The sequence below is a fragment of the Klebsiella sp. genome (assembly GCF_027492335.1).
GTDB lineage: Bacteria > Pseudomonadota > Gammaproteobacteria > Enterobacterales > Enterobacteriaceae > Klebsiella > Klebsiella huaxiensis.
This window is the reverse complement of the sequence record NZ_JAPUEW010000011.1, coordinates 115,344-229,295: the sequence shown is the minus strand read 5'-3', so window position 1 is coordinate 229,295 and position 113,952 is coordinate 115,344. Positions and strand designations below refer to the sequence as shown.

Sequence of the window (113,952 nt, the reverse complement as noted above, 5' to 3'; positions counted from 1 at the left end):
GCGCTGGCGGAAGAGCTGGCGGCGGAGAAGGGTATTTACACCACCCACCTGCGTTCGGAGTTTGAACCGATTCTGGAAGCGCTCGATGAAGCATTTCGCATTGGTCGCCACGGTAACGTGCCGGTGGTGGTTTCACACCACAAGTGCGCCGGGGCGAAAAACTGGGGTCGCACTAAGGAGACGCTGGCTTTCTTCGATGAGATGCGCCAGCGCCAGGAGATTGCCTGCGACTGCTACCCCTATTCCGCCAGTTCGTCGACGCTGGATATGAAGCAGGTGACCGATGAGTTCGACATCGTTATCACCTGGTCGGAAGCGCAGCCAGAACAGGCCGGTAAAACCCTCAAGCAAATTGCCGATGGCTGGCAGGTGAGCCTCCATGATGCGGCGGCGCGGCTAATGCCCGCAGGTGCAATCTATTACAACATGGACGAGCAGGACGTGCGGCGGGTGCTGCGTTATCCGGTCACCATGATCGGCTCCGATGGCCTGCCGAACGACCCGATGCCGCATCCACGGCTGTGGGGGGCTTTCCCTCGGGTACTGGGCCACTACAGTCGCGATGAACAGCTGTTTCCGCTGACTACCGCCATTCACAAAATGACCGGACTCTCGGCGGCACGCTTTCAGCTTGTGGATCGTGGGCTGGTGAAAGTGGGCTACTTCGCCGATCTGGTGCTGTTTGACCCGCAAACGGTGCGCGATGTCGCCAGCTTCTCCGACCCGAAACAACCGGCGGACGGCATAGACGCGGTGATGGTCAACGGCGTGATGAGCTACGGCAGCGATAAAAAGATTACCGGGCGCGCAGGGCGTTTCCTGCGTCGCCGAATGAACTAAGGAGTGAAAGATGAGTATTAAACGTTATGGTGTGGAAGGCGGCACCGGCACCGGCGGACAGCATCTGCCGTTCGCCCGCGCGGTGGAAGCGGGGGGCTGGCTGTACGTCTCCGGTCAGACGCCGATGAAAGACGGCGAAGTAGTGGAAGGGGGGATTGTCGACCAGTCGCGCCTGGCGATTCAAAACTGTGTGGATATCATGACCGAAGCGGGCTATACCCTCGCCGACGTCGTACACGTCAAAGTGATCCTCACCGATTCGCGCTATTTCCAGTCCTTCAACAAAGTGTTCCGCGAGTTCTTTGGCGACAACCCGCCAGCCCGCATCTGCTGCGTGGCGGATCTGGTGGTGGATTGCAAAGTCGAAGTAGATGTGACCTGTTATAACGCGGCGCGCGTGTAAAACCGCGCGAGAAAAATAACATTCTTCTCCGCTCGGGGAGGAATAAGCAAAAAAGTGTGATATTGGCGCCAGACTGAATAAACAGGCTGGCACCAGCGGTGTCGCTTTGCCTTTTTTCAGGCATTGTTTCTATCAACTTATAATATTCAGCAGTACGAGTATTATTTATTACGTCTGGATGTGAGCAATGAATAATATGTCCTTTTTGATTTGGTTCTCGGTCTATGCCTGCGCCATGATTACGTTAGGCTGGTATGTGTCGCGTAAGCAAAAGACGGGTGAAGATTTTTTACTGGGCGGCCGTTCTCTGCCGATGATCCTGACTCTGGGTTCAACCGTCGGTACCATGGTCGGTACCGGCTCAAGCGTTGGTGCGGTGGGCTTTGGCTACACTAACGGCTGGGCGGGGATGCTGTATGGTCTTGGCGGCGCGGTAGGGATCCTGCTGGTGGCGTGGCTATTTGCTCCGGTACGTAAATTTCGCTTTATGACCATGAGCGAAGAGATGTCTTATTACACCGGCGGCAGCAAAATAATTAAAAACCTGGTAGCTATCCTTATTTTTATTGCCTCAATTGGCTGGCTTGGTGCACATATTTTAGGGGGCGGTCTGTATCTTGCCTGGGCCAGTGGTATCGATATTAACGTTGCCAAAATCATTATCGCCCTGGCCTTTGTGGTGTATGTCGGTATCGGCGGTTACTCGGCGGTAGTCTGGATCGATACCATTCAATCCATCGTGCTGTTTGTCGGTTTTATTCTGATGGCGATTCTGGCGGTGCATCACGTTGGCGGCTGGAGCCATATTCAACAAGCGGTTGACCCGGCGGCGCAAAGTTTATTTGCCGTGGATAAACTGGGTATTCTGCCTGCGTTCTCTTTGGCGATAGTCATTGGCGTTGGCGTGCTGGCGACACCTTCTTACCGTCAGCGAATCTATTCGGCGAAGACGGTCTCCTCGGTACGTCAGTCTTTCACCATCACGGGTCTGCTGTACCTTGGCTTCTCCTTCCTGCCAGCGATTATCGGCATGGCGGTGTGGACCATGAATGCGAACCTGGAAAACAGCGGTTTCGCCTTCCTGTTTGCCACGCAGGTATTGCCGCCAGTGCTGGCGATGGCAATTCTGATTGCCGGGATGTCGGCCAATATGTCGTCAGGCAGCTCCGACGCGATTGCCGCGGTGTCCATCATGCTGCGCGACCTCTATACCCTCGTCACCGGGCATATGCCTGAGCCGGAAAAAGCGATTCGCCTGTCGCGGATGTTCCTCGTGCTGGTTATCGCGCTGGCGTTGCTGTTCGCGCTGACCTCTAACGACATCATCAGCTATATCACCAAAATGATCTCGATGATTATGTCCGGGATGTTTATCTGCACCATGCTTGGCCGCTTCTGGAATCGCTTTAACTGGCAGGGCGCGGTTGCCGCGCTGGCAGGCGGCGCAGGGGCATCGGTAGTGGTACTGATGGACAGCGACTGGATGGCTTTCTGGGGCAACCCATGTATTCCGTCGGTGCTGACCAGCCTGGTGGCCTCAGTGGTGGTCACACTGCTTACGCCTGCCAGCAAGATGAGCCGTGAGGAAGCGCTGGAGATGATCACCCAGGAACGTGAAAGTCGCCCATCTGCGCCGCCGCTGCCGATTGGCAAACGCAATACGTCGCGGGGCTAAGGAAATGGGGATAAATAACTATATTGCCGTCGACTGGGGCTCCACCCAGTTGCGCGGCTGGCTGATTCGCAATGGTCAGTGCGTTGAGACGAAGCAGCTGCCGCTGGGCGTGACTCGCCTCAACGGACAGTTGCCTGAGGAGGTATTCCAGCAACACCTGGCTCCCTGGCGCGGTCCGGAGAAGCTTCCGGTGCTGATGGCTGGGATGATCGGCAGCGACGCGGGCTGGCAATCGGTGCCGTACTTGCCTTGTCCGGCGGCGATTGATGCCCCAGGGCAACAGTTGTTTGCCGTTGCCGAAGGCGTGTGGATTATTCCCGGCCTCAAGATTGAACAGGCCGGGGAGTACAACGTGATGCGCGGGGAAGAGACTCAGCTGCTGGGCGCGTGGCAACTGACCCCGGCGGAGTGCTACGTGATGCCGGGCACCCACTGTAAATGGGTGCAAGTAGAGCGCGGCGTGGTGCGCCACTTTGCTACCGCGATGACCGGCGAGTTGCATCATCTGCTGATGACGCAATCGCTGCTCGGCAAGGGGCTTACGGCCCAGTTGCCGGACGACGCCGCTTTTGAACTTGGGCTGGAAAAGGGGCTGGCGCAGCCCTCGTTAATTAGCGAACTGTTTGTCGCCAGGGCGGCGCGGGTTTTGGGGGCGCTGGCGGCGACATCGGTCAGCGACTACCTCTCCGGGCTGCTGATTGGCGCTGAGGTCGCAATTCTGGGTCAGCGTTACCGAGCATCAACCGTCACCCTGGTGGGGGACCCGGCGCTAAATGCCCGCTATCGTCGGGTGATGATGGCGTGCGGGATGACGGTCAACAGCTGTAGCGGCGATGAGGCATTGCTGAGCGGCATGGCGAGGATAATGAATGGACAAGCTTAAACTGGTGGCGATTTTGCGCGGCATTCGCCCCGCAGAAGCGGCAGAGCATATTGATACGCTGATCGGCGCAGGGTTTCGCTATATTGAAATCCCGCTCAATTCACCGAACTGGCAGCAGAGTATTGCGCAGATGGTGGCGCAGTTTGGCGAGCAGGCGGTGATTGGTGCGGGAACGGTACTGAAGGTTGAGCAGGTCGATTTTCTCGCCGACGCCGGGGCGAAGCTTATTGTCACGCCGAATACCCAGCCTGCGGTTATCCGCCAGGCGGTGGCTCGCGGGATGCTGGTCTGCGCCGGGTGCGCAACGGCGACGGAGGCGTTTAGCGCGCTGGATGCCGGGGCGCAGTGGCTGAAGATTTTCCCCTCTTCTGCTTTTGGCCCGGACTATATTCGCGCGCTGAAAGCGGTGCTGCCGCCGGAAGTGCCGGTGCTGGCGGTAGGCGGCGTGACGCCGGAGAATCTGACGACCTGGGTGCAGGCCGGGTGTGCCGGCGCCGGATTGGGCAACGATCTTTATCGCGCCGGACAAGCGGTGGAACGCACCCGCCAGCAGGCAGGGAGGTTTATCTCCGCAAGTAAAGGCTAATCGCCCAGCGGCTGACGGTCGACGCCGCCGCGGTGGCTGTCGAGCGCCAGCTTAATACGCCGCAGTCGGCCTTTTGCCTGGGTTTTGTTGGCCATCGCCAGTTCGGTGGCCAGCACATCAACCATCGCCAGCATCGCATAGCGTGAGGTGCTGGGCTTGAAGATATAGTCGTTTTCGCGCACCAGCAGCGGTAGCACCAGATCTGCCTGCTCCGCCAGCGGCGTTCCGGCGGGGGTAATCGCGATCACCTTCGCACCGTACTGGCTGGCAATCGCCGCGCTTTCAATGATTTCCTGGGTATAGCCGCCCAATGACAGCACGATAACCACATCCTTTGGCGTGACCGCCGAGCTCATCATGCGTACCAGCAGGCCGTCGTTCTGGCTGACTACCGGCAGGCCAAGGCGAAACAGACGATACTGAATCTCCTGGGCACAGATGGTGGAGCCGCCGCCCATGCCGAGGGCCAGAATCTGTCGCGCATCGCTCAGCCAGCTAACTGCGCGCTTCAGCGCCTCGATATCCAGCGCCCGGCGGTTGGTTTCCAGCACGCCGATGATCGATTCATAGATCCCCTGCACGCCTTCGAGGTCCGGGACATCGAGAATAAAGCGCTGCCCGACCGCCAGAGATTGCGCCAGCTTCATCTTCAGTTCGCGAACATCTTTGCAGCCCAGCGCCCGCGCAAAGCGTGTGACCGAGGCCTGGCTGGTGTTGGTCAGCCGCGCCATCTCGGCGATAGGCAGTTCCGCTGCCGCCGCGACATCATCGAGAATAAACTGCGCGATGCGCTTTTCGGTCGCCGTCAGTTCAACAAAGCGATCGGTAATGCAGGAAATGATATCGATTGACCAGGACATACGGGTATCAGCGGGTAAGTTTTGAATGATACTTTGTACCATATTCAGACGATGAAAGCAGCGCCAGAGGTCACAGCGCAAGGCGCATGGTGCAGCGCGTTTCCGCTGGCAGGCCATGTTCTGTTTCCAGCTCTCTTTTTGCCGCCAGTCCCGACGGCAGCGTCAACTCGTCCAGTATCGAAAAGCCCAGACGGGTATAAAACGGCGCATTCCACGGCACTTCGCGAAAGGTGGTGAGCGTGACCGCCGGATATGCCGCTCTTCGGGCATTCTCAATCACCTGCTCCAGCATCATGCGGCCAATGCCTCGCCCTTGCCACGCCTGATGGACGGCAATTTCGACGATAAACAGCGCATCATCCAGCGGTTCGGTGAGCAGAAAGCCTATCGGTTGTTCATCGGCTACGGCCAACAGGCTGTGTTCGGTTTCGAGAAACAGTCGATGGCGATCGGCGCTTATCACTTCGCTTTGCGCCAGCCAGGCCAGCGCTGGGATTTGGCGAAAAGCCTGGGCGGCAGAGCGCTCAATAGCGGGCAGGAGAGGGATATCGCTCTCCTGAGTCAGGCGTAATGTGGTGGCGGCGGTTATAGTGGTAGTTTTCATCACCTCAGCATAGCAGCCTCCGGGAGAAATGTATGGAGCTTACCGCCGTTTCGGCTACCCAGTTCAGTATTGAGCAACTGGCGACTATCCTTAGCGACTGTTTTGAGGATTACCTGGTTCCCGTCGTGCTTTCGGTGGAAGTTTTTGTCCAGCGCTTCAGCGCCGAAGGGCTGAGCCTATTGGACTCACGCGTCTGGCTGGATGGCGATGTACCCGCAGCGATGGCCGTCGTTGCCCGACGCGGCGATGAAGCCCGGCTAGCGGCTTTCGGCATGCGGTCCGGGTATCGCGGTAAAGGGCTTGGGCGTCGGTTAATGACGCCGCTGATTGCCTTTTTGCAGGAGCAGGGGGTGCGGCGGATGTGGCTGGAGGTGATCCGCGAAAATCACGCAGCGATGGCGCTGTATCAATCGCTGGGTTTCGAGGTACGACACGGGCTGTGCGGCTATTTAAGTTCACAGGCCGGAAGCGATGAGCCATCCATATTGCAAGATTATGATGCGCTGGCCCTGACGCGCAGGGCCGGTGCCGAGGTCAACGGCCAGCTGCCGTGGCTGATGGACCCGCTCACTTTCAGCACCCTGCCATGCCGGGCGTTCACCCTCAATCAGCAGGCCTTTGCCGTACTGGCGACGTTAACCAGCAGGCCGCAGCTCCAGTTTTTATGGGTTGAACCCGCCGCCCGCGGGCGCGGGCTGGGACGAGAAATGCTGATTGCTCTTGCCCGCCAGTTTCCGGGGCTCGGCACGTCGGTGACCATCCCGGAAACCTTTACTCCGCTGTTTAAAGCCGCAGGCTATGCGCCGTTGGCCTTAAAGCAGTATGAGATGAGCGTGGAATTTAACGCCCTGCCGTAACAGGGCGGTAAGGTTTAGCCGTTACGCGGGTCGCTAATCGGCTGGCGAACCAGGAAAATATAGGCCAGCGCGCCGAGGGCGGTGACGCAGCCGCAGATAATCAGCGCCAGCTGGAATGAGTGGGTGGTATCGACGATAAACCCGGTCACTACCGGCGCAAATGATGCGCAGATAAAGCTGGCGAAGTTCTGGATGCTGCCGACGGAAGCGGTCATTCGTGAAGCTACCGCGACGTGAATCAACCCCCAGCAGGAGGTTCCGGCAAAGTGAATACAGAACAACGCCATACCGATTAACAGCACCGCGACGATTGAGGTGGTGGCCTGCGGTACAACAAGGGTAAAGGCCGCAGAGCAGAACATACCGGCAATGATGCAAATTTTGCGGCTCTTAATTGGCGCCATACCGCCTTTGACCAGCCAGTCGGTGACGTAGCCGTTAATTAACATGCCTGCGGCACCGAACAGGAACGGGATCGCGGCCATAAAACCGGTACTTTTCAGATCGAGGTTATACGCCGTTTGCAGATAACCCGGCAGCCAGGCCAGATACAGCCACGCGGTATAGTTGATGCCGCTGAAGCCGAGCATCATTCCCCACATGGTCTTGTTTTTGAACAGGCTGCGCCATTCGGCAAAGCTTAGTGGGTCACGGCGAACGTTGACGCTTCCGGCATTCAGGTAGGCCTGCTCATCGGCGGTGAGCTTGATATCTTCCCGGTTGCGATAGAGCATATACCAGCCGATAGCGACGAAAATCCCCAGCACACCGATGGTAATAAACATCCCGCGCCAGCCCATTACGAGCATCATCGCGGCGAGGATCGGCGGGCTGATGGCGACGCCAATGGTTGAGGCGGCGTTAAAGAAGCCCATCGGACGGCCGCGCTCTTTAATGTTAAACCAGTCGTTGATCACCTTGACGCCGCAAGGGTTCATCGGCGCTTCGCCGATCCCCATGCCGATGCGCACCAGGACGAACTGGGTAAAACTGTGCACCATCCCCGAGACCGCCTGAAACAGCGACCAGAAAAACATCCCCAGCCCCAGCATGATGCGTGGACCTTTGCGGTCCAGCAGCGGTCCGCAGGGGAGCTGTGCGATACCGTAGGCCAGTGAGAAAACTGACAGCAGCGCGCCGATTTCGGTGGCGCTGAGCCCTAACTCCTCGCGGATGGTTAAGTTAGCGACGGATAATGAACTTCTGTCGAGGTAGTTAATAACCGCCGCCAGAAATAGCAGGATCATTGCCGTTGTCTGAATTTTTTTAATCCGAGCGCTACGCTGTAATGTATTATCTAACGGAACTGAAATCGTCTCCGCTTTCCCTTTTTCAAAGGTTGTCTGCGGGTCGATGGTTATATTTCTTTGTTCCACGCCTGACTCCTGGCTATTCTATTTGAACGACAAGTGACATCGAATGGTTTAAACACCACCCACATATTTCACAGTAAAGTAAGTCGACTTGTTTTCAGCATAAATAACCTTTTTTATCGCGCTGGATTACGTTTTTAGATTTGTGCTGCTGATAATCATTTTCTGTTTTTAATCGGTACTTAATAAAGCAGAGACTCATTCTGCTTAAGGGAGTTAATCATTGATTGTTTCGCGGAGTTCAGGTGGTTACGTAGCGCCAGATTGGCGTCCAGGTCACTGCGGCAGATGAGCGCGCTCAGGATAGTCATATGTTCATCAATGGCGATGATATTGCGCTGCTTAAGATCGCTCTCATCCCACTGGTAGTGGAAGTGGAAGATAACCGAAATGATTTCAAGTGATTGATTAAAAAATATATTATCCGCAGCGGAAAGCAGTAGCGTGTGAAAATCTCGATCGAGCTGCGAGAACATGCGAAAGCTGTCGCCGATGCTGTCCCGCAGCGCCCGATGGCGCTCAAGCAGGGTTTTCGCCTGTAGCCAGCGGGCATCGTTATCCGGCAGGTTGAGGAAATGCTGGAGCGCGTGGGTTTCCAGCATTTCGCGCAGCTCGAACAGCTGTTCCGCCCAGGATTGCTCAAACTTCTTCATATTCCACTGGCCGCGCTTTTCGCTTTCAATCAGGTTGTAGCGGCTGAATTTCAACAAAAACTCTCTGACCACCACCGGGCTGACGCCCGCGGCCCGCGCCAGCTGTAGCTCGGAAAACATCTCTCCGGCGCGCAGCTGGCGCTGATTGATCATGGTGAAAAATGCCTGCTCGAAGAGGCGGTTCTGTTCGGCGAGTGAGGCGCTGGAACCATCGAAGCCGTCCTGCACTTCGGGCAGGCGGAGGATCAGGTAATCCTGATTGACCTGGCTCAGCACGCCGCGCTCGCATAAGTGGCTGAGGATATGGCGCACGGTGGTGCGGCTGATGTTGTACATCTCCGCCAGCGCGCTTTGCGAAGGCAGCGGCGAGGGGATAAAGCCGCGCGCCATATCGTTAATGACCTGGTTAATCACGTTATGACGAAGGTTTTGTGAACGGCTCATACATAGACTCCCTGTTTTTTTAGATATTAAAACCGGATTTAAAACGGTTTTGTGCGCGAGGTTTCACAATTTTGGCAATGACTTTATCCTGGATTGTGTTTTTCATCGATATCTAAGCCAACAAATACGGAGGCAATAATTATGACGTCGATGAATACATTAGTGTGTCAGGAACCCAAAAAACTTAGCTGGGAAAAACGCCAAATTCCCATTCCTGGCAATGATGAAGTTCTGATTAAAATAAAAGCGGTGGGGATTTGTGGGACAGATATTCATGCATGGGGCGGTAATCAACCTTTTTTTAGCTACCCGCGAGTACTCGGCCATGAAATATGTGGCGAGATTATTGGCCTCGGTAAAAATATTCTTAATCTGAAGAGCGGCCAGCAGGTTGCAGTTATTCCTTACGTGGCCTGTCGTCAGTGTCCGGCCTGCCTGAGCGGGCGGACAAACTGCTGTGAGAAGATTTCGGTCATCGGCGTGCATCGCGACGGTGGATTTAGCGAGTATCTCAGCGTGCCGGTGAAGAATTTACTGGTGGTGGATGACGTCGACCCTGAGGCGGTGGCGCTGATTGAGCCGTTTGCCATTAGCGCCCACGCGGTGCGTCGCGCAAATATCCAGCCGGGAGAGCAGGTGCTGGTGGTTGGCGCGGGACCGATTGGCCTGGGCGCGGCGGCAATCGCCAAAGCCGACGGTGCGCAGGTAGTGGTAGCGGATACCAGCCCGGCGCGGCGCGATCATGTGGCGCAGCATCTTGGCCTGACCACACTCGACCCTTCCGATCCGCAGTTTACCGACCAGTTGTGTGAGACGTTTGGCGGTTCTTTGGCGCAAAAAGTGATCGACGCGACGGGAAATCAGCATGCGATGAACAACACGGTGAATTTAATCCGTCACGGCGGCAGCATTATTTTCGTCGGCCTGTTTAAAGGCGAACTGCAGTTCTCGGACCCGGAGTTTCATAAGAAAGAGACGACCATGATGGGCAGTCGCAATGCGACGGAAGAGGATTTTGCCAAAGTCGGGCGGCTGATGGCTGAGGGGAAAGTGACCGCCAGGATGATGCTGACCCACCGTTACGATTTCAAATCGTTGGCTGAAATCTATGAAAGCGAAGTGATTAACAATCGTCAGCTGATCAAAGGCATCATTCATTTTTAGCAGGGAAGGTCATGAAAACGTTAAACAGAAAAGAGTTTCCGGGGGTTCAGTACCCGACGCGGGTGATCCAGTTCGGCGAGGGCAATTTCCTGCGGGCGTTCATCGACTGGCAGCTGGATCTGCTGAACGAGCAAACCGATCTGGCAGCCGGGGTGACCATCGTTCGCCCGATCAACACCGAGTTCCCGCCGTCGCTCAATACTCAGGACGGGCTGTATACCACGGTGATCCGCGGGCTGGATGAGCACGGCGAGGCGGTGAGTGCAGCGCGGGTTATTCGATCCGTTAATAACGAGATCAACCCCTGGCAGGATTTTACCGGTTATTTGGCGCTGGCCCGTAACCCGGAAATTGAGTTCGTATTTTCGAATACCACCGAAGCGGGCATTAGCTACCATGCCGGAGATCGGCCCGACGATATGCCACCGGTGAGCTTCCCGGCTAAGCTGACCCAGCTCCTGCTCGAACGGTTCCGTCATTTCGACGGCGCAGCGGATAAGGGCTGGATGATTATTCCCTGCGAGCTGATTGATTATAACGGCGAGGCGCTGAAGGCGCTGGTGCTGCGCTATGCCCAAGAGTGGCAACTGCCTGTGGCTTTTAGCGACTGGATTGAAACGGCCAATACCTTCTGTTCCACGCTGGTTGACCGCATCGTGACCGGCTATCCGCGCGATGAAGCGCAAAAGCTGGAGGCGGAGCTGGGCTATCACGATGCGTTCCTTGATACTGCCGAATACTTCTGGCTGTTTGTGATTCAGGGCCCGCAGGCGCTGGCGAAGAAACTGCGCCTTGACCGCTGTCCGCTAAATATCCGTATTGTCGACGATATTCGGCCCTACAAAGAGCGCAAAGTCGCCATTCTCAACGGCGCGCATACCGCGCTGGTTCCCGTGGCGTGGCTATGTGGCGTAGATACCGTTGGCGAAGCGATGCAGGACGAAGCCATTCGCCATTATGTGCAGCAAACCATCGGCGAAGAGATTATTCCGGCGCTCGATTTGCCTGCCGATGAGCTACGGCAGTTTGCCGATGCTGTGACCGGGCGTTTTCTCAACCCGTATATTCGCCATCAGCTGCTTTCCATCGCTCTGAACGGGATGACCAAATTCCGCACCCGGATCCTGCCACAGCTGCTGACGAATATCCGCCAGCATGGCGCGATTCCGCCGCGCCTGACGTTCGCTCTGGCGGCGCTGATCGCCTTTTATCGCGGCCAGCGTAACGGGCAGACGTATCCGCTACAGGATGATGACGTCTGGTTGACCCGTTTTGCCGAAGGCTGGGCGCAGGTGGCGAACGGTCGTGCCCTGCAAGATCTGGTCGTGGAGGTTTTGCAGGATAAAGCGCACTGGGGTGAGGAGCTGACGGCAATCCCTGGACTTACCGAACAAGTTACGCGCTATCTGGAGATGATTTTGAGCGCAGGGATGCGGGAGGCCCTGGCGCGGCTGTAGTCGGTTTGTTGTGCGGCGTTCGCGGATTTGGGCGCCGTTTTTTTTGTGCTCTGTACCGCAAAAAATGAATTAAGCGCCAACGGTTGGTGGATTTCCCTCATCATAAGAGCCTGCGATGGCGATGATGGGGGATGCATGCGTAAAACGGAACTGTTGGCTTTTCTGCAAAATCAGACGGATTTTTTTGATCCGGATAACCTGAGCGAAGTCTTTACGGCCAGCTATCTGGCTCAGCGTTTTGCGATGCAAAGAAATACCGCCAGCCACTATCTGAACCAGCTGGTTACCCAGGATGTGCTGGTGAAGATCAACACTCGCCCGGTCTATTTTCTGCATAAAGCAGCCTTCTGCCAGCAGTTCTTTCCCCTTTCCCGCAGCGAGTACGCCAGCATGGCGGAACTGCTGGCTGAAAGCGACCGGCAGCCGGAGCAGGCGGATCATTTTTCACTACTGACCGGACATGATGGCAGCCTGCGTAAACCCATTGAGCAGATGAAAACCGCGCTGTTTTATCCCAACGGCGGGCTGCCGCTGCTGATCACCGGCGACAGCGGCACCGGCAAAAGCTATATGGCGGAGCTGATGCACGAGTTCGCTATCGCTCAGGGATTGCTGGAGCCTGATGCGCCATTTGTCAGCTTTAACTGCGCGCAGTATGCCAGCAACCCGGAGCTGCTGGCCGCCAACCTGTTTGGCTACATCAAAGGCGCGTTTACCGGCGCGCAGAACGATAAAGCCGGCGCGTTTGAAGCGGCAAACGGCGGTATGCTGTTTCTCGATGAAGTTCATCGCCTGGATGCGCAGGGGCAGGAGAAGCTTTTTACCTGGCTGGACCGCAAGGAGATCTATCGGGTAGGGGAAACGGCACAGGGACTGCCGATTGCGCTGCGGTTGGTGTTTGCCACCACCGAAGATATTCACAGCACCTTTCTGACCACCTTTATTCGCCGCATTCCGATCCTCGTTAGCCTGCCGGATTTGCAAAACCGCAGTCGTCACGAGAAAGAGGCGTTAATGCTGCAGTTTTTCTGGCAGGAGGCGCGCACGCTCGCCGCCCGGCTGCAGCTGACGCCGCGGCTTTTACAGGTGCTGGCCCACTATGTTTATCGCGGCAACGTGGGGGAATTGAAGAACGTGATTAAGTACGCGGTGGCGTCGGCATGGGCTAAATGTCCCGGTAGCGAGGTGCTTAACGTCACTTTGCATGACCTACCCGAAAATATCATGGCCGCAACGCCTGCGCTGAGCGAACCGATGGGCCAGGAGGAGCCGCTGCTTATCGAACCGCAGACCAGCCTGGTCTGGCTACTGCGCGCGCGCGACCCGGTACAGGGACTGATTTACGATTCACAATGCCGGGTTCTGGCGCTATATGAAGCGGTACTGAGTAAAAAAACGCTCTGGGAAGAGGCGCAAAAAAGCATGGGCGAGGAGATCGAAACCCTCTTCGACCGGCTGATTTTCGATAACTATGATGCCAACAGTTCGCATATGCTGTTGCTGATTACCCACCAGGTACGGGAAGAGTTTTATCGCCTTGAAAAACGTTTCAATATCCAGTTTAACGGCAACTGTATCTACGCCCTCAGCCACTACCTGATACATCGTTCCCGCCAGGCGCAGTCCCGGATGAGCAGTGAGAAAAGCCGTCAACTGGAGGATTTTCTGGCGCAGAAATTCCCGCTGCTGTATCGCTTTTGCGAAGAGATCCTCGCCGCGCTGGCGCTGAAGCTGGATATCGAGCCCCGGCGCATTGACCTGCTGCTATTGGTGCTGTGGCTGCAAAAAACCGGCGCAATCAGCCAGCAGCAGGTGACTCGCGCGATAATTGTGGCCCACGGCTACGCCACCGCCAGCAGTATTGCTAACGTGGCAAACCGGCTATTGAAAAGCCAGCTGTTTGAGTCATTTGATATGCCGCTCGACGTCACGCCGGAGGCTATCGCCGACCAGGTGATAAGTTACATTGAGAGCCACGCGCTGGCCTCCGGGCTGATCATTCTGGTCGATATGGGTTCTCTGAAGGCGATTCATAGCCACTTTAACCGCCGCCTGACCACCCCGATGGCGATTATTAATAACGTCTCGACCGGGATGGCGATGTATGTTGGCGAGCGCATTTTACAGGGCGATATGCTGGAGGATATCGTCCGTGAGATTGGCGATGACCTCGCGGTTGAGCATCAGCTCTATTACCCGCAAACCGACAAACCGCGGGCGATCCTCACGACCTGCGCCACCGGTTTGGGTGCGGCAGCTAATTTGTCGGCGCTGTTAAAAGCCAGCATTCCTGAATCGCTCGGCATTGATATTGTGGCCTGCGATGTGGAAACTCTCGCCGATCCCGCACGGCGGGTGTCGATGCTGAGCCGCTACGAGGTGCTGGCGATCGTCGGCACCCTGGATCCGCATCTGGCCGATCTGCCGTGGATCTCGCTGGATTCGCTGATTTCCGGCGAAGGAAGTCGCCCGCTGATGCAGATCTTCGGTGAACGGGCTACGCCCGAGCAGGTCAGCGAAATCAATAACCTGATCCTGAAGAATTTCTCGCTGCGCAGGGTGATCGAGTCGGTGACGATCCTCGATACCGGGAAGGTAATCAATCAGGTTGAGCAGTTTTTACTGCGCTATGAGCATCTGGCAGGCTGCGATGTGCCCAACGATCGTAAGGTGGCGCTGTATGTGCATATAAGCTGTCTGATTGAACGGTTAATTCGCAATGCTTCACCGACCCATTACTCGGGAAGGCAGTGTCCGGAGAATGAGCTGCTTATTCTGCGCGAGGCCTTTAGTGTCATAGAGAGTGGGTATAGTGTCAAAATCCCCCCGATTGAGCTGTATTACATTCACGATATCCTGACGCGGGAAACGGAATTTATTCAGGAAGATCAAGAGTTTTAATCCCCTTCGTCTGTTCGTTCTTACGTTAACCGGCGCGCCACTGTTTCTGGCACGCCGGTTGCAATTAAGAAAGCAGTGGAATGCGCTTTCGAGGTAAGGATGAAACGACACTATATTTTTGCCAGCCATGGCACCTTTGCTAACGGCCTGTTGAACTCCGTGGAGCTGATCCTCGGTAAGCAGTCGGATATTTATACCCTGTGCGCCTATGTGGAGGAGGAGGTCGATCTGACGCAGCAGGTGGAGACGCTGCTGGCGCGTTTTCCCGCACAGGATGAGCTGATCGTCATTACGGATATCTTCGCCGGTAGCGTCAATAATGAGTTTGTGCGCTTTTTATCGCGCCCACACTTTCATTTATTGTCCGGTTTAAATCTGCCATTAATTATTGACCTGCTTATTTCGGCAGGCGAAGAAAATACCGAAAAGCTAATTTCTGAAGCATTAATAAGCGCCAAAGAGAGCATTCAGTACTGCAATCAAACGATTGCCAGTGCGATGACCACTGATAAAGACTTCTGAAATGAGGGAACACTATGATTACGCTTTTAAGGGTAGACCATCGATTACTTCACGGACAGGTAGCCTTTTCCTGGACGCAATATGTCGGTGCCGATTGTATTTTGATCGCTAACGATAATGTCCCTGAGGATGAACTGCGTAAGACCACGATTAAGCTCGCTAAGCCGCCTTCAGTCAAGCTGGTGATTAAAAATATTAACGACTCTATTGAAGCGATAAAAAGCGGGGTTACCGATAAATATAATTTATTTATTGTTGTGGAATCGGTGAATGATGCCTGGCGTATTGCCAGTGCCGTTGACGAAATTCAAAGTATTAATCTCGGCGGAATTAAGGCCAAAGAGGGGAGTAAAAATATCTCTAAGGCTATTAATTTACTGCCGGAAGAAATAGAACAGCTGCAACAACTGGTTGGGAAAGGCGTTGAGGTTGAAATTCGCCAGGTCCCTAACGATCGCAAACAGCTTTTTGCGGAATGTGTTTAATTCCGGAGGACAGATTATGGTAGAGGCTCTCTTACTGGGTCTGGTGGCGTTTATCGCGCAATCGGAATATGCATTAGGGACGTCGCTGATTTCACGGCCTATTGTTACCGGGCTGCTGACCGGGCTGGTGCTCGGAGATGTGCAGACCGGCGTCATCATGGGCGCGACGCTGGAGCTGGCGTTTATTGGCTCCTTCTCCGTCGGCGCGTCTATTCCGCCTGATGTGGTCACCGGTGGCATTCTTGGGGTGGCGTTCGCCATTACCTCCGGCGCGGGAACGGAAACGGCGCTGCTGCTCGGCCTGCCGATTGCCACCCTGACGTTGATCCTGAAAAACGTCTATCTGGGGATGTTTATTCCGATGCTCAGCCAGAAGGCGGACGGCTACGCGGAGCGGGCAGATACGCGCGGCATTGAGCGTATGCATCTGATTGCCGGATTCGGGCTTTCATTAATGCTCGCAACGGTGGTGACCGTCTCATTCCTGGTCGGCAGCAATGCGGTGAAATCCCTGCTCGATACGATCCCGGAATTTATTAAACACGGACTGAGCGTGGCGACCGGAATTATCCCGGCGCTGGGCTTCGCGATGCTTGCCAGATTGCTGATTAACAAGAAAGTTGCGCCGTACTTTTTCCTCGGCTTTGTGCTGATGGCCTACTTGAAAATCCCGGTGACCGGCATCGCTATTCTCGGCGCTATCGTGGCGGTGGTCATGGTTAACGTCACCGCGTTGAGCTCACCTCGTACGACGACAGAACAAGGAGTCAGCGATGACGACGAAGATGATTTCTGAAGAGACCCTGCAGCCGCAGGAGCAGGAAGAAACCCGTATTACGCCGCGCGATTTACGCCGGGTGTTCTGGCGCTCCTTCCAGATGGAGTTCTCGTGGAACTATGAGCGGCAGATGAATCTCGCCTTTGTTTACGCGCTGATTCCGGTGCTGAAAAAGCTCTATCCGCGCAAAGAGGAACTGGCCGGGGCGTTGAAACGGCATCTGGTGTTCTTCAATACCACGCCGCATATCGTCACTCTGCTGCTGGGGATCACCACGGCGATGGAGGAAAAAAACAGCCAGCAGAAAAACATGGATGCCAACGCGATTGATAACGTCAAAGCGTCGCTGATGGGGCCGCTGGCCGGTCTTGGTGACTCTTTCTTCTGGGGGACGCTGCGTCTTATCGCCACCGGTATTGGCACCAGCCTGGCGCTGAAGGGCAACATTCTTGGGCCAATTTTGTTTCTGCTGGTGTTTAACGTGCCACATATTCTGGTGCGCTGGTTCTTTACCCGCTGGGGCTATGTGTTGGGCACCGGAGTACTTCAGCGGATCCAGAAGAGCGGAATGATGGAGAGACTGACCTACGGGGCGTCGATTATCGGCCTGATGGTGGTGGGGGCGATGACCGCCTCAATGATTGATATCACCATCCCCATCTCTTTCGGCGCCGGGGAGGCGAAGACCCAGGTGCAGGACATTATCAACGACGTTATGCCCTGCATGCTGCCGTTGGTGAGTTTCGGGATTGTCTACTGGCTGCTGGGGCGCAAGGTTAAGCCGCTCTCTATCATCGGCGGTATGGCGCTGGTGGGTATTGCGGGCTCGTGGATTGGATTGTTTTAACGGGAGTGAGCTATGAAACCAACGATGATGACTTACATCAGTGAAGAATCTGCCTGCCTGACGCAGATCCTTCGCGACTACCGGCAAAAGCTGGCGGCGATTGAGACCTTTGCTCGCCAGCACCCGGTGCGGCGTATTCTGCTGCTGGCGACCGGATCGTCGCTAAACGCCGCCCTTTGTGCACGCTATTTTTTTGAACAACGCTTTGGCGTGCTGGTTGAAATTAAAGAGCCGTACAACTTCACCCATTACGAAGCTATCGACCCGCATACCGATCTGGTGGTGGCGATTTCACAGAGCGGAAAAAGCGCCTCGACGCTGGAGGCGATGCGTAAAGTGCAGGCGGCGAATCTACCGGTTTTTGCTCTGACCTCCGACCCGCAAAGCCCGATAGCGCTGGCCTGCGACGGGGTGCTTGATATCAATACCGGGATAGAGAGCGTGGGGTTTGTCACCCGCGGATTTAGCGCAACAGTGCTGAATCTGCTGCTGATGGCGCTGATGATTGCCCGTAGCCAGGGGAAAGCCAGCGAGGCCGAGGAGGAGCGCTATATTGCAGAGTTGCAGCGTCTGGCGCTGGCGATCCCGGATGTGATGAACCGCACTTTGCGTTTTATCGATAAGCATGGTGAAACGCTACGCGGCGGCGAGCGCTTCGTCGCCACCGGCTATGGCGCGCTGGTTGGGGTGGCGAAGGAGTTCGAAACCAAATTTACCGAGACGGTGCGCGTGCCTTCCAGCGGTTTTGAACTCGAGGCCTATATGCATGGCCCCTATCTGGAAGCCAATGCCCGCCATGTGATGCTGTTTATTGAAGATGCGCCGGATGCGCGCACCCGTGCTCTACGCGATTATATGGCGCCGTCCATTGCCCGGGCTTTTACGTTGACGCTGAGCGCTGAGGACGATGAGCAAACGCTGGCGCTAAACTGTCCGTGTGAACATCACCTGGCGCCGCTGCTGCTGATTGTGCCGATCCAAATGCTCGCCTGGCATACCGCTGGACTAAAAGACATCGATCTTGCAATACGTATTTTTGACGATTTTGACCGCGTATTAAAAAGTAAAATCTGATTATTCAGGAGAAAACTATGTTGGGTTTTAATCAGGACGAGTACTTAACCAGTGCTCGCGAGATAATCTCTGCGCGCCAACAGGCAGAATACGTCGCTGACGATATTTATCAGAGTGGCTGTAGCGCATTATTTTTTGTTTCAGTAGGCGGTTCTTTAGCACCGATGATGGCCATTAATGAGTTTGCTAAAGAATTAACTGGGCTGCCGGTTTATCTTGAGCAGGCGGCGGAATTAATTCACCACGGGCATAAAAAATTAAATAAAGAGGCGGTGGTCGTCACGTTATCAAAATCGGGCGATACTAAAGAATCGGTAGCCATTGCCGAATGGTGCAAGGCGCAGGGAATTCGCGTGGTGGCGATTACCCGTAATGCTGATTCACCATTGGCCGCAGCCGCCAACTGGCATATTCCGATGTGCCACAAGAACGGTGTGGAATATGAATATATGCTGCTGTACTGGTTATTTTTCCGCGTGATTTATCGTCATGATGATTTCGCCAATTACGATCGTTTTGCCAGCCAGCTGGAATTGCTGCCGGAAAATCTGCTACAGGCCAAACGCCAGTTCGATCCGCAGGCGGATAAAATTGCCGCGCAATATCATAATAGCGACTACATGATGTGGATTGGCGGGGCGGAAATGTGGGGGGAAGTCTACCTGTTCTCGATGTGTATTCTCGAAGAGATGCAGTGGAAGCGGACTAAGTCGGTAAGTTCGGCTGAGTTTTTCCACGGCACCCTGGAGCTGCTGGAAAAAGAGGTTCCGCTGTTCCTGGTGAAAGGTGAAGGTAAATGCCGGGCGCTGGATGAGCGCGTCGAACGCTTTGCACAGAAGATAACCGACCACCTGGTGGTTATCGACCCGCGCGATTATCCGCTGAACGGCATTGATGACGCTTTCCGCTGGATTATGGCGCCGTGCGTGGTTTCAACCCTGCTGGTGGACAGGCTGGCGGCCCATTTTGAACATCATACCGGTCACGATCTCAACATCCGCCGTTATTATCGACAGTTTGATTACTAAATCTTGTCTATGGCGGCCAGTCTGGCTGGCCGCCGGGCAGGATTGTTTTATCCTTCGTTTTTCACCACTTTGATTTCAACCATGCCGATACCTAGTTGGCGCGGGGAGTGGCCGAGAATATTGCCCTCGTTGGTCGACTGCGGATCCGGCGGCGCAATAGTTAACGTACTGCTGCGTGATGGATTATCGAAGTGCAGGGTAGTTGTAGTGACATCATTAGCCAAAGTGAGCGTTTGTTCGCTGTTGCCCACGCGTACCGGAATCGGTTTATTAGCGTTCGGTCCGTAGGCTTTGGCGGTAATGATCAGATCGAATTTCTCCGGCAGCGGCTCTTTATATTCAATTTTCACTTCATTGCCGAGCTGCGCGTTGGACCAACGTCCCCATGATTCCGGGCGGGAAATACCGCTGAATTGTTTTACTTCCTCAGGCGCACCAGCAACGTTGAAGACAAAGCTGTCGGCCTTGTAACGGATGTTGTTATCGACAATTTTCAGGGTATCGACGTTGCCTTTATAGCGCTCCATATCGATCAGGGTATCTTTGAACGCCGTCTTGCCTTGCCACTGGGCTTTGTCGACGCGCTGGACTTGCTGCTCACCGCCCAGTTGGCCCTGCGATACGCACCAGTCGGTGGAGAGCGCTAACTCCGGCGACCATAGCTGGCCCATCTTGTAGCAGCGGTCGACCCAGACGAAGTTATCGCGCGGGGCGAAATCGGCCAGTTGGAAGCGCAGAGGGGCGGAGTATTCGCTTTCCGGCAGCGGTTCAACGCGCTTATCTGAAATCCGCAGCAGTAGCGGCAGGCGGAAATGACTGCCGGAGAAGGAAATCATATTCTTCTGCGAATCGACGGTGAAATTCTTCATCTCTTTAGGGAAGTTCCACAGGCGGATGACGTCGGGCTTCCACGCCAGTACTTTCTCTTTCATATTGAGGAACACGGTGGAAAGCGACTCCCCGGAAAGGCTGCTGCGCCCGAGGCCAATAAAGTTATCGCCGCCGAGGATATCCAGCACCGTCGCGCCGTTGTCCATGGTATTACGCTTAACCGCCAGCGTATCTTGTTGGGGTTCATCGCCGCGCAGGACGAAAAACAGGTTGCTGCGATCCTGTTTGTTCAGATAATCCCAGGCGCTGTTTTTCATCGCCAGGTGATCGGAAGAAACCACGATGACCGTATTTTTGAACCACGGCGAGGCTTTAATCTTCTCAATTAACGCCGCGATATGCTCCTGGCTACAGGAGACGGCGCTGAAAGAGAGGTTCTTTTTGCCGTCCATATCGTAGCTTTTACGCTGGCAGGTACGGGAGATAAAACCATCCGGATGATGGGTATCAACCGTCAAAGCAAACAGCGAAAAACGTTTTCCGGATTGCGAAAGCGCTTCGAATTTTTTCCAGGTCTCATCAAGAACGGTATCATCGTAGAAGCCCCAGTCGTTACGGTAGGATGGATCGGCGACCGTCGTTTTTAGCTCCTCGGCGCCGTACAGGTGATCGAAGCCGTGAGATTTCAGGAACACATCTTTTCCGGCGAAGCGCAGGTTGGCTCCCTGGACGAAGTAGTTTTCGTAACCGGAGTTTTTCAGGATATCGCCCAGACAGATATTCTGTGGGAAAAAGCTGGAGACCGAAGCGGAGGCATTACCTTCGAACGGCGCAAACAATGGGATTCCGCACTGGGAGGCAACCATTCCGGCAATAGTGTAATCGGTACCCGGAAGCTGAGTGGTATTGCTGAAGTCCAGCCCCTCGCTTTTGAGTTTGCCGAGTTCTGGCGTCAGATTGGGGAACGCGTCGTTGTCAAAATAAGTGCGTTCAAGGCTTTCGCCGTAGATGTACACCAGATTCAGTTTTGGGTTAGCAATGCTTTTCGACGGTTCTTTATAGTAAGCCACAAAATCCGGATCGCCATCGCGGGACTGGGATTTGACCAGCTCGCTAATCTGGCGGAAGGCAGGGCTGGCATCCACCGAGGCCAGTGCCAGAACCAGCGCGACGAGGCTGTAACCAAAATGATGAGGATGATGACGGCGGCGGCGAAGCACCCAGCCGAGCGCGCCGAATACCGCAACCAGCGCCACAACCAGCCCAACGCCTGGCAGAATATACTTGCTCACGCCTGCGCCCGTCAGACTGTTAGTCAACGTATAGAGTACCGCGTCATTGATACCGTCGCCGGTGAAGTAATCGCTGGCGTAGAGGGTAATATTTAAAATAACAAACAGGCCCAGCACCGTGAGCGTGGCGGCGAACCACCAGGTATTACGACCGGCTTTTAATGCGTAAATCATCACCGAAGCAAGAAACAGTGCGATGGATAACAACTCTGACACAGCTCATCCTCATTCACGCCAGTTGTCGGCTGGCCAGATAGATCTTTTTTCACGCTACACTGTAATTGCAGCGCCATATCGCCGCAATTGTATCGTCATGAATTTGTGCTGTGGTTCAGAATTGGTTTAGAAATCGCCGTTTTTGACTCGCCTCACATCCTTTATGAAAGGGGCTCAAGGGGTAGAGATGTTAAAAAATCAGCATTGCGGCCGCGCTGGCGGGACTAAAGCGCCAAACGCGGCATTTAGAGAGGGGATCAGGAGAGGAAGCTAACGCCCTGTTTTAATACCAGATCGCAGGCTTTAGTTTTCACTTTCTCCGCCAGCGGGCTGCTGCCAAGGTTATTTAAATTTAGCTGCTGGCCGTCTTTACTACTCAACAGCCCCTGAAGGCCATCAAGGTAATTGGTATCCTCTTTTTGCTTTTCCGGCGTGCTGAGGCCCAGCTTATCCAGAACCTGATTTTTGATGTTTTCGGTATTCGTTACCGAAGCCAGCTTCTGTTTTGCGCAATAAGACATAATCCCGGCGGCATTGTTCATGCTGCTGGAGGTCAGAGATTGGCTCCCGCCGTTTAGCAATCCGGTGAGCGAGGAGAGCGACATGCCGCCGCTTTGCTGGCTACCGTTCTGGCTGCTGAGCTGGTTAGCGGCGCTGGAAAGAGAATCCTGCCAGGAGGTGGCGTGAGCGCCAAAGGCCAGTAAAGCACTAGCCACTATCGCCGTGCGGAACAACGTTTTTGCAGATTTCATAGACGTACTCTTCGCCGTGACTGAATAATTCCATGATTATAACGCTGGCCGTGTTCAGAAATATCTTAATACTCTTTTCCGGTCACGCGATCGCGATAGCTGTCCCAGTTGAAATTAACCCACAGACTGTTGCCCAGCCGCATACGGTCCATAACGCGCTCGCCAAGGAGTTTATTCATCTCATCCATGGTGCTGTTAGTCAGCATACCGGTAGGGCGTTTTGACGAGGATCGACGATCGACAATCTGGTTAATAATGACTTTCTCGTAGCGTGACTCCGTTTGCATACCGATTTCGTCTATTACCAGTAAATCGACCTTGCTCAGGTCGGTGAGAAGCTGCTCTTCGCTGGTTTCCCGATTGCCGAACGTATCTTTCATCGCGGACATAATATCGGCGACGGTAATGATCAACACCGACTTACCCCGCAGCAGCAGCTCATTGCAGATGGCGGCGGCGAGGTGATTTTTACCGGTGCCAGGCTTACCTGAGAAAATAAAGCTGGCGATATTGCCGTCGAACTCTTCTACGTACTGGCGCGCTCTGGACAGCGCGATCATCTGGCCTTCACATTCCACCCGGTAGTTATCCAGAGAGCAGTTCTGGTGCAGTGGGCGGATACCGGAGCGGTTAAACGTTCGCTGCATTTTCATGGCGCGGTTTTCACGCTCCAGCGCTTCCGAACGCAGCTTACCTTGTTCTTTTTGCCATGCCAGTAGCTCTTCACCTGTCTTAAACGCGGGTTCGACATGGGCTGGCATCATCTTTTGCAGGCGCTTCATTAAATCGCCGACATTTTTCATGCTCATCCTCGGAATCCTCGTGGAATATGGTTATCAGGTTCGCTAATCGCGTTGACGTCGCGTCGCGGCTGGCCGCCGTTGCTGGCTCTGCCAATCTGCACGCTGCGCGCCAGCTTCTGCTGCCACTGGACATGATGAAAGACTTTACCTTCCGCCTGCCAGTAAGCGACAAATGCGGCCAGTTCTTCCGGCGTGACCGGCTGGCTCAGAGCAATGCCCCACAGCGCGGCCAGGCGCTGAAAGTCTGCATCCGGTTGCCAGTCGGCGTACATCGCGAATTTTCCCATCGGTACGGCAATGGGGGGCGCCGTCGGCTCGTCAAAAAACTGTGCGTCCAGGGCAATATCGCTATTGGGGCGCGAGAGTTTTGCTTCCAGCTCCAGCAACTGAGCCAGACGCTCCGGCGTCAGCGCATAGAATGCGGGGGCGTTGTTGGCAAATACAGCGACGGCGCCGCTGGTCGATTTTGCCAGTACCGCTGCGTGATCCTGCATGAAGTCATCCAGACCGCTAAAATCGGTAGTTAATATTCGTGAAGACATAAATCAATCTCAACTCTGAACAACTAATATAGAAAGGGGGTAACTGCACACATAGTAGCACAGAGGTCGCTCTGGAAGGAGCGCCGCAGGTGACCCGCGGCGCGGTCGGCTATACGCGCGGGCGCTTGCGATACAGCCAAAGCCCTGGAATAGAAAGACCGATAGATAACGCGCCAACAATAGACGATGCTTTGAGAAAGTTACTCAACAGCATAATCATCATCTCTTCTGAGTAACCAAAATGGCTGATTTTTACCGCCGAGATCATTGCGGTATAGGCGGAGATACCGGGGAACATCGGAATGACCGCCGCAACGGTGAAAATTTTCGGGTGCGCCAGATACCAACGGGACCATTGGATCCCGATACAGCCAACCAGCAGAGCAGCAAGGAAAGTTGCCCATTCGATATTAAAGCCTGCCGTCATCATCACCATGCGCGAACCATGACCGATGGCACCCAACAAAGCACACCAACGCAGCGCGCGCTGCGGTACGTTAAATACCATGGCGAAGCCAACGGCGGGAATAGCGGCCAGGGCCATATCCTGCAGCAGGGCAAAGAGATACATGATTATGCCCATCCGCGTAGCCCCCACATCGTCATTGCCATTACCACGCCAATACAGGTGGCGAGGGTGAGCAGACTGGCGATAGCCCAGCGGGCAAGGCCGGTATTGATATGCCCTTTAAACATGTCGGCAACGGAGTTAATCAGCGGGAAGCCGGGTACCAGCAATAGCACGCTGGCGGCCATTGCTACCGTCGGTGTCGTGGCGAAAATAGGCAGGCGCAGCATTAGCCCAGAAATTGTGGTCGCCACAAAGGCAGTAAGGCAGAAGTTAATCTGCGGATGCATTGAGCGATGGGTTAACAACTGGCGAATATACATTGCTACTGAACTGGCGCAAAAGGTAACGAGAGCACCATCCCAGCCGCCGTTATTGAGTTTGCAGAAGCAGGCGCAGGAGAGACCAACCATGACAACCAGCAACCAGCGCGGATAGCGCAGCGGTTTGATTTGAGCAAAGCGTTTTTCAACATCTTTATAATCCAGTAACTTATGCTCCGCCATGATGACAATATGCTGAACCTCCGTGACAACGTGCATGTTAATACCGCGATCGGTATTTTTTCGCGTTGACGTCAGGCATTCGCCATCCTTTATTGTTGTGAGCACGATCGCGTTAGAGGAAATCGCGCTTTCAACGCTATCCATACCCAACGCCCGGCCTAAACGTGTTGAAAGCTCTTCAACCAGTGCGCTCTCTGCGCCGTGTTGTAATAAGAAAAGACCACATTGAATGCACAATCGCGTTATTGCGCGCTGAGTTGCCCTGTCTGCTTGCATAAATACCTACTGTCCGTGATGCCCAATACCAGAGTGTCTGGCGATACTTTTACCTGAAGTCTTGTTTTATCTGAGCGGTCAGGATCAAACAATGTGTAAAAAATCACCCGCTTCGCTGGCTGCTGATAATTTGAACTCTGCCACACTTTCGCAAGATTGGTGAAAAGTACAATTTTTGCGCCAGATTCTCCCTTCTTTTTCCCCTCAGACTTATCAAAAATGCAAATTGGAACTTTTAATAAACAAAAAACAAACAAATAATTAACCATGCTGAGGTGGCCCTATGAGAACACAGATTGCGATTATCGGAGCGGGTCCTTCCGGACTGCTGTTAGGGCAGTTATTACATCGCGCCGGGATCCAAACCGTCATCCTCGAACGACAAACGCCAGAATACGTGCTGGGGCGGATCCGCGCGGGGATTCTGGAAAGTGGAACGGTGGATTTGCTGCGTGAAGCAGGGGCTGCCCGGCGGATGGATACGGAAGGGCTGGTACATCATGGGGTTGAGTTTTTGTTTGACGGCAAGCGCGTGCCGGTTGCTCTGACGGAGCTTACTGAAGGTAAAAGTGTGATGGTTTACGGTCAGACCGAAGTGACGCGGGATTTAATGGCGGCACGGGCGGAATGCGGAGCACCGATTATTTATGGCGTCAGCGATGTCACTATTAATGATGCGAAAAGTGACCGACCGTCGGTCTCTTTTGTCAGCGATGGTGAAAGCATTCGCCTCGAGTGTGACTTTATTGCTGGTTGCGATGGATTTCACGGCGTTTCCCGACAAAGTATCCCGTCAGGGGTTCTTAAAGAGTATGAAAGCGTCTGGCCCTTTGGCTGGCTGGGGTTACTGGCTGATACGCCACCAGTTAACCCAGAGTTGATTTATGCCCATCATGAGCGCGGATTTGTACTGTGTAGTCAGCGCTCACTAACTCGAAGCCGCTACTATTTACAGGTACCGCTAAGCGAAAAGGTTGATGACTGGGCTGATGCACGTTTCTGGGAAGAGTTGAAGCTGCGCTTGCCCGATGAGCTGGCTACCAGGTTAGTGACTGGTCACTCACTTGAAAAGAGTATTGCGCCGCTACGCAGTTATGTGGTGGAACCCATGCAATATGGGAGGCTATTTCTGGTGGGTGATGCGGCGCATATCGTACCGCCTACCGGGGCGAAAGGATTGAATCTGGCAGCATCTGATGTGAACTATTTGTGGCGAATTCTACGTGAATATTACCACCATGGTCGCACTGACCTGCTGGCAAGCTACTCCCGCTTCGCCCTGGACCGCGTGTGGAAAGGCGAGCGATTCAGCTGGTTTATGACTCGCCTGTTGCATGATTTCCCGCAACAAAGCGAGTTTGATAGAAAAATGCAGGCGGCAGATCGTCGCTATTATCTTGAATCACGCGCCGGACTCACCACTATCGCTGAAAACTACGTCGGTCTGCCGATAGAGCGCGTGGCATAAGCGAAATGAGCAGGAGGCGTCATGCAGGCAGCGAAAACCGTTCCCGTTTTTAAACTGTATGGCGAAGATCGCGGCTGGCCAACTCCCGATCTCCTGCACTGCGAATCGATACTTCAGCGTAGTCGTCTGTATGAGTGGCATATCCGTGTGCATCAGCATGCTGAGCTGGTACAGCTGCTTTACCTGCATAAAGGGCGGGCAGAAATCGAAATCGAAGGGGCAACCACTGTGATGACTGAATCCTGCATTCAGGTTGTTCCTGCGCTTTGTATTCACGGGTTTCGGTTTTCTCCGGGGACGGAAGGATACGTTTTGTCACTGGCGCTACCGCTGCTCAGACGTTTTGAAAACCAGTTTGGTCGTCAGTTGGATGTACTCGGTCAGCCACAATGCGTGTCGGTGAAAGAGTCCCGGGGCCATATCCGGGCGCTTTTTACCGCCTTGCGAGAAGAGTATTGCGAGGATCACGATGCGCGCGAGATGATGCTGCATTCTCTATTGGGGGCGCTGCTGGTGTGGCTAAATCGGCAGTATCTCCCGACGCCGGTTACGGAGGACAAAGCGGAACGCAAACGTAGCGTTATGCGTCATTTTTCTCGTCTTATTGAAAGCCACTATCGTGAGCATATGCCTTTAGCGGAGTACGCCAGGCTAGTGGGGCTATCTGTGACGCACTTGAATTATTTGTGCCGTGAATTTTATGGCTGCAGTGCCCTTGGTGTTTTACACCAAAGGTTGATGCTTGAGGCTCGTCGCAATCTGCAATACACCAGCATGACCATTGCTCAACTTTCTGATTATTTAGGATTTACTGATGCAGCCTATTTCTCTCGTTTCTTTCGTCGCTATAGCGGTGAATCGCCTAAAGCATTTAGGAAAAAAATAAAATAAATATTTCTTTATTTAATTTGTCTTAAGTTAGCGCTTCTAACGAAGGTTTTAACCTTTTCTAATTTATTACTGGAAATTATCTGTGTTAATGTTAATCATTGGCGTGGATAGCAGTAATACGTTGCTCACCATATAATACAAATTGGTTTCAGAGCGTGGTATAGGGCGCTCGCCAGGGATGATAAAGATTCATTTTGGCAAAATAATACGGGTGGCTATTCAATTATCTATCTGATTGTTTTTCTGCCGGGCGTGAATCTTCGACAGGAAGCGGAGGGTTTATGTTACCAGGACAGGGTAAGTTCGGCATCATTATCAGCAGGATACCGGTCATGCAGTCCGGATTGAAAGCAATCGTTGGGGAGCATCTCCCTGATTATGAACTGAGTTTTTGTCGTTCCCAGGACGAGTTAACCCTACTTCAATTACGTCGCGCAGTGTTGGTTATCGCCGATTTATCTGGCGAAATTGAGCAGCCAAGAAATATTTGTGAACATTACTATTCTTTAATGACTCAGTACAGGGATATACACTGGGTCTTTATGGTTGGTAGCGCCTGCTTCCCATTAGCTGTTGAGTTATTAATGCGGCCTGAAAGTACATTAATATCTGATAGCGAACCAGTGAAGCGTTTAATTGAAGTCGTTCGTGCTGGTGGCCTTGCCGCCGAGAGAATTAGTCAGACCTTATTCTCACCAGAGATGGCGAATATTGGCGAAGAGCAGCAAAAGTTGGTCATTCTTACGCTTTCTGAGCGTAAGGTCCTGAGGCTTCTTGCCAAAGGGTGGGGAATTAATCAAATTGCTGCGTTATTGAAAAAAAGTAATAAAACCATAAGCGCGCAAAAAAATAGTGCGATGCGCCGTTTGTCTTTGCGCAGTAATGCAGAGATGTATGCCTGGATTAATAGTGCACAGGGAATGAAGGAGCTGAATATTTATTCAGCCTATGGAGAACAATCGGAATGGAAAAAGATCTCACAACACGATATGTCGCTGTCGTAGAAAAATGCGCGATGACTGAAGTGGCTCTTCGCCACATATTAACTCGTGAAAGCGGCAAGAATTATAGTGTCCGCTTCTTTAAAGATACTCAGGCATTAAAGCGAGAACTTAAATCTAAAGATTTTACTGCGATTATTTTTTCACTTTCTGGTAATCGCAGGTCCCGACTGGAGAGTTTACTTTTTCTCCACGAAATTGCGCGCTATTGTCCTGAAATGCAGAGAATTGTCTTAGCTACTGATGAAGCGGAAATGCGACTGATTAGTCACCTTACACCTTCCCGTTTGCATGGTATTTTTAATAAATCAGCTTGCCGTATACAGTTGCAGGAACGGTTGCTTCAGCTCCTCGACCATAGTCATCAGGCCAATGAGAGCGTTGTAAACCAAAAACAAGGTTTATGTAACCAAATCCTGAGCCCGACGGAACATACCATTCTGCGCTATATGTCTTACGGTTATTCGTTGCCTGAGATTGCGACACAGTTGGAGCGAAACATCAAAACTATTCGCGCTCATAAATTTAACGCTATGACCAAACTTGGCGTCAGCTCAGATATGGGCCTCCTGAGCGCAGCAGATATTCTGATGCGCTTGTCAGCGAATAACGATGATACCAGAGGTATGCGGCTCGCCCTGTAGCGTTAGCCGTTTATTAAAGACAAACGTCAATCCAGGTTGCATCAGTCAACCGCGCCATTCGTTCGGGTGAAATACGAACGGCGCTATGGATTGACCCGGCTGCTGGTAGAACTTCCGGGTACTGTTTCAGCGAAATGTCACAGTAAACCGCCAGTGGAACTTCCAGGCCAAATGGGCAAACCCCGCCAACGGGATGCCCGGTTAACGTAACTACCTCATCACTACTCAGCATACGTGCTTTCGCACCGAACGCTTCCTTTAGCTTTTTGTTATCCAGACGCGCATCGCCCTTTGCGACAACAAGTACAACCCGCTCTTTTACTTTTAAAGACAGGGTTTTCGCTATTTGCCCGGGCTCAACATTATGCGCTGCAGCGGCAAGTGCCACCGTAGCCGTACTCTGGTTAAGTTCGATGATTTCGATATCGGGGGCGTGGTCAGCAAAAAATTGCCGCACGGACTGCAGACTCATTGCGATCTCCTGATGAGTGTCTGTTAAAAATCTGTAATAAGCTTCGCAAAGTGTAAATATTGTTGGCAGACAATCAAGAATCTTTCTAATTCCTGGATCTTCTTCACAATCAATGCAACCGGTTACTGTAACCGGTTGCAGTTATCCGTCATGCGATGAATACTGAAATAGTAACTTCCCTGCGTCATCTATAACAAAAGAGCCGTGTATGAGTCGTACCTATTTGAGCAGTATAGCCAGTGGGTTATCCGCCGTGCTAATCCACTCACCGAATTAGGTTTACCACAACGGCAAGATAATCATTGTTGGGCCTGTTTCTATAGCCTGTCAGGAGGGCTGCTATGTCTGCTAACCATGCTGCATTTAATCTGATATTTCGCTTTGTAGAAAATTACATCAGCCCGGTCGCCGGACGCATTTCGTCTCAGCGCCATGTTATGGCTATTCGCGACGGCTTTATCTCTGCAATGCCGTTTATGATCGTTGGCTCCTTTCTCCTGGTATTTGCTTATCCGCCGTTTTCGCCGGATACCACATGGGGGTTTGCTCGCGCGTGGCTGGATTTAGCAAAAGAGTTTGAAGGGCGCATTTTAACGCCGTTCGATATGACTATGGGCATCATGTCGATCTACATTTGTGCCGCTATTGCCTACAACCTGGGTAAACACTACGAAAAAACGAATCAGCTCGACCCTTTCATGTGCGCGATGCTGTCAATTATGGCTTTCCTGCTCGTAGCGGCGCCGAAGACGAATGGCAATTTGCCGGTTGATAGCCTGGGCGGGACGGGGATTTTTACCGCGATTCTGGTGGCTGTTTATTGCGTTGAAATGATGCGTTTCCTTAAGGCGCACAATATTGGTATTCGCCTGCCAGATCAGGTGCCGCCAATGATCAAAAACTCTTTTGATCTATTGATTCCGGTATTGGTCGTAGTCCTAACGCTCTATCCCCTGAGCCTGTTTATCCAGCATCATTTCGATATGCTGATCCCGCAGGCTATCATGGCTATCTTTAAGCCGCTGGTTTCTGCGGCGGATTCATTACCGGCGATTTTACTGGCGGTGCTGGTTGGTCATTTGCTGTGGTTCGCGGGTATCCACGGTGCGGCTATTGTTTCAGGTATGCTGCAGATGTTCTGGCTGACTAACCTTGGGATGAACCAGCAGGCCCTGGCTCAGGGCGCACCGTTGCCACATATCTTTATGGAGGCGTTCTGGACATTCTTTATTGTGATTGGTGGTTCAGGAGCAACGATGGGGCTGGTATTCTGCTACCTGCGCAGTCGATCTGCACATCTGCGCTCAATCGGTCGTCTGAGTGTTGTGCCTAGCCTGTTTAACATTAACGAGCCGGTTATTTTCGGTACACCTATTGTCATGAACCCGGTGTTCTTTATTCCATTCCTGCTGGCACCAATGGTTAACGCCGTGCTGGCCTGGGCGGCAATGAAGCTGGATTTGATTGGCCGGGTTATATCTGTCGTTCCGTGGACCGCACCGGCACCGATTGGCGGCGCGTGGGCCTTGGGGTGGGATTTCCGGGCGGCGATTTTGGTGGTTATCCTGGCATGCGTCTCGGCAGTTATTTATTTCCCGTTCTTTAAAGTGTATGAGAAGCAACTGTTAGCACAAGAGTCTGAAGAAGCGCAGCGTTTGGCACAAGAAAGCCAGCAGACCGCGTAAACGTAAACGGGCGGCTTAATTAGCCGCCCGTTGTTCTATAAATCGATGTCATTTTAGCGTGCAATCCCCGCACTGCTGAACATCCGGAAGACGATAGCGCTGGCAGCAGGTGCGGCGCACGAGCTGCCCTTCACGTAAAACAACCGTACGCCACAGTGGGTTATCCCGGCCATCGGAAAGCTGTTTTTCAAAGAAACAGTGCTGACGTAAAAGGGTGACCTGTTCATCTCCCAGCAGTGCTTTCATTTCACCCAGATACCAGTTGATTAGGTAACCGGTATTGCTCCAGATAAGCTTGCCGTTAATATCACCAGTAGCTTCAAGCGCCTGAATGACGGGCTGTAAAGCGCAGTTGACCAAGGTTTCCATTCGCGATTGTGCAGACTGCTCTGATGAAGCTTGTGCGCAATGGACATCAATCCAGAAACAGGCTGCACGACCCGTTTCATGAAACTCAACGCGGAAATGTTCCGGTGCCAGGCTGATGACGCGATCTTCGCTCAGCAGAGCCAACATTAACGGCGGGATCAGTAAGCCGATGTACCACTGTGCCCAAAGGGATAGCAGTGGCTTTTGCTCACGCGCCTGCGTGGGTTGGTTGCGATAAATATGATCAGAATACGTCGCCAGCAGGGAACTCAGCGCCATTGGCTGAGACCATTCCGCCAATGTTAATGCATGGTGAGGCGCTTCTTCATTCAGGCGGAGAAAATCCAGCAGATGGGGACGTAGGGTAGTGATTTTTTCGCGGATTGCATTTGCCAGTTCACGCTCAGCCGAAGGGAGCGGAGCCCGCCAGATGATGTCATCGCTGAAGGAAAGTGAACGGTAAGCCATCGGATGTTAGATACAAATCTAAATGATAATGATTTCTGATACTAGTTGTTCGATATCCGAATGGCAAGAGATTTGTCCGCGCGGCAGGTTTCTGCTGCGCGGTATAAAGCTAGCTAGCGAGGATAATATTACGGCCCATATTTTTCGCTTCATAGAGCGCGTTATCTGCACGTTTCAGTGCGCCATCAATGTCGGCATCAACCAGCGGCGTCATGCCGATGCTAATCGTCACATTGGTAGCGACGCTTTCGTTAAACATATGCGGAATTTTTAGATCGTAGACGCGTTGGCGGATACGATCTGCGGCCAGAAGGGCATTTTCAGCCGTACTGCTGGTTAAAAGCACCATAAATTCCTCGCCGCCAAAGCGGGCAACAATATCGCGTGAGCGCACGGCGTTGCGAATTGCCGCGGAAACCTGAATTAACGCCTGGTCGCCCATCATATGGCCATAGTGGTCGTTGTAGGCTTTGAAGTGGTCAATATCCAGCAGCAGGACGTAATGTTCAGTGCTGTCTAATGAGAGGATCGTGTCCAGGCGATTTTGTAAACCGCGGCGGTTGTACAAACCGGTGAGGGGGTCCAACATACTGAGATCGTTAAGGGTATTACGCTCCTTCAATAGCTTATCCATCAGTCCCTGAGTGAATACATCGCTACGCTTCTGAATTAAGCTCTGGAGGGTGATACCTGCAATAGGCAGGATAAAACAATAAGACATGCGCAGCCATTGTTCTCCTTCGGCCAGGATCAAGCAGGCACCGAATGTCGGTAATGAGTGCAAGGTGAACGCAATGATATTGCTGGAAAAAGCAATGGTGCCAATAAACAACACGCTTAATAAGGCGATCACCAGATAGTTAAAATGCGGTGGCCCCAGCATCATGGCTTTTAACGTAACGTGCCATGCCCAAAGCAGGCCAAATATCAGAGAAATAAATGAAATATTTATTTTGCGTTGCGAGAATTTCCAGTGCCATAACAGCAGGACTGAACTGCAGATAACAATCAGGAAGCAGGGCAGGGTAAAACTAATGACAGTAAAGAGTGGGCTGACCAGGGATAAGAGGGCTGAAACAAAATTAAGCAGTAAAAAAAGCCGTAAGGAATACTGATATTTTTGTTCGTAATGAGATCGCCAGGATTGTGCAGTCATGTTGGAATTGTCATTATTAATCGTTAAAATTCAATATGATGTGTGTCAAAAAAGAATAATAAAAAGCAATGCACAAAATAAGGTTTTTGCGAAATTATCAGATAATTTAATATATAGTTTTCGTTTGCTTAATTTATCACCTTCATGAATGTATGTCATTACCGCGAACGTAAAGAATAATGAGTCACGTTTTACCGGGCATGACAAATGATAAAAATTACCATATGATATTGGTTATCATTATCGTTGTGAGAGGTGAAAACATGTTGCAGCGAACTTTAGGGAGTGGGTGGGGAGTTTTGATCCCTGGCGTGTTGATTGCCGCCCTTGGGTTTGCCGATTTGTCGGTGGACGCCTGGCGCGGGTTAGTCACATTGGGAATGCTTACGTCAGCACTGATGATTTGGCATCGTCAGCTACGGCATTTCGTTTTGCTGCCATCATGCGTTGCGCTGATAAGCGGAATTATGCTGATGATGATGAATTTTAAGCTGATGGGATAATGCAGAAGGGTAAGAATATTGGTGCGAGGGGGGGGACTCGAACCCCCACATCCTAAGGACACTAACACCTGAAGCTAGCGCGTCTACCAATTCCGCCACCTTCGCACAGTATTCTTAATTTTGATATTGCCTCGTTGGTGCGAGGGGGGGGACTCGAACCCCCACATCCTAAGGACACTAACACCTGAAGCTAGCGCGTCTACCAATTCCGCCACCTTCGCCCAGTGCGAGCAATATCAACGTGGTTTATGGTGCGAGGGGGGGGACTTGAACCCCCACGTCCGTAAGGACACTAACACCTGAAGCTAGCGCGTCTACCAATTCCGCCACCTTCGCATACCATCGACACTATGAAAGTATCGTTACCACGGAGGCGCATTCTAGTGGTTTTCAGCTATTCGTCAATACTTAATTGTACAGGCTGGATTGATTGTTGCAAAAATGGACGGCTTAGGAAGATACGATCCCGGCGGCAAGCATCGCCTGTCGCCGGAGCAGGAGAATGTTACTTTTTCGCCTGACGGGTCATGACCGTACGGTAGACTTTAAACCGGCCAGTCTGGGCGATCACTTCGTGGAAACCGAAGATTTCATCCAGGATATCCGGATAAGGCAGGAAGGCGTTGGCGACAATACGTAGTTCGCCACCGCTATTTAAATGTCGAACCGCTCCGCGAATCAACGTTTGCGCCGCTTCCTGGCTGGTCTGCAGTCCGTCGTGGAACGGCGGATTAGAGATAATCATATCGAAGCGACCATTCACTTCAGAGAAGACGTTGCTGGCAAATACGTCACCTTCAATGCCGTTTGCGGCAAGGGTGGCGCGGCTGGCTTCTACCGCCGGGGCACTTACGTCACAGAGCGTTAAGCGAACCTTCGGTGAATGACTTGCCAGCACGGTTGCCAGCACGCCAGCACCGCAGCCGACATCAAGCACTTTGCCTTTGGTATGCGGCGTCAGAGTTGAGAGCAGCAGTTGGCTACCGATGTCCAGACCATCGCGGCTGAACACACCCGGCAGCGTTTTAATCGTCAGGTTTTCCAGCGGATATTCGCCCCAGTATTGCTCTGGATTAAATGCAGGCTGTTTTTCCAGGCGGCCATGATACAGCCCACAGCGGCGTGCGCTATCGATCTTGCTCAGCGGCGCATATTCGGCCAGCATCTGCTCTGCACTGCGTACGCCGCTGCGGTTCTCGCCAACCACGAAAATATCGATACCTGTTGGCAGCAGCGAAAGCAGATTCATTAGCTGAAACTGAGCTTCTGGCTTGTTTTTTGGCCAGTAGTAAATCAGCGTATCGCAATCAGCAGCGTCGCTGGCTTCAGCCACCAGGCTAAAACGCGCATTTTCACCCATCTGGCGGCTCAGTACCTGCCAATGATGAAACTGCTGGGTATGGACGCGGCTGCCAGCCGTATCCAGACGGGCAGGCAGGTCATCCTGCAGATCACCGGCAAACAGAACGCGGGCGGACTCGAAATCATCACTGTGGCGCAGCAAGACTTCACTTGCCGGGGTAAAAGCAGACATGAAACACTCCTTCATTGAGACTGGCGGCGATTATACACGTTATCTTTCAGGCTGCCTCTTTGTTGGCGGCGATATGCAATCCGCTGGGCACGTGATTGTTGGCGCAGATACGACGGATTTGCTATATTGCGCGCTTGATTAACAGGAGTGTTTCGCTATGACATCCCGACGAGACTGGCAATTACAGCAGCTGGGTATTACCCAGTGGTCGCTACGTCGTCCTGGGGCGTTACAGGGTGAAATCGCTATCTCGCTTCCTGGACATATCCGTCTGGTGATGGTAGCGGAAGCTCTGCCATCACTGACTGAGCCGCTAATCAGCGATATTTTACGTGCGCTGGCCCTGACGCCGGAGCAGGTTATGCAACTGACTCCTGAACGAGTGGCGATGTTGCCGCAGGATGCCCGCTGTAATAGCTGGCGGCTGGGTACTGATGCGCCGTTGCTGTTGGCGGGCGCACAGATATCCTCGCCCGCTTTCGATGAACTTCAGACCAGCACGCCTGCACGCCTGGCGCTCTGGCAACAAATCTGCACACATGAAAACGATTTCTACCCTCAACACGGCTGATTTGCCCCGCGCCTGGCAAATAGAAACACGCGCCCATGCCTTTCCCTGGAGCGAGCAGACGTTTGTCAGCAATCAGGGCGAGCGCTATCTGAACCTTCAGTTAGCGGTGGACGGCGAGATGGCTGCTTTTGCGATTACGCAAATTGTGCTCGACGAGGCGACGCTATTCAATATCGCCGTTGACCCCGCGTTTCAGCGTCGTGGCCTGGGGCGGGAACTGCTGGAACATGTGATTGATGAAGTAGAAAAACGCGGCGTCGTCACGCTGTGGCTGGAGGTGCGCGCGTCTAACGTCGCTGCCATCGCGCTCTATGAAAGCTTAGGCTTTAACGAGGCGACTATTCGCCGCAACTATTACCCCACGGTCGACGGACGTGAGGACGCAATAATTATGGCACTGCCAATCAGTATGTAAGACAAGGTGAGATGATGAAGTGGGACTGGATTTTCTTTGATGCCGACGAAACGCTGTTTACGTTTGATTCGTTTACCGGCTTACAGCGGATGTTTCTCGACTATAGCGTGACCTTCTCCGCTGAGGATTTTCAGGATTACCAGGCCGTGAATAAGCCGCTGTGGGTGGATTATCAAAACGGTGCCATCACATCCCTTCAGCTTCAGCATCAGCGCTTTGATGGTTGGGCTGAACGCCTGAGCGTGCCGCCAGGTGAGCTGAATGCTGCTTTTATGAATGCGATGGCGGAGATCTGCTCGCCGCTGCCGGGCGCGGTGTCGTTGCTCAATACGCTGCAGGGGAAGGTAAAAATGGGCATCATCACCAACGGATTTACCTCGCTGCAGCAGACGCGTCTCGAACGAACCGGGTTGCGCGATCACTTTGATTTACTGATTATTTCCGAAGAGGTTGGGGTGGCGAAGCCGGATGCGCGCATCTTTGATTATGCGCTGACGCAGGCGGGCAACCCGGAGCGCTCGCGGGTTCTGATGGTTGGCGATACGGCGGAGTCTGATATTCGCGGCGGCGTGAACGCCGGTCTGGCGACCTGCTGGTTCAATCCTCATCAGCGCGAACTGCCTGCGGATCTTCAGCCTGACTGGACGGTGACCTCTTTAAGCGAACTGGAGCAACTCCTGTGTAAACACTGATTGCCTCCCCCTCATTGATGGGTAAAATAGCCGCAATTTTTCGTATTCAACATGCGTGGCGCATAGCCGTGCTTACTCAAGAAGATTGAACTATGACGTTGTCTCCTTTTTTGCAGGAGGTGGCCAAGCGCCGCACTTTTGCCATTATTTCTCACCCGGATGCCGGTAAAACCACCATCACCGAGAAGGTGCTGTTATTCGGACAGGCGATCCAGACTGCCGGTACTGTTAAAGGCCGAGGTTCCAGCCAGCATGCCAAATCCGACTGGATGGAGATGGAAAAGCAGCGTGGTATCTCCATTACCACCTCCGTAATGCAGTTTCCGTATCACGATTGCCTGGTGAACCTGTTAGATACCCCGGGGCATGAAGACTTCTCGGAAGATACCTACCGTACGCTGACTGCGGTGGACTGCTGCCTGATGGTTATCGATGCCGCGAAAGGCGTCGAGGACCGGACCCGTAAGCTGATGGAAGTTACCCGTCTGCGCGATACGCCGATCCTGACCTTTATGAACAAACTTGACCGTGACATCCGCGATCCGATGGAAGTGCTGGATGAAGTCGAGCGCGAACTGAAAATCGGCTGTGCGCCGATCACCTGGCCAATTGGCTGCGGTAAGCTATTCAAGGGTGTTTACCATCTTTATAAAGATGAAACCTACCTGTACCAGACCGGTAAAGGCCATACCATTCAGGAAGTTCGCATCGTTAAGGGCCTGAATAATCCGGAACTGGATGCGGCCGTTGGTGACGATCTGGCGCAGCAGTTGCGCGACGAGCTAGAGCTGGTGCAGGGCGCGTCCAACGAGTTCGATAAAGAGCTGTTCCTGGCCGGTGAAATTACTCCAGTATTCTTCGGTACCGCCTTGGGTAACTTTGGCGTTGATCATATGCTGGACGGCCTTGTGGAATGGGCGCCTGCGCCGATGCCGCGCAAAACCGATACCCGCCTGGTCGAAGCGCAGGATGAGAAGTTCAGTGGCTTCGTGTTTAAAATTCAGGCCAATATGGATCCGAAACACCGTGACCGCGTGGCTTTCATGCGCGTAGTTTCCGGCAAGTACGAAAAGGGCATGAAAATGCGCCAGGTTCGTATTGGTAAAGACGTGGTTATCTCCGATGCGCTGACCTTTATGGCAGGTGACCGCTCGCATGTTGAAGAGGCGTATCCGGGCGATATTCTCGGTCTGCATAACCACGGTACGATTCAGATCGGCGACACCTTTACGCAAGGTGAGATGATGAAGTTCACCGGTATCCCGAACTTCGCCCCGGAACTGTTCCGTCGTATCCGCCTGAAAGATCCGCTGAAGCAAAAACAGCTGCTGAAGGGGCTGGTACAGCTTTCTGAAGAAGGTGCGGTGCAGGTATTCCGTCCGATTGCCAATAACGATCTGATAGTGGGTGCCGTCGGTGTGCTGCAGTTTGATGTGGTCGTTTCCCGCCTGAAGAGTGAGTACAACGTTGAGGCTATCTACGAGTCCGTTAACGTGGCGACGGCGCGCTGGGTAGAGTGTTCAGACGTGAAGAAATTCGAGGAATTCAAGCGTAAGAACGAAATTCAGTTAGCCCTTGATGGCGGTGATAACCTCACATATATCGCCCCAACAATGGTTAACCTGAATCTGACGCAGGAACGTTATCCTGACGTTCAGTTCCGTAAAACTCGCGAGCACTAATTGCCTCAGGAGCGCGGCTTTCACCGCGCTCCACGTTGTTTTTCCTTCTGTTTGACCTTTCTGGAAAGTTCTTAATTCTTACCGTTTTGCGCGTTTTTTTACGCTCTCCTGCCGCACTCTCTCGTGTTTCTACTACATTTAATAAGTAATTTTTGGAAACTTAGCTTAATAGACTACTTATTTTGCTTTACCTGTTTAGAAATAACGAGGAACTCACAATGACAAGACCAAAGAACGCCAGGACAGCACTGGCCCTCCTCTTAGGCTCAGCCATCATCAGCGCCTCGGCATATGCGGAAAACTCAACCGTTGATAGTGCAAAATCTGCTGCCAGTAGTGCGGGGCAAGCTGTTGATAGCTCGATGAACAAAGTCGGGAATTTTATGGACGATAGCACCATTACTGCCAGAGTGAAGGCGGCGCTGATCGACCATAAAGATATTCGCAGTACTGATATCTCAGTGAAGACCGATAACAAAGTCGTCACGCTGAGCGGTACGGTAGATAGCACAACGCAGCAAGAGCAGGCGGTTAGCGTGGCGAAAGGGGTTGAAGGCGTGACCTCGGTTAACGACAAACTTAGCGTGCAGAATGAAAAGTCTGCTTCGTTGAAGGGTTACGCTGGCGACACGGCGGTGACCAGCGAAATTAAAGCTAAACTATTAGCTGACGATATCGTGCCATCACGAAATGTGACGGTGGAAACCACTGATGGCGTCGTGCACTTATCCGGCACAGTGGCTTCCAGCAAACAATCAGACCGCGCAGAAGATATCGCTAAAGCCGTTTCCGGCGTCAAAAGCGTGAAGAACGATCTTAGCGTTAAATAAATCCATTATTAAAAGAATTTATTCTGCGGCCTTTCCGCAGGATGTGTAGCACCACAGGGTTGTGTATGCGCGGACTGAGTGCGCAGAAAATCGACCGTCATTAACTATGGTAAGGAGAGACGTATGTTTAGATGGGGCATTATTTTTCTGGTGATCGCGTTAATTGCCGCTGCTCTGGGCTTTGGTGGACTGGCAGGTACCGCTGCCTGGGCTGCTAAAATTGTTTTCATCGTCGGTATTATTCTGTTTCTGGTCAGCCTTTTTACCGGCCGTCGGCGTCCCTAGACGCTAACCCGTGAAATACCGTCTTACATAAAGCCAGTCAATGCGACTGGCTTTCGCAGTTTCAGGGCGTTAAAAATTGCGTTACCTTTATTTTATATAATAAGTAAGACAGGAAAGCAGGGTGGGACATCGCATTCCCGTAACGCTGGGCAATATCACGCCATTATCTGTAAAACCCTTTCAGCCGGGCAAACTTGCGCTAGTGTGCGAAGGGGGTGGACAGAGAGGGATTTTTACCGCCGGGGTTCTGGACGAATTTATGCGCGCGGGATTCAACCCTTTCGACATGATGTTTGGCACCTCTGCCGGGGCGCAAAATCTGTCGGCCTACATGTGCAACCAGCCTGGCTATGCCCGCAAAGTCATCACGCGATATACCACTGTCCGCGAGTTTTTCGACCCGATGCGCTTTGTACGCGGCGGTAACCTTATTGACCTTGACTGGCTGGTGGACAGCACCGCGAAAAAGATGCCGCTGGCGATGACCTACGCTGAAGATCGTTTTGCCCAGGGGAAACAGTTCTGGATGTGTGCCTGCCGCGGTGATGACTATACGCCGAATTATTTTGCGCCAACCCAGCAGACCTGGCTTGACCTGATTCGCGCCTCCAGTGCCATTCCGGGTTTTTATCGTAGCGGCGTGATGCTGGATGGAGTGAGTTATCTTGATGGCGGCGTCAGCGATGCGATCCCTGTCCAGGAAGCTGCCCGCCGCGGGGCGCAAACTATCGTAGTGATCCGCACGGTTCCTTCCCAGATGTACTATACCCCGCAGTGGTTTAAACGTATGGAGCGCTGGCTTGGGGAAAGCAGCCTACAGCCGTTCGTGAACCTGGTGCAGCATCATGAATCGACTTATCGTTCCACGCAGCAGTTTATTGAGAAACCGCCGGGCAAGCTGCGCATTCTGGAGATTTATCCGCAGAAGCCACTGAAAAGTATGGCATTGGGAAGCCGCCTTTCCGCTTTGCTGGAGGACTATAAGACCGGACGCCAATGCGGACGTTATTTCCTCGCTACGGTTGGTAAGCTGCTGGCCGACAGGCCGCCGCTGCTGCGTCATGCGCCGCGAATTGCCGTGCCCAAAACGGTGGTAGTCCCGCCGGCTCCGGTAGCAAATGAGGTCCTTCAGGCTCCTATTGTTGCGGCACCGCAGGCCAATGACCCCAGCTTTAATAATGAGGATCTGGCGTGACCTTGCGATTTATTGATACCCACTGCCACTTCGACTTTCCCCCTTTTACCGGCGATGAGCGCGCCAGCCTTGCCCGGGCGTCGCAGGCTGGAGTCACGCAGATTGTGGTTCCCGCCATTGAAGCAGACAATTTTGCTCGTGTCCTGGCGCTGGCGGAGCAACATAACGCGCTTTACGCCGCATTAGGTTTACATCCGATAGTGATTGAGCGGCATGATGAGAGCAGCCTGGAGCAACTTGAGGCCCATTTGGCTCAACGCCACAGCAAGCTGGTTGCCGTCGGGGAGATTGGCCTCGATCTTTATCGCGAAGATCCACAATTTGAACGTCAACTTAGCGTATTTGAGGCGCAATTGCGCCTGGCGAAACGATATGATCTGCCAGTAATCCTTCACTCCAGGCGTACTCACGACAAGCTGGCGATGCTGCTAAAAAAACATGCCTTACCGCGAACCGGCGTGGTGCACGGCTTTGCTGGCAGCTTGCAGCAGGCAGAGCGTTTTGTGCAACTGGGTTATAAAATTGGCGTGGGCGGCACGATTACCTACCCGCGCGCCAGTAAAACCCGCGACGTTATGGCGCAACTGCCGCTTTCGGCGCTGCTGTTGGAGACCGATGCGCCGGATATGCCATTAAATGGCTTTCAGGGTCAGCCCAACAGGCCTGAGCAGGCTGCTCGCGTTTTCTCCACTTTATGCGAGCTACGTCAGGAGCCCGCAGAGGAGATAGCTAATGCCATGATTTGTAATACAAAAGAGATTTTTCCTATTCCATGATGTCTTGTTGAGTGATCTGTGTCTCATTCCTGCCTTTTTGTCTCATTGTTTTGCTTAAAATGTGTGAGCTGAGATAAGCGTGATGTTTTCATGCCGTTATAATCGCGGGGTTTTTAGGCTGAACTATCAATACACAGGGACTCTGTATGCAAATTCTCATGGGACTTATCGGCATGGTGGTGCTGTTGGCCATTGCTGTGCTCCTTTCCAGTAATCGAAAAGCCATCAATATGCGTACCGTTCTTGGCGCCTGGATTCTTCAGGTAGGGATCGGTGCATTAATCCTCTACGTACCGGCCGGGCGCACGGCGCTGCTGGCTATGTCGAACGGCGTTGCTAACGTCATTGCTTACGGCAACGAGGGCATCAGCTTTATTTTTGGCGGGCTGGTTTCCGATAAGATGTTTGAGGTATTCGGTGGCGGCGGGTTTGTTTTTGCTCTGCGCGTTCTGCCGGTCATCGTTTTCTTCTCCTCGCTGATCGCCGTACTTTACTATCTCGGCATTATGCAGTTTGTCATCCGCATTCTCGGCGGGGCGCTGCGTGCGGTGCTGAAAACTTCGCGCACGGAATCGCTCTCCGCGACGGCGAATATCTTCGTCGGCCAAACCGAAGCACCGCTGGTGGTACGTCCTTATATTGCGACGATGACCCGCTCTGAACTTTTTGCGGTGATGTGTGGTGGTCTGGCCTCTGTTGCGGGGTCGGTTCTTGCAGGTTATGCCCAGATGGGCGTGCCGCTCGAATATCTGATTGCCGCTTCGTTTATGGCGGCACCGGGCGGTCTGCTGTTCGCGAAGATTATCGTGCCCGAAACCGAGCAGCCTCATGATGATCCGGCGCTGGAAAAAAATGATGCCGATCCAGAGGCCCCGGCAAACGTTCTGGACGCTGCCGCGTCCGGTGCCGCTTCCGGGATGCAGTTGGCGCTTAACGTGGGCGCGATGTTGCTGGCGTTTATCGCGCTTATCGCGCTGGTCAACGGTATTCTCTCCGGCGTAGGTGGCTGGTTTAACCATCCGGACCTGTCGCTGCAAATGATCCTTGGCTGGGTCTTCTCGCCGCTGGCGTGGGTGATTGGTGTACCGTGGAGCGAGGCAACCGTTGCTGGTTCATTTATCGGCCAGAAGCTGATCATTAACGAGTTTGTTGCTTATATGAACTTCGGCGAATATCTCAAGGCTGATGCCGAGGTGGCCGCTGCTGGCTTGCAGGTGATTTCAACGCAAACCAAGGCCATCATCTCCTTTGCTTTGTGTGGTTTTGCCAACCTGTCGTCGATAGCGATTCTGATTGGCGGGTTGGGCGGTATGGCTCCCAGCCGCCGCCAGGAAATTGCTCAATTAGGCATGCGGGCCGTTGCGGCGGGTACGCTCTCTAACCTGATGAGCGCCACAATTGCCGGCGTATTCCTCGCGTTATAACTTCGCTGTTAACTCCCAGGATGCCAGCGGTAATGTCGCCGCTGGCATCTCTCTTCTGATTGTTATAATCCCATCATTTCTTAATTGAAATAAAATCATTAATTATCAATTGATAATGGATTTGATTGTATTTTTTCGCACAAAATGCGCGCACCGATGTCGAGTTGTAGTGCGTTGTTATGTTATTATAATAACATTATCGCAGGCTCAAGAATCCTGATTATGCTTAAAGAGAGTTTCGGGCTTGTGATGCATCTGTTGAGCTTTATTATGTGATTTTTATCACGTTACAGTAATGCAAATTAGCAATTAGTTTTCATTAACTGTGAAGTATATCGAAGTGTGACTGCGAGGTGATGTTACAATAGTAACAGACTCGCAAGGTGAACAAACTTTAAATCGGCAATAGGCCGTCGGAGTATGAAATGACAGATTTATCTGCAAGCAGCCTGCGCGCGTTGAAATTGATGGACCTGACCACCCTGAATGATGACGACACTAATGAAAAGGTGATCGCCCTGTGTCATCAGGCAAAAACTCCGGTAGGTAATACCTCTGCGGTTTGTATCTACCCGCGCTTTATCCCCATTGCGCGTAAGACGCTGAACGAGCAGGGCACCCCGGACATCCGCATTGCGACAGTCACCAACTTCCCGCACGGTAACGATGACATTGATATCGCGCTGGCGGAAACCCGTGCGGCAATTGCCTACGGTGCCGATGAAGTAGATGTCGTGTTCCCATACCGTGCGCTGATTGCGGGCAATGAGCAGGTCGGTTTTGATCTGGTGAAAGCCTGTAAAGAAGCCTGCGCGGCGGCAAACGTTCTGCTGAAAGTGATTATCGAAACCGGTGAGCTGAAAGAAGAGGCGCTGATTCGTAAGGCTTCTGAAATTTCTATTAAAGCCGGTGCGGATTTCATTAAAACCTCTACTGGTAAAGTCCCGGTAAACGCGACGCCGGAAAGCGCGCGCATCATGCTGGAAGTTATTCGCGATATGGGCGTGGAAAAAACCGTTGGTTTCAAACCAGCTGGCGGGGTGCGTAGCGCAGAAGACGCGCAGCAATTCCTCGCCATTGCCGACGAATTGTTCGGTGCCGACTGGGCTGACTCTCGCCACTACCGCTTTGGCGCATCCAGCCTGCTGGCAAGCCTGCTGAAAGCGCTGGGCCACGGGGACGGCAAGAGCGCCAGCAGCTATTAAGCCTTTTATTGCCGGGTGGCGCGAGGCTTACCCGGCCTACAATTGCCTTCGGCTCACTTCTTCAGGAGGTTATCTTGTTTCTCGCACAAGAAATAATTCGTAAAAAACGTGATGGTCATGCGCTGAGCGATGAAGAAATTCGGTTTTTCATCAACGGCATCCGCGATAACACCATCTCAGAAGGCCAGATCGCCGCGCTGGCGATGACCATCTTTTTCCACGATATGTCTATGCCAGAACGGGTTTCGCTGACCATGGCGATGCGGGATTCAGGAACCGTTCTGGACTGGAAGAGCCTTAATCTCAACGGTCCGATCGTCGATAAACACTCCACCGGCGGCGTAGGTGATGTTACCTCACTGATGCTAGGGCCAATGGTCGCAGCCTGCGGCGGCTATGTGCCGATGATTTCCGGGCGTGGTCTCGGTCATACCGGCGGCACCCTCGACAAATTGGAAGCGATTCCGGGTTTTGATATTTTCCCGGACGACAGCCGTTTTCGTGAAATTATTCAAGACGTCGGTGTGGCGATTATTGGGCAGACCAGCTCGCTCGCACCGGCGGATAAACGTTTTTATGCCACCCGCGACATTACCGCGACGGTGGACTCCATCCCGCTGATTACCGCTTCGATTCTGGCCAAAAAACTGGCTGAAGGTCTGGACGCGCTGGTCATGGATGTGAAAGTCGGTAGCGGCGCGTTTATGCCGACCTACGAGCTTTCCGCTGCGCTGGCCGAAGCGATCGTTGGCGTTTCCAACGGCGCGGGCGTGCGCACCACCGCACTGCTGACCGACATGAACCAGGTACTGGCTTCCAGTGCCGGTAACGCGGTGGAAGTGCGTGAAGCGGTACAATTCCTGACCGGTGAATACCGCAATCCGCGCCTGCTTGATGTGACGATGGCGCTGTGCGTTGAGATGTTAATTTCCGGCAAGCTGGCGGATAACGACGCCGATGCGCGGGCAAAACTGCAGACGGTGCTGGATAACGGTAAAGCTGCAGAAGTCTTTGGTCGAATGGTCGCCGCGCAGAAAGGGCCGAAAGATTTTATCGAAAATTACGATAACTACCTGCCAACCGCGATGCTGAGCAAAGCGGTCTACGCTGAAAGTGCTGGGTTTGTCGCGGAAATGGACACTCGTGCGCTGGGTATGGCGGTGGTATCCATGGGCGGCGGTCGCCGTCAGGCATCGGATTTGATTGATTACAGCGTGGGTTTCACCGATGTAGTTCGCCTCGGCGACAGCGTAGACACGCAGCGGCCGCTGGCGGTTATCCATGCTAAGGATGAAAACAGCTGGCAGGAAGCAGCCAAAGCAGTTAAAGCGGCTATTAAACTCGACGATAAAGCGCCTGAAATTACGCCAACGGTCTATCGTCGTATTACTGAATAGTTATATACTGATCTGATCGCTTTTTTGCAGCGTAAAAGGTACGGAGAATAATATGAAACGTGCATTTATTATGGTGCTGGACTCCTTCGGCATCGGTGCGACTGAAGATGCGGAGCGCTTTGGCGACGTAGGTTCAGACACCATGGGCCATATTGCAGAAGCCTGCGCCAAAGGCGAGGCTGATAACGGTCGCAAAGGCCCGCTGAATTTGCCTAACCTGACTCGTCTGGGTCTGGTGAAAGCACATGAAGGTTCTACCGGCAAAATTGCCGCCGGAATGGACGGCAACGCGGAAGTGATTGGTGCTTACGCATGGGCGCATGAACTCTCTTCCGGTAAAGATACGCCGTCAGGCCACTGGGAAATTGCCGGTGTGCCGGTTCTGTTTGACTGGGGTTATTTCCCGGAGCATGAAAACAGCTTCCCGCAGGAGTTGTTGGATAAACTGGTTAAGCGCGCTAATTTGCCGGGCTATCTCGGCAATTGCCACTCTTCCGGTACTGTTATCCTCGACCAACTGGGCGAAGAGCATATGAAAACCGGCAAGCCGATTTTCTATACCTCTGCTGACTCGGTATTCCAGATTGCCTGCCATGAAGAGACTTATGGTCTCGATAAACTCTACGCGCTGTGTGAAATCGCTCGTGAAGAGCTGACCGAAGGCGGCTACAACATTGGTCGCGTTATCGCACGTCCGTTTATCGGTGATAAAGCGGGTAACTTCCAGCGTACTGGCAACCGCCATGACCTCGCCGTTGAGCCACCTGCGGCGACCGTGCTGCAGAAGCTGGTCGACGAGAAAAATGGTCAGGTCGTTTCTGTCGGTAAAATCGCCGATATCTACGCCAACTGCGGTATCACTAAAAAAGTGAAAGCGACCGGCCTGGATGCGCTGTTTGACGCCACCATCAAAGAGATGAAAGAAGCGGGTGACGAGACCATCGTCTTCACTAACTTCGTCGACTTCGACTCTTCCTGGGGCCATCGTCGTGATATCGCTGGTTACGCCGCCGGACTGGAATTGTTCGATCGCCGTCTGCCTGAGCTGATGGCGCTGGTGGGTGAAGATGACATTCTGATCCTGACCGCCGACCACGGCTGTGACCCTAGCTGGACCGGTACTGACCATACCCGTGAACACATTCCGGTTCTGGTTTATGGCCCAAAAGTGAAACCGGGCTCGCTTGGTCACCGTGAAACCTTTGCGGATATCGGCCAGACCCTTGCTAAATACTTTGGCACGTCCGACATGGAATATGGCAAGGCTATGTTCTAAGGTTATTGCCCGGTGGCGCTATGCTTACCGGGTCTACGGTTTTGTAGGCCGGGCAAGGCTCGCCGCCGCCCGGCAAAAAAATTAAAAAGGAACTGAAGATGGCAACTCCACATATTAACGCCGAGATGGGTGATTTCGCTGACGTCGTATTGATGCCGGGCGACCCGCTGCGCGCGAAGCACATTGCAGAAACTTTCCTTGAAGACGTACGTGAAGTGAACAACGTGCGCGGCATGCTGGGCTTCACCGGCACCTATAAAGGCCGCAAAATTTCCGTTATGGGCCACGGCATGGGGATCCCATCCTGCTCTATTTATGCGAAAGAGCTGATCACCGACTTTGGTGTGAAGAAAATCATTCGCGTAGGCTCCTGCGGTGCCGTGCGTATGGACGTTAAGTTGCGTGACGTGGTTATCGGTATGGGTGCTTGCACCGACTCTAAAGTTAACCGTATGCGTTTTAAAGACCATGACTTCGCGGCAATCGCAGACTTTGGTATGGTGCGTAACGCGGTTGATGCGGCAAAAGCGCTGGGCGTCGACGCGCGCGTCGGTAACATCTTCTCTGCTGATCTGTTCTATGCACCGGACGGCGGCGAGATGTTCGACGTGATGGAGAAATACGGCATTCTGGGCGTAGAAATGGAAGCGGCCGGTATCTACGGCGTCGCTGCGGAGTTCGGGGCGAAAGCGCTGACCATCTGCACCGTATCTGACCATATCCGTACCCACGAGCAGACCTCTGCTGCTGAGCGTCAGACGACCTTCAACGATATGATCAAAATCGCGCTGGAATCCGTTCTGCTGGGCGATAAAGAGTAAGTATTGTGTTGCCCGGTAGCGCTGAAATTACCGGGCCTGCGCAAAACCTGTAGGCCGGATAAGGCGTAGCCGCCATCCGGCTTTTTTTATCAGCGCACCGCCCCGGCAATCCACGCCGACAGCTCCCGTAGCTCCTTCTCCTGCTCCGGGAAATCCACTAATAATGCATCGCACTCCTGCTGCAGCCTATCTGCGCGATACAGGCAGCCCTGCAATCTTGCAGCCAGCGCTTCCAACGGGGCCGGGTTCAGGCTGTCGGTAAAGACCTGAGTTCGTGTGATATGGCCTTTCTCGACGTCGAAATGCAGCTCTACGCCACCCCAGGTAAATCGCTCGTCCAACAGGTGAGAGAAGGCGGGCGCCTGGCCAAAGTTCCACTCCCAACTGCTCTGACGGGCAAAGGTATCGGCAAAGTTCGGCAGATCCGGCATTTTGTCAGGAGAGATAATTTCAGCCTCAACGCGTTCGCCATAGTGGGCAAAGAATGCCTCCTGAATCGCCTCGCAGACCCGCTGATGCGTAATGCCCGGCAGCAGTTCGACCAGGTTCGCCACGCGTCCGCGTACGGAGGTGATCCCTTTTGCCTGTAGCTTTTTCTTATCGGGATTCAGATAGTTAGCCAGACGACTTAAATCCGCGTTCAGCAGCAGGGTACCGTGGTGAAAGCCGCGATCCATTGTTTCGCGATAGGCGGAGCCGGAGACCTTGCGGTCGCCCTCGGCGGTTTTCACCACCAGATCGTTGCGCCCTGAGGCCTCCGCCGTGACCCCCAGCGAATTCAGCGCCGTCAGGACAATATTGGTGGAGACCGTCTTATCATACTCCGGTTTACCGGCCATAAAGGTAAAGCAGGTATTGCCCAGATCGTGGAAGACCGCGCCGCCGCCGCTGCTGCGGCGCGCCAGGCGCACGTTGTCCTCTTCCATGCGTCGGGTATTGCACTCTTTCCATGGGTTTTGTGCGCGGCCGATAACCACCGTATCGGCATTACGCCACAGAAACAGTACCCGTTGCGTGGCGGGCATTTGGCGAAAAATCGACTCTTCAACCGCCAGGTTGAACCACGGGTCGTAAGAGTCGGAAAGCAGCAGGCGCAGCGTGGACATAACGATTTCCTTATTCTGATTCATCTTTATCTTCATCCTGCACCGGCTTATTGGCGGTGAGCAGGAAAGGGGATTGCTGCCAGCGGGTGCGTTTACCTTGCAGCAGAGTACGCGTCAGCACCACGCCGATGGCCAGCGACAGCAGCAGCATCAGGCGTAAGATATTGGTGGTATTATCTACTTGCTGGGCTTCGGTGGCTAACGTATGGGTATCCAGCGTCAAGCGCAGATAGCCGAGGGGGCCGTTTTTACCCTGAATGGGTTCGACGATTTGCTGATTGAAGTAACCGCCCGCTTTCTTACCGTCCAGCGCCAGCCGATCGCGTACCTCGATACTTTCGCCGGAACGCGCGACCAGGTCGCCCTGTTCGTCATAAACGCCGGCGTCCAGTATGCGACTTTTGTGAGTAAGCTGCTCCAGCAGTTGGCTAATCCGCTTTTCATCGGGTGTTTCATTACGCATCAGCGGCGCCAGGTTTAACGTTACCTGTTGAGCGAGCGTGCGAGCCAGTTCTTCTAACTGCGGGTTGCGCTGCTTTTGACTATTCTGGCTGAACCACGACGCACCCTGCATCAGGGCGACGAGGAGCGCGAGACAGATCAGAACAATAACAGCGCGGTGCAGCCGGAATTTAAGTTTTGCGCGTACCATATTCCACCTTTGAAAATTTGCAGCTTAATGTTGCCAGAAGCGCTGGTTACAAGGTAGCCTCATGCGTTATTTTCCTCGCCTGAATGAAGTTATGTGGAGCCGTGATGCCAAACAGTTTGACCTGGTGCGACCTGCCTGAAGATGTTTCCCTGTGGCCTGGATTGCCGCTTTCCCTAAGCGGTGATGAGGTCATGCCGTTGGATTATCATGCCGGACGCAGCGGCTGGCTGCTGTATGGCCGCGGTCTTAACAAGCGTCGTCTGACGGAATGGCAGCGTGAGCTGGGCGCAGCGTTAGTCATCGTTGCTTCATGGGTCGTTGAAGACTATCAGGTCATTCGTATGGCCGGTTCGCTGACGTTACGGGCAACTCGTCTGGCGCATGACGCCGGGCTGGACGTTGCGCCGCTAGGTAAAATTCCGCATTTGCGTACGCCGGGCTTGCTGGTCATGGATATGGACTCAACGGCGATTCAGATCGAATGCATTGATGAAATCGCCAAACTGGCCGGTACCGGTGAACTGGTTTCGGAAGTGACCGAGCGGGCGATGCGCGGCGAACTCGATTTTACCGCCAGCCTGCGCCAGCGGGTGGCTACGCTGAAAGATGCCGATGCCAATATTCTGCTGCAAGTGCGTGAAACGCTGCCGCTGATGCCGGGGTTGACGCAGTTGGTTCTGAAGCTGGAAACGCTTGGCTGGAAAGTGGCGATTGCCTCCGGCGGCTTTACCTTCTTTGCCGAGTATCTGCGCGACAAACTGCATCTCGACGCGGTGTTTGCCAACGAGCTGGAGATCATGGACGGGAAGCTGACCGGCAACGTTCTTGGCGATATCGTTGATGCTAAATATAAAGCTAATACGCTGCGCAAACTGGCGGAAAAGTATGAGATCCCGCATGCGCAGACCGTGGCGATTGGCGATGGCGCCAACGATCTGCCGATGATTAAAGCGGCAGGACTTGGTATTGCCTATCATGCGAAACCAAAAGTGAATGAACTGGCGGAAGTGACAATCCGCCATGCTGACCTGATGGGGGTATTTTGTATTCTCTCCGGCAGCATGAACCAAAAGTAAGAGGTTAACGTGGCGAAAGCTCCAAAACGCGCATTTGTCTGTAATGAATGCGGTGCGGATTATCCGCGCTGGCAGGGGCAGTGCAGCGCCTGTCATGCCTGGAATACCATCACCGAAATGCGCATTGCCGCTTCGCCGCAGGTGGCAAGAAATGAGCGTCTGTCAGGGTACGCCGGTAATGCTGGCGTCTCGAAAGTGCAGAAACTCTCTGAGATCAGCCTGGAAGCGCTGCCGCGTTTTTCGACCGGCTTTAAAGAGTTCGACCGCGTGCTCGGCGGCGGTGTGGTGCCGGGCAGCGCGATTCTGATTGGCGGCAGCCCTGGCGCGGGTAAATCGACGCTGCTGCTGCAAACCCTGTGCAAGCTGTCAGAAGGCATGAAAACGTTGTACGTCACCGGGGAAGAGTCGCTCCAGCAGGTGGCGATGCGCGCTCATCGTTTAGCGCTGCCGACTGCTAATCTCAATATGTTATCTGAAACCAGCATTGAGCAAATCTGCCAGATTGCTGACGAAGAAAAGCCGCAGCTGATGGTTATCGACTCCATCCAGGTGATGCATATGGCCGACGTGCAGTCGTCGCCGGGCAGCGTGGCCCAGGTACGTGAAACGGCAGCCTATTTAACGCGCTTTGCTAAAACTCGCGGTGTGGCGATTATTATGGTCGGCCACGTCACCAAAGATGGTTCTCTGGCCGGGCCAAAAGTGCTGGAGCACTGTATCGATTGCTCTGTTTTGCTTGATGGTGATGCTGACTCCCGTTTCCGAACTCTGCGTAGCCATAAAAACCGCTTCGGCGCAGTCAATGAGCTGGGCGTATTCGCCATGACCGAGCAGGGCCTGCGTGAGATTAGTAACCCATCGGCCATCTTCCTGAGTCGCGGGGATGAAGTGACCTCCGGTAGTTCGGTGATGGTGGTCTGGGAAGGTACTCGCCCGCTGTTGGTGGAAATCCAGGCGCTGGTCGATCACTCGATGATGTCTAATCCGCGCCGCGTGGCGGTGGGGCTGGAGCAAAACCGTCTGGCGATACTGCTGGCGGTGCTACATCGTCACGGCGGCCTGCAGATGGCCGACCAGGACGTATTCGTCAACGTTGTTGGCGGGGTGAAGGTCACCGAGACCAGCGCTGACCTGGCGCTGCTACTGGCGATGGTTTCCAGCCTGCGCGATCGTCCGTTGCCGCAGGATCTGGTAGTCTTCGGCGAAGTGGGGCTGGCAGGTGAGATCCGTCCAGTGCCGAGTGGCCAGGAGCGCATTTCAGAAGCGGCTAAACATGGTTTTCGTCGGGCAATTGTACCTGCGGCCAACGTGCCGAAAAAAGCGCCGGAAGGGATGCAAATCTTTGGCGTGAAGAAGCTTGCGGACGCACTTAGCGTCTTTGACGACTTATAGACATATAATAAGTTAAAAGGAGACTCTCTATGTCGTCATTTGACTATTTAAAAAGCGCCATTAAGCAGAAGGGTTGTACGCTACAGCAGGTGGCGGACGCCAGCGGGATGACAAAAGGCTATTTGAGCCAACTGCTGAACGCCAAAATTAAAAGCCCGAGCGCGCAGAAGCTGGAAGCGCTGCACCGGTTTCTGGGGCTGGAGTTTCCACGTCGGCAAAAAAGCGTGGGCGTGGTTTTTGGTAAATTTTATCCGCTGCATACCGGGCATATCTATTTGATTCAGCGCGCCTGTAGCCAGGTCGATGAGCTGCATATCATTATGGGTTACGACGATCCTCGCGATCGTGAGCTGTTTGAAAAGAGTGCGATGTCGCAGCAGCCAACCGTCCCGGATCGTCTGCGCTGGTTGCTACAAACCTTTAAATATCAAAAAAATATTCGTATCCATGCTTTCAATGAAGAGGGCATGGAGCCTTATCCGCACGGCTGGGATGTCTGGAGTCGTGGGATCCGCGCCTTTATGAGCGAGAAGGGTATCGAGCCAAACTGGATCTACACCTCGGAAGAGGCCGATGCGCCGCAGTATCTGGAGCATCTGGGTATCGAAACCGTACTTGTCGATCCGAAACGCACCTTTATGAACATCAGCGGTGGGCAGATTCGTGAAAACCCGTTCCGCTACTGGGAATATATTCCGACTGAAGTGAAGCCGTTCTTTGTGCGTACGGTGGCGATTCTCGGCGGCGAGTCGAGCGGTAAATCGACGCTAGTGAATAAGCTATCCAATATCTTTAACACCACCAGCGCCTGGGAATATGGCCGTGATTATGTTTTTTCGCATCTCGGTGGCGATGAGATGGCGCTGCAATATTCCGACTATGACAAGATTGCTCTCGGTCATGCGCAGTATATTGATTTTGCAGTGAAATACGCCAATAAGGTGGCGTTTATCGATACCGATTTCGTCAGCACCCAGGCGTTTTGTCTGAAGTATGAAGGGCGAGAACATCCTTTCGTTCAGGCGCTGATCGATGAGTATCGCTTTGACCTGGTTATCCTGCTGGAGAACAATACGCCTTGGGTGGCTGATGGTCTGCGTAGCCTTGGTAGTTCAGTGGATCGCAAGGAGTTCCAGACGCTGCTGGTGTCGTTGCTCAGAGAGAATGAGATCGACTTCGTGCATGTAAAAGAGGCGGATTACGATGCCCGCTTCCTGCGCTGCGTCGAGCTGGTCAAAGAGATGATGGGTGAGCAGGGGTAGATCCTCTGTAGCCTGATGCCTTCTCCCACTGGGAGAGGGAGCAGACATTAAAAAGGGCAACTTGCGTTGCCCTTTTACTTTTATTTCGAGATACGCTTGTACTTGATACGCTTCGGCTCCAGCGCGTCTGCGCCGAGGGTGCGTTTCTTGTACTCTTCGTATTCGGTGAAGTTACCTTCAAAGAACTCGACTTTACCTTCGTCCTGATAATCCAGAATGTGGGTTGCTACGCGGTCAAGGAACCAACGGTCGTGCGAGATAACCATCGCGCAGCCCGGGAATTCCAACAGGGCGTTTTCCAGCGCACGCAGGGTTTCGATGTCCAGGTCGTTGGTTGGTTCATCGAGCAGCAGTACGTTACCGCCAACCTGCAGCAGCTTCGCCAGATGCAGACGACCGCGCTCACCGCCGGACAGTTCGCCCACGCGTTTGCCCTGATCGACACCCTTAAAGTTAAAGCGGCCCACGTAAGCACGGCTTGGCATTTCGGTGTTGCCGATACGCATAATATCTTGCCCGCCGGAAACTTCTTCCCACACGGTTTTGCTGTTATCCATCGCGTCACGGAACTGATCAACGGAGGCCAGCTTCACGGTGTCGCCCAGGGTAATTGTGCCGCTATCAGGTGCTTCCTGACCGGACATCATGCGGAACAGGGTGGATTTACCCGCACCGTTCGGACCGATGATGCCGACGATAGCCCCTTTCGGTACTGAGAAACTCAGGTCGTCAATCAGTACGCGATCGCCGTAAGATTTACGCAGGTTACTGACTTCAACCACTTTATCGCCCAGACGAGCGCCTGGTGGAATAAACAGTTCGTTAGTTTCGTTACGTTTCTGGTATTCAGCACTGTTCAGCTCTTCAAAGCGTGCCAGACGGGCTTTCCCCTTAGACTGACGGCCTTTCGCGCCCTGACGAACCCACTCCAGCTCTTTCTCGATAGATTTACGACGGGCTGCTTCCTGAGAAGCTTCTTGCGCCAGACGTTGATCTTTCTGCTCCAGCCAGGAAGAGTAGTTACCTTCCCACGGAATACCTTCGCCGCGGTCAAGCTCAAGGATCCAACCGGCAACGTTATCGAGGAAGTAACGGTCGTGGGTAATCGCCACGACGGTACCTTCGAAGTCGTGCAGGAAGCGTTCCAGCCACGCCACGGATTCGGCATCCAGGTGGTTAGTCGGTTCGTCGAGCAGCAGCATGTCTGGTTTTTCGAGCAGCAGACGGCACAGTGCCACGCGGCGACGTTCACCACCGGACAGATTGGTGATTTTGGCATCCCAATCCGGCAGACGCAGGGCATCCGCGGCGCGCTCAAGTTGCACGTTCAGGTTATGGCCATCGTGCGCCTGAATGATCTCTTCAAACTTGCCCTGCTGAGCGGCGAGTTTGTCGAAATCGGCATCCGGTTCAGCGTACTTCGCGTACACCTCGTCCAGACCCTTCAGCGCGTTGACCACTTCGGCCACGGCTTCTTCGACCGATTCACGAACGGTCTGCTCTGGATTCAGCTTTGGTTCCTGCGGCAGGTAGCCGATTTTCAGACCAGGCTGCGGACGAGCTTCGCCTTCGATATCGGTATCGATGCCGGCCATGATGCGTAGCAGGGTAGACTTACCGGCGCCGTTCAGGCCGAGAACGCCGATTTTTGCGCCAGGGAAGAAGCTCAGGGAGATATTTTTCAGAATATGACGTTTCGGCGGAACCACTTTGCCGACACGATGCATGGTATAAACGAATTGAGCCACGTTGGACTTCGCCTCTTTTATATACTCTTCATCCTTCAGGCTGCCTCTGCGTTGGCTGCATTCGAAAACCCTGGTCACATAGCCATCTATGCTCGCAGGGATTTTCTCTCTTGCCGCCTTGATGCAGCCAGAATGATTTTGAGTAGGGTAGTGAATAGTTATCAAAGGCGAAGTGTAGCCTTTTTCGCGCTTTAATCCCAGCGAGGCGATGGGATTCACAAAAGAGTAAAAAAATGTTCAGGACATGGCGCATTTAGCGTTGTCTGATTAGCATATCTACGTAATACCTGAAATTTTTGCAGGCGGCATGATGCTGCTGTGGTGCACATGAATAGAGGAAGAGCTTGTGGAAAAAGCTAAAACTGTGACGTGGCGTCTTCTGGCTGCCGGCGTGAGTCTGCTGACGTTAAGCCAACTGGCGCATGCGGATTCACTGGATGAACAACGCAGCCGCTATGCTCAAATTAAACAGGCGTGGGACAACCGACAAATGGATGTCGTTAACCAGTTGATGCCGACGCTGACGACTTACCCGCTCTATCCTTATCTCCAGTACCGGCAGATATCCGATGATTTGATGAACCAACCCGCTCTGGTGGTGACCAATTTTATCGCTTCCAACCCGACGCTGCCCCCGGCGCGATCGCTGAAATCACGTTTCGTCAACGAGCTGGCGCGTCGTAGCGACTGGCGTGGCCTGTTGTCCTTCAGCCCGGATAAACCAGCCAGCACCGAAGCACAGTGTAATTACTACTATGCAAAATGGAGTGTGGGCCAAACGCAGGAAGCCTGGGATGGGGCGAAAGAGCTGTGGCTGAGTGGCAAAAGCCAGCCAAACGCCTGCGACCAGCTGTTTGGTGCCTGGCGCGCCTCCGGCCAGCAGGATCCGTTGGCTTACCTTGAGCGGATCCGTCTGGCGATGAAGGCGGGAAATACCAGTCTGGTTCGGGTTCTGGCCCAGCAGATGCCGTCTGATTATCAAACAATTTCGACGGCGGTTGTCGCGCTGGCTAACGATCCCAATAGCGTCATGACTTTCGCCCGCACTACCGGGGCGACGGACTTTACGCGCCAGATGGCGGCGGTCGCTTTTGCCAGTGTTGCGCGTCAGGATGCGGAAAACGCGCGCCTGATGATCCCATCGTTAGCGCAGGCGCAGCAACTGAATGAAGACCAAATCCAGGAGCTGCGGGATATTGTCGCCTGGCGTCTGATGGGCAACGACGTGACTGAAGAGCAGGCTATCTGGCGCGATGATGCCATTATGCGTTCGCAATCCACCTCGCTGGTGGAACGCCGGGTGCGGATGGCGCTTGGCGCTGCAGATCGACGTGGTTTGAACACCTGGCTGGCGCGTTTGCCGATGGAGGCGAAAGAGAAGGATGAGTGGCGCTACTGGCAGGCCGATCTACTGCTGGAGCGCGGGCGTGATGATGAAGCCAAAGACATTTTGCGTTCTCTGATGCAACAACGCGGCTTCTACCCGATGGTCGCTGCCCAGCGTCTTGGCGAAGAGTACACTTTCCGCATCGATAAAGCGCCGGCTAATCTCGATCCGGCGTTAACCTCCGGGCCGGAAATGGCGCGGGTTCGCGAGCTGATGTACTGGAATATGGATAATACCGCGCGTAGCGAGTGGGCGAACCTGGTCACCAGCAAGACCAAAGATCAGCAGGCGCAGCTGGCGCGGTATGCGTTTAATCAGAACTGGTGGGATCTAAGCGTCCAGGCCACGATCGCCGGGAAATTATGGGATCAGTTGGAAGAGCGTTTTCCGCTGGCTTATAACGACCTCTTTACCCGCTATATCAGCGGTAAAGATATTCCGCAAAGCTACGCGATGGCGATTGCGCGTCAGGAGAGCGCCTGGAACCCGAAAGCCGGTTCACCGGTGGGTGCCCGCGGCCTGATGCAGATTATGCCGGGTACAGCTACGCATACGGTGAAGATGTTTAATATTCCGGGTTACAGCGGCACGTCGCAGCTGCTGGATCCGGAAATGAATATCAACATCGGTACCAGCTACCTGCAATATGTTTATCAGCAGTTTGGCAACAATCGTATCTTCGCCTCTGCGGCCTATAATGCGGGTCCAGGACGCGTTCGTACCTGGCGCGGCAACAGCGGTGGGCGTATCGATGCAGTGGCGTTTATCGAGAGTATTCCGTTCTCGGAAACGCGCGGCTACGTGAAAAACGTCCTGTCTTATGATGCCTACTATCGCTACTTCATGGGACAAAAAGATACGCTGATGAGCGATGCGGAGTGGAAGCTGCGCTACTAATACCATCACCTTCGGGCAACATAGCATTTTGCTATGTTGCCCGAAATCCATAGAGTACGGACAGAAGTATGTTATGCTTTGTACTCGTTTGTGAGTACACACGACAGGTGGCGTAACATGACCCAACAATCCCCTTATTCAGCAGCCGTAGCCGAACAGCGTCATCAGGAGTGGCTCCGCTTCGTGGCGCTTTTGCAGCAGGCATACGCCGACGATTTGCATCTGCCGCTTTTACAACTCATGCTGACTCCCGACGAGCGCGAGGCGCTGGGGACGCGAGTGCGCATTATTGAAGAGCTGCTGCGCGGCGAGATGAGCCAGCGCGAGCTGAAAAACGAGCTTGGCGCCGGGATTGCCACCATCACCCGCGGTTCGAATAGCCTGAAGTCAGCCCCGGCGGAGCTTCGCCAGTGGCTGGAACAATCGCTGCTGAAAGTTAACGATAAATAGCGTTATGGAATGGGCTGAGCGCCAGCACGACCGCTTGATGGTAAACGCTGCTGCGCGTAAGCTTCCCGGCGGTAAAGACGCCAATGGCTCCCTCTTTGCGACCAATCTCATCGATGCCGGTATACTGCGACATCACCGGCCCCAGGGCTTCGCCAGCGCGAACTTTTTCCAGAATAACTTGTGGGAGCGGCAGGGTCGCTGAGCGCGCTTCGCCGCGCAGATTCCCATCATCAATCACCACCCAGCTAAAAGTGCTGCCTTCGTCGATCCCGGCTTCAATGGCGACCCAGAAGTCGGCATTCGGCTGCGCGCGGCGCGCATTTGTCACGCGGTTTCGTGCGCCAGCACGCGTTTCGTCGCTACCGAACGGCTGTTCTGGCACGCCGCTCTCGACGGATACGGACTCAATATGGCAGGATCCTTCACCGAAGATCTCGTTAAAAGCCTGCAGAATTGCCTGAATTTTGGCGGGATTAGTGGTAGCTGAGACAACATGGTGCATAATCAAAACAACTCAGAATTACTTAACATCATCGCAGTATACTCCAAATCATTGTTGCTGCTTGCGGCTATGCTTGTAACTCAATGGTTAAGAGCTCAGAACGGATAATAAAGCATGTTAGAGGTATACCTTGTTCGCCACGGCGAAACGCAGTGGAACGCCGAGCGACGTATTCAGGGCCAGTCGGATAGTCCACTTACCGCCCACGGTGAGCGTCAGGCCTGGCAAGTCGGCGAGCGTGCCAGAACGTTGGGGATAACGCATATTATCGCCAGCGATTTAGGCCGTACGCGGCGCACGGCGGAAATTATTGCTGAAGCCTGCGGTTGCAACATCATTCCTGATCCCCGCTTGCGTGAGCTGGATATGGGCGTGCTTGAGAAACGCCATATCGACTCGTTGAGCGAGGAAGAAGAGGGTTGGCGCCGGCAACTGGTTAACGGCACGCCTGACGGTCGTATTCCGCAAGGGGAGTCAATGCAAGAGCTGAGCGATCGTATGCACGCGGCGCTGGCGTCTTGTCTGGAACTGCCTGCGGGAAGTCGGCCGCTGCTGGTGAGTCATGGGATGGCGCTGGGCTGCCTGGTGAGTACGATTCTTGGCTTGCCGGCGTATGCTGAACGTCGCTTGCGTCTGCGCAACTGCTCCATTTCCCGCGTTGATTATCAGCAAAGCCCCTGGCTGGCATCAGGCTGGGTTGTAGAAACCGCGGGGGATGTTTCGCATCTTGATGCCCCCGCGATGGATGAACTACAGCGTTAACGACGAATCGGGATCAGGTACTCGCAGCGCAGCTGAATAGGTGGTTCCTGATTCCGACTTTCATCTTCCGGGAAGAAACGCTCAATATCCAGACCCTTACGGCGGGTGAGGTTGAGCATTGGCATACAGGTACCGTAAACCGTCAGGATAAATTCCTGTAAACCCGTACCTAAACCTTCGTAGGTAAACATCACGTACTCGCCGCCTTCCAGAATAACTGGATGGGAATTGTGCAGGTGACCGTTAGCCAGTTCTGGTGTCAGCGCGGTGGTGTAGAACACCTCTTGCTCATCGTCTTTATCCTGGCTTGGACGCGGCTCATGCAGCCCGTACAAGGTCGGAGGAATCGTCGGTGTATTGGCAAGGAATTCTCGCCAGAATTGGACGCGCATCTGGTTACGGAAATCGGAGATTTCCTCCAGCTTGCAGGTGTAGCTCTGGGTGACGCCAACCAGTTGAGTCGTGTTAAGGGTGACAAACTCGTGTTTCGGCATCGCGAACTCGCCCAGACGCAGTGGGGGACGCATACCGTAAGAGCTCCAGTCTGGAGAACGACGATAAAGAGCTGGCGTTAGTGAAAATTGCTTTTTGAACGCGCGCGTAAAGGTCTGCTGCGAATCAAAGCGATACTGCAACGCAATATCCAGAATCGGACGCGCGGTCAGGCGTAGGGCTACCGCCGACTTGGATAAGCGACGGGCGCGAATATAGGCACCGATGGCGTGGCCGGTTACGTCCTTGAACATTCTTTGTAAATGCCACTTGGAATAGCCAGCCTTCGCTGCCACATTGTCCAGTGAGAGTGGCTGATCCAGGTGACCTTCCAGCCAGCTAAGGAGATCGCGAATAATCCCTGCTTGATCCATAAAATATCCCCATCCTTAAACTCAGGTGCCTGATACTAAAGGTAGCGGATAATAGCATTTTTTGATGTTTTAGCATTCAGTGTTTTTTTTGCTTTTAAATGCGATTATTCCAGATGTTATGGTGGTGATTTTGTAAAGCTGTGATCTATAAAACTTTTCTTCTTAATGTGTGATAATCACTCAGCTAAATTTTTAAGAATGGTAACAATATGAAATACAAGAAGTTAGTTGCGAGTATGTTTTTACTGGCCGGCTGTCAGATGGCGCAGGCGGAGCAAATCGGCTCGGTGGATACTGTGTTTAAGTTTCTCGGACCGGACCATAAGATAGTCGTTGAGGCTTTTGACGACCCGGATGTCCAGAACGTGACGTGCTATATCAGCCGGGCGAAAACCGGGGGAATTAAAGGCGGGTTAGGGCTGGCGGAAGATACCTCTGATGCCGCGATATCCTGTCAGCAGGTAGGGCCCATTGAGCTGACGGATAAAATCAAAAAAGGCAAAACCCAGGGCGATGTGGTCTTCCAGAAACGTACCTCGCTGGTATTTAAAAAGCTGCAGGTCGTGCGTTTTTACGATGCCAAACGTAACGCGCTGGTCTATCTGACCTATTCGGATAAAATCGTTGACGGCTCGCCGAAGAATGCCATTAGTGCCGTGCCGATTATGCCATGGAATAAATAACAGGGAACGACGATGCAACAACCGCGGATCTGGTTGGTGGAAGATGAGTTGAGCATTGCGGATACGCTAGTCTACATGCTCCAACAGGAAGGTTTTATCGTTACGGCGTTTGAACGTGGACTGCCTGCACTTGATGCGGCTCACCATCAGATACCCGACCTGGCGATTCTGGATGTTGGGCTGCCTGATATCAGCGGCTTTGAACTATGCCGTCGACTGCTGGCCCGCCATCCGGCGCTACCGGTGCTGTTTCTGACGGCCCGCAGTGAAGAGGTGGATAAGTTACTTGGCCTGGAAATCGGTGCTGATGATTATATTGCCAAGCCTTTTTCCCCTCGTGAAGTCTGCGCCAGAGTGCGCACTGTTCTGCGGAGGTTGCAGAAATTCGCGGCTCCTTCACCGCTACTGCGCGTGGGGGAGTTTACGCTTAATGATGCCTCCGCTCTGGTGACGTGGTGCGGTCAATCGTTGAATCTGACCCGCTATGAGTTTCTGCTGTTAAAAACGCTACTGCACGCCCCTGGTCGCATATTTTCCCGCCAGCAGCTTATGGAGCAGGTATGGGGCGATGCGAACGAGAGCTTCGATCGCACCGTTGATACCCATATCAAAACCCTGCGCGCTAAGCTGCGTGAAATAAACCCCAACGTTTCCCCGATCAATACGCATCGCGGCATGGGATATAGCCTCGGAGGCTTCTGATGCGGATCGGAATGCGATTGCTACTCGGCTATTTTCTGATTGTGGCGATTGCGGCGTGGTTTGTTCTCTCCATTTTCGTCCAGGAGATTAAGCCGGGCGTGCGGCGGGCAACGGAAGGCACGTTGATCGATACCGCGACCTTGCTTGCTGAATTGGCTCGTGAAGACCTGCTTTCCGCTGATCCGCAGCATGGACGCCTGGCCCAGGCCTTTCAAACGCTTCATCGTCAGCCGATCAACGCCAACATTGCCGGTATTAACAAAGTTCGCAATGAATATCACGTCTACATGACTGATGCGCAGGGGAAGGTGGTGTTTGATTCCACGGGTAAAGCGCTGGGACAAGACTACTCTCGCTGGAACGATGTCTGGCTCACATTGCGCGGCCAGTACGGTGCGCGAAGCACGCGCAGTGACCCGAACGATGATAATAGTTCGATTATGTATATTGCCGCACCGGTCACTGATCATGGGCGAATTATTGGCGTGCTGAGCGTCGGCAAACCCAACCTGGCCATGGTACCGGTTATCAAACGTAGCGAGCGGCGTATTCTGTGGGCGAGTGGGGCACTGCTGGGAATTGCACTACTGATTGGCGCCGGGATGGTGTGGTGGATTAATTTCTCCATCGGTAAGCTGGTTCGTTATGCAGATTCGGTGACTGCCGACCGGCCGGTTCCGTTGCCGGATGTGGGCAGCAGCGAACTGCGTAAGCTGGCGCAAGCGCTGGAGAGTATGCGTCTCAAGCTGGAGGGTAAAAACGCGATTGAGAACTATGTTTATGCGCTGACTCATGAGCTGAAGAGTCCGCTGGCGGCAATTCGCGGCGCGGCGGAAATTCTCCATGAAGGTCCTCCACCTGAGATAGCTGCGCGCTTTACTGGCAATATCCTCGCGCAAAATGCGCGGATGCAGTCGCTGGTGGAGAATTTGCTCCAGCAGGCGCGTCTTGAAAACAGGCTAGAGATTGCGCGGCGTCCTGTCTCTGTCGCTGCTCTTTTTGGCCGCCTGGCTGAGGAGCGCGAAATAGCGCTAGCGGCGAAAAAGCTCACTCTCCACTGGCAGGAGACCAATCTGTCAGTTGTGGGGGATAGCGAACTCCTGGCGCAGGCGCTAGGTAATTTGCTGGATAATGCTATTGATTTCACGCCTGTTGAAGGAGAGATCCTGCTTGGCGCAGAGGAAAGCGATGGTGGCGTGCTATTAACGGTGAGCGATACGGGTAGCGGTATTCCAGATTATGCCCTGGGACGCATCTTTGAGCGCTTCTATTCTTTACCGCGTGAAAATGGCCATAAAAGCAGTGGCCTGGGTCTGGCATTTGTTCGTGAAGTCGCGCGCCTGCATCAGGGGGATATCCAACTGCTTAATCGCCCTGAAGGCGGCGTGTGCGCTTTGCTAAGACTTCACGCTCACTTCACATAGCTTCAAACTCCCCCCACATAGCCCATCTAAGGTGTGCCTATCACTAAGGAGAGGGCTATGTTGAAATCACCACTATTCTGGAAAATGAGCACCCTGCTGGGATGCATTTTACTGTTGTCGATCCCGCTGATGATCGTCAGGCAACTGATCGTTGAACGCGCGGATTATCGCAGCGATGTTGTCGATGCTCTGCAGAGCAGTACTAGCGGGCCGCAAAAGCTGACCGGGCCGCTGATTGCTATTCCCGTTACCGAGACGCTGACCCGCATTGAAGATAAAAAAGAGGTTGAGTATCAACGTAGTTGGCTGCATTACTGGTTGCCAGAAACGCTGGCGATAACCGGAAAGCAGAATGTTGAATCGCGGAAAATCGGCATTTATGAAGGTCAAATCTGGCACAACGATCTCGGAATTAAAGCGCATTTCGATATTTCCCGTCTGGCTGAACTCAAAAAAGACAATATTGCATTGGGCCAACCTTTTATGGTGGTCGGCGTTAGCGATGCGCGCGGGATTGGCGCTATTGTCGCGCCGCAGATTAATGGTGAGGCGTTGCCCGTAGAACCCGGACTCGGTCTTAGCGGTAGCGGAGAGGGAGTTCATATGCCGATGCCGTTGTTGTCATCTGAACAAAAAACGCTGGATGTTGAATTCACACTTAACCTGAACGGAACCGGGAGCTTCTCGGTGGTGCCGATCGGACGCAACAGTGAGCTACAACTGACCAGCAACTGGGCGCACCCTGGTTTTCTCGGCGATTTTCTCCCGGTTAACCGTGAGGTCACTCCCTCTGGCTATAGTGCGCACTGGCAAAGTAGCTGGTTTGCAAACAACATGGCCCGTTTTTTCGTAGACGATCGTGAGATTGAGTGGCGTCAGCTACCTGCTTTTAATGTTAACGTCACGACCCCTGCCGATCAGTACCAACTGACCGATCGGGCGACGAAATATGCCATTCTTTTGATTTCACTAACTTTCATGGCATTTTTCGTATTCGAAAGTTTAACTCAGTGTCGTTTGCACCCGATGCAGTATCTGTTGGTGGGGCTGTCGTTAGTGATGTTCTACCTGGTATTGCTGGCACTTTCTGAGCATATCGGCTTTACGCTATCCTGGATTGTCGCCAGCCTGATAGGGGCATTAATCAACGGGGTGTATCTGCATGCCGTCATGAAAGGGTGGCGTAATAGTTTGCTTTTCGTCTGCGCGTTATTACTGCTGGATGGTGTGATGTGGATGCTCTTGCGTTCGGAAGATAGTGCCTTGTTGTTGGGGACTGGAGTGCTGCTATTGGCGTTGAGTGCGCTAATGTTCCTGACACGACATGTCGACTGGTATGCTTTATCTCTCCCGAAGCCGAAGGAAGAGCAGCCCGGCGGTGATGGCAATGACGGTGGTGATAGTGGTAGCGACGACAAACTCAGAATCTGGAAATAAAAAAACGGCGCGAATAGCGCCGTTTTTACGTTATGACAGCAAGAAAAACCGGGTTATTCCTGCAGGTCTCCACAGAAGCGGTACCCCTCGCCATGGATAGTGGCGATGATTTCCGGGGTGTCCGGAGTGGACTCAAAATGCTTACGAATACGACGGATGGTCACGTCCACGGTACGGTCGTGCGGCTTAAGCTCACGGCCGGTCATTTTCTTCAGCAGTTCTGCACGTGACTGGATTTTTCCCGGATTTTCGCAGAAGTGCAGCATGGCGCGGAATTCACTGCGTGGCAGCTTGTACTGCTCACCATTTGGGCTTACCAGCGAACGGCTATTGATATCCAGCTCCCAGCCGTTGAACTTATAGCTTTCTACGCTACGGCGCTCTTCGCTCGGGGTACCCAGGTTCATGGTACGGGAGAGCAGGTTGCGCGCGCGAATCGTCAGTTCACGTGGGTTGAACGGTTTAGTGATATAGTCATCGGCACCGATTTCGAGGCCCAGAATTTTATCCACTTCGTTATCGCGACCGGTAAGGAACATCAGCGCGACGTCCGCCTGTTCACGCAGTTCGCGCGCTAGCAGGAGGCCATTTTTACCTGGTAGATTGATATCCATGATTACCAGGTTGATATCATTTTCAGACAGGATCTGATGCATTTCCGCGCCATCGGTCGCTTCGAATACATCGTAACCTTCTGCTTCGAAAATACTTTTTAACGTGTTGCGTGTTACCAACTCGTCTTCAACGATAAGAATGTGCGGGGTCTGCATGTTTGCTACCTAAATTGCCAACTAAATCGAAACAGGAAGTACCAAAGTCCCTGACCTGCCTGGTACATGTCGCAAATTAACATGCCCGGCGTAACATGACTAAAGTACGTAATTGCGTTCTTGATGCACTTTCCATCAACGTCAACAACAACATTAGCTCGGTCGTGGGTACTTTCCCTCTGGACCCGACGGTGTCAAAAACGGCTGTCATCCTAACCATTTTAACAGCAACATAACAGGCTAAGAGAGTCCTGACACCCAATAAAACTACGCTTCGTTGACATATATCAAGTTCAATTGTAGCACGTTAACAGTCTTGTGAAATCATTGCATCGATATGCGATTCATAGTCACAATTCATACACGGCTCAATTAGTTGCGCTAAGAAAATAATAAATATGATGAATCCAACGCCCTGAAACGTACTCTGACATAAATTTCATTGCCAAACATATGGATAAAGACGTTCTGTTAACATACTCCGTGTCGTGGGGCCTTGGGAATAGTTTAGTTTTTTTTATGGGTGATCAAACTCAAATTTAGTGATTTTTGTTGCAAACTTGTAAATTCTCAACGCGTAAAATGAACGCGTGGAGTGATATTTCCGCTGCGTAAAAAGGTAAAAGAGAAACCGAATGCGTTTATCAATTGTATTAGTGTCCCCCGCTCGGGCTGAGAACGTAGGTGCTGCAGCACGAGCAATGAAAACAATGGGGTTTAGCGACATGCGTATCGTCGATAGCGATGCTCATTTGCTGCCTGCGGCGCGCTGGGTTGCACACGGCTCCGGGGATATTCTCGATAATATCAGCACTTATCCTACCCTGGAGAAGGCGCTACATGATGTTGATTTTACTGTTGCCACCACCGCCCGTAGCCGGGCGCGTTTCCATTACTACGCGACGCCGCAGCAGCTGTTGCCGCTGCTGGAGGAGAAAGCGCAGTGGATGAATCATGCCGCGCTGGTGTTTGGTCGTGAAGATTCCGGGCTAACTAACGAAGAGCTGGCCCTTGCCGATGTGTTGACTGGTGTACCGATGGTGGCGGACTATCCTTCGCTGAACTTAGGACAGTCGGTGATGGTGTATTGCTATCAACTGACCTCTTTGTTGCAGCAAACCCCGGCGACATCTACCGGCGTGGATGATAATCAGCTGCAGGCATTACGTCTAAGAACGCTCGACTTGCTCACCCGACTGGGTGTTGGGGATGATATAAAACTTACCGATTGGCTACAGCAGCGTATCGGTCTTTTACAACAGCGCGATACCGCGATGCTGCATCGTTTATTGCATGATATTGAAAAAAACCTATCAGATTAAAGTTCTGTCATATTATTTTTATATGGTTGTATATTCTGATTTCATGTGTCCTTATGCGTAAACCCGGGGGGATTGTCAGGTGATTATGGCGCATTGACCGGGTGCGCAAAAAATGGCTAAAAGTAGAAATTCGTTGACTTAAGTCGACAGATACTTTAACCAATATAGGCACAGGACACAGACAGATAAAAATTACAGAGTACACAACATCCATGAATCGCATCGGCATGATTACCACGATTATCACCACCACTATTACCACAGGTAACGGTGCGGGCTGACGCGTACAGGAAACACAGAAAAAAGCCCGCACCTGAACAGTGCGGGCTTTTTTTTTTCGATAAAAGATTAAGGGGTTACAACCATGCGTGTGTTGAAGTTCGGCGGTACATCAGTGGCAAATGCAGAACGTTTTCTGCGAGTTGCCGATATTCTGGAGAGCAATGCCAGGCAGGGGCAGGTAGCCACCGTACTTTCTGCCCCTGCGAAGATTACTAACCACTTGGTTGCGATGATTGAGAAAACGATCGGTGGTCAGGATGCACTTACCAATATCGCCGATGCCGAACGCATTTTTGCCGAACTTCTGCAGGGGCTCGCTGAGGCCCAGCCTGGTTTCCCGCTTGCTCAGCTGAAAATTTTTGTTGAGCAAGAGTTTGCGCAAATCAAGCATGTGCTGCACGGTATCAGCCTGCTTGGGCAGTGCCCGGATAGCGTCAACGCTTCGCTAATCTGCCGGGGTGAAAAGCTTTCTATCGCGATTATGGCCGGTCTGCTGGAAGCGCGTGGTCATCACGTCACGGTCATTAACCCAGTCGAAAAATTGCTAGCAGTAGGTCACTACCTTGAGTCCACAGTTGATATCGCTGAATCGACTCGCCGCATTGTCGCCAGTCAGATCCCATCAGACCATATGGTGCTGATGGCCGGTTTCACCGCGGGCAATGAAAAGGGTGAACTGGTGGTTCTGGGGCGTAACGGTTCTGACTACTCCGCCGCGGTACTGGCTGCCTGCCTGCGTGCCGACTGTTGTGAAATCTGGACTGACGTCGATGGTGTTTATACCTGCGACCCTCGTCAGGTGCCAGATGCGCGCCTGCTGAAGTCGATGTCTTATCAGGAAGCGATGGAGCTTTCTTATTTTGGTGCCAAAGTTCTGCACCCGCGCACCATTGCGCCAATCGCCCAGTTCCAGATCCCCTGTTTAATCAAAAATACGGGTAACCCGCAGGCACCAGGCACACTTATCGGTGCGAGTCTTGATGAAGATGGTCTGCCGGTGAAGGGGATCTCCAATCTTAATAATATGGCGATGTTCAACGTCTCCGGTCCGGGCATGAAAGGCATGGTAGGAATGGCGGCGCGTGTTTTTGCTACCATGTCTCGCGCCGGAATTTCTGTCGTTTTGATCACCCAATCCTCTTCGGAATACAGCATCAGTTTCTGCGTACCGCAGAGCGACTGCGCGCGGGCGAAGCGGGTGATGGAAGAAGAGTTCTATCTGGAACTGAAAGAGGGCCAACTGGAACCGCTTTCTATTATGGACCGTCTGGCGATCATCTCTGTTGTCGGCGATGGGATGCGTACTCTGCGCGGTATCTCCGCCAAGTTCTTTGCCGCGCTGGCGCGCGCCAACATCAATATTGTCGCGATTGCTCAGGGCTCTTCCGAGCGTTCTATCTCTGTTGTTGTCAGCAATGATGATGCAACAACCGGCGTGCGCGTGACTCACCAGATGCTGTTCAATACCGACCAGGTTATTGAAGTGTTTGTTATCGGCGTCGGTGGTGTTGGCGGCGCGTTGATCGAACAGATCAAGCGCCAGCAAAGTTGGCTGAAGAGTAAACATATTGATCTGCGCGTTTGCGGCGTCGCCAATTCTCGCGCTTTGCTGACCAATGTACACGGTCTCAATCTTGAACACTGGCGCGATGAGCTGGCGGAGGCCAAAGATGGATTTAATTTGGGTCGACTTATTCGTTTGGTCAAAGAGTATCACCTGTTGAACCCGGTTATTGTCGACTGTACCTCCAGCCAGTCCGTCGCCGATCAGTACGCGGATTTCTTGCGCGAAGGCTTTCACGTGGTCACGCCGAACAAAAAGGCGAATACCTCATCACTGGATTACTATCACCAACTGCGTCATGCCGCGAGCAGCTCTCGGCGTAAGTTCTTATACGATACCAACGTCGGCGCGGGCCTACCGGTCATTGAAAACCTGCAAAATCTGCTGAATGCTGGCGATGAGCTGCTGCACTTCTCCGGTATTCTGTCCGGCTCGCTGTCGTTTATCTTCGGTAAGCTGGATGAAGGCATGAGTTTCTCTGATGCAACGAAACTGGCGCGTGAGATGGGCTACACCGAACCGGATCCGCGTGATGATCTCTCTGGCGTTGATGTTGCGCGCAAGCTGCTGATCCTGGCGCGTGAAACCGGGCGTGAGCTGGAGCTGTCTGACATTATCGTTGAGCCTGCGCTGTCGGCAGGTTTTGACGCCAGCGGCGATGTTGAAAGCTTTATGGCACGCCTACCTTCTCTCGATGATGAGTTTGCCTCACGGGTCGCTAAAGCGCGCGATGAAGGTAAAGTCTTGCGTTATGTTGGTAACATCGAAGAGGATGGCACCTGCCGCGTGAAAATTGCCGCGGTTGACGGCAACGATCCGCTGTTCAAAGTGAAAAACGGCGAGAACGCGCTGGCCTTTTACAGCCACTATTATCAGCCGCTGCCACTGGTGCTGCGCGGCTATGGCGCGGGTAACGATGTAACGGCGGCGGGCGTATTCGCTGACCTGCTGCGTACCCTGTCATGGAAGTTAGGAGTTTAAGATGGTCAAAGTATATGCCCCGGCTTCCAGTGCCAATATGAGCGTCGGGTTTGATGTACTGGGGGCTGCGGTGACGCCGGTTGACGGTACGCTGCTGGGAGACAATGTGACGGTGGAAGCCGCTGAGAGCTTCAGCCTGCAAAACGTTGGTCGTTTCGCCAGCAAGCTGCCGACAGTTCCGCAGGAAAATATCGTCTATCAATGCTGGGAGCGTTTCTGTCAGGAAATTGGCAAAAAGATCCCGGTGGCGATGACGCTGGAAAAAAATATGCCGATCGGTTCCGGCCTGGGTTCCAGCGCCTGTTCCGTCGTCGCCGCGCTGGTGGCAATGAATGAATTCTGCGGTAAACCACTCAATGAAACCCGGATGCTGGCGCTGATGGGCGAGATGGAAGGGCGGATTTCTGGCAGTATTCATTACGATAACGTCGCGCCTTGCTACCTTGGCGGTATCCAGTTGATGATTGAGGAAAACGGCATCATCAGTCAGCAGATTCCAGGGTTTGACGAGTGGCTATGGGTGCTGGCTTATCCGGGGATTAAAGTCTCAACGGCGGAAGCGCGGGCGATTCTCCCGGCGCAGTATCGCCGCCAGGACTGCATCGCACACGGTCGCCATCTGGCGGGCTTCATTCACGCCTGCTATACCCGTCAGCCTCTGCTGGCGGCGAAATTGATGAAAGATGTGATTGCCGAACCGTATCGTACCAAACTACTGCCGGGCTTCAGCGAAGCGCGTCAGGCAGCAATGGAAATTGGCGCGCAGGCGTGCGGCATTTCCGGTTCCGGTCCGACGTTGTTCGCGTTATGCGATAAACCGGAAACCGCGCAGCGCGTCGCCGACTGGCTGGCTACGCACTATCTGCAAAATCAGGAAGGCTTCGTTCATATTTGCCGGCTGGACACGGCGGGCGCTCGAGTAGTGGGATAACCAATGAAACTCTATAACTTAAAAGATCATAACGAACAGGTCAGCTTTGCGCAGGCCGTGACGCAGGGGCTTGGCAAGCAGCAGGGACTGTTCTTTCCGCACGATCTGCCGGAATTCAACCTGAGCGAAATCGATGACATGCTGGCGCTGGATTTTGTCTCGCGTAGCGCGAAAATTTTATCGGCAATGATTGGCGATGAGATCCCGCACGCGGTCCTGCAAGAGCGTATCGGCGCAGCCTTCGCCTTCCCGGCACCGGTCAGCAAAGTGCAAGACGACGTGGGCTGCCTGGAGTTATTCCACGGCCCGACGCTGGCGTTTAAAGACTTCGGCGGCCGCTTTATGGCGCAAATGCTGACCCATATCGCGGGCGACAAACCGGTGACCATTCTGACGGCAACGTCGGGCGATACCGGTGCGGCGGTCGCACACGCGTTTTATGGCTTGCCAAACGTCAAGGTCGTCATCCTCTATCCGCGCGGTAAAATCAGTCCACTGCAGGAAAAACTGTTCTGTACCCTCGGCGGAAACATCGAGACCGTCGCTATCGATGGTGATTTTGATGCTTGTCAGGCGCTGGTTAAGCAGGCTTTTGATGATGAAGAGTTGAAAGTCGCGCTGGGGCTGAACTCGGCTAACTCAATCAATATCAGCCGCCTGTTGGCGCAGATTTGCTACTACTTTGAAGCGGTAGCACAACTGCCGCAGGAAGCCCGTAATCAGCTGGTTATCTCTGTGCCAAGCGGCAACTTTGGCGACCTGACCGCGGGACTGCTGGCGAAGTCTCTGGGCCTGCCGATCAAACGCTTTATTGCGGCAACCAATGCCAACGATACCGTGCCGCGTTTCCTGCAGGACGGTAACTGGTCGCCGAAAGCGACGCAGGCCACGTTGTCTAACGCCATGGACGTCAGCCAGCCGAATAACTGGCCGCGCGTGGAAGAACTGTTCCGCCGTAAGACCTGGCGCCTGAACGAGCTGGGCTACGCGGCGGTGGATGATGAAACCACCAAAGACACCATGCGTGAACTGAAAGCCATTGGCTATACCTCAGAACCGCATGCGGCGATCGCTTATCGTGCGCTACGCGACCAGCTGCAGCCAGGCGAGTACGGCCTGTTCCTTGGAACGGCGCATCCGGCGAAGTTTAAAGAGAGCGTGGAAGAGATTCTGCAAGAGACGCTGCCGCTGCCGAAAGAGCTGGCCGATCGTGCTGACCTGCCGCTGCTGTCACATAACTTGCCGGCAGATTATGCCGCGCTGCGTAAGCTGATGATGGGTTAAGCCTGAATCAGGCTCCCCTGACGCACCGTTCTGCGAAAGGGGAGTTTGTTTTACTGTTCGTGGCGCTTAAAGACCATCTCGCTTTTATCAGAAGCATCAGCATCAAAGAAATAACCTTCGCTATCGAAGTTGGTTAGTTGTTCGGGTTTGGTTAAGCGATTTTCAATAATATAACGGCTCATTAAGCCGCGCGCTTTTTTAGCGTAGAAGCTGATCACCTTGAACTTACCGTTTTTCTCATCAAGGAAAACCGGCTTAATCAACTGACCCTCAAGCTGTTTAGGTTTGACCGATCTGAAGTATTCATCAGAGGCCAGGTTAATCACGACATCGTCACCCTGCGCTTTCAGCGCCTGATTCAGCTTATCGGTAATCACTTCTCCCCAGTACTGATACAGGTCTTTGCCCTTCGCGTTTTCAAGCTTAATGCCCATTTCCAGGCGATAAGGCTGCATGAGATCCAGCGGGCGTAGTACGCCATAAAGGCCGGAGAGCATACGCAGATGCTGCTGGGCAAAATCAAAGTCAGCTTCGCTAAAGGTTTCTGCCTGTAGGCCGGTGTAGACATCGCCCTTAAACGCCAGAATGGCCTGACGGGCGTTATCCGGTGTGAAATCCGGATGCCAGTCATGAAAACGAGTTGCATTGAGGTCAGCCAGCTTATCGCTGATGCTCATCAGCTTACCTATTTGCGGTGCTGATAGCTGACGGGCGATGCCGATAATCTCCTGAGAATACTCTAATAGTTCAGGCTGGGTATAGCGAGCGGTCGCCAGTGGGCTTTGATAATCAAGCGTTTTTGCAGGTGAAATCAGAATCAGCATATCCAGTCCTTGCGGGTAATTTGTTATGACTTTATCAAAAAAAAGTACTGGGAGGATCGATAGCTGCGATTGCCGCGCTATTCGCGCGGCAGATTATCCCAGGTTCCCGGCACCAACTGCTGATGAATCTCGGGATAGCGGGTGACATCAAACTCCGGTCGCTGCCCCAGTCGGCGCTGGCGTAGGTAATCACTGGCAATGATCCGTACTGTTGGCGACAGCAGCAGGATTGCCGTCAGGTTAGTAATCGCCATGAGTGCCATGATGATATCCGCCATCTGCCAGACAACCGGTAAACTGACCATCGATCCGGTGACGACCATGCTCAGCGTGAGAAGCCGTAGCACCCAGATGTTTCGTGTGCTATCCAGGCGCAGAAAGATCAGATTATTTTCGGCATAGACATAGTTTGCAACGATAGAGCTGAAGGCGAAAAGCAATACGATAAAGGCGACAAAACTGGGTCCCCAGCCGCCGACGAGGTTGCTCATGGCATGTTGAATCGCCTGAATACCGTTCACCGCCTCACCGTTGCCGTCGCTCGGCGCGAGCATGATGATAACCGCGCTGGCGGTACAGATCACTATCGTATCAATGAAGACGCCTATCATCTGGACTATCCCCTGAGCGGCAGGATGAGGAGGCCAGGAGGCGGCCGCTGCTGCGGCATTCGGTGTCGAACCCATACCGGCTTCGTTTGAGAACATACCGCGCTGAAAACCGCTGGTGAGTGCCTGGCTAATGGTATAGCCGACTGCGCCTGCGGCCGCCTCTTGCCAGCCAAAGGCGCAGCGGAAAATGGTTTCAAAAATCGTTGGCAGTGCGGTGATATGCCAGAGGCCGATGACCAGACTGGTTATCACCCAGAGCAGAGCCATTCCCGGCACGATCCACTGCATTAATCGTGCTACGCCGCGAATGCCGCGAACGATAACCAACAGGGTAAGAATCGCGAGTACACCGCCGGTGATAATCTTGGGTAAATGGAATGCATACTCCAGAGCATGGGCAACAGAGTTGGCCTGCACGGTGTTGAAAATGACGCAGTAGGCTATCAGCAGTAAAATGGAAAACAGGACTCCCATCCAGCGCATGCCTAATCCCCGAGCCATGTACCAGGCAGGGCCGCCGCGAAACTGCCCACGGGAATCTCGTTCTTTATAAAGTTGGGCGAGAGAGCATTCGGCAAAGCTGCTGGCCATACCGATCAGCGCAGAGACCCACATCCAAAAAACGGCACCCGGACCGCCTGCCGCAATGGCCAGCGCGACGCCTGCCAGATTACCGCTACCAACGCGCGCAGCCAGACTGGTACACAATGCCTGAAAGGATGTTAATCCTCCTGGCTGCGGCTGAAGACTTTTTTTCAGACTTTTGCCAAACTGGCGAACATAACGAAACTGAATATATTTTGATCGCCAGGTAAACCAGACGCCAGCGCCCAGTAACAGGTAAATCATTACCGAGCCCCAGAGTACTTCATTGATAAAAGACAGAAAATCAGGCATTAAACATCCTCTTGTCCATGCCGGTGCGCGAGTGTAAGCGCTACCAATTCAGTGACAATCCTTTAGTGTTCAGGTAATTAATTGACTGAGTTTATCACACTCTGCGCTCTTACATTGTCGGCGGTTGCGCTGACCCGGCAGCGTGTTATCATCTTGGCAGACCGGTTACATCCCCTTAACTGCTGTTTAAGAGAAACACTATCATGACGGATAAATTGACTTCTCTGCGTCAGTACACCACTGTCGTAGCTGATACCGGAGATATCGCGGCAATGAAGCTGTATCAGCCTCAGGATGCCACGACCAACCCTTCTTTGATTCTCGGCGCGGCTCAGATTCCTGAGTACCGTAAGCTAATTGATGATGCTGTTGCCTGGGCCCGTGGTCAGAGCAGCGATCGCGCACAGCAGATTATCGATGCTTCCGATAAGCTGGCGGTGAACATCGGTCTCGAAATCCTCAAGCTGATCCCTGGCCGTATTTCCACCGAAGTTGACGCTCGTCTGTCCTACGACACCGAGGCGTCGATTGCCAAAGCTAAGCGCATCATCAAACTGTATAACGATGCTGGCATCGGTAACGATCGCATTCTTATCAAACTGGCTTCTACCTGGCAGGGCATTCGTGCTGCTGAGCAGCTGGAAAAAGAAGGCATCAACTGTAACCTGACTCTGCTGTTCTCCTTCGCTCAGGCGCGTGCTTGTGCGGAAGCGGGCGTGTTCCTGATTTCTCCGTTTGTTGGCCGTATTCTCGACTGGTACAAAGCGAACACCGATAAGAAAGAATATGCACCGGCAGAAGATCCAGGCGTGGTTTCCGTAAGAGAAATCTACGAATACTACAAACAGCACGGCTATGAAACGGTGGTTATGGGCGCAAGCTTCCGTAATCTCGGCGAAATTCTGGAACTGGCTGGCTGTGACCGCCTGACTATCGCTCCGACCCTGCTGAAAGAGCTGGCGGAAAGCGAAGGTGCAATCGAACGCAAACTGGCGTTCAGCGGCGAAGTTAAAGCGCGTCCGGCTCGCATTACCGAATCCCAGTTCCTGTGGCAGCATAACCAGGATCCGATGGCGGTAGACAAACTGGCGGATGGTATCCGTAAGTTTGCGATCGACCAGGAAAAACTGGAAAAAATGATCGGCGATCTGCTGTAATCCCGCATGTGGCCGACGCCCGTCGGCCACATTAAACTGTCTGCCTTGTCCCCCTCGGTGTATTATTCTGTCTATTAATACTGTTTGAACGGAATAATCATGAACACCTTACGAATTGGCTTAGTTTCCATTTCCGATCGCGCCTCCAGCGGCGTCTATCAGGATAAAGGTATCCCGGCGCTTGAAGAGTGGCTGGCCCGTGCGCTATCCACGCCTTTCGAACTGCAGACCCGCTTAATCCCGGATGAACAGATTATTATTGAACAAACGCTGTGTGAGTTGGTTGATGAGATGGGCTGCCATCTGGTTCTGACGACTGGCGGCACGGGACCGGCCCGACGCGATGTGACCCCGGATGCGACGCTGGCCATTGCCGACAGAGTCATGCCGGGCTTTGGCGAACAAATGCGCCAGGTTAGCCTGCACTTTGTGCCGACGGCTATTCTTTCTCGTCAGGTTGGCGTTATCCGCAAGCAGGCGCTGATCCTCAATCTTCCAGGCCAGCCTAAAGCTATCGAGGAAACGCTGGAAGGCGTTAAAGATGCTGAAGGTAAGGTGCTGGTACACGGTGTTTTTGCGAGTGTACCGTATTGTGTACAGCTGCTTGAGGGGCCTTATGTCGAAACTAACGGCGATGTGGTAGCAGCTTTTCGCCCTAAAAGCGCAAGGCGTGAAACTTTATCCTGAATTTTATGCATTCCTGACATAAGTTGCATCACCTGTGGTGTGTTGTTTTATTTACGATATAGTGTTTTTAACTTTACACATTACGTAGAACATCTTCATACCTCTGGATGAATGCCCGTTATGTCACAATATAACCGACCTCTGAATCGACAGGATTATAAAACTCTGACGCTGGCCGCCCTCGGCGGCGCGCTGGAGTTTTATGATTTCATTATCTTTGTCTTCTTTGCCGCCGTTGTTGGCGAGCTGTTCTTTCCGACAGATATTCCTGAATGGCTGCGCCAGGTGCAGACCTTCGGCATTTTTGCCGCGGGCTATTTAGCACGTCCTCTTGGCGGCATCATTATGGCGCACTTTGGCGATCTCGTCGGGCGTAAGAAAATGTTTACCCTGAGTATTTTGCTGATGGCGCTGCCGACGCTGGCGATTGGTCTGCTGCCAACCCATGAGTCGATGGGCATCGTGGCACCGCTTTTGCTGCTGTTTATGCGTATTCTCCAGGGGGCTGCGATTGGCGGTGAGGTTCCAGGGGCCTGGGTTTTTGTCGCTGAGCATGTTCCGGAAAAAAGAATCGGTATCGCCTGCGGCACGCTAACTGCGGGCCTGACGGTGGGTATCTTACTGGGATCGGTAGTGGCAACGCTGATTAATACCAATATGACCCCGCAGGGTATCCACGATGGCGGCTGGCGTATTCCTTTCCTGTTAGGCGGTGCGTTTGGTCTTGTCGCCATGTACTTGCGTCGTTGGTTGCAGGAGACGCCTATTTTCCTTGAAATGCAGCAGCGCAAAGCGTTAGCGCAGGAGCTGCCGGTTAAAGCCGTAGCGCTGAAGCATCAAAAAGCGGTGGTCGTTTCTATGCTGCTGACCTGGCTCTTATCCGCCGGGGTGGTGGTGGTGATTCTGATGTCGCCGGTCTGGCTGCAAAAGCACTATGGTTTTGCCCCTGCAATCACCCTGCAAGCTAACAGTATCGCCACCATCATGTTATGTATCGGCTGTCTGCTGGCAGGTCTGGCGGCCGATAAGTTTGGCGCCAGCCGTACGTTTATTGTCGGGAGTTTATTTCTGGCGGCCTCTAGCTGGGCTTTCTATCATCTTTCCGGCGATAGCCCGCAGCGTCTGTTTCTGCTCTATGGCACGGTCGGGTTGTGTGTCGGCGTGGTGGGGGCGGTACCGTATGTGATGGTGCGTGCTTTCCCGGCGGAGGTGCGATTTACCGGTATTTCATTCTCTTATAATGTGTCCTATGCCATCTTCGGCGGCCTGACGCCGATTGCTGTGACCATGCTGATGGGCGTGTCGCCGATGGCACCTGCCTGGTACGTGCTGGCGCTGTCGTTTATGGGATTGGGGCTGGGGATTTGGCTACGCCAGGGGCTGGATAAACAGGTCGCTGCACCACAAGGTGAGCTGCAGCGCCTGCCTTAAATCAATGTGACCCACTTTGCCGCTCGCTATCGGGCGGCGAAGTTAATTAATGCTTTTCGCCGATTGGCAGAACGGTGCGGCCAAACTGCTCGTTCAACACTTCACCCATCGCCAGATAGATGGCGCTAGCACCGCAGACCAGACCCACCCAACCAGCAATCTTAACGATGCCTTCGTTATCGACCAGGTGACCAATCGCCAGCAGAGCAAACAGCACGGTCAGGCTCAGGAAAACAAACTGCAGCATGCGTGCGGCTTTCAGGGTGCCAAAGAACATAAACAGGGTAAAGACTCCCCACAGGCCGAGATACATGCCGAGGAAGTGCGCGTTAGGCGCTTCAGCAAGGCCCATTTTCGGCATCAGAAGAATCGCGACTAGCGTCAACCAAAAGGCACCGTAGGACGTAAATGCGGTTAAACCAAAGGTGTTGCCTTTTTTAAATTCCAGCAGGCCGGCAAAAATCTGCGCAATACCGCCGTAAAAAATGCCCATCGCCAGGATAGCTACATCGAACGCGAACAGGCCGCTATTCGCCAGGTTAAGCAAAATAGTGGTCATGCCGAAGCCCATAAGGCCCAGCGGTGCCGGATTAGCCAACTTAGTGTTGCCCATAATTCCTCAAAATATTGATTAGAAAGGGAAGCATTACCCTGCCACTTAGTGACAGGGCGCGGCATAATAATGAGGACTTGCTGCACTGTCTATGATCTGGCGGGGTATTTTTCACCAATTTATTATTCTGCCTGATGAAGCCTGGCCATTCGCCTTAAACAAGCGACGTGGAGCACTGCCGGGATGGTGACTCGATAAGCGCTACCGCTAACGGCTTTTACACCATTAACCGCTGCGCCGAGGGGACCGCCAAGCCCTGCACCGCGGACTAAACCATGACCGATAACGCTGACCGCAGCGTGGGTGCGGAGAATTTTCGTCAAGCGTGCTTCAAGAATATGCGAGACCCCTTGTGCCAGCTTATGTGTCTGGAGCAGATGGGGAAGTAGCTCTTTTTGCTCTTTGACTCGACACTCCACGGCAGTGAAGAAATCGGCTTTCTGTTGGTCATCCATCTTCTTCCAACTATGTTCCAGGAAGTGTTCCAACAGATGTTGCTCAATTTCAGGTGTGGACATTTGTTTATCAGCTTTGACTTTCAATCGTTTGCAAACATCCAGCAGGATTGCTCGATAGAACTTGCCGTGACGACGAAGCGTATTGGCGATGCTATCGCCACCAAAGTGCTGGAGCTCACCGGCGATCAACTGCCAGTTACGACGATAGCGTTCAGGATGTCCTTCCATCGCCTGAAAAGTTTCATTACGTAATAGTGTGCTTGAGAGACGTGGCTTGCCATTCTCGTTGTGGGTCAGAATACGCGTAAAAGTTGCCAGATGTTCTTCACTACATTGATGGAGAAAAGAGAGATCTTCATCATCCAGATAATTAATTTTCATAGGGGCTTGTATGCGTAGTCAGTGATATTAATCATCGCCGATAATTTTTAGCGAGGCCATGTCAGAGGAGTTGACCGTGTGGCCGGAAAAAGCAATTTTCTTCACGCAACGTTTATTATCGTTGTCACTATTAATGTTAATCCAGTTGGTGGTTGTACCTTGCTTTATCATTGACGGTACATTGAGGCTCTGGCTGGCGCTATTGCTGGCTTTAAAGTACACCGTTGCGCCGGAGAGCTGGACATCGCCTCGGTCAGTCGTGAGTTGGATACGCTTAATCACCCGACAAACAGGCAGTTTCAGAGTCAGGTCGTTAGTCTCATTTCTTGGCATGGCGACTACGCCTAAAATTTTATGATCGTTAGCAGATACTGAAGCCACTAATGCGGTGCTTAAAAGCAATCCCGTTGATATATGAATGAGTGATTTCATGAGAATTTTCCAATTATTTAATTTATTACACCTGGAAAATACTTTATCACCGGAGCTTTATTGCTTTCAGTCGGTAATTATTGCGGATTATGTCAATAATTTCATGAATATATCGCCTCTAATTATTTTAATTATTTATGTGTTGGCGTGTTTTACCCCCATATTCGATTTTTGACCCCGGTTCGTCCCATCTCGTAGGGCTGCGAAGGCAAATTTTTTTTGTCGTCCCCCCTTGATGAAGCGGTGGGTGACCCCATCTTGTAGTCAACCGCAGTGAATGAACCTGAAAAAAATGATGTCTGGGCAGTTGAAACCGCACGTTTCGCCCTTATTACAGGTTCACAACCACATGTTGAATGAAATTTTAGTGGAGACGTTTAGATGGGTAAAATTATTGGTATCGACCTGGGTACTACCAACTCTTGTGTAGCGATTATGGATGGCACTACTGCTCGTGTGCTGGAGAACGCCGAAGGCGATCGCACCACACCTTCTATCATTGCCTATACCCAGGATGGTGAAACTCTGGTTGGTCAGCCGGCTAAACGTCAGGCAGTGACAAACCCGCAAAATACCCTGTTTGCGATTAAACGCCTGATCGGTCGCCGCTTCCAGGACGAAGAAGTACAGCGTGATGAAGCCATCATGCCGTACAAAATCATCGGTGCTGACAACGGTGATGCATGGATTGATGTTAAGGGCCAGAAAATGGCACCGCCGCAGATCTCTGCTGAAGTGCTGAAAAAAATGAAGAAAACGGCTGAAGATTACCTGGGCGAACCGGTAACTGAAGCGGTTATCACCGTACCTGCATACTTCAACGATGCTCAGCGTCAGGCTACTAAAGATGCCGGTCGTATCGCGGGTCTGGAAGTCAAACGTATCATCAACGAACCAACCGCAGCTGCGCTGGCTTACGGTCTGGATAAAGAAGTCGGTAACCGTACTATCGCGGTTTATGACCTGGGTGGTGGTACTTTCGATATCTCCGTTATCGAAATCGACGAAGTTGACGGCGAAAAAACCTTTGAAGTTCTGGCGACCAACGGTGACACCCACCTCGGTGGTGAAGACTTCGATAGCCGTATGATCAACTACCTCGTCGATGAGTTTAAGAAAGATCAGGGCATTGACCTGCGTAATGATCCGCTGGCCATGCAGCGCCTGAAAGAAGCCGCAGAAAAAGCGAAAATTGAGCTGTCTTCTGCGCAACAGACCGACGTGAACCTGCCGTACATCACCGCAGATGCGTCTGGCCCGAAACACATGAACATCAAAGTGACCCGTGCGAAACTGGAAAGCCTGGTTGAAGACCTGGTGAACCGTTCAATCGAGCCGCTGAAAGTCGCTCTGCAGGATGCTGGCCTGTCCGTATCTGATATCCAGGACGTTATCCTGGTCGGTGGGCAGACACGTATGCCAATGGTTCAGAAGAAAGTGGCTGAATTCTTTGGTAAAGAGCCGCGTAAAGACGTTAACCCGGACGAAGCCGTTGCTATCGGTGCAGCTGTCCAGGGTGGTGTACTGACGGGTGAAGTGAAAGACGTACTGCTGCTGGACGTTACCCCGCTGTCTCTGGGTATCGAAACCATGGGCGGTGTGATGACTGCGCTCATCAACAAAAACACCACCATCCCGACCAAGCACAGCCAGGTGTTCTCTACCGCTGAAGACAACCAGTCTGCGGTAACTATCCATGTGCTGCAGGGTGAGCGTAAACGTGCTTCTGATAACAAAGATCTTGGCCAGTTCAATCTGGACGGTATCAGTCCGGCACCGCGCGGCATGCCACAGATCGAAGTCACCTTCGACATCGATGCTGACGGTATCCTGCACGTTTCCGCGAAAGACAAAAACAGCGGTAAAGAGCAGAAGATCACCATCAAGGCTTCTTCTGGTCTGAACGAAGAAGAAATTCAGAAGATGGTTCGTGAAGCAGAAGCGAACGCAGAATCTGACCGTAAGTTTGAAGAGCTGGTTCAGACCCGTAACCAGGGCGACCATCTGCTGCACAGCACTCGTAAGCAGGTTGAAGAAGCAGGCGACAAACTGCCGGCTGACGATAAAACTGCCATCGAGTCTGCATTGACCGCGCTGGAAACTTCGCTGAAAGGTGAAGATAAAGCGGACATCGAAGCGAAAATGCAGGCGCTGGCTCAGGTTTCTCAGAAGCTGATGGAAATCGCTCAGCAGCAGCACGCACAGCAGCAGGCTGGCGGGGCTGACGCTCAAGAGAGCAACGCGAAGGACGACGATGTTGTTGACGCTGAGTTCGAAGAAGTGAAAGACAAAAAATAATCGCCCTGATGCAGGGTAATTAATCGGCACGGGCGTAGAAGCTTATACACAAAATCATTCAAATTGCATCAAGGCGGCAAGAGAGTGAATCCCAGGAGCGTACATAAGTACGTGACTGGGATGAACGAACGAAGCCAACGCAGAGGCGGTTTGAAGGTTGAAGTGTATACTCTGCGCCCGTGTTCGCATGTTTAGGGGCTGAAAAACACCAATGGCAAAGCAAGATTATTACGAGATTTTAGGCGTTTCCAGAACAGCGGAAGAGCGTGAAATCAAAAAGGCCTACAAACGCCTGGCCATGAAATATCACCCGGACCGTAACCAGGGCGATAAAGAGGCCGAAGCAAAATTCAAAGAAATCAAAGAAGCGTATGAAATCCTGACCGATGCCCAGAAGCGTGCGGCCTACGATCAGTATGGTCACGCGGCCTTTGAACAAGGCGGCATGGGCGGCGGCGGCGGTTTTGGTGGCGGTGGTGCTGACTTCGGCGATATCTTTGGCGACGTATTTGGCGATATTTTCGGTGGCGGTCGTGGCCGTCAGCGCGCTTCGCGCGGTGCCGATCTGCGCTACAACATGGATCTGACTCTGGAAGAAGCCGTGCGTGGCGTAACCAAAGAGATCCGTATCCCAACGCTGGAAGAGTGCGACGTTTGCCACGGCAGCGGCGCTAAAGCGGGTAGCCAACCGCAAACCTGCCCGACTTGTCATGGAGCAGGCCAGGTTCAGATGCGCCAGGGCTTTTTCGCCGTACAGCAGACCTGTCCACACTGCCAGGGTCGCGGGACGTTGATTAAAGATCCGTGCAACAAATGCCACGGTCACGGTCGCGTTGAGAAGACAAAAACCCTGTCGGTTAAGATCCCGGCAGGCGTAGATACCGGCGATCGTATCCGCCTGGCGGGTGAAGGCGAAGCGGGCGAGCATGGCGCGCCAGCGGGCGATCTGTATGTTCAGGTTCAGGTTAAGCAGCATGCAATCTTCGAGCGTGAAGGGAACAACCTGTATTGTGAAGTCCCGATTAACTTCACTATGGCTGCACTTGGCGGCGAGATTGAAGTGCCGACGCTGGATGGTCGTGTAAACCTGAAAGTGCCTGGTGAGACGCAGACCGGTAAACTATTCCGCATGCGTGGTAAAGGCGTGAAGTCCGTGCGCGGTGGTGCACAGGGCGATCTGCTGTGCCGCGTAGTGGTCGAAACGCCGGTTGGTCTCAATGACAAGCAAAAGCAGCTACTGAAAGATCTCCAGGAAAGTTTTGGTGGGCCAACGGGCGAGAAAAATAGCCCACGCTCCAAAAGTTTCTTCGACGGTGTGAAGAAGTTCTTTGATGATTTGACCCGCTGATTGCTGTTCACTTCCTGTCTTACCTCGAGCCTGGGCCTTTGTGCTCAGGCTTTTTCTATCAAGAAAACCCTCAGCCAGGCTGTGCGCTAGCCATTTCTGGTGGCCAGCCTCGATTCGCCGGAAGCTTGGTAACGGCGGGTTGTTTATGATTGAATAGATCTACCGATAACATAAAAATTTGTACCCTTCTGTGATACCAGGATGCAAAGAATCCATCCGTAATGTTATTTAAAACTCATTTTGTGAATATATTTACATTTTATGAATTACGATAAAATATCAGTTGTGTTGATGAATTACTCTGCACAATAAATAACACTCAATTACGTTCGCATTAGCAACACTATTTGACACTAACCTGTTCATCCCTGTCGTTATATCGTTATGTGAGATTTCTATCACCAATATAATATCACTTTCGTTTAATACTCTCTTCGTGGTTTGTTTTTATATAACTAAAATATAATCGTGGAGAGTATAATTAGATGCCTCGAAGAATAAAAATATTACTTATTGGTACATTGGCTGCTTCATCATGCTGTTTGTGGAGTAGCACAGTACAGGCACTGGAGTTTAAAAATGCATTTGGGTCAATAAATGCAGGATATGCTGACTGGAATAGCGGTTTTGTTAATGTGCACCGTGGCGAAGTATGGAAAGCAACAACTGATTTTGGTGTGAATTTCAGAGAGGCAGAGTTCTACTCTTTTTTTGAAAGTAATGTATTAAACCATTCGGTCGCCGGACGTAATCATACCGTTTCTGCTATGACCCATGTCCGTTTATTTGATTCTGATTATACCTTTTTTGGTAAGATTTACGGGCAATGGGATAACTCATGGGGGGATGATTTAGACCTCTTTTATGGTTTGGGTTATCTTGGCTGGCAAGGCTCCTGGGGATTTTTAAAACCCTATATAGGGTTGCATAGCCAATCTGGTGACTATGTTTCTCAAAAATATGGGCAGACCAGCGGTTGGAATGGTTACGTTATTGGTTGGACCGCTGCGTACATTTTCAATTTATATGATGAAAAGTTTGTCTTATCAAACTGGAATGAAATTGAATTAGACAGGAATGATGCTTATGCTGAGCAGCAGAATGGTCATAACGGTATCAACGGCGGGCTGACATTAGCCTGGAAGTTTTATCCTCGCTGGAAAGCAGCTATTACCTGGCGTTATTTTGATAATAAACTGGGTTACGACGGATTTGGTGACCAAATGATTTATATGTTGGGTTATGAATTTTAAATCTATTCAAAGGGACTAAAATGAAGAAGACATTTGTCGCTGGTATGATTTGCCTGGCATTATGTGCAGGAAGCACCCTGACGACTGTTTATGCTGCTGATATTAAACAGCCTAACTTAGTGATTATTCTGGCTGATGATTTAGGCTACGGCGACCTTTCCGCCTACGGTCATCAGATTGTCAAAACGCCGAATATTGACAAGTTAGCTCAGGAAGGAGTGAGGTTTACCGATTATTACGCTCCGGCACCGCTGTGTTCACCTTCGCGCGCGGGATTATTGACCGGTCGTATGCCGTTTCGTACCGGCATACGGTCATGGATCCCGGATGGCAAAGATGTTGCGTTGGGACGTAATGAGCTGACGATTGCCAACTTGCTGAAACAGCAAGGTTACGATACGGCTATGATGGGCAAGCTTCATCTCAACGCTGGTGCGGGTCGAACCGATCAGCCGCAGGCCAAAGATATGGGGTTTGACTACCGACTGGTTAATACCGCCGGTTTTGTTACCGACTCAACTCTGGATAGTGCTAAGCAGCGCCCTCGCTACGGGATGGTCTATCCCACCGGCTTTACGCGTAATGAAAAACCCCTTGGTCGGGCGAATACCTTCAGCGGCGAACTGGTGAGCTCAGAAGTGCTGAACTGGCTGGATAATAAGAAAGATGAAAAGCCTTTCTTTCTCTACGTCGCCTTTACCGAAGTGCACAGCCCGTTGGCATCGCCGAAGCAGTATCTTGATATGTATTCCCCCTATATCAGCGCGTATGCTAAGCAGCATCCGGATCTGTTCTACGGCGACTGGGCAGATAAACCGTGGCGCGGCGTTGGAGAGTATTATGCCAACATTAGCTATATGGATGCTCAGGTTGGGAAAGTGCTCTATAAAATCAAAACAATGGGTGAAGAAGAGAATACGATTGTTATTTTTACCAGCGACAATGGCCCGGTCACGCGCGAAGCGCGCAAAGTATATGAGTTGAATCTTGCTGGTGAAACGGATGGTTTACGTGGTCGTAAAGATAATCTCTGGGAAGGTGGCATTCGAGTTCCGGCGATTATTAAATATGGTAACCATATCCCGCAGGGCATGGTTTCAGAAACGCCGATATCAGGTCTGGACTGGATGCCGACTCTGGCGCAAATGATGAACTTCTCTTTACCGACGGACAGAACTTATGATGGTCAATCGATAATGCCGGTGCTGGAGAAGAAAGAACTCAATCGTCTGAAACCATTAATCTTCGGTATTGATATGCCATTCCAGGACGATCCTACCGATGAATGGGCAATTCGCGATGGTGACTGGAAAATGATTATTGACCGCGAAGGTAAAGCTAAATATCTCTATAACCTGAAGCAAGATCGCGCGGAAACGCTAAACCAAATTGGCAAGCAGCCCGAAGTTGAGAAGCGGATCTATGCAGAATTTCTGAAGTACAAAAATGACATCGATAACGATTCATTAATGAAAGCTCGCGGTGATAAGCCAACACCGGTCACTTGGGGCTAAAAGAACATAATAATACCATCATAGTATGCCACTTAGGGCTATGCCCACCTGATTCAGCGTCTTGGCGTTGAATCAGGTATTTTTATTTATAGATCATATGATGATGAACGCCAACCCGTATGCGATGCATATTCGCAGGGAGTGAATATGTTTAATGACGTTAATGTTGATAGCTGTAAAACCCCGGGATGTAAAAATATGGGGGTTCTTAATAGTCCTGATTACATTTGTCAGGGGAATAATATATTGTGCCGTGAGTGTGGCTTTCTCTTTCCCCCCATTTCCGCTAAATCCCTTAACGCCTTTCGCCGCACGGTAAACCAGGGATGGAAGGGGTTAATTAAACAGTGCCCAGGCTGCGGCAGTTTTTCGCTAAAACGCTATGGCTACTCGGCGCAGGGGGAGCGACGAATATCATGTCGCGATTGCGGTAAGACACTCGTTATACCTGATAAAGCTAAAATTAGCCTCCGGCAGGAACATCTCGCCGCTTTAATTAAAGAGGGAAGCTCACTTAGCGATATTCGCACCCTGTTGGCTATCGATAACACGACGCTAGGCCGCGAGCTGGCTAATTTATCTTATCGTGCGGGCCTGGTTGAGCGCGGTTTCGCTTTCCCGACATTTGACATTGTTCTCAGTACGCGAGCATTTAGCATCAGCTTTAATGGTGGAGATAATCGTCTGTACGTCCTGGCCACCGCAGAGGAAGTGAGTGGTAAGGTTGTGGCTATCTCGACAAACTACACTTCACAACCCGTTGAGGCAGAGTACCAGTACCAATCGCAATACGAAGAACGAATGCCCCCAGGAACCCTGGCTCATCTTGTGCAGCGCAAGGAAATGCTCACGATGCGGCGACGCGTCGCGCTGTTTGATATTGACTATGGCCCTGCGGCGTTGCATCGGCACGAGCGGGGAATGCTGGTTAAACCCGTTTTACCGGCCTATCGGCACTTCGAACTGGTACGGATGCTAACGGATGAACGCTCTCTCAATGTGCAGCATTATCTCGATCACGAATGTTTCATACTTGGCGGATGCATGATGGCAAATCTGGAGCATGTCCGGCAGGGGCGTTGCCATATTTCATTCGTCAGGGAACGGGGAATTCCCCCTGCGCAAAGAGATATCCCACCCCGTCTGTTTTACAGCGGGGGGATTCGTAACAACGTCTGGAGAACCTTCTCCACCCGTGATTACGCCATGGCCGTTTGTAACCTGACCGGGAATAAAAAAACCAGCCCGCTACGCAATGCGTCCTTACGTAGTGCAAGCGAATTTATACAATATATTCATCAACACCCCTTTCTTCCCTGGTTGAACCGGATGTCACCTGCCAATGTGACGGCAGCGTTGAATCATTTGAAGTACGAATACAACAACCTCCACCTTTAAGCCTTATACCTCGGATCCTCGCTCCGCTTATACATTGATAAAATCTATTTTTAAATGACCAATCATTCGTAAAATGCGATCTTAATGGCAATTTAAAACTGTTTTTTTCGAATTATTGGTGCATGTATTATACTTTTATCGAGTTATTTACCACTAAGGTGAGAGTAAAAGTGAAACATCTGCAGCGTTTTTTTAGTAGCGATGCTTCCGGGGGCATTATCTTAATCTTCGCCGCCGTGTTGGCGATGTTATTGGCAAATACTGGCTTGACCAGTGGTTTTTATCACTCTTTTCTGGAAACGCCGGTTCAGCTGCGCGTGGGTGCGTTAGAGATCAACAAAAACATGCTGTTGTGGATTAACGACGCGCTGATGGCGGTGTTTTTCCTGCTGATTGGCCTGGAAGTTAAGCGTGAGATGAACCAGGGGGCGTTAGCCAGCCGTCGCCAGGCCGTATTCCCGGTCGTAGCGGCGTTAGGTGGCATGGTGGTTCCGGCATTGGTGTATCTGGCGTTTAATGCCCAGGATCCGATTGCCAGAGAGGGATGGGCGATTCCGGCAGCGACCGATATCGCTTTTGCGTTGGGCGTTCTGGCGCTGTTGGGCAATCGGGTTCCTGCCGCGCTGAAGATCTTCCTGATGGCGCTGGCCATCATTGATGATCTCGGGGCAATTATTATTATTGCCTTGTTCTATACGAACGACCTTTCAGTGCTGTCATTGATCGTTGCTGCGGGGGCCATCGTTGTTCTGGCGGCGTTAAATCTGAGCGGCGTGCGGCGTACCGGAATCTACATTCTGGTCGGTGCGGTGCTTTGGACTGCGGTATTAAAATCCGGCGTTCATGCGACGCTGGCGGGAGTTATTGTTGGCTTTATGATCCCGCTAAAAGAGCAGAACGGTAAATCTCCGGCGAAGCAGCTTGAGCACGTTCTGCATCCATGGGTGGCATTCTTAATCCTGCCGCTGTTCGCCTTTGCTAATGCGGGGGTCTCGCTGCAGGGCGTGACGGTTGAAGGGCTAACCTCTCTGCTGCCGCTGGGCATCATCGCTGGGCTGTTTATCGGTAAGCCGCTTGGGATCAGTGCATTTTGCTGGTTGGCGCTGAAGATGAAATGGGCTTCTCTGCCGGAGGGGACGACCTGTAAGCAAGTTATGGCAGTAGGTATTCTGTGCGGAATTGGCTTCACCATGTCGATTTTTATTGCCACACTGGCTTTCAGTAGCGTTGACCCAGGATTGATCAACTGGGCCAAGCTTGGCATCCTGATTGGATCGATATTATCGGCAGTCACGGGATACATCATACTGCGTAAGCGCGTAACGGAGTCGGGCTACGCTGCTTAATAACTCACGGAGAGCCGCTACGGCTCTCCTGGACATTATCAGGGAGAGAAGCATGTCGCATATCAACTACAATCACCTGTACTACTTCTGGCATGTCTACAAAGAAGGCTCTGTTGTCGGTGCGGCAGAGGCATTGTTTCTGACGCCGCAAACCATCACCGGGCAGATTAAAGCGCTGGAAGAACGTCTGCAGGGGAAGTTGTTTAAACGTAAAGGAAGAGGGCTGGAGCCCAGTGAACTCGGGGAGCTGGTTTTCCGCTATGCCGATCGCATGTTTACGCTGAGCCAGGAAATGCTGGATATCGTTAACTATCGCAAAGAGTCCAATCTGCTGTTTGATGTCGGCGTCGCGGATGCGCTGTCAAAAAGGTTGGTTAGCGGCGTCCTTGATGCTGCGGTCGTCGGCAATGAGCAGATCCATTTACGCTGTTTTGAATCGACCCACGAAATGCTGCTTGAGCAGCTAAGTCAGCATAAACTCGACATGATCATCTCCGATTGCCCTATCGACTCCACTCAGCAGGAAGGTCTGTTTTCGGTGAAAATCGGCGAATGTAGCGTTAGCTTCTGGTGTATGAATCCGCCGCCGAAAAAACCGTTCCCGGCCTGCCTGGAAGAACGTCGATTACTGATCCCCGGACGTCGCTCGATGCTGGGGCGGAAGCTGCTCAACTGGTTTAACTCGCAGGGATTGCAGGTGGAAATTCTGGGCGAGTTTGATGATGCGGCGCTGATGAAAGCCTTCGGTGCGGCTCACAACGCCATTTTCGTTGCGCCCACACTATATGTTCATGACTTTTATAGTGATAAATCGATAGTTGAGATTGGGCGGATGGACAACGTGATGGAAGAGTATCACGCTATTTTTGCCGAACGTATGATCCAGCATCCGGCGGTGCAGCGTATTTGCAATCGTGACTATTCGGCGCTTTTCACGCCACCGCAGGCATAAGCTGTGCCTGATTTTCGGCTGCGGCGGAAATGCCGCAGCCGGAACAAGACTACAGATTCAATAAATTCCGGTACTGCCCGCCTTCGCGAATAAATACCGGAATTCTATTCAGCGGCACGGCGTAGCGCAGTGTCTGCCCTCCCTGATAGCTCTCGCCAGTGGCAAGGTCGGTCCATTTCTCGCCTTCCGGCAGCCAGACATCGCGCTCGCGCATACCTTCATGCATTACGGGCGCAACCAGCAGGTCGGGGCCGAAACAGTACTGATCGGTGACCTCCCAACTTGCTGCCTGCTCGGGGAATTCAAAAAACAGGGTTCGCATGACCGGTGTATTGCGTTTATGGGTTTCTGCCATCAGCGCTTTAATATAAGGCTTGAGCTTCTCTCGCAAGGTCAGACAGCCCGTCAATACGTCACACACGTCTTCGCCGTAGCTCCAGACTTCATTCGGCGCACCGGTGGGACACTGGGCAATACCGTCCCGGTACGGCTGCTCTGGAAGAATCTGCGGATCGCGGTTGCCGTGCAGACGCATCACCGGGCTAAATACGCCCCACTGGAACCAACGAATCAGCAGCTCATGAAAGCGCGGGTCGTGAATATTGCCGCCATGAAAGCCGCCAATATCCGTCGTCCACCACGGAATGCCCGCGATCCCCATATTCAGGCCAGCGGCAAACTGGTTGCGCAGAGAACGAAACGAAGAGTGAATATCGCCTGACCAAACCAGCGCGCCGTAGCGTTGACTACCCGCCCAGGCGCAGCGCAGCAGGTTGATGACCTGATCTTCGCCATCCGCTTTCATGCCGTCAAAGAAGGTTTTGGCGTACATTCGCGGGTAGATATTGCCGACTTCCAGCACTGGCCCGGCATGATAGCGATAGTTATCGTAGTCGTAGACGCTAAACTCCGGCTCGGCTTCGTCTAACCAGAAGAGCTTCACGCCCTTGTCGTAATAATTGCGCTTTGCCTTTCCCCAAACGTAGTCGCGGGCGCCGGGATGGGTGGCATCAAAGAAGGTAGTATTGCCGAGGAAGTCCATGTTAATCGGCAATCCGCGCTCCGTTTGTACCAGCCAGCCGTTTTCGCGCATCTCCCGATAGCTCTCGGTGCGGTTATCCACCGTCGGCCAGACGGATACCATCAGCTCAATGCCCAGAGACTTCAGCTCGGCGATCATTGCATCAGGATCGGGCCAGTCGCGCGGGTCGAACATCCAGTCGCCCTGATTCGGCCAGTGGAAGAAATCAATGACAATCACCGAGATGGGCAAGTTGCGCTGTTTATATTCGCGGGCGACCGTGAGCAACTCTTCCTGCGTGCGGTAGCGTAGTTTGCATTGCCAGAAGCCCATGGCGTAATCCGGCATCATCGGCGGTGTGCCGGTAGCGAGCGCATAAGCCTGGCTGATTTCTGCTGGGGTATCTCCGGCGGTGATCCAGTAGTCCAGCTGTTCGCTGACGTGGGCTTCCCATTCCGTCACGTTTTGCGCAAACGTCGCCCGACCGATGGCTGGGTTGTTCCACAAAAATCCGTAGCCCATGTTGGAGAGCATAAACGGCACCGAAGCCTGAGAGTTGCGCTGGGCCAGTTCAAGCACGCATCCTTTGAGATCCAGATTCGCCTGCTGATATTGGCCCATGCCGTAGATTTTTTCCCCTTCGGCGGCTTCGAAGCGGGCTTTGATCGCGTATTTCCCGCCCTGAATCGGGCGGAACTCGCGGCCCTCAAGATTAAGGGCGCTGACGTACTGACCGTGGGAGGATTCATCTTCGCCAATTTCTCCCCGCTGACGCCAGAACTCCTGCAGCAGGCACTTATGGGGATGGCGATAAAAGGCGATTTGCCCCTTTTGATTGACGATGGCGATAATCTTTCCGTTGGTCAGCGTGGCCTGCTTTTGGTCATAAACGATGTGGCAGGCGCTTTCCTCGACCGGCTCCGTCAGCGCCCAGTCCTCATTTCGCATAACAGGTAGATGACGGCCGCTGCGCACGCGCAGGCTGTTCTCACCCCAGGGTTCTATCCATAAATAGCGATCGTTTTGCTGCCACACCAGACGACGCGGGTCTTGTTGCAAAAATGGCATGGTGGTTCCTCCCATATTCAGGTGGTGAAGGTGAAGAGCGTTAGTGGTTTGTTGTTTCCAGATCGTGGCGAACCCTGTCTTCCATGGCTTCATATTTTCGGAAGAACAGTAGTGGGATCGCGGCGAGGGCGAAGAGCAGGGCGGGTGCCCAAATGAAGGCCCAGGTTATCCCCTCCAGCCCGGCTGCGCTTTGGGCGTGGTTGGGGATGTAGCCAAAACTGTTCATTATCCAGGCGGCGAAGGCGGTACCTATACCGCTGCCCATTTTGATGCAGAAGGTGCTGCCGAAGGCGATAAGAATACCGGTTGCCTTAATGCCCGTTTTCCAGGCACCGAAGTCGACGGCGAAGCCCAGCATGGCAAAGGGCATTGAGCAGGCGATGCCGCTGCCGATATTGCCGATAACCCAGGCGGCGATCAGCAAAGGAATGTTATCCGCAGCCAGCCACATCATCACGCCGCCCAGCGTGGCGACCAGCAGGCCGCTAACCCAAATCCAGGTCTTGGCGATATATTTACTGAAGAAAGGGATGGCGATGATAAACAGGATCTGAATAGTGGCCAGACTGTTAATCAGCGGAACCAGATCTTTGCGATCGAGGTTGTAGGTCAGATAATAGACGATGGTTGTTGAACGTTGCTGAAGGGCTATCCAGAAGATCAGATTTGCCAGTACCATCAGTATCCACGGCCAGTTGCCTTTCATTGCCGCGAAGCTCTTTTTCATCGGCAGTTTGGGTTCTTTCTGTATTTTATCCGCATCCATTTCGCGAATGTTTTTAAACGCAAAAAGGGTTAGCGAACAGGATATAATGGCGAACAGAATCGCGGTGTAAATAAAACCGGCATGGTCATTACCTTTACCTAAAAAAGCCACTAACGGCAGTGCGGTGGCGTTCATTAACAGAACCCCAATTTGCCCTCCGGTCATTCTCCATGAGTTTAATACCAGACGCTCTTTGGGGGATAAGGTCATTAATGGTAATATCGCGCTAAGCGGTGTATTGAGACCGGTAAATAAAATGCTGGCAATCATATAGGAAATTGCTGCATATATGGCTTTTCCAGTCATGCTGATATCTGGAGACCAAAAAGACAACGCGCTAAATACGCCAAATGGCAACGGTAGCCACAGAAACCAGGGGCGACATTTCCCGTAGCGAGAGCGTGTTTTATCGATGATAATCCCCCAGATAGGAGCGTCGATGCCGTCTACAATACGCGCCAGCAGTAGGATAACCCCTGCTACCGCAAGGCTAATACCTGCAACGTCGGTGTAGAAATATAATATGTACGTTGAACCGAAACAGTACAGCAGATTGCCTGCCACATCTAAAGAGCCGTAGCTGATACGCTGTAGTAAAGACAATGATGTTGACCCGGAAGACTGGGTATCTTCAATAACAGAACTCATACTGATAACTCCTGCATTGTAATGATACGCCCAGAAAAACAACTTTTATTTTCTAAGCAGTAGGTTTTCTTATTTTTTTTAATCTTTATGAATAGTGACCTTAGGGTTAAATGGAGTCATTAAAGTGTACATAAAAATAGTTAACCACAGTGGTGTGATCAATTATCAAATCTTACATCAGGATTGCGTTTATTCGTTTTTCGAGGAGTTATTCTGTTATTTGCCATGCTGGTCACATTTTCATCGGGAATGAAATAAAATCACTTATACAATGAAAGAAAATATCTTTTATATGCGTTATTGTAGATCCTGCGAGGGTGCCGGTTGGTAAGACGAAAGAAGCGGGCGATGGCAGTCGATGAGCGAAGTCGACAACCGACAGGTATAAAAAAACCCGCTTTCGCGGGCTTTTTTACAAAGCGACAACAAGCAGGCGATTAAGCCAGTTTGTTGATCTGAGCGGTCAGGTTTGCTTTATGACGCGCAGCTTTGTTTTTGTGGATCAGACCTTTAGCAGCCTGACGGTCCACGATTGGTTGCATTTCGTTAAATGCTTTCAGTGCAGTAGCTTTGTCGCCAGCTTCGATGGCTGCGTATACTTTCTTGATGAAAGTACGCATCATAGAGCGACGGCTAGCGTTGTGCTTGCGGGCCTTTTCAGACTGAACGGCGCGCTTCTTAGCTGATTTGATATTAGCCAAGGTCCAACTCCCAAATGTGTTCTATATGGACAATTCAAAGGCCGAGGAGAATGCCCGTTTAGCCTTCTTTTGTCAATGGATTTGTGCAAATAAGCGTCGCTTAAACCAACAACGCTTCATTACGTAGTGATGGCGCAAGATTCTACCAGCTTGTTGCTAGCGAATACAGCCTTTCAACCATAAAAATCGACGATGCCGGAGAGTTTTTCCTGCATTGCTACGCTGAGTTGATGAATTACTGGGATCTTTCGGTGAAGAGGTGCAATCGCTGGTTAACGTCGCCAGTTGTACAAGGTATACTCGGACGATTTTCACTGTTTTGAGCCAGACATGAAGCTGATACGCGGCATACATAATCTCAGTCAGGCCCCGCACGGGTGCGTGCTGACCATTGGAAATTTTGACGGCGTGCATCGCGGGCACCAGGCATTATTGCAGCGTTTGCGTGCAGAAGGTCGCCAGCATGGTTTGCCGGTGGTGGTAATGATTTTTGAGCCACAACCGCTTGAGCTTTTTGCCGCTGATAAAGCGCCGGCTCGTTTAACGCGTCTGCGTGAAAAACTGAACTATCTGGCTGAAAGCGGCGTCGATTACGTACTGTGCGTGCGCTTCGATCGGCGCTTTGCGGCATTGACCGCTCAGGATTTTATCAGCGAGCTGCTGGTCCGCCAGCTAGGCGTCCAGTTCCTCGCCGTTGGCGATGATTTCCGCTTTGGCGCTGGTCGCCAGGGGGATTTCTTGTTATTACAAAAGGCCGGTGTGGAATTCGGCTTTGACGTTACCAGCACCCAAACATTCTGCGAGGGTGGGGTGCGCATTAGCAGCACGGCGGTTCGCCAGGCGCTGGCTGATGACGATCTGCCGCTGGCGGAGACCCTGTTAGGGCATCCGTTTACTATCTCTGGTCGCGTGGTCCATGGCGATGAGCTGGGGCGCACAATAGGCTTCCCGACGGCGAATTTACCGCTGCGTCGTCAGGTTTCCCCGGTAAAAGGGGTCTATGCGGTAGAAGTGACAGGGCTTGGCGACGAACCTTTTATGGGCGTCGCCAACATTGGTACTCGTCCAACGGTATCCGGCGTGCGTCAGCAGCTGGAAGTCCATCTCCTGGATGTTGTAATGGACCTCTACGGTCGCCATATAGATGTAATACTGCGTAAAAAGATACGTAACGAGCAGCGATTTGCGTCGCTTGATGAGCTGAAAGCGCAAATCGCACGTGATGAGTTAACGGCCCGCGACTTCTTTGGGCTAACCGGGCAGGCATAACCCTGACGGTGTTTATCAAACCGAAATACGGAACCGAGAATCTGATGAGTGACTATAAATCGACCCTGAATTTGCCGGAAACAGGGTTCCCGATGCGCGGCGATCTCGCCAAGCGTGAACCGGGAATGCTGGCGCGTTGGACCGATGATGACCTGTACGGCATCATTCGTGCAGCCAAAAAAGGCAAAAAAACCTTCATTCTGCATGATGGCCCTCCTTATGCGAATGGCAGCATTCATATTGGTCACTCGGTTAACAAGATTCTGAAAGACATTATCGTTAAGTCCAAAGGGCTGACGGGTTATGACTCTCCGTACGTACCGGGCTGGGACTGTCACGGTCTGCCGATCGAGCTGAAAGTGGAACAGGAATACGGTAAGCCGGGCGAGAAATTCACCGCCGCCGAGTTCCGTGCCAAATGCCGCGAATATGCTGCTCTGCAGATTGACGGCCAGCGTAAAGACTTTATCCGCCTTGGCGTATTGGGCGACTGGTCTCACCCGTACCTGACCATGGACTTCAAAACCGAAGCCAATATTATCCGCGCGCTGGGTAAAATCATCGGCAACGGCCACCTGCATAAAGGCGCTAAGCCGGTGCACTGGTGCGTAGACTGCCGTTCTGCGCTGGCGGAAGCGGAAGTTGAGTATTACGACAAAACCTCCCCATCCATCGACGTGGCCTTCCACGCGACGGATAAAGCGGCGGTGCTGGCGAAATTTGGCGTAGCCGACGTTAACGGCCCGGTCTCTCTGGTTATCTGGACCACCACCCCGTGGACCCTGCCGGCAAACCGTGCAATCTCCCTGTCGCCGGAGTTTGACTATGCGCTGGTGCAGGTTGACGGTCAGGCGCTGATCCTCGCCAAAGATCTGGTTGAAAGCGTGATGAAACGCACCGGTATTGCGGATTACACCATTCTGGCGGTGGTCAACGGCGCAGAACTGGAGCTGATGCGCTTTAAGCACCCGTTCCTTGCTTTCGACGTTCCGGCGATCCTTGGCGACCACGTCACCCTGGACGCGGGTACCGGCGCGGTACATACCGCTGGCGGCCACGGTCCGGACGACTACACCATCAGCCAGAAATACGGTCTGGAAATCGCCAACCCGGTTGGCCCGGACGGTGCTTATCTGCCGGGTACTTACCCATCTCTTGACGGCATCAACGTCTTCAAAGCCAACGACATCATCGTTGAGATGCTGCGCGACAGCGGCGCGCTGCTGCACGTTGAGAAAATGCAGCACAGCTATCCGTGCTGCTGGCGTCACAAGTCACCGATCATCTTCCGCGCCACGCCGCAGTGGTTCGTGAGCATGGATCAGAAGGGCCTGCGCGCGCAGTCGCTTAAAGAGATCCAAGGCGTGCAGTGGATCCCGGACTGGGGCCAGGCGCGTATCGAGTCGATGGTCGCCAACCGTCCTGACTGGTGTATCTCCCGTCAGCGCACTTGGGGCGTACCGATGTCTCTGTTCGTGCATAAAGAGACGCAAGAGCTGCACCCGCGCACGCTGGAGCTGATGGAAGAAGTGGCTAAACGCGTGGAAGTCGACGGCATCCAGGCGTGGTGGGATCTCGACTCCCGCGACATCCTCGGCGCTGATGCTGATAGCTACGAGAAAGTGCCGGATACCCTCGACGTGTGGTTCGACTCTGGTTCAACTCACTCTTCTGTCGTTGACGTGCGTCCGGAGTTCTCTGGTCACGCCGCCGACATGTATCTGGAAGGTTCCGACCAGCACCGCGGCTGGTTTATGTCCTCGCTGATGATTTCTACCGCGATGAAGGGCAAAGCGCCGTATCGTCAGGTATTGACCCACGGCTTTACCGTTGATGGCCAGGGCCGCAAGATGTCCAAATCCATCGGTAACACCGTCTCTCCGCAGGACGTGATGAACAAACTGGGCGCGGATATTCTGCGTCTGTGGGTGGCTTCCACCGATTACACTGGCGAAATGGCGGTCTCCGACGAGATCCTCAAACGTGCCGCCGACAGCTATCGTCGTATCCGTAACACCGCGCGCTTCCTGCTGGCGAACCTCAACGGTTTCGATCCGGTAAAAGATATGGTGAAACCGGAAGAGATGGTCGTGCTGGATCGCTGGGCTGTAGGCTGCGCGCAAGCGGCGCAGGAAGATATCCTGAAAGCCTATGAGTCTTACGATTTCCACGAAGTGGTGCAGCGCCTGATGCGCTTCTGTTCCATCGAAATGGGCTCGTTCTGGCTCGATATCATCAAAGACCGTCAGTACACCACCAAAGCGGACAGCGTTGCGCGTCGCAGCTGCCAGACCGCGCTGTATCATATTGCCGAAGCGCTGGTACGCTGGATGGCGCCGATCATGTCCTTCACCGCTGACGAAATCTGGGGTTACCTGCCGGGTGACCGCGAGAAATACGTCTTTACCGGTGAATGGTACACCGGCCTGTTCGGTCTGGCCGCCGACGAAGCGATGAACGATGGTTTCTGGGATGAGCTGCTGAAAGTGCGCGGCGAAGTCAACAAGGTTATCGAGCAGGCGCGTGCGGATAAGCAAGTGGGGGGGTCTCTGGAAGCCGCGGTGACGCTGTATGTCGATGCCGATCTTGCAGCGAAGCTGAATGCGCTGGACGATGAATTGCGATTTGTCCTGTTGACCTCCGGGGCGAAAGTTGCCGATTATGCGCAGGCTCCGGCCGACGCATGGCAGAGTGAGTTGCTGAAAGGACTGAAAGTTGTGCTGAGCAAAGCTGAAGGTGATAAGTGCCCGCGCTGCTGGCACTACACCACGGATGTCGGCAAGGTGGCGGAACATGCGGAAATCTGCGGACGCTGTGTTAGCAACATTGCCGGTGACGGCGAAAAACGTAAATTTGCCTGATGAGTAAACCGATTGGTTCAACAGGGCTACGCTGGCTATGGCTGGTGGTAGTCGTGCTGATTATCGATTTAGGCAGCAAGTACCTGATCCTCCAGAACTTTGCTCTGGGGGATACGGTGCCGCTGTTTCCGTCGCTTAATCTGCATTATGCGCGTAACTACGGCGCGGCTTTTAGCTTCCTTGCTGACAGCGGCGGCTGGCAGCGCTGGTTCTTCGCGGGTATCGCTATCGGTATTTGCGTGATCCTCGCGGTGCTAATGTATCGCTCGAAGGCGACGCAAAAGCTGAATAACATTGCCTATGCGCTGATTATTGGCGGCGCATTGGGTAATTTATTCGACCGGCTGTGGCATGGTTTTGTCGTCGATATGATTGATTTTTATGTCGGGGACTGGCACTTCGCCACCTTCAATCTTGCTGATACCGCGATTTGTGTCGGTGCGGCGCTGATTGTGCTGGAAGGTTTCTTGCCTTCCCGTGATAAAAAAACATCATAAAAAGTTGCCGGATGGCGACGCTAAAGCGTCTTATCCGGCCTACAGTATACATCGGCCTTTGTAGGCCCGGTAAGCGCAGCGCCACCGGGCAAACAAGCGGCGGCAATGTAAAAGAGCAAACCTGCATGTCAAACTCTGTACAAAGCAACAGTGCGGTGCTGGTGCACTTCACCCTAAAGCTCGATGATGGCTCCACCGCAGAGTCAACCCGCAATAACGGTAAACCCGCGCTCTTTCGCCTGGGTGATACCTCGCTTTCTGAAGGTCTTGAGCAGCATCTGCTGGGGCTGAAAGAAGGAGAGAAAACCATCTTTTCACTGGAGCCGGATGCTGCCTTTGGCGTACCGAGTCCGGACCTGATTCAATATTTCTCGCGCCGGGAATTTATCGACGCGGGCGAGCCGGAAATCGGCGCGATTATGCTCTTTACCGCAATGGATGGCAGCGAAATGCCTGGTGTTATCCGCGAAGTGAACGGCGATTCGATCACCGTTGATTTCAACCATCCGCTGGCCGGGCGTACCGTTCATTTTGATGTTGAAGTGCTGGAGATCGATCCGGCGCTGGAGGGGTAAAATGCAGATTCTGTTGGCTAACCCGCGCGGCTTTTGCGCAGGCGTTGACCGCGCTATCAGCATTGTTGAAAACGCGCTGACGCTCTATGGCGCGCCGATCTACGTGCGTCATGAAGTCGTGCACAACCGCTATGTTGTCGATAGCCTGCGCCAACGCGGCGCGATTTTTATCGAGCAGATTAGCGAAGTGCCGGACGGCGCGATCCTGATTTTCTCCGCCCACGGTGTTTCTCAGGCGGTGCGCAATGAGGCGAAAAGCCGCGATCTGACGGTCTTTGACGCGACCTGCCCGCTGGTGACCAAAGTGCATATGGAGGTCGCTCGCGCCAGCCGTCGTGGTGAAGAGTCGATTCTGATTGGCCACGCCGGTCACCCGGAAGTCGAAGGCACCATGGGCCAGTACAGCAATCCGCAGGGTGGAATGTATCTGGTGGAGTCACCGGATGATGTCTGGACGCTGGATGTGAAAAACGACGCTAAGCTGTCGTTTATGACCCAGACAACCCTCTCCGTCGACGATACCTCTGACGTGATTGATGCCCTGCGCGAACGTTTCCCGAAAATCGTTGGGCCGCGTAAAGACGACATTTGCTACGCCACCACCAACCGTCAGGAAGCGGTTCGTGCGCTGGCCGGGCAGGCTGATGTTGTACTGGTCGTGGGGTCGAAAAACTCCTCCAACTCCAACCGTCTGGCCGAACTGGCCCAGCGAATGGGGAAAGCAGCGTATCTGATTGACGACGCGTCCGATATCCAGGAAGCATGGGTAAAAGAAGTGCAATGCGTAGGTGTGACTGCAGGCGCATCTGCGCCGGATATTCTGGTGCAGAACGTCATTTCCCGCTTGCAGGAGCTGGGCGGCGGCGAAGCGGTGCCGCTGGAAGGCCGCGAAGAGAACATTGTTTTCGAAGTGCCGAAAGAACTGCGCGTAGATGTCCGTGAAGTAGAATAAGTTCTTTCTCGCCACAGTATGAGAAGATGCCAGACTTAACGTCTGGCATTTTTTATGGAGAAACTATGCGCTTACCGATCATTCTGGATACCGATCCCGGTATTGATGATGCGGCGGCGATTGCCGCGGCGCTGTTCGCACCCGAGCTGGATCTGCAGCTGATGACCACGGTGGCGGGCAATGTGTCGGTGGAGAAAACCACCCGCAACGTTCTGCAACTGCTGCACTTCTGGAACGCCGATGTCCCGCTGGCCCAGGGCGCATCGATGCCGCTGGTTCGCCCGCTGCGCGACGCCGCCTCTGTGCACGGCGAGTCAGGGATGGAAGGCTACGATTTCGTTGAGCATAACCGTCAGCCGCTGGCAAAACCGGCATTCCAGGCCATCCGCGATGCGTTAATGCACGCGCCGGAGCCGATGACTCTTGTGGCGATTGGCCCGTTAACCAATATCGCGCTACTGCTGACCCAATATCCCGAATGCCGTTTTAACATCCGCCGTCTGGTGATCATGGGCGGTTCTGCCGGGCGCGGCAATTTTACGCCGAATGCGGAATTTAACATCGCCATCGATCCGGAAGCAGCAGCCAAAGTGTTCAACAGCGGACTGGAGATCGTGATGTGCGGACTGGACGTCACCAATCAGGCGATGTTGTCCCCGGACTACCTTGCGACGCTACCAACGCTTAACCAGACCGGAAAAATGCTTCATGCGCTGTTTAGCCACTATCGCAGCGGTAGCATGAGCAGCGGCCTGCGCATGCACGACCTGTGCGCGATCGCGTGGCTGGTTCGTCCGCAGCTCTTTACTCTTGAACCATGCTTTGTGACGGTAGAAACCCAGGGGACATGGACCTCGGGAACGACGGTGGTCGATATCGAAGGTAAATTGGGCCAGCAGGCAAACGCGCAGGTGGCGCTGGGGCTGGACGTCAAAGGATTCCAGCGCTGGGCGGCCGAGGTGATAGCGCTGGCACCTTAACAATCAAAGATAAACATCAGGGAGATGTAGGTTATGACTTATGGACAAGCGTATCTTAACGGCTGGAAAAAAGGCTTAAATTTCAGCGGAGTGGCCAGCAGGCAAGAGTTCTGGTCTTTTTTTATCATCAACCTGCTGATTCTGGCGTTGCCGCTGGCGGCCTGGTTTTTGGCGATGCAGCATAACTATCAGTACGGAGTTTTTATTTTTTACGCCGTGCCGCTCAGCGCTATTCTGTTGCTGCCGATGGTCATCCCTATGCTGTCCGTTGGTTGCCGCAGGATGCACGACATCGGTCGTTCGGGCTGGTGGTTCGCTCTGTGTCTAATTATTCCGTGGTTTTTGATCGTCGCGCTGTGGCTATGCTGCCTGAAACCGGCCTCATCTTCTCGCTAAGATAATCAATCATCGCCCGCATTCTGGCGGGCATATGCTTATTGCCCGACCATAGCAGCCAGAGCTGACCGGAATAGCTGCTGATAAACTCCCACTCCGGCAGAACCAGCACAATTTCACCGCTCTTCAGCGCTTCACGGGCGGTAAACAGCGGCAGGCTGCCGATCCCCAGATTCTGCTTCACGGCATCGAGGCGTACGGCGGTATGGTTGGCAGCATAGCGACCGTGAGTCTGAATTGTTTCGGTTTTGCCATCGCGGCGGAACTTCCAGCGCGAATCGGCGGGTGTTTCGCCAAGGCTGATGCAGCTATGTTCACGCAGATCTTGAGGCGTCTGTGGGTTCCCGTATTGCTCCAGATAGCCAGGCGTCGCGCAGATAGCGTGGCTGACCGGCATCAGCGGCTTGCCGTGCAGGCCCGGCGAGGGCGTATGGGTAATACGTAGCGCCAGGTCGATGCCGTCATCAATAAAATCAAGAACCCGATCCTCAAGCCGCAAGCAAACATCAACCTGCGGATAGCGGGCAAAAAACTCCAGCATCAGCGGATGAATGACAAAACGTCCCACGGCTTTCGGCACGCTTAGCGTGAGCTTGCCCTGGGCCACCGCCTGGCTACTGCTGGCGGCATCCATGGCCTGACGCGCCGACTCCAGCATTTCCAGCGCATGCTCATACACCGTCTTCCCGGCATCGCTGAGGCGCAGCTTGCGCGTGGTGCGATGTAGCAGCTTACAGCCCATCTCCTGCTCCAGACGCGAAACGCTGCGGCTGATGGCGGAAGGGGTGGCACCTGACTGGCGGGCGACTGCGGAAAAACTGCCCTGTTCGACAATCTGCACAAACAGGGCGAGGTCGGGAAGTAAGTTCAGATTCATTTGTGCTTCCAGAGCAAAATTGCATTGATGTCCGATGGGATTATCGCTGTCGGTAATATCAATATACTGTGCTGACAGAGAGGAGAACAACCATGACTGAACGTCTTTATTACACCAGCGATGCCGCCGAATGTCGTGCGCGAGTGGTGAATTGTCTGAGCGAAGCCGATGGGCGCTACGCCATTGAACTGGACCGCACCCTGTTTCATCCGCAGGGCGGCGGGCAACCAGCCGATCGCGGCTGGATTGCTGATGTTGCGGTTGAAAGCGTTATCGCGCGCGACAACAGCATTGCGCATATTGTTTCGCAGCCGCTGGTGCTCGATGAGGTGGTAATCCGCATCGATATTGAGGCGAGGCAGATACACGCGCGTTTACACTCTGCCGGACACTTGCTGGGTCAAGCTGGTGAGTCGTTCGGCTGGCAGCCGATTAAAGCTCATCACTGGCCGGGAGAAGGGCGCATTACCTTTGCGGCGGGTGCTAATGCCGTGCTGCCCGAGGCCAGCATGTTGCTGGAAAAAGTCGAAACCTGGCAGGCAGAGAATTTACTGCGTCAGGTCTCTTTTGCTGATGGCCTGCGCAAGGTGGGCTTCGGCGACATGTTGAGCTATCCCTGCGGCGGTACCCACGTTGCCAGCCTGTCTGAGTTGGGGAAAGTCGTCATTACTCAGGTGAAGATGAAAAAGGGCCAGATGATCGTGAGCTACACTCTGGAGTGAAAAAGGAGGGCGCGTGGCTGTAATCTGTTTGTGTGATTTCGCCAGCAAAGACGCCATCTTGATAGCAGGTTAATCGATTAATCTGCTATTCTGACAGCGCTGTTCTCCTCGGGCCGGAGACACATATGAATCCTGTTTTTATCCAGCCGCCGCAGGTGGCATGGGCCAGCGGAGCATTATCCGACGGCCCGCTATTACGTAAATCAACGCGAATCGAAGATCTTGCTGGGATTTTTGTTGATGAACTCGCCCGGCAGGCCATGCCCGGCGATCTCACCGTTTATGATGTTGAAATGCTGACCACTTCACCCGCTGAGGGTGAACTTTATACCGGCGTAACCCACCTTTATCCCGGCAAAGTCGGTCATGAGTTTTTTATGACCCGCGGCCATTTCCATCACCGTCGTGAGCAGGGCGAAGTCTATTTCGGCCTGCGCGGGAGCGGCTTGCTGCTATTGCAAAATGAGCAGGGCGAGGCGCGACTGGAGAAGGTCTTTGTCGGTTCGGTCCATATCATTCCTGGTTTTACCGCTCACCGGCTTATCAATGTCGGCGACGATGTGCTTTCCGCGCTGGCGGTTTGGCCTGCCGTCGCCGGGCATGATTACGCGGCGCTGGCAGGCGGCTTTGCGCTGCGGGTGATTGAGGAGAATCAGACTGTTCAGGCAAAGGAGGTGCAGAATGGCTGACTCAGCCCGCCGTTACGGCCTGGATATGGCGATTCATCATCAGCCGTTGGGTTTTAGCTATGGTGAAGATGTGACCGGCCCGATGCCGGAGATCCGCCGCCTCGATCAGATTCGCGCTTCGCTGCGCGACCCGCATTGCGACGGCCCGCAAGAGGTTTATGCCATCGCCATGGATGTGGCGAGGATGCAGGATCGCGAAACGCTGCAAAAGCGCATGCTGCTGTTTGGCGTGGTGACCTATGCCGCCGGGCGTTTGGGTGAAGAGCCGATTCGCAGTCAGGGACATGTTCATCGTATTAGCCAGCACAGCGGTTGGTCGCCGCCGGAGCTGTATGAAATCTGGCAGGGCAGCGCGATTATCTATATGCAGGAGTACGTTGAGGACGACCCGGGCCGCTGCTTTGCGGTGATTGCCGGGCCGGGAGAAAAAGTACTGGTCCCGCCGGGATGGGGGCACGCCACAATATCGGCCAACCCGGAGGTGCCGCTCACCTTTGGTGCCTGGTGCGACCGTGAATATGGTTTTGAATATGAGGCCGTACGGGCGCATAAGGGGCTGGCGTGGTATCCGCTATTGCAGGATAAGCATGTGGTCTGGCAGCACAATCCGCGCTACGTTCCGGGACGTTTACAGGCGGTCACCCCTCGGGAGTACACCGAGTTTGGTATAACCCCCGCCCCGATTTATCAGCAGTTTATTGACGATCCGGCACGCTTTCAGTTTATCTCCCGCCCGGATAAAACGGCAGAACTGTGGTGTAACTTCCATCCATAAAAAACCGGGGCTGAACGCCCCGGTGTGTCACATCCACAAAAATTAACCGGCAAACAGGCCGCTGGCGACGCCAAGCGCTGCCAGCACCAGCAGCAGTACCATCGCTTTCACCGGTGAAACACCGCGCTTCGCCATCAAATACCAGGTCCCTAACACCACCACCAGCGGCAGCAACTGCGGGAAGATGCCGTCGAGCATCTGCTGAACGTGGATATTGACGCCATCCTGGGTGATGAACTCCAGCCCGGTGCCCAGCTTGACATAGCTGGCCGCTACGCCGCCCATCACAAAAACGCCTAATAGCGATAAGGCTTCGCGCAGGCGGGCTGATTTGCTGCTGACCAGCATCTCCACCGAGCCGGAGCCCATTTTGTAGCCTTTGAGAAACAGGAACCACGAGCCGGGCAGGATAATCGCCAGCCAGGCGACGGTATAAAACAGCGGCCCAAGAATATTACCGCCTGCCGCCAGCGCCATCCCGATGCTGAGCAGAATAGGGATCAGCATTCCGGGGATCATCGAATCGCCGATCCCGGCAATTGGCCCCATCAGACCCACTTTCAGGGTGTTGATCGTTTCGCCGTCGATCGGCTCGCCGTTGGCCTTTTTCTCCTCCAGCCCCAGCGCCATCCCATTAACGATCGCGCCGATCTGCGGTTCCGTATTATAAAACGAGGCGTGACGGCGCAGCATCTCGGTACGCTGGGCGGCATCCGGGTAGAGCTTTTTCGCCACCGGCAGCATGCTCAGGCAAAAGCCGAAGGACTCAAGGCGCTCAAAGCTCATTGACGACAGGTTATGCATCATCCACGCCCGCCAGCAGCGGCGCAGATCTTTACGGGTAAGAGTACGCTCTTCCATCAGAATTCATCCTCATCATCGACCACCGGTCTCGCGCCCGCAGCCTGCGGCGGTTCCGGTTTATAGTTGTAATGGATAAGCGCCAGCAGCGAACCAACGATCACCAGCGCGACCATGTTGAGCTTCAAAAAAACGATGCAGACGAAACCGACCAAAAAGTAGATCAGCATGGTGTAGTTTTTAATGATCTGCTTAAGCAGGATCGCGATACCGACGGCGGGCAGGATGCCGCCCAGCACGTTCATCGTCGACAGCACGATTTTCGGCAAACTATCCATAAAACCGCTGATGTACTGCGCGCCGAAATAGACCGCGATAAACGTGGGTACGAAACGCAAAATGAAATTCGTCACCTGCGGCCAGATCGCGCTGTTCAGATACAGCCCGCGCTCATCGCCGCGATCCAGCGCCACGTCGGCCCGGTGGTTCCAGAAGGAGTTCAGTACCATCATCGCGTTGAATAAAATGGTTCCGGCGATACCAATTGTCGCCGCCAGCGCCACCGCCACTTCCGGCCCTTTGCCCGATAAAATACCCAGCGCGATGGCCGGATAAGCGACAAAGTTGAGATCCGCAGGCATTGAGCCGCCCGGCGTCACCATCGCGATATACACCGCCTGTACCGCAACGCCTATCATGATCCCGGTTTTCAGATCGCCGAGAATCAGCCCGACCAGCATTCCGGAAACCAGCGGCCGGGTTATCAGGTACCAGCCGCCGGTTAGCCCCAGAAGCCAGGGACTGCTCAGCGCGCCCAGGTAGCAGAGAATGCCAATTAGCGTAGCTTCGATAATCATCGTTCGCTCCTTATTTCAGCTTCTGTCGGGCGTCCTGCCAGCTGTAGCAACTGGCATCCGGGACCAGGCGGAATTCCACGTGATGCCCGTGCTGCACCAGCCAGTCAAAAGCAGCGATCTCGTCCGCGTTGACCGACTGATTTGGGCCGATGGTCGTGGTGTCAGCCCGGGCGCTCATCGGGCCAACGTTGATTTTGCCGTTGGCGTTTTTCAGGCTGATCCCCGCTTGCTCAATGCGTTGCAGAGTGAGCGGGGATTTACCGATAACGAAATAGCGCTTCTCGCTGGCGATCACCTTGGGCAGTTTTTCAATTGCCGTTGCGGTATCGAACAGCCAGACTTTGGTGTCCTGCACGGCACCTTTCATCACCGATGAGAGCAGCGGGTCGGCCGCGACGGCGTCGTCAATAGCGACAATCCCATCGCAGGGCAGCTCTTTGGCCCAACGTGTCATGAGCTGCCCATGGATAACGCGGTCATCAATACGAACAAATGAGATACTCATAGCGGTTTCCTTTAAAAATCATCTGACTGAACGGATAAAACCGGAACGGCTTTTATCAGCGTCGGGACGGTCATTTCCAGCAGTTGCTCGGCTGCGGCATGAACGTCGGTGAAATGGCTAACGTCTTCACTTTGCAGCAGCATGGGAAAATTCACGCCCGCCACGACGGCGAGCGGAGGCGTTGTTTCGGTGGAAAATGCATGCTGGCAGGCGACGTTCCACGGGGTCCCGCTTTGCATATCGCATAGCACCAGCACGCCATCGGCGTTGTGTCCTGCGTTTTTTAGCGTCGTGGCGAAATCCTGTTTAAAGCCTTCAATGCCCGCCTGATCGCTAAGGGTCACGGTGAAAACATGCGGTAATTCACCGTAAACCATCCGGCTGCTGGCGAGCAGGGCGTCGGCGAGAGGACCGTGGCTGGCGACAATTACATTGATCATGCGTTTATCCTCTTACCCAGGCTTTGATGGTGGCGAGCTGCTGCCCGATGCCTTCGCCCGCCGGTGAAATCCGGTATTCGCCGACCGCTGCGGGAATAATAAAGGTCTCGGCATAGTGAACGATGAAGGGCTCAAATGCTCCGCTTGGGCTATCGACCACCGCCTGAGCTCCCTCTACCAGGTTCAGCACGTTCACGCCGCCCTGAGTGTGGTGAGTGACAGGCGCAGTAAACCAGTGACGACGGGTTTCGATAAACTCGCGTTCGTGCATTCCGGTTCGTTCTTCCCGCCAGCCTTCACCTTCGGCGATGGGATCGATACGGTTCACCAGATTCTCCTCGACCCACTGCGTATCACGCTGCCAGTCGATAACCTGCTCGCCGTGATCGAGATGCACAGGGCGTGGTAAACCATCGAGGCCCAGGCGGCCCCAATCCCACAGCTTGAAGGTGAAAATATACGGTGTGGCGCTGATCTCCAGCACCATCGTGCCGCTACCGGAGCAGTGGACCGTCCCGGCCGGGATCAGGAAGTGATCGTGTTTCCGCGCCGGGATTTGGTTAACAAAACGCACATCGTCGAACGCTTTTTCTCCGCGCCCAGCGGCACGCAGGTCGTCCAGCATCGCCTGCGGCTCAATGCCGGTTTTGGTGCCGAGATAAACCACTGCGCCTGGCTCTGCTTCAAGAATGTAGTAGCTCTCATCCTGGGTGTAATGCATGCCAAACTGCTGCTGGATATATTCGGTCAGCGGGTGGACCTGGAAACTCAGATTTTGCCCGCCGATGGTGTCGAGAAAATCAAAACGGATCGGAAATTCCGCGCCGAAGCGGGCGTGAACCTTCTCGCCAAGCAGCGCACGAGGGTATAGCAGCACCAGGTCCTGAGAGGGGATCTCGATCCGCACGTCGCCAAAACGCAGTAACAGGCTGTTTTCCTCGGGCACGCAATCAAAACACCATGCGTAGTTGGGGGCCGTGGGATCGAGATCGAATTGTTGTTTCATCCACTGCCCGCCCCAGACGCCGGGGTCGAAGAAGGGAGCGACGCGGAATGGACGAGCAGTGGTTTGTTGCAGCCCGGTGCGCAGCGCCTCTCCGCTGACCAGCGCCGGGGCATTCTCTACGGTGGTATCGAGCAGAAAATCAGCTCGCTTGAGCAGCGGTGTTTTATGGCGATCGAAAACCCGCCATTCAATAAAAAAGGCGCGCTTGTAGCGGCGAAGAATATCTTCATCCTGGTTCTTAGCCCCCCAGTTGCCCAGCCCATCGTGGCGCATACGCTGCTGAATTTCCCAGCGCGGCAGGTCGGCGTAAATCAGGATATCGCCCGAATGCGCTAATGCCGCACCTGGCCCGTAGACGACAATTATGCCCTCGCGGGTGGCGTCAATTTGCTGGCGTATCCGGCATAGCTTTTCTTCATCAAAAAACTCATCCAGATGATGACAGGAGAGGACGCCGAATACGCGGTCGTCGGTAAGGTTGCGCGCCAGCAGGCCGTGCAGCGCTTGCTCATCCCGGCGGGCAGATTCGACGTTGAGCGCAAGCTGGATATTGAGTAACGGCAGCAGGCGTTGCTCCAGCTCAGCAAGCCGTACGCCCGGATAACAATCCACAACCACAATGGTTCTGGACGCGGTGGAAATTCGGTTATTAAGCGCCGCGGCGATGGCTTCCCAGCCTTGCCAGGCCTGGTCGTCGTAACCCTGAATAGCTACTTCAGGGAATTTATCATAGGTCGTTTGCATGTTTTCTCTCCGTATTCGCTAAATAAAGATTAATCGATTAACCTTATTTTGATAGTGTGGTTAACGCGATTAACCCGGCATAATCAGCAACTGAGCGAGTGAAATGGGCGTTAATGTGAGTGCAGTCACAGGGAATAATGCAATTTTTAGGTTATTCGATTAACCTGATGTGAACGAACAGGAGGAATCATGACGACAGTGACGCTGGCGCAGGTCGCCGAACGGGCGGGGGTCTCTACGGCGACCGTCTCAATGGTATTACGCAATCGGGGGCGTATTTCGCAGGCCACACGCGACCGGGTATTGAAAGCGCTGGATGATACCGGCTACGTCTACAATCAGACCGCCGCCAACCTACGCAACCGCAGCAGCAATCAGGTTGGACTGCTGCTGCACGATATCACCAACCCGTTTTATGGCGAGATGACGGCGGGCCTGAGCCATGAAATGGAACGCCATGATTTACTGCTGTTTCTGGCTAATAGTGAAGAATCTGGCGAACGCCAGCAGAAGTTTGTGGACTCGCTGATGCGTAATAGCGCCTGCGGGATGGTGTTGTGCGCGGCGCGGGAAACACCGTCCTCGTTTTTTGATGCGCTGAAAAGACGCAATATCCCGGCCATTATGGTGGTGCGCCCGTTGAGCGACCCGGACTTCGATTTCGTCGGCACTGATAACTTTCTCGGCACCCAGATGGCGACGACGCATTTGCTAAAAATGGGTCATCAGAATATCGCCTTTATCGGCGGTAGCCCGAGCTCCGGCACCCGGGCGCAGCGCATTGGCGGTTTTACCAGCACGCTGCTGGAAAGCGGTATTTCTCCGAATCCACACTGGATCGTCACCGCTCAGGCAAGCCAGATTGATGGCGCCAAAGTGGCGGAATCGCTGTTATCGCAATATCCGCAAATTACCGCCGCCGTTTGCTATCAGGATATTGTCGCTCTGGGAGTGATGCAGGCGCTGCGTAAAATGGGCCGCGAGCCGGGGCGAGATTTTGCGCTGGTGGGCTTCGATGATATTACCGAAGCGGCGCTGGTTCAGCCTGCGCTAACCACCGTTTCGGTGGCGGCGAAAGAGATTGGTCGTAAAGCGGGCGAGCTGCTATATAGCCGTATTCAGGGCAATGATGAGCCGCCGAAACGTATTATTCTGCCGCCCGCGCTAGTGATCCGCGAATCTTGCGGTTTTCGCCAGGGCGATTAAGCGGTGTCGGTCACTTTACCGTGATAAATTCGCTCCGGCCTGCCGACTTTACCGTAGCTGATTTCCGCTTCGAGAAAATCGTTTTTCACACCTTGCTCCAGGTAGCGGCGAGCGGTAGTTTTACTGCTGCCGAGAATGCGGGCGAGCGTGTCGGCGGTATGAACGATTTCCGGGTCAGTGAAGAGCTGTAATACGCGATTAAAGGTGCTTTCATCGATGCCGCGCAGCGCAGACCCAGCGGCTTCGGTATGCTCCTTGGCCTGAATATTAAAAAGGGCGTCAACGTGGGTCTGGCTGGCCTGTTCGCTGGAGCGCAGTGAGCTGCGATAGCGGGCAAAGCGCTCAAGCGTATGCTGCAAGCGCTGATAGTGCACCGGCTTAATCAGATAATCAAAAACCCCCATCCGCAGGGCTTCACTGATGGTATCCATGTGATTATCAGCAGTAATAAAAATGATGCGGCCTTTGTAGTTGGTGTTGACGGCGTGGCGGATCAGATCGAGGCCTTTGCCATCGGGCAAAAAGTTATCCAGCAGAATCAGCTGTGGCTGATAGAGACGGAGCAGCTTTTTGGCGCTTTCCAGTTTATCGGCAATGCCAATGACTGCGAACTGGGGAAATTGTTTGATGGTATCCACCAGGATTTCCGCCAGCATAGGTTCGTCTTCAACGATGAGGGTTGTGATGCTATCCATGATGTTCATCTCGGGTCAGGGGGATATAAAGAGTAAAAATAGCGCCAAAGGGAATGTTGTCATCGACGACGATATTGCCGCCCGCCTGCTCAACGTAGCTACGAACCAGCCACAGGCCGATACCATGATCGCCGCTGTCGCTGCTGGTCACGCCGCGTTCAAAAATGCGATCTCGCATTGGCTCATCAATTCCACAGCCCTGATCGGCGATCTCGATGATCACTTCACCGCCCTCGCTGTTGATCAGGCACTCAATCTGCTTTGAGCCTGCCGGCTGGCGCAAGGTGGCATTGTAGGCGTTGTCCAGCAGATTGCCGACGATCGAGATCCATTCATTGTGTGAAAGTGATGAAGGCAGAGTGTCGACGTAACAGGAGGGGTCGAATACCAGTTCTAAACCGAGCTCTTTGGCGCGATAGTATTTGCCGATCAGCAATCCGGCGAGGTGGTTCACTTTAAAATTACGCGCAATAAAATCGAGCACTTTCTGGTGGCTTTCAGACTGCTGCTGAATGAGATCCAGCGCGTTATCGTAGCGTTTTAAAAACAGCAGACCGGCGATAGTGGAGATCAGGTTACGATGCTCATGCTGCACGGCACGCAGGTTATCTGCGTACTGCTGGACCTGGCTGAGCTGCAGGCTAAGGGTGTTGATATCGTCTTTGCTACGAAAGCTAATGACCCAGCCCTGAGGCTCGCTATTGAGCGTGACGGCCATCCGGCTGGCGATCACTTTGATCTGATTAAAGGTGACGATTTCATCTTTCTTGTTCTCCTGCGGTGCGTCGTAGAAGAACGTCTCCTGGGAGATAACGCTGCTGATGCTTTTGCCGATCAGGATGGTTTCCGGCTGGCTCAGGTTCAATAGCCGCCGCGCAGTCTGATTAATAGCGGTAATTTTGTAGTGTGAATCGATAGCAATCAGCCCCTCAAATACCGATTCAAACAGCACGCTTTGCTGAATAAGCAGCTGTGATAGCTGCTGCGGTTCCATATTCAGCATCTGTTTTTTAATGTGCAGTGAGAAACGCCGGGCGCAGTAGAGCAGCAGGAGCAGCATGATAGCCATCGGGATCATCAGCGATCCGATCTGTAAACTAAGCCAGTTCTCCAGCTGTTCGATGGTATAGCCCACCGATACGATGCCGAGCACTTTGCCGGTGCTGTCCTGGATAGGTGATTTGCCGCGTAATGAAGAGCCAAGTGATCCTTTGCGTACCGAAACGTAGCTTTTGGCGTTGTACAGCGCATCGTCGCTGTCGCCGCCCTCCATATATTTACCGATTTCATCAGGATTCACGTGATACAGACGCTGGCCTTTCGCATCGCCGACGGTAATGTAGGTAGCATCGGAAAACGATCGCATTGGGTCGATAAGCGCTTTAATTCGTGCCAGATCGTGTTTTTCTACCGCTTCGACCAGTTCGGGCATGGCGGAGATTTGCATCGCCTGAATCAGCGCGCGCTGGCCAACCTGGTAATGCAGGCGCTCTTCCGTAATGCTGGTGAGATACCATGACATCGCCAGCATCACGATTGTTGAGGTGAACAGGATCAACAGAAAGATCCGGTTCTGGAACGAACGCCGGGCAAACCAGTGCGTGATTTTTCGGGTAAACATTGGGCGAATTGACATCAAAAGGTCATTTTCTCTTTTTTCGGGGCCAATGACGCTGAATCGGCCCACAGTTTTGCTGATTTCAGAAGTCATTCAGTTGGAATACGACGTTTTACGTATCCCCGGTGGCGGGCGATTTGCCCGTAGGAGCGGGTTTTTACACCGTAACCTGAACTCTCTCCCGGAGGCGGTGCACAGCGCCGCCTCCGGGAAGAGCACGGAACTACATCGCCAGCACGTACTTGAGCATCACCCCGGCGGCAATCGCCGAGCCAATCACCCCGGCCACGTTCGGACCCATCGCGTGCATCAGCAGGAAGTTCTGCGCGTCCGACTCCAGGCCCACCTTGTTCGACACCCTCGCCGCCATCGGCACCGCCGACACCCCGGCTGAACCAATCAGCGGGTTAATCGGATTCTTACTGAATTTATTGAGCAGCTTCGCCATTAATACCCCGGCGGCGGTACCCACGCAGAACGCAATCACCCCCAACACCAGGATGCCCAGCGTCTGCGGTTGCAGGAACTTGTCCGCCACCAGCTTCGCGCCCACCGACAGCCCCAGGAAAATGGTCACGATATTAATCAGACCGTTCTGCACCGTATCGCTCAGACGCTCCACCACGCCGCTCTCGCGCATCAGGTTGCCGAAGCAGAACATCCCCAGCAGCGGCGCCGCGTCCGGCAGCAGCAGCGCCACCAGCAGCAACAGCACCGCCGGGAAGAGGATTTTTTCCCGCTTACTCACCGTGCGCAGCTGCACCATGCGGATTTTCCGCTCTTTATCGCTGGTCAGCGCCTTCATAATCGGCGGCTGGATTAACGGCACCAGCGCCATGTACGAGTACGCCGCCACCGCGATGGCCCCCAGCAGCTCCGGCGCCAGCTTGCCCGACAGGTAAATCGCCGTCGGGCCGTCCGCGCCGCCGATGATGCCGATGGCCGCCGCCTGCGGCAGGGTGAAGGAAATCAGGCCGAAGTAGTTCAGCGTCAGCGCCCCCAGCACCGTGGCGAAGATACCGAACTGTGCCGCCGCCCCCAGCAGCAGGGTGCGCGGGTTGGCCAGCAGCGGGCCGAAGTCGGTCATCGCCCCCACGCCCATAAAAATCACCAGTGGGGCGATGCCTGAACCGATGGCGACCTTATAAAAAATCGCCAGCACCCCGGACGAGTAGCCCATATCCACGGCGAGGTCTTCCATCTGGTTTTGTACCGACGGCAGCGCCAGCGCTAATGCCTCCTTGATGGCATGCACGTCCGGCAGGCAGTTGAGCTTCGCGGCAATCACCGCCAGCTGCCCGGCGTCGTGATGGGCCAGCAGGCTCTCCAGCGCGGTCAGCGCCAGCCCGGCTTCCGGGATATTCGACAGTAGGCCGCCAAAGCCAATCGGCAGCAGCAGCAGCGGCTCGAACTTCTTCGCAATCGCCAGCCACAGCAGCAGCAGGCTCACCAGCAGCATGATGGCCTGGCCGATGCCGAGGTGCATCAGGCCCATGCCCTGAATCAGGGCGTTCAGACTTTCCATTTCCGTTCCTCTTCCTTACGCCAGCTGCATCAGGGTGTCGCCCACGGAGACCGCGTCCCCGGACTTCACGGCGATACCGCGCACGGTCCCGGCCTGCGCGGCGCGGATTTCGGTTTCCATCTTCATGGCTTCCAGAATCAGCAGCACGTCGCCTTCCGCCACCATCTGGCCCTCTGTGGCAATTACCTTCCAGATGTTGCCCGCCAGCGGGGCGGTCACCGGGGTGCCTGCGCCGGCCGGAGCGGCAGCGGCTGGCGTGGAGGCTGGAACGGCTGCGGTCAGCTGGCTGATATCGCCGCCGTCGCTGACTTTGACCACAAAGGCCTTACCTTCCACCTCCACGGTGTAAATACCGGAAGCGGCGGCTTTTGCCGGGGCAGCGGCAGGTTTCGCCTCTTCCGCCTGCGGCACCGGCTCAAACGCCGCCGGGTTGTGGCGGTTCTCAAGGAATTTGAGGCCGATTTGCGGGAACAGCGCCACGGTCAGCACGTCGTCGATGGCGTTTTCCGCAAGCTGAATACCCTTCTCCTGCGCCTGGCGCTTCACGTCGGCCTCAAGCTGCGCCAGCTCCGGTTTCAGCAGGTCCGCCGGGCGGCAGGTCACCGGGGCAGCCCCTTCCAGCACGCGGGCCTGCAATGCCGCATTCACCGGCACCGGAGTATGGCCGTATTCGCCCTTCAGAATCCCCGCCGTCTCTT

Annotated in this window: 109 protein-coding genes, 3 tRNA genes, 1 pseudogene and 1 other annotated feature (2 of these 114 running past the window's edge); of the genes and pseudogenes, 71 read left to right on the top strand and 42 right to left on the bottom strand. The window is 53.3% G+C overall.

Features of this window, described 5'->3' with window-relative positions; all coding sequences use genetic code 11:
- The 5 genes from QVF11_RS05385 to QVF11_RS05365 all read left to right on the top strand — a co-directional run.
- Positions 1–840, top strand: the 3' portion of a protein-coding gene (locus tag QVF11_RS05385) for an N-acyl-D-amino-acid deacylase family protein (RefSeq protein WP_287855477.1). The gene continues 600 nt to the left of window position 1, outside the view; 840 of the gene's 1,440 nt are visible here — the last part of the coding sequence; the start codon falls outside the window, past its left edge; the stop codon is at positions 838–840.
- Positions 841–850: 10 nt separating this feature from the next.
- Positions 851–1,243, top strand: coding sequence for a RidA family protein (locus QVF11_RS05380; RefSeq protein ID WP_112215111.1), 393 nt, complete (start codon positions 851–853; stop codon positions 1,241–1,243).
- 187 nt (positions 1,244–1,430) lie between these two features.
- On the top strand, positions 1,431–2,918 hold the full coding sequence (locus QVF11_RS05375) for a sodium:solute symporter family protein (protein WP_287855474.1): 1,488 nt from the start codon (positions 1,431–1,433) through the stop codon (positions 2,916–2,918).
- Positions 2,919–2,928: 10 nt separating this feature from the next.
- A complete protein-coding gene (locus tag QVF11_RS05370) occupies positions 2,929–3,801 on the top strand; it encodes a 2-dehydro-3-deoxygalactonokinase (protein WP_287855608.1) in 873 nt (290 codons plus the stop codon).
- The gene (locus QVF11_RS05365) at positions 3,788–4,387 is read left to right on the top strand and encodes a 2-dehydro-3-deoxy-6-phosphogalactonate aldolase (protein WP_142512611.1); all 600 of its coding nucleotides are present in this window, start codon (positions 3,788–3,790) and stop codon (positions 4,385–4,387) included. Before QVF11_RS05370 ends, QVF11_RS05365 begins: the two co-directional genes overlap by 14 nt.
- On the opposite strand, the gene QVF11_RS05360 is transcribed toward QVF11_RS05365, so the two are convergent.
- Positions 4,384–5,247 (bottom strand): MurR/RpiR family transcriptional regulator, encoded by an 864-nt coding sequence (locus tag QVF11_RS05360; RefSeq protein ID WP_110272796.1) that lies wholly within the window; start codon positions 5,245–5,247, stop codon positions 4,384–4,386. The genes QVF11_RS05365 and QVF11_RS05360 overlap by 4 nt on opposite strands.
- Before the next feature lie 70 nt (positions 5,248–5,317).
- Entirely contained in the window at positions 5,318–5,851 is a 534-nt protein-coding gene (locus QVF11_RS05355) for a GNAT family N-acetyltransferase (RefSeq protein WP_287855470.1), read from the bottom strand.
- 32 nt (positions 5,852–5,883) lie between these two features.
- On the opposite strand from QVF11_RS05355, the gene QVF11_RS05350 reads away from it, so the two are divergent.
- Positions 5,884–6,708 (top strand): GNAT family N-acetyltransferase, encoded by an 825-nt coding sequence (locus QVF11_RS05350; protein WP_287855468.1) that lies wholly within the window; start codon positions 5,884–5,886, stop codon positions 6,706–6,708.
- 14 nt (positions 6,709–6,722) lie between these two features.
- Here QVF11_RS05350 and QVF11_RS05345 read toward each other — a convergent pair whose 3' ends face one another.
- A complete protein-coding gene (locus QVF11_RS05345; RefSeq protein ID WP_142512615.1) occupies positions 6,723–8,084 on the bottom strand; it encodes an MFS transporter in 1,362 nt (453 codons plus the stop codon).
- 179 nt (positions 8,085–8,263) lie between these two features.
- The gene (locus tag QVF11_RS05340; protein ID WP_112215104.1) at positions 8,264–9,178 is read right to left on the bottom strand and encodes a GntR family transcriptional regulator; all 915 of its coding nucleotides are present in this window, start codon (positions 9,176–9,178) and stop codon (positions 8,264–8,266) included.
- A gap of 141 nt (positions 9,179–9,319) precedes the next feature.
- Between QVF11_RS05340 and QVF11_RS05335 the strand changes: the two genes are divergently transcribed.
- From QVF11_RS05335 to QVF11_RS05295, 9 genes are all read left to right on the top strand, one after another.
- Positions 9,320–10,342 (top strand): zinc-binding alcohol dehydrogenase family protein, encoded by a 1,023-nt coding sequence (locus tag QVF11_RS05335; RefSeq protein WP_287855466.1) that lies wholly within the window; start codon positions 9,320–9,322, stop codon positions 10,340–10,342.
- Positions 10,343–10,353: 11 nt separating this feature from the next.
- The gene (locus tag QVF11_RS05330; RefSeq protein WP_287855464.1) at positions 10,354–11,799 is read left to right on the top strand and encodes a tagaturonate reductase; all 1,446 of its coding nucleotides are present in this window, start codon (positions 10,354–10,356) and stop codon (positions 11,797–11,799) included.
- A gap of 135 nt (positions 11,800–11,934) precedes the next feature.
- The gene (locus QVF11_RS05325) at positions 11,935–14,700 is read left to right on the top strand and encodes a sigma 54-interacting transcriptional regulator (RefSeq protein ID WP_287855462.1); all 2,766 of its coding nucleotides are present in this window, start codon (positions 11,935–11,937) and stop codon (positions 14,698–14,700) included.
- 99 nt (positions 14,701–14,799) lie between these two features.
- Positions 14,800–15,222 carry a PTS sugar transporter subunit IIA gene (locus QVF11_RS05320; protein WP_287855460.1) on the top strand — a complete coding sequence of 141 codons (423 nt, stop codon included), beginning with the start codon at positions 14,800–14,802 and terminating at the stop codon, positions 15,220–15,222.
- 14 nt (positions 15,223–15,236) lie between these two features.
- Positions 15,237–15,707: a PTS sugar transporter subunit IIB gene (locus QVF11_RS05315; protein ID WP_112215099.1), complete on the top strand. Its 471-nt coding sequence runs from the start codon at positions 15,237–15,239 to the stop codon at positions 15,705–15,707.
- 16 nt (positions 15,708–15,723) lie between these two features.
- A complete protein-coding gene (locus QVF11_RS05310) occupies positions 15,724–16,503 on the top strand; it encodes a PTS mannose/fructose/sorbose/N-acetylgalactosamine transporter subunit IIC (RefSeq protein WP_004108505.1) in 780 nt (259 codons plus the stop codon).
- On the top strand, positions 16,481–17,332 hold the full coding sequence (locus QVF11_RS05305) for a PTS system mannose/fructose/sorbose family transporter subunit IID (protein WP_287855456.1): 852 nt from the start codon (positions 16,481–16,483) through the stop codon (positions 17,330–17,332). The genes QVF11_RS05310 and QVF11_RS05305 overlap by 23 nt, the downstream gene beginning before the upstream one ends.
- 12 nt (positions 17,333–17,344) lie before the next feature.
- The gene (locus QVF11_RS05300) at positions 17,345–18,406 is read left to right on the top strand and encodes an SIS domain-containing protein (RefSeq protein ID WP_287855454.1); all 1,062 of its coding nucleotides are present in this window, start codon (positions 17,345–17,347) and stop codon (positions 18,404–18,406) included.
- A gap of 17 nt (positions 18,407–18,423) precedes the next feature.
- Positions 18,424–19,434 carry an SIS domain-containing protein gene (locus QVF11_RS05295; protein ID WP_287855452.1) on the top strand — a complete coding sequence of 337 codons (1,011 nt, stop codon included), beginning with the start codon at positions 18,424–18,426 and terminating at the stop codon, positions 19,432–19,434.
- A gap of 47 nt (positions 19,435–19,481) precedes the next feature.
- On the opposite strand, the gene opgB is transcribed toward QVF11_RS05295, so the two are convergent.
- From opgB to QVF11_RS05260, 7 genes are all read right to left on the bottom strand, one after another.
- Entirely contained in the window at positions 19,482–21,773 is a 2,292-nt protein-coding gene (gene opgB / locus QVF11_RS05290) for a phosphatidylglycerol--membrane-oligosaccharide glycerophosphotransferase (protein ID WP_112215095.1), read from the bottom strand.
- A 257-nt stretch (positions 21,774–22,030) separates the two neighbouring features.
- Positions 22,031–22,525 carry a YjjA family protein gene (locus tag QVF11_RS05285; RefSeq protein WP_112215094.1) on the bottom strand — a complete coding sequence of 165 codons (495 nt, stop codon included), beginning with the start codon at positions 22,523–22,525 and terminating at the stop codon, positions 22,031–22,033.
- Between the two features lie 65 nt (positions 22,526–22,590).
- Positions 22,591–23,328 (bottom strand): DNA replication protein DnaC, encoded by a 738-nt coding sequence (gene dnaC, locus QVF11_RS05280; protein WP_014227813.1) that lies wholly within the window; start codon positions 23,326–23,328, stop codon positions 22,591–22,593.
- A 2-nt stretch (positions 23,329–23,330) separates the two neighbouring features.
- Positions 23,331–23,870, bottom strand: a complete 540-nt coding sequence (gene dnaT, locus QVF11_RS05275) for a primosomal protein DnaT (protein WP_142512622.1) — start codon at positions 23,868–23,870, stop codon at positions 23,331–23,333.
- 109 nt (positions 23,871–23,979) lie between these two features.
- Positions 23,980–24,453, bottom strand: coding sequence for a threonine/serine exporter (locus tag QVF11_RS05270; RefSeq protein WP_112215092.1), 474 nt, complete (start codon positions 24,451–24,453; stop codon positions 23,980–23,982).
- On the bottom strand, positions 24,444–25,220 hold the full coding sequence (locus QVF11_RS05265) for a threonine/serine exporter family protein (RefSeq protein WP_110272711.1): 777 nt from the start codon (positions 25,218–25,220) through the stop codon (positions 24,444–24,446). Before QVF11_RS05265 ends, QVF11_RS05270 begins: the two co-directional genes overlap by 10 nt.
- Positions 25,187–25,489 carry a hypothetical protein gene (locus QVF11_RS05260; RefSeq protein ID WP_287855445.1) on the bottom strand — a complete coding sequence of 101 codons (303 nt, stop codon included), beginning with the start codon at positions 25,487–25,489 and terminating at the stop codon, positions 25,187–25,189. The genes QVF11_RS05265 and QVF11_RS05260 overlap by 34 nt, the downstream gene beginning before the upstream one ends.
- Before the next feature lie 14 nt (positions 25,490–25,503).
- Between QVF11_RS05260 and pobA the strand changes: the two genes are divergently transcribed.
- The 4 genes from pobA (at position 25,504) to bglJ (ending at position 29,224) form a co-directional block, all read left to right on the top strand.
- Positions 25,504–26,688 carry a 4-hydroxybenzoate 3-monooxygenase gene (gene pobA, locus QVF11_RS05255; RefSeq protein WP_287855443.1) on the top strand — a complete coding sequence of 395 codons (1,185 nt, stop codon included), beginning with the start codon at positions 25,504–25,506 and terminating at the stop codon, positions 26,686–26,688.
- 21 nt (positions 26,689–26,709) lie between these two features.
- Entirely contained in the window at positions 26,710–27,579 is an 870-nt protein-coding gene (locus QVF11_RS05250; RefSeq protein WP_287855441.1) for a helix-turn-helix domain-containing protein, read from the top strand.
- A gap of 281 nt (positions 27,580–27,860) precedes the next feature.
- Positions 27,861–28,583: a helix-turn-helix transcriptional regulator gene (locus QVF11_RS05245; RefSeq protein WP_112215089.1), complete on the top strand. Its 723-nt coding sequence runs from the start codon at positions 27,861–27,863 to the stop codon at positions 28,581–28,583.
- Positions 28,544–29,224, top strand: coding sequence for a DNA-binding transcriptional activator BglJ (bglJ, locus tag QVF11_RS05240; protein ID WP_112215088.1), 681 nt, complete (start codon positions 28,544–28,546; stop codon positions 29,222–29,224). The genes QVF11_RS05245 and bglJ overlap by 40 nt, the downstream gene beginning before the upstream one ends.
- Before the next feature lie 13 nt (positions 29,225–29,237).
- Here bglJ and QVF11_RS05235 read toward each other — a convergent pair whose 3' ends face one another.
- Positions 29,238–29,696, bottom strand: coding sequence for a YbaK/EbsC family protein (locus QVF11_RS05235; RefSeq protein WP_112215087.1), 459 nt, complete (start codon positions 29,694–29,696; stop codon positions 29,238–29,240).
- A 341-nt stretch (positions 29,697–30,037) separates the two neighbouring features.
- Between QVF11_RS05235 and QVF11_RS05230 the strand changes: the two genes are divergently transcribed.
- A complete protein-coding gene (locus QVF11_RS05230) occupies positions 30,038–31,381 on the top strand; it encodes a PTS sugar transporter subunit IIC (protein WP_287855437.1) in 1,344 nt (447 codons plus the stop codon).
- Positions 31,382–31,429: 48 nt separating this feature from the next.
- On the opposite strand, the gene fhuF is transcribed toward QVF11_RS05230, so the two are convergent.
- Positions 31,430–32,218: a siderophore-iron reductase FhuF gene (gene fhuF, locus QVF11_RS05225; protein WP_142512626.1), complete on the bottom strand. Its 789-nt coding sequence runs from the start codon at positions 32,216–32,218 to the stop codon at positions 31,430–31,432.
- 109 nt (positions 32,219–32,327) lie between these two features.
- Positions 32,328–33,374: a GGDEF domain-containing protein gene (locus tag QVF11_RS05220; protein ID WP_110272703.1), complete on the bottom strand. Its 1,047-nt coding sequence runs from the start codon at positions 33,372–33,374 to the stop codon at positions 32,328–32,330.
- 263 nt (positions 33,375–33,637) lie between these two features.
- On the opposite strand from QVF11_RS05220, the gene QVF11_RS05215 reads away from it, so the two are divergent.
- Positions 33,638–33,877 carry a DUF1435 domain-containing protein gene (locus QVF11_RS05215; protein WP_110272793.1) on the top strand — a complete coding sequence of 80 codons (240 nt, stop codon included), beginning with the start codon at positions 33,638–33,640 and terminating at the stop codon, positions 33,875–33,877.
- Between the two features lie 19 nt (positions 33,878–33,896).
- Here QVF11_RS05215 and QVF11_RS05210 read toward each other — a convergent pair.
- The 4 genes from QVF11_RS05210 to rsmC form a co-directional block, all read right to left on the bottom strand.
- Positions 33,897–33,982, bottom strand: a tRNA-Leu gene (locus tag QVF11_RS05210).
- A 30-nt stretch (positions 33,983–34,012) separates the two neighbouring features.
- Positions 34,013–34,098: transfer RNA gene (locus QVF11_RS05205), tRNA-Leu, on the bottom strand.
- 28 nt (positions 34,099–34,126) lie between these two features.
- A tRNA-Leu gene (locus QVF11_RS05200) sits at positions 34,127–34,213 on the bottom strand.
- A 169-nt stretch (positions 34,214–34,382) separates the two neighbouring features.
- Positions 34,383–35,411, bottom strand: coding sequence for a 16S rRNA (guanine(1207)-N(2))-methyltransferase RsmC (gene rsmC / locus QVF11_RS05195; RefSeq protein ID WP_112215084.1), 1,029 nt, complete (start codon positions 35,409–35,411; stop codon positions 34,383–34,385).
- Positions 35,412–35,568: 157 nt separating this feature from the next.
- Here rsmC and QVF11_RS05190 point away from each other — a divergent pair, with 157 nt between their 5' ends.
- From QVF11_RS05190 to deoD, 13 genes are all read left to right on the top strand, one after another.
- Positions 35,569–35,982: a DNA polymerase III subunit psi gene (locus QVF11_RS05190; RefSeq protein WP_112215083.1), complete on the top strand. Its 414-nt coding sequence runs from the start codon at positions 35,569–35,571 to the stop codon at positions 35,980–35,982.
- A complete protein-coding gene (gene rimI / locus QVF11_RS05185; RefSeq protein WP_112215082.1) occupies positions 35,951–36,397 on the top strand; it encodes a ribosomal protein S18-alanine N-acetyltransferase in 447 nt (148 codons plus the stop codon). The genes QVF11_RS05190 and rimI overlap by 32 nt, the downstream gene beginning before the upstream one ends.
- Before the next feature lie 14 nt (positions 36,398–36,411).
- Positions 36,412–37,089, top strand: a complete 678-nt coding sequence (gene yjjG, locus QVF11_RS05180) for a pyrimidine 5'-nucleotidase (RefSeq protein ID WP_112215081.1) — start codon at positions 36,412–36,414, stop codon at positions 37,087–37,089.
- A 92-nt stretch (positions 37,090–37,181) separates the two neighbouring features.
- Positions 37,182–38,771, top strand: a complete 1,590-nt coding sequence (prfC, locus tag QVF11_RS05175; RefSeq protein ID WP_110272698.1) for a peptide chain release factor 3 — start codon at positions 37,182–37,184, stop codon at positions 38,769–38,771.
- A gap of 218 nt (positions 38,772–38,989) precedes the next feature.
- Positions 38,990–39,601 (top strand): molecular chaperone OsmY, encoded by a 612-nt coding sequence (gene osmY / locus QVF11_RS05170; RefSeq protein ID WP_112215080.1) that lies wholly within the window; start codon positions 38,990–38,992, stop codon positions 39,599–39,601.
- A gap of 123 nt (positions 39,602–39,724) precedes the next feature.
- The gene (locus QVF11_RS05165; protein ID WP_071200058.1) at positions 39,725–39,886 is read left to right on the top strand and encodes a DUF1328 domain-containing protein; all 162 of its coding nucleotides are present in this window, start codon (positions 39,725–39,727) and stop codon (positions 39,884–39,886) included.
- A gap of 121 nt (positions 39,887–40,007) precedes the next feature.
- Entirely contained in the window at positions 40,008–41,081 is a 1,074-nt protein-coding gene (locus QVF11_RS05160; protein ID WP_287855428.1) for a patatin-like phospholipase family protein, read from the top strand.
- Positions 41,078–41,857 carry a metal-dependent hydrolase gene (locus QVF11_RS05155; RefSeq protein WP_142512628.1) on the top strand — a complete coding sequence of 260 codons (780 nt, stop codon included), beginning with the start codon at positions 41,078–41,080 and terminating at the stop codon, positions 41,855–41,857. The genes QVF11_RS05160 and QVF11_RS05155 overlap by 4 nt, the downstream gene beginning before the upstream one ends.
- Before the next feature lie 146 nt (positions 41,858–42,003).
- The gene (locus QVF11_RS05150) at positions 42,004–43,281 is read left to right on the top strand and encodes a NupC/NupG family nucleoside CNT transporter (protein ID WP_112215077.1); all 1,278 of its coding nucleotides are present in this window, start codon (positions 42,004–42,006) and stop codon (positions 43,279–43,281) included.
- 425 nt (positions 43,282–43,706) lie between these two features.
- The gene (gene deoC / locus QVF11_RS05145; RefSeq protein WP_287855426.1) at positions 43,707–44,486 is read left to right on the top strand and encodes a deoxyribose-phosphate aldolase; all 780 of its coding nucleotides are present in this window, start codon (positions 43,707–43,709) and stop codon (positions 44,484–44,486) included.
- 74 nt (positions 44,487–44,560) lie between these two features.
- A complete protein-coding gene (gene deoA, locus QVF11_RS05140; RefSeq protein WP_142512630.1) occupies positions 44,561–45,883 on the top strand; it encodes a thymidine phosphorylase in 1,323 nt (440 codons plus the stop codon).
- Between the two features lie 52 nt (positions 45,884–45,935).
- Positions 45,936–47,159 (top strand): phosphopentomutase, encoded by a 1,224-nt coding sequence (gene deoB / locus QVF11_RS05135; protein ID WP_287855424.1) that lies wholly within the window; start codon positions 45,936–45,938, stop codon positions 47,157–47,159.
- A gap of 98 nt (positions 47,160–47,257) precedes the next feature.
- On the top strand, positions 47,258–47,980 hold the full coding sequence (gene deoD, locus QVF11_RS05130; RefSeq protein WP_182236147.1) for a purine-nucleoside phosphorylase: 723 nt from the start codon (positions 47,258–47,260) through the stop codon (positions 47,978–47,980).
- An 89-nt stretch (positions 47,981–48,069) separates the two neighbouring features.
- Here the strand turns inward: deoD and lplA are convergent, their stop codons facing one another.
- Complete coding sequence (gene lplA / locus QVF11_RS05125) at positions 48,070–49,086, bottom strand: lipoate--protein ligase LplA (RefSeq protein WP_110272792.1); 1,017 nt, start codon at positions 49,084–49,086, stop codon at positions 48,070–48,072.
- Between the two features lie 10 nt (positions 49,087–49,096).
- A complete protein-coding gene (locus QVF11_RS05120; RefSeq protein WP_110272689.1) occupies positions 49,097–49,738 on the bottom strand; it encodes a YtjB family periplasmic protein in 642 nt (213 codons plus the stop codon).
- A 104-nt stretch (positions 49,739–49,842) separates the two neighbouring features.
- Between QVF11_RS05120 and serB the strand changes: the two genes are divergently transcribed.
- From serB to nadR, 3 genes are read left to right on the top strand one after another with little or no spacing between them, the layout of a single operon-like run.
- Positions 49,843–50,814 carry a phosphoserine phosphatase gene (gene serB, locus QVF11_RS05115; RefSeq protein ID WP_112215073.1) on the top strand — a complete coding sequence of 324 codons (972 nt, stop codon included), beginning with the start codon at positions 49,843–49,845 and terminating at the stop codon, positions 50,812–50,814.
- A 9-nt stretch (positions 50,815–50,823) separates the two neighbouring features.
- Positions 50,824–52,206, top strand: a complete 1,383-nt coding sequence (gene radA, locus QVF11_RS05110; RefSeq protein ID WP_110272687.1) for a DNA repair protein RadA — start codon at positions 50,824–50,826, stop codon at positions 52,204–52,206.
- Positions 52,207–52,235: 29 nt separating this feature from the next.
- Positions 52,236–53,468, top strand: coding sequence for a multifunctional transcriptional regulator/nicotinamide-nucleotide adenylyltransferase/ribosylnicotinamide kinase NadR (gene nadR / locus QVF11_RS05105; protein WP_142512632.1), 1,233 nt, complete (start codon positions 52,236–52,238; stop codon positions 53,466–53,468).
- 80 nt (positions 53,469–53,548) lie between these two features.
- On the opposite strand, the gene ettA is transcribed toward nadR, so the two are convergent.
- Positions 53,549–55,216, bottom strand: a complete 1,668-nt coding sequence (gene ettA, locus QVF11_RS05100; protein WP_112215071.1) for an energy-dependent translational throttle protein EttA — start codon at positions 55,214–55,216, stop codon at positions 53,549–53,551.
- 346 nt (positions 55,217–55,562) lie between these two features.
- Here ettA and sltY point away from each other — a divergent pair, with 346 nt between their 5' ends.
- Both sltY and trpR read left to right on the top strand, forming a co-directional pair.
- A complete protein-coding gene (sltY, locus tag QVF11_RS05095; protein WP_287855417.1) occupies positions 55,563–57,500 on the top strand; it encodes a murein transglycosylase in 1,938 nt (645 codons plus the stop codon).
- 117 nt (positions 57,501–57,617) lie between these two features.
- Positions 57,618–57,950, top strand: coding sequence for a trp operon repressor (gene trpR / locus QVF11_RS05090; protein ID WP_110272684.1), 333 nt, complete (start codon positions 57,618–57,620; stop codon positions 57,948–57,950).
- Here the strand turns inward: trpR and yjjX are convergent.
- Positions 57,937–58,452 carry an inosine/xanthosine triphosphatase gene (gene yjjX / locus QVF11_RS05085; protein WP_112215068.1) on the bottom strand — a complete coding sequence of 172 codons (516 nt, stop codon included), beginning with the start codon at positions 58,450–58,452 and terminating at the stop codon, positions 57,937–57,939. The genes trpR and yjjX overlap by 14 nt on opposite strands.
- Positions 58,453–58,566: 114 nt before the next feature.
- Between yjjX and gpmB the strand changes: the two genes are divergently transcribed.
- Positions 58,567–59,214 (top strand): 2,3-diphosphoglycerate-dependent phosphoglycerate mutase GpmB, encoded by a 648-nt coding sequence (gene gpmB / locus QVF11_RS05080; RefSeq protein WP_112215067.1) that lies wholly within the window; start codon positions 58,567–58,569, stop codon positions 59,212–59,214.
- Here the strand turns inward: gpmB and robA are convergent.
- On the bottom strand, positions 59,211–60,080 hold the full coding sequence (gene robA, locus QVF11_RS05075; RefSeq protein ID WP_110272681.1) for an MDR efflux pump AcrAB transcriptional activator RobA: 870 nt from the start codon (positions 60,078–60,080) through the stop codon (positions 59,211–59,213). The genes gpmB and robA overlap by 4 nt on opposite strands.
- A gap of 209 nt (positions 60,081–60,289) precedes the next feature.
- On the opposite strand from robA, the gene creA reads away from it, so the two are divergent.
- From creA to creD, 4 genes are read left to right on the top strand one after another with little or no spacing between them, the layout of a single operon-like run.
- Positions 60,290–60,763, top strand: a complete 474-nt coding sequence (creA, locus tag QVF11_RS05070; RefSeq protein WP_142512637.1) for a protein CreA — start codon at positions 60,290–60,292, stop codon at positions 60,761–60,763.
- 12 nt (positions 60,764–60,775) lie between these two features.
- Entirely contained in the window at positions 60,776–61,465 is a 690-nt protein-coding gene (gene creB / locus QVF11_RS05065) for a two-component system response regulator CreB (protein WP_112215065.1), read from the top strand.
- On the top strand, positions 61,465–62,889 hold the full coding sequence (creC, locus tag QVF11_RS05060) for a two-component system sensor histidine kinase CreC (RefSeq protein WP_287855411.1): 1,425 nt from the start codon (positions 61,465–61,467) through the stop codon (positions 62,887–62,889). Before creB ends, creC begins: the two co-directional genes overlap by 1 nt.
- Before the next feature lie 57 nt (positions 62,890–62,946).
- Complete coding sequence (gene creD / locus QVF11_RS05055) at positions 62,947–64,326, top strand: cell envelope integrity protein CreD (RefSeq protein WP_287855409.1); 1,380 nt, start codon at positions 62,947–62,949, stop codon at positions 64,324–64,326.
- 53 nt (positions 64,327–64,379) lie between these two features.
- Here the strand turns inward: creD and arcA are convergent, their stop codons facing one another.
- Positions 64,380–65,096: a two-component system response regulator ArcA gene (gene arcA, locus QVF11_RS05050; RefSeq protein WP_004132265.1), complete on the bottom strand. Its 717-nt coding sequence runs from the start codon at positions 65,094–65,096 to the stop codon at positions 64,380–64,382.
- A 95-nt stretch (positions 65,097–65,191) separates the two neighbouring features.
- Here arcA and yjjY point away from each other — a divergent pair, with 95 nt between their 5' ends.
- The 6 genes from yjjY (at position 65,192) to thrC (ending at position 71,460) form a co-directional block, all read left to right on the top strand.
- Positions 65,192–65,332, top strand: a complete 141-nt coding sequence (gene yjjY, locus QVF11_RS05045) for a YjjY family protein (RefSeq protein WP_110272677.1) — start codon at positions 65,192–65,194, stop codon at positions 65,330–65,332.
- A gap of 399 nt (positions 65,333–65,731) precedes the next feature.
- Entirely contained in the window at positions 65,732–66,418 is a 687-nt protein-coding gene (locus QVF11_RS05040; protein ID WP_287855406.1) for a tRNA/rRNA methyltransferase, read from the top strand.
- A 212-nt stretch (positions 66,419–66,630) separates the two neighbouring features.
- Complete coding sequence (gene thrL, locus QVF11_RS05035) at positions 66,631–66,699, top strand: thr operon leader peptide (protein ID WP_004222578.1); 69 nt, start codon at positions 66,631–66,633, stop codon at positions 66,697–66,699.
- Positions 66,638–66,755 (top strand) — a sequence feature (Thr leader region). (Overlaps the previous gene by 62 nt.)
- A gap of 27 nt (positions 66,756–66,782) precedes the next feature.
- Positions 66,783–69,245 (top strand): bifunctional aspartate kinase/homoserine dehydrogenase I, encoded by a 2,463-nt coding sequence (gene thrA / locus QVF11_RS05030; RefSeq protein WP_142512639.1) that lies wholly within the window; start codon positions 66,783–66,785, stop codon positions 69,243–69,245.
- A gap of 1 nt (position 69,246) precedes the next feature.
- Entirely contained in the window at positions 69,247–70,176 is a 930-nt protein-coding gene (gene thrB, locus QVF11_RS05025) for a homoserine kinase (protein ID WP_112215061.1), read from the top strand.
- A 3-nt stretch (positions 70,177–70,179) separates the two neighbouring features.
- Positions 70,180–71,460, top strand: coding sequence for a threonine synthase (thrC, locus tag QVF11_RS05020; RefSeq protein WP_112215060.1), 1,281 nt, complete (start codon positions 70,180–70,182; stop codon positions 71,458–71,460).
- A gap of 50 nt (positions 71,461–71,510) precedes the next feature.
- On the opposite strand, the gene yaaA is transcribed toward thrC, so the two are convergent.
- Together yaaA and QVF11_RS05010 are read right to left on the bottom strand one after the other, a co-directional pair.
- Positions 71,511–72,284: a peroxide stress protein YaaA gene (gene yaaA / locus QVF11_RS05015; RefSeq protein ID WP_112215059.1), complete on the bottom strand. Its 774-nt coding sequence runs from the start codon at positions 72,282–72,284 to the stop codon at positions 71,511–71,513.
- A gap of 77 nt (positions 72,285–72,361) precedes the next feature.
- Entirely contained in the window at positions 72,362–73,792 is a 1,431-nt protein-coding gene (locus QVF11_RS05010) for an alanine/glycine:cation symporter family protein (protein WP_287855401.1), read from the bottom strand.
- Between the two features lie 203 nt (positions 73,793–73,995).
- Here QVF11_RS05010 and tal point away from each other — a divergent pair, with 203 nt between their 5' ends.
- The 3 genes from tal (at position 73,996) to QVF11_RS04995 (ending at position 77,067) form a co-directional block, all read left to right on the top strand.
- Positions 73,996–74,949, top strand: coding sequence for a transaldolase (tal, locus tag QVF11_RS05005; protein WP_110272670.1), 954 nt, complete (start codon positions 73,996–73,998; stop codon positions 74,947–74,949).
- 99 nt (positions 74,950–75,048) lie between these two features.
- Positions 75,049–75,636, top strand: a complete 588-nt coding sequence (gene mog / locus QVF11_RS05000) for a molybdopterin adenylyltransferase (protein ID WP_112215057.1) — start codon at positions 75,049–75,051, stop codon at positions 75,634–75,636.
- A gap of 120 nt (positions 75,637–75,756) precedes the next feature.
- A complete protein-coding gene (locus QVF11_RS04995) occupies positions 75,757–77,067 on the top strand; it encodes an MFS transporter (protein ID WP_287855398.1) in 1,311 nt (436 codons plus the stop codon).
- A 46-nt stretch (positions 77,068–77,113) separates the two neighbouring features.
- On the opposite strand, the gene satP is transcribed toward QVF11_RS04995, so the two are convergent.
- The 3 genes and pseudogenes from satP to QVF11_RS04980 form a co-directional block, all read right to left on the bottom strand.
- Positions 77,114–77,680 (bottom strand): acetate uptake transporter, encoded by a 567-nt coding sequence (gene satP, locus QVF11_RS04990; RefSeq protein ID WP_110272667.1) that lies wholly within the window; start codon positions 77,678–77,680, stop codon positions 77,114–77,116.
- A gap of 89 nt (positions 77,681–77,769) precedes the next feature.
- Positions 77,770–78,519 (bottom strand): annotated as a pseudogene (msyB, locus tag QVF11_RS04985) (acidic protein MsyB).
- 27 nt (positions 78,520–78,546) lie between these two features.
- On the bottom strand, positions 78,547–78,951 hold the full coding sequence (locus QVF11_RS04980) for a DUF2541 family protein (RefSeq protein WP_287855395.1): 405 nt from the start codon (positions 78,949–78,951) through the stop codon (positions 78,547–78,549).
- A gap of 381 nt (positions 78,952–79,332) precedes the next feature.
- Between QVF11_RS04980 and dnaK the strand changes: the two genes are divergently transcribed.
- The 7 genes from dnaK (at position 79,333) to nhaR (ending at position 89,060) form a co-directional block, all read left to right on the top strand.
- Entirely contained in the window at positions 79,333–81,249 is a 1,917-nt protein-coding gene (dnaK, locus tag QVF11_RS04975) for a molecular chaperone DnaK (protein ID WP_112215052.1), read from the top strand.
- Positions 81,250–81,460: 211 nt separating this feature from the next.
- Complete coding sequence (gene dnaJ, locus QVF11_RS04970; RefSeq protein WP_110272663.1) at positions 81,461–82,597, top strand: molecular chaperone DnaJ; 1,137 nt, start codon at positions 81,461–81,463, stop codon at positions 82,595–82,597.
- A 485-nt stretch (positions 82,598–83,082) separates the two neighbouring features.
- Positions 83,083–83,850, top strand: a complete 768-nt coding sequence (locus tag QVF11_RS04965) for an outer membrane protein OmpK (RefSeq protein ID WP_112215051.1) — start codon at positions 83,083–83,085, stop codon at positions 83,848–83,850.
- Positions 83,851–83,870: 20 nt separating this feature from the next.
- Positions 83,871–85,364, top strand: coding sequence for a sulfatase family protein (locus QVF11_RS04960; RefSeq protein WP_287855392.1), 1,494 nt, complete (start codon positions 83,871–83,873; stop codon positions 85,362–85,364).
- A 147-nt stretch (positions 85,365–85,511) separates the two neighbouring features.
- Complete coding sequence (locus QVF11_RS04955) at positions 85,512–86,762, top strand: transposase-like zinc-binding domain-containing protein (RefSeq protein ID WP_287855390.1); 1,251 nt, start codon at positions 85,512–85,514, stop codon at positions 86,760–86,762.
- A gap of 170 nt (positions 86,763–86,932) precedes the next feature.
- On the top strand, positions 86,933–88,108 hold the full coding sequence (gene nhaA, locus QVF11_RS04950; RefSeq protein WP_112215048.1) for a Na+/H+ antiporter NhaA: 1,176 nt from the start codon (positions 86,933–86,935) through the stop codon (positions 88,106–88,108).
- A 52-nt stretch (positions 88,109–88,160) separates the two neighbouring features.
- Positions 88,161–89,060, top strand: coding sequence for a transcriptional activator NhaR (gene nhaR / locus QVF11_RS04945; protein WP_110272657.1), 900 nt, complete (start codon positions 88,161–88,163; stop codon positions 89,058–89,060).
- A 49-nt stretch (positions 89,061–89,109) separates the two neighbouring features.
- Here nhaR and QVF11_RS04940 read toward each other — a convergent pair whose 3' ends face one another.
- The 3 genes from QVF11_RS04940 to rpsT all read right to left on the bottom strand — a co-directional run bounded on the left by QVF11_RS04940 (position 89,110) and on the right by rpsT (position 93,264).
- Positions 89,110–91,149, bottom strand: coding sequence for a glycoside hydrolase family 31 protein (locus tag QVF11_RS04940; RefSeq protein WP_287855387.1), 2,040 nt, complete (start codon positions 91,147–91,149; stop codon positions 89,110–89,112).
- A gap of 40 nt (positions 91,150–91,189) precedes the next feature.
- The gene (locus QVF11_RS04935; protein WP_287855385.1) at positions 91,190–92,563 is read right to left on the bottom strand and encodes an MFS transporter; all 1,374 of its coding nucleotides are present in this window, start codon (positions 92,561–92,563) and stop codon (positions 91,190–91,192) included.
- Between the two features lie 437 nt (positions 92,564–93,000).
- Complete coding sequence (gene rpsT, locus QVF11_RS04930) at positions 93,001–93,264, bottom strand: 30S ribosomal protein S20 (RefSeq protein ID WP_003018940.1); 264 nt, start codon at positions 93,262–93,264, stop codon at positions 93,001–93,003.
- Between the two features lie 330 nt (positions 93,265–93,594).
- On the opposite strand from rpsT, the gene ribF reads away from it, so the two are divergent.
- The 7 genes from ribF to QVF11_RS04890 all read left to right on the top strand — a co-directional run bounded on the left by ribF (position 93,595) and on the right by QVF11_RS04890 (position 100,794).
- Positions 93,595–94,533, top strand: a complete 939-nt coding sequence (ribF, locus tag QVF11_RS04920; RefSeq protein ID WP_287855384.1) for a bifunctional riboflavin kinase/FAD synthetase — start codon at positions 93,595–93,597, stop codon at positions 94,531–94,533.
- Positions 94,534–94,577: 44 nt separating this feature from the next.
- Positions 94,578–97,394, top strand: coding sequence for an isoleucine--tRNA ligase (gene ileS, locus QVF11_RS04915; protein WP_142514843.1), 2,817 nt, complete (start codon positions 94,578–94,580; stop codon positions 97,392–97,394).
- Positions 97,394–97,891, top strand: coding sequence for a signal peptidase II (gene lspA, locus QVF11_RS04910; protein WP_287855381.1), 498 nt, complete (start codon positions 97,394–97,396; stop codon positions 97,889–97,891). Before ileS ends, lspA begins: the two co-directional genes overlap by 1 nt.
- 125 nt (positions 97,892–98,016) lie before the next feature.
- Positions 98,017–98,466 carry an FKBP-type peptidyl-prolyl cis-trans isomerase gene (gene fkpB, locus QVF11_RS04905; protein ID WP_112215042.1) on the top strand — a complete coding sequence of 150 codons (450 nt, stop codon included), beginning with the start codon at positions 98,017–98,019 and terminating at the stop codon, positions 98,464–98,466.
- Between the two features lies 1 nt (position 98,467).
- Entirely contained in the window at positions 98,468–99,418 is a 951-nt protein-coding gene (gene ispH, locus QVF11_RS04900) for a 4-hydroxy-3-methylbut-2-enyl diphosphate reductase (RefSeq protein WP_110272650.1), read from the top strand.
- Between the two features lie 65 nt (positions 99,419–99,483).
- Positions 99,484–100,398 (top strand): ribonucleoside hydrolase RihC, encoded by a 915-nt coding sequence (gene rihC, locus QVF11_RS04895; RefSeq protein ID WP_287855378.1) that lies wholly within the window; start codon positions 99,484–99,486, stop codon positions 100,396–100,398.
- Positions 100,399–100,431: 33 nt separating this feature from the next.
- Entirely contained in the window at positions 100,432–100,794 is a 363-nt protein-coding gene (locus QVF11_RS04890; RefSeq protein ID WP_112215040.1) for a DUF805 domain-containing protein, read from the top strand.
- Here the strand turns inward: QVF11_RS04890 and QVF11_RS04885 are convergent.
- Positions 100,727–101,671, bottom strand: coding sequence for a LysR family transcriptional regulator (locus QVF11_RS04885; RefSeq protein ID WP_287855375.1), 945 nt, complete (start codon positions 101,669–101,671; stop codon positions 100,727–100,729). The genes QVF11_RS04890 and QVF11_RS04885 overlap by 68 nt on opposite strands.
- A 92-nt stretch (positions 101,672–101,763) precedes the next feature.
- On the opposite strand from QVF11_RS04885, the gene QVF11_RS04880 reads away from it, so the two are divergent.
- The 3 genes from QVF11_RS04880 to QVF11_RS04870 all read left to right on the top strand — a co-directional run bounded on the left by QVF11_RS04880 (position 101,764) and on the right by QVF11_RS04870 (position 103,857).
- Complete coding sequence (locus tag QVF11_RS04880) at positions 101,764–102,393, top strand: alanyl-tRNA editing protein (protein WP_287855373.1); 630 nt, start codon at positions 101,764–101,766, stop codon at positions 102,391–102,393.
- Positions 102,394–102,518: 125 nt separating this feature from the next.
- Positions 102,519–103,082 carry a glucose-6-phosphate isomerase family protein gene (locus tag QVF11_RS04875; protein ID WP_112215037.1) on the top strand — a complete coding sequence of 188 codons (564 nt, stop codon included), beginning with the start codon at positions 102,519–102,521 and terminating at the stop codon, positions 103,080–103,082.
- Positions 103,075–103,857 (top strand): glucose-6-phosphate isomerase family protein, encoded by a 783-nt coding sequence (locus QVF11_RS04870; RefSeq protein WP_112215036.1) that lies wholly within the window; start codon positions 103,075–103,077, stop codon positions 103,855–103,857. Before QVF11_RS04875 ends, QVF11_RS04870 begins: the two co-directional genes overlap by 8 nt.
- A 42-nt stretch (positions 103,858–103,899) precedes the next feature.
- Here QVF11_RS04870 and QVF11_RS04865 read toward each other — a convergent pair whose 3' ends face one another.
- The 5 genes from QVF11_RS04865 to QVF11_RS04845 are packed head-to-tail and all read right to left on the bottom strand — an operon-like array spanning position 103,900 to position 108,210.
- Positions 103,900–104,718 carry a PTS system mannose/fructose/sorbose family transporter subunit IID gene (locus QVF11_RS04865; RefSeq protein ID WP_181483651.1) on the bottom strand — a complete coding sequence of 273 codons (819 nt, stop codon included), beginning with the start codon at positions 104,716–104,718 and terminating at the stop codon, positions 103,900–103,902.
- Positions 104,718–105,515 carry a PTS mannose/fructose/sorbose/N-acetylgalactosamine transporter subunit IIC gene (locus QVF11_RS04860; protein WP_287855369.1) on the bottom strand — a complete coding sequence of 266 codons (798 nt, stop codon included), beginning with the start codon at positions 105,513–105,515 and terminating at the stop codon, positions 104,718–104,720. Before QVF11_RS04860 ends, QVF11_RS04865 begins: the two co-directional genes overlap by 1 nt.
- 10 nt (positions 105,516–105,525) lie before the next feature.
- Positions 105,526–106,020, bottom strand: a complete 495-nt coding sequence (locus tag QVF11_RS04855; protein ID WP_287855367.1) for a PTS system mannose/fructose/N-acetylgalactosamine-transporter subunit IIB — start codon at positions 106,018–106,020, stop codon at positions 105,526–105,528.
- Between the two features lie 11 nt (positions 106,021–106,031).
- On the bottom strand, positions 106,032–106,460 hold the full coding sequence (locus QVF11_RS04850; RefSeq protein WP_112215032.1) for a PTS sugar transporter subunit IIA: 429 nt from the start codon (positions 106,458–106,460) through the stop codon (positions 106,032–106,034).
- 4 nt (positions 106,461–106,464) lie between these two features.
- On the bottom strand, positions 106,465–108,210 hold the full coding sequence (locus tag QVF11_RS04845; protein ID WP_287855364.1) for a class I mannose-6-phosphate isomerase: 1,746 nt from the start codon (positions 108,208–108,210) through the stop codon (positions 106,465–106,467).
- Positions 108,211–108,399: 189 nt separating this feature from the next.
- Here QVF11_RS04845 and QVF11_RS04840 point away from each other — a divergent pair, with 189 nt between their 5' ends.
- Entirely contained in the window at positions 108,400–109,416 is a 1,017-nt protein-coding gene (locus tag QVF11_RS04840; protein WP_110272638.1) for a LacI family DNA-binding transcriptional regulator, read from the top strand.
- Here the strand turns inward: QVF11_RS04840 and citB are convergent.
- The 4 genes from citB to oadA all read right to left on the bottom strand — a co-directional run.
- The gene (gene citB / locus QVF11_RS04835; protein ID WP_110272637.1) at positions 109,413–110,111 is read right to left on the bottom strand and encodes a citrate response regulator transcription factor CitB; all 699 of its coding nucleotides are present in this window, start codon (positions 110,109–110,111) and stop codon (positions 109,413–109,415) included. The two genes, QVF11_RS04840 and citB, sit on opposite strands and share 4 nt — an antisense overlap.
- Positions 110,104–111,732, bottom strand: a complete 1,629-nt coding sequence (citA, locus tag QVF11_RS04830; protein WP_142513289.1) for a citrate sensor histidine kinase CitA — start codon at positions 111,730–111,732, stop codon at positions 110,104–110,106. Before citA ends, citB begins: the two co-directional genes overlap by 8 nt.
- A 220-nt stretch (positions 111,733–111,952) precedes the next feature.
- On the bottom strand, positions 111,953–113,254 hold the full coding sequence (locus tag QVF11_RS04825; protein WP_130624401.1) for an oxaloacetate decarboxylase subunit beta: 1,302 nt from the start codon (positions 113,252–113,254) through the stop codon (positions 111,953–111,955).
- Positions 113,255–113,269: 15 nt separating this feature from the next.
- Positions 113,270–113,952 carry the 3' end of a sodium-extruding oxaloacetate decarboxylase subunit alpha gene (oadA, locus tag QVF11_RS04820; protein ID WP_287855361.1) on the bottom strand. 1,084 nt of this gene lie beyond the right edge of the window, so 683 of the gene's 1,767 nt are visible here — the last part of the coding sequence; its start codon lies beyond the right edge, outside the window — the gene reads right to left on this strand; it ends in the stop codon at positions 113,270–113,272.

What these genes read in the sequence shown, in the direction of transcription:
- QVF11_RS05380 (WP_112215111.1), top strand. Translation starts at nt 851, where the DNA reads ATGAGTATTAAACGTTATGGTGTGGAAGGCGGCACCGGCACCGGCGGA.
- QVF11_RS05375 (WP_287855474.1), top strand. Translation starts at nt 1,431, where the DNA reads ATGAATAATATGTCCTTTTTGATTTGGTTCTCGGTCTATGCCTGCGCC.
- QVF11_RS05365 (WP_142512611.1), top strand. Translation starts at nt 3,788, where the DNA reads ATGGACAAGCTTAAACTGGTGGCGATTTTGCGCGGCATTCGCCCCGCA.
- QVF11_RS05360 (WP_110272796.1), bottom strand. Translation starts at nt 5,247, where the DNA reads ATGTCCTGGTCAATCGATATCATTTCCTGCATTACCGATCGCTTTGTT.
- QVF11_RS05355 (WP_287855470.1), bottom strand. Translation starts at nt 5,851, where the DNA reads ATGAAAACTACCACTATAACCGCCGCCACCACATTACGCCTGACTCAG.
- QVF11_RS05350 (WP_287855468.1), top strand. Translation starts at nt 5,884, where the DNA reads ATGGAGCTTACCGCCGTTTCGGCTACCCAGTTCAGTATTGAGCAACTG.
- QVF11_RS05340 (WP_112215104.1), bottom strand. Translation starts at nt 9,178, where the DNA reads ATGAGCCGTTCACAAAACCTTCGTCATAACGTGATTAACCAGGTCATT.
- QVF11_RS05335 (WP_287855466.1), top strand. Translation starts at nt 9,320, where the DNA reads ATGACGTCGATGAATACATTAGTGTGTCAGGAACCCAAAAAACTTAGC.
- QVF11_RS05330 (WP_287855464.1), top strand. Translation starts at nt 10,354, where the DNA reads ATGAAAACGTTAAACAGAAAAGAGTTTCCGGGGGTTCAGTACCCGACG.
- QVF11_RS05325 (WP_287855462.1), top strand. Translation starts at nt 11,935, where the DNA reads ATGCGTAAAACGGAACTGTTGGCTTTTCTGCAAAATCAGACGGATTTT.
- QVF11_RS05320 (WP_287855460.1), top strand. Translation starts at nt 14,800, where the DNA reads ATGAAACGACACTATATTTTTGCCAGCCATGGCACCTTTGCTAACGGC.
- QVF11_RS05315 (WP_112215099.1), top strand. Translation starts at nt 15,237, where the DNA reads ATGATTACGCTTTTAAGGGTAGACCATCGATTACTTCACGGACAGGTA.
- QVF11_RS05310 (WP_004108505.1), top strand. Translation starts at nt 15,724, where the DNA reads ATGGTAGAGGCTCTCTTACTGGGTCTGGTGGCGTTTATCGCGCAATCG.
- QVF11_RS05305 (WP_287855456.1), top strand. Translation starts at nt 16,481, where the DNA reads ATGACGACGAAGATGATTTCTGAAGAGACCCTGCAGCCGCAGGAGCAG.
- QVF11_RS05300 (WP_287855454.1), top strand. Translation starts at nt 17,345, where the DNA reads ATGAAACCAACGATGATGACTTACATCAGTGAAGAATCTGCCTGCCTG.
- QVF11_RS05295 (WP_287855452.1), top strand. Translation starts at nt 18,424, where the DNA reads ATGTTGGGTTTTAATCAGGACGAGTACTTAACCAGTGCTCGCGAGATA.
- QVF11_RS05285 (WP_112215094.1), bottom strand. Translation starts at nt 22,525, where the DNA reads ATGAAATCTGCAAAAACGTTGTTCCGCACGGCGATAGTGGCTAGTGCT.
- dnaC (WP_014227813.1), bottom strand. Translation starts at nt 23,328, where the DNA reads ATGAAAAATGTCGGCGATTTAATGAAGCGCCTGCAAAAGATGATGCCA.
- dnaT (WP_142512622.1), bottom strand. Translation starts at nt 23,870, where the DNA reads ATGTCTTCACGAATATTAACTACCGATTTTAGCGGTCTGGATGACTTC.
- QVF11_RS05270 (WP_112215092.1), bottom strand. Translation starts at nt 24,453, where the DNA reads ATGGGCATAATCATGTATCTCTTTGCCCTGCTGCAGGATATGGCCCTG.
- QVF11_RS05265 (WP_110272711.1), bottom strand. Translation starts at nt 25,220, where the DNA reads ATGCAAGCAGACAGGGCAACTCAGCGCGCAATAACGCGATTGTGCATT.
- QVF11_RS05260 (WP_287855445.1), bottom strand. Translation starts at nt 25,489, where the DNA reads ATGGTTAATTATTTGTTTGTTTTTTGTTTATTAAAAGTTCCAATTTGC.
- pobA (WP_287855443.1), top strand. Translation starts at nt 25,504, where the DNA reads ATGAGAACACAGATTGCGATTATCGGAGCGGGTCCTTCCGGACTGCTG.
- QVF11_RS05250 (WP_287855441.1), top strand. Translation starts at nt 26,710, where the DNA reads ATGCAGGCAGCGAAAACCGTTCCCGTTTTTAAACTGTATGGCGAAGAT.
- QVF11_RS05245 (WP_112215089.1), top strand. Translation starts at nt 27,861, where the DNA reads ATGTTACCAGGACAGGGTAAGTTCGGCATCATTATCAGCAGGATACCG.
- bglJ (WP_112215088.1), top strand. Translation starts at nt 28,544, where the DNA reads ATGGAAAAAGATCTCACAACACGATATGTCGCTGTCGTAGAAAAATGC.
- QVF11_RS05235 (WP_112215087.1), bottom strand. Translation starts at nt 29,696, where the DNA reads ATGAGTCTGCAGTCCGTGCGGCAATTTTTTGCTGACCACGCCCCCGAT.
- QVF11_RS05230 (WP_287855437.1), top strand. Translation starts at nt 30,038, where the DNA reads ATGTCTGCTAACCATGCTGCATTTAATCTGATATTTCGCTTTGTAGAA.
- fhuF (WP_142512626.1), bottom strand. Translation starts at nt 32,218, where the DNA reads ATGGCTTACCGTTCACTTTCCTTCAGCGATGACATCATCTGGCGGGCT.
- QVF11_RS05220 (WP_110272703.1), bottom strand. Translation starts at nt 33,374, where the DNA reads ATGACTGCACAATCCTGGCGATCTCATTACGAACAAAAATATCAGTAT.
- QVF11_RS05215 (WP_110272793.1), top strand. Translation starts at nt 33,638, where the DNA reads ATGTTGCAGCGAACTTTAGGGAGTGGGTGGGGAGTTTTGATCCCTGGC.
- rsmC (WP_112215084.1), bottom strand. Translation starts at nt 35,411, where the DNA reads ATGTCTGCTTTTACCCCGGCAAGTGAAGTCTTGCTGCGCCACAGTGAT.
- QVF11_RS05190 (WP_112215083.1), top strand. Translation starts at nt 35,569, where the DNA reads ATGACATCCCGACGAGACTGGCAATTACAGCAGCTGGGTATTACCCAG.
- rimI (WP_112215082.1), top strand. Translation starts at nt 35,951, where the DNA reads ATGAAAACGATTTCTACCCTCAACACGGCTGATTTGCCCCGCGCCTGG.
- yjjG (WP_112215081.1), top strand. Translation starts at nt 36,412, where the DNA reads ATGAAGTGGGACTGGATTTTCTTTGATGCCGACGAAACGCTGTTTACG.
- prfC (WP_110272698.1), top strand. Translation starts at nt 37,182, where the DNA reads ATGACGTTGTCTCCTTTTTTGCAGGAGGTGGCCAAGCGCCGCACTTTT.
- osmY (WP_112215080.1), top strand. Translation starts at nt 38,990, where the DNA reads ATGACAAGACCAAAGAACGCCAGGACAGCACTGGCCCTCCTCTTAGGC.
- QVF11_RS05165 (WP_071200058.1), top strand. Translation starts at nt 39,725, where the DNA reads ATGTTTAGATGGGGCATTATTTTTCTGGTGATCGCGTTAATTGCCGCT.
- QVF11_RS05150 (WP_112215077.1), top strand. Translation starts at nt 42,004, where the DNA reads ATGCAAATTCTCATGGGACTTATCGGCATGGTGGTGCTGTTGGCCATT.
- deoC (WP_287855426.1), top strand. Translation starts at nt 43,707, where the DNA reads ATGACAGATTTATCTGCAAGCAGCCTGCGCGCGTTGAAATTGATGGAC.
- deoB (WP_287855424.1), top strand. Translation starts at nt 45,936, where the DNA reads ATGAAACGTGCATTTATTATGGTGCTGGACTCCTTCGGCATCGGTGCG.
- deoD (WP_182236147.1), top strand. Translation starts at nt 47,258, where the DNA reads ATGGCAACTCCACATATTAACGCCGAGATGGGTGATTTCGCTGACGTC.
- lplA (WP_110272792.1), bottom strand. Translation starts at nt 49,086, where the DNA reads ATGTCCACGCTGCGCCTGCTGCTTTCCGACTCTTACGACCCGTGGTTC.
- QVF11_RS05120 (WP_110272689.1), bottom strand. Translation starts at nt 49,738, where the DNA reads ATGGTACGCGCAAAACTTAAATTCCGGCTGCACCGCGCTGTTATTGTT.
- serB (WP_112215073.1), top strand. Translation starts at nt 49,843, where the DNA reads ATGCCAAACAGTTTGACCTGGTGCGACCTGCCTGAAGATGTTTCCCTG.
- nadR (WP_142512632.1), top strand. Translation starts at nt 52,236, where the DNA reads ATGTCGTCATTTGACTATTTAAAAAGCGCCATTAAGCAGAAGGGTTGT.
- trpR (WP_110272684.1), top strand. Translation starts at nt 57,618, where the DNA reads ATGACCCAACAATCCCCTTATTCAGCAGCCGTAGCCGAACAGCGTCAT.
- yjjX (WP_112215068.1), bottom strand. Translation starts at nt 58,452, where the DNA reads ATGCACCATGTTGTCTCAGCTACCACTAATCCCGCCAAAATTCAGGCA.
- gpmB (WP_112215067.1), top strand. Translation starts at nt 58,567, where the DNA reads ATGTTAGAGGTATACCTTGTTCGCCACGGCGAAACGCAGTGGAACGCC.
- robA (WP_110272681.1), bottom strand. Translation starts at nt 60,080, where the DNA reads ATGGATCAAGCAGGGATTATTCGCGATCTCCTTAGCTGGCTGGAAGGT.
- creA (WP_142512637.1), top strand. Translation starts at nt 60,290, where the DNA reads ATGAAATACAAGAAGTTAGTTGCGAGTATGTTTTTACTGGCCGGCTGT.
- creB (WP_112215065.1), top strand. Translation starts at nt 60,776, where the DNA reads ATGCAACAACCGCGGATCTGGTTGGTGGAAGATGAGTTGAGCATTGCG.
- creC (WP_287855411.1), top strand. Translation starts at nt 61,465, where the DNA reads ATGCGGATCGGAATGCGATTGCTACTCGGCTATTTTCTGATTGTGGCG.
- creD (WP_287855409.1), top strand. Translation starts at nt 62,947, where the DNA reads ATGTTGAAATCACCACTATTCTGGAAAATGAGCACCCTGCTGGGATGC.
- arcA (WP_004132265.1), bottom strand. Translation starts at nt 65,096, where the DNA reads ATGCAGACCCCGCACATTCTTATCGTTGAAGACGAGTTGGTAACACGC.
- yjjY (WP_110272677.1), top strand. Translation starts at nt 65,192, where the DNA reads ATGACTAAAGTACGTAATTGCGTTCTTGATGCACTTTCCATCAACGTC.
- QVF11_RS05040 (WP_287855406.1), top strand. Translation starts at nt 65,732, where the DNA reads ATGCGTTTATCAATTGTATTAGTGTCCCCCGCTCGGGCTGAGAACGTA.
- thrA (WP_142512639.1), top strand. Translation starts at nt 66,783, where the DNA reads ATGCGTGTGTTGAAGTTCGGCGGTACATCAGTGGCAAATGCAGAACGT.
- thrB (WP_112215061.1), top strand. Translation starts at nt 69,247, where the DNA reads ATGGTCAAAGTATATGCCCCGGCTTCCAGTGCCAATATGAGCGTCGGG.
- thrC (WP_112215060.1), top strand. Translation starts at nt 70,180, where the DNA reads ATGAAACTCTATAACTTAAAAGATCATAACGAACAGGTCAGCTTTGCG.
- yaaA (WP_112215059.1), bottom strand. Translation starts at nt 72,284, where the DNA reads ATGCTGATTCTGATTTCACCTGCAAAAACGCTTGATTATCAAAGCCCA.
- QVF11_RS05010 (WP_287855401.1), bottom strand. Translation starts at nt 73,792, where the DNA reads ATGCCTGATTTTCTGTCTTTTATCAATGAAGTACTCTGGGGCTCGGTA.
- tal (WP_110272670.1), top strand. Translation starts at nt 73,996, where the DNA reads ATGACGGATAAATTGACTTCTCTGCGTCAGTACACCACTGTCGTAGCT.
- mog (WP_112215057.1), top strand. Translation starts at nt 75,049, where the DNA reads ATGAACACCTTACGAATTGGCTTAGTTTCCATTTCCGATCGCGCCTCC.
- QVF11_RS04995 (WP_287855398.1), top strand. Translation starts at nt 75,757, where the DNA reads ATGTCACAATATAACCGACCTCTGAATCGACAGGATTATAAAACTCTG.
- satP (WP_110272667.1), bottom strand. Translation starts at nt 77,680, where the DNA reads ATGGGCAACACTAAGTTGGCTAATCCGGCACCGCTGGGCCTTATGGGC.
- QVF11_RS04980 (WP_287855395.1), bottom strand. Translation starts at nt 78,951, where the DNA reads ATGAAATCACTCATTCATATATCAACGGGATTGCTTTTAAGCACCGCA.
- dnaK (WP_112215052.1), top strand. Translation starts at nt 79,333, where the DNA reads ATGGGTAAAATTATTGGTATCGACCTGGGTACTACCAACTCTTGTGTA.
- dnaJ (WP_110272663.1), top strand. Translation starts at nt 81,461, where the DNA reads ATGGCAAAGCAAGATTATTACGAGATTTTAGGCGTTTCCAGAACAGCG.
- QVF11_RS04965 (WP_112215051.1), top strand. Translation starts at nt 83,083, where the DNA reads ATGCCTCGAAGAATAAAAATATTACTTATTGGTACATTGGCTGCTTCA.
- QVF11_RS04960 (WP_287855392.1), top strand. Translation starts at nt 83,871, where the DNA reads ATGAAGAAGACATTTGTCGCTGGTATGATTTGCCTGGCATTATGTGCA.
- QVF11_RS04955 (WP_287855390.1), top strand. Translation starts at nt 85,512, where the DNA reads ATGTTTAATGACGTTAATGTTGATAGCTGTAAAACCCCGGGATGTAAA.
- nhaR (WP_110272657.1), top strand. Translation starts at nt 88,161, where the DNA reads ATGTCGCATATCAACTACAATCACCTGTACTACTTCTGGCATGTCTAC.
- QVF11_RS04940 (WP_287855387.1), bottom strand. Translation starts at nt 91,149, where the DNA reads ATGCCATTTTTGCAACAAGACCCGCGTCGTCTGGTGTGGCAGCAAAAC.
- QVF11_RS04935 (WP_287855385.1), bottom strand. Translation starts at nt 92,563, where the DNA reads ATGAGTTCTGTTATTGAAGATACCCAGTCTTCCGGGTCAACATCATTG.
- ribF (WP_287855384.1), top strand. Translation starts at nt 93,595, where the DNA reads ATGAAGCTGATACGCGGCATACATAATCTCAGTCAGGCCCCGCACGGG.
- ileS (WP_142514843.1), top strand. Translation starts at nt 94,578, where the DNA reads ATGAGTGACTATAAATCGACCCTGAATTTGCCGGAAACAGGGTTCCCG.
- lspA (WP_287855381.1), top strand. Translation starts at nt 97,394, where the DNA reads ATGAGTAAACCGATTGGTTCAACAGGGCTACGCTGGCTATGGCTGGTG.
- fkpB (WP_112215042.1), top strand. Translation starts at nt 98,017, where the DNA reads ATGTCAAACTCTGTACAAAGCAACAGTGCGGTGCTGGTGCACTTCACC.
- ispH (WP_110272650.1), top strand. Translation starts at nt 98,468, where the DNA reads ATGCAGATTCTGTTGGCTAACCCGCGCGGCTTTTGCGCAGGCGTTGAC.
- rihC (WP_287855378.1), top strand. Translation starts at nt 99,484, where the DNA reads ATGCGCTTACCGATCATTCTGGATACCGATCCCGGTATTGATGATGCG.
- QVF11_RS04890 (WP_112215040.1), top strand. Translation starts at nt 100,432, where the DNA reads ATGACTTATGGACAAGCGTATCTTAACGGCTGGAAAAAAGGCTTAAAT.
- QVF11_RS04885 (WP_287855375.1), bottom strand. Translation starts at nt 101,671, where the DNA reads ATGAATCTGAACTTACTTCCCGACCTCGCCCTGTTTGTGCAGATTGTC.
- QVF11_RS04880 (WP_287855373.1), top strand. Translation starts at nt 101,764, where the DNA reads ATGACTGAACGTCTTTATTACACCAGCGATGCCGCCGAATGTCGTGCG.
- QVF11_RS04875 (WP_112215037.1), top strand. Translation starts at nt 102,519, where the DNA reads ATGAATCCTGTTTTTATCCAGCCGCCGCAGGTGGCATGGGCCAGCGGA.
- QVF11_RS04870 (WP_112215036.1), top strand. Translation starts at nt 103,075, where the DNA reads ATGGCTGACTCAGCCCGCCGTTACGGCCTGGATATGGCGATTCATCAT.
- QVF11_RS04865 (WP_181483651.1), bottom strand. Translation starts at nt 104,718, where the DNA reads ATGGAAGAGCGTACTCTTACCCGTAAAGATCTGCGCCGCTGCTGGCGG.
- QVF11_RS04860 (WP_287855369.1), bottom strand. Translation starts at nt 105,515, where the DNA reads ATGATTATCGAAGCTACGCTAATTGGCATTCTCTGCTACCTGGGCGCG.
- QVF11_RS04855 (WP_287855367.1), bottom strand. Translation starts at nt 106,020, where the DNA reads ATGAGTATCTCATTTGTTCGTATTGATGACCGCGTTATCCATGGGCAG.
- QVF11_RS04850 (WP_112215032.1), bottom strand. Translation starts at nt 106,460, where the DNA reads ATGATCAATGTAATTGTCGCCAGCCACGGTCCTCTCGCCGACGCCCTG.
- QVF11_RS04845 (WP_287855364.1), bottom strand. Translation starts at nt 108,210, where the DNA reads ATGCAAACGACCTATGATAAATTCCCTGAAGTAGCTATTCAGGGTTAC.
- QVF11_RS04840 (WP_110272638.1), top strand. Translation starts at nt 108,400, where the DNA reads ATGACGACAGTGACGCTGGCGCAGGTCGCCGAACGGGCGGGGGTCTCT.
- citB (WP_110272637.1), bottom strand. Translation starts at nt 110,111, where the DNA reads ATGGATAGCATCACAACCCTCATCGTTGAAGACGAACCTATGCTGGCG.
- citA (WP_142513289.1), bottom strand. Translation starts at nt 111,732, where the DNA reads ATGTTTACCCGAAAAATCACGCACTGGTTTGCCCGGCGTTCGTTCCAG.
- QVF11_RS04825 (WP_130624401.1), bottom strand. Translation starts at nt 113,254, where the DNA reads ATGGAAAGTCTGAACGCCCTGATTCAGGGCATGGGCCTGATGCACCTC.